Consider the following 96,054-nt stretch of genomic DNA (forward strand, 5'->3'; position numbering starts at 1 on the left):
CTTGACGTACCACAGGTTGGGGTTGCCCCAGTACAGGTAGGCCTGACCGTCGTCGTCGATGAAGACGGTCGGGTCGATCTCACTGTTCTCCACCAGCGGATGGCCGAGGGCGTCCCGGAACGGGCCGGTGGGGCTGTCCGCCACCGCCACGCCGATGGCGAATTGGCCGGTCGCCCGGACCGACACCGGCACGTACCAGTAGAACTTGCCGCCCCGTTCGACGGCCTGGCCCGCCCACGCGTTGGCGCCCGCCCAGCTGAAGGTGTTCAGGCTGAGCGGTGAGCCGTGGTCGGTCCAGTTGACCATGTCGTCGGAGGACCACACCCGCCAGTCCTTCATCACGAAGGAGGTGGAGCCGTCCTCGTCGTGCCCGGTGTAGAGGTAGACCCGTCCGTTGTACACCAGCGGGGCCGGGTCGGCGGTGTAGACGTGCTGCACGATCGGGTTGTCGGCCCTGGCCGCCGTGGGATGCACCGCGGCGGGAAGGACGGCGAACGCCAATATGAGGATCAGCCCCCAGATTGCCCGGGCGAGTCTCGTACCGGTGGCGGGTGATCTCACTGCGGTCGGCTGAGCCGTTGGCCTGTGGACGTCAGTACTGGACATGCTGTGGTCCTTCCTGGTGCTGCGGGTCGGGGACTGAGCAGCTGCTGGTCAGATGCGGGGGAGAAACGTTGCTGCACTCGGGGTGCGGTCAGCGCGAACCGTGCGATGCGGACGGAGCCGCCGAGTGTCTGCGTGGCGTAGTCGGAAAGGGCGAAGCGGCAGCCCATGAAGAACTGCCAGGTGTCGCCCATGGTGAACGCGGGCCCCAGGCGGTGAAGTTGGTGCCGTCGGCGCTGTGGAGAAGGCTCCCGGACGGGAGGCGCCCGGGGCGGATGTCGGCGGCCGCGCGCAGCCGGATGCGACCACCCGTGACGTTGGCGCCCGTGACGTTGGCGCCCGTGACGTTGGCGCCCGTGACGTTGGCGCTCGCGACTTCGGTGCCGGTGCCGGTGGTGTTCCAATTGCTGTCCAGGGCCAAGCCGTTGACCATCACTACCGCGTTGTGCCGCCGTCTCGTTCGATGCCGATCCACGCAGAGAGGTCGCTCAGCAGCGCGAGTCCGGCCTGGTCGCCGTCGCGCATCGTCGCGTAGTCCAGCTGAATGGTCGCGGTGGAGGTGGGTCCCTGAATCCGGTGGGTGAGGGTGTTGCGGGCCCAGTACAGGTCGTTGGTGACCGTCGCGGTGCGCAGGGTCAGGCCGTTGTTGACGGACCACTTGCCGTTGTCCGAATCGTGGCTCCCTTCCCACTTCGGTTTCACGGTCGTTCCGTCGAAGATGCCGACGCCGGTCAGTGGGGTGACCTTGCGGGGTGAGGGCGGCAGGACGGGGCTGGGGTACGACGTGTCCCAGGCCCCGCCTACGAGTTGGACGACGGGCCGGCCGCCCCAGGCCTAACAGGAGGGCCACGGCCGCGCGGCACAGGCGCGGGCGTGGGCATGGTGCGGGTGACGTCACACGAAGCTCCTGGAGGCGATCGGGGCTCGCCGCACGAATGCCAGGTACACCCTTCCAAGTCCGGCATTCGACGTGTGGCGGGAGAGCCTTACTGGGACGGATGATGCGGGTGCTGTCATGCCCGGCCCGGCATGTACACCATGCGCAAGCCGCTTCAGCCCGGATCGTGTTCGACATTGCGAACGCGAACCGAACCTTCGAACGTCACGGATCCTAGGAGTCGAGAGCGGACAGCACAAGATCCTTGACAGCTGCATCTCAACCGAGCGTAATCGATCGATTTCTGATGGTAAGTCAGGATTTCGCCCAGAGTGAGGGAGGCGTGCGGCGTCTTGTTTCCGCTTTGCAGTCCTGCGCATCGACCCGGCCTACACGTACACCGCTCCCGGTGACGACAGGGCCGAAAGCACCCTGAAGCGCGTCATGGCCTCCATCGAGGAGAACCTGGTCGGCGTACCTCTGGAGCCGGGTATGCGCTGCTTCATCGACAACTACAGGGCGGTGCACGGCCGCGCCAGTTTCCAGGCGCGCTACGACGGGACCGACCGATGGCTGAAGCGAGTGAGCATCCCACCCGCGACCTGCGAAGATCTGCCGGCGATCACGTCGGCTCGAATGCGCGGATGATTGCCTGACATTCGTCCCGGGACGCTGTTGACGGCGGGTTCGGGGTGGCCACCTGGGGGCGGGTGTCCGAAGTACCGGACACCCGCCCCTACCGCGTCATACGGCTACGGCTACGGCTCGCGCGCCTACACCAGCCGTACTGTTCCGACGAGTTCGCGGCCCTCGGCCACGGCCCTCGCGACGGTCACGCTCGCCGACGCCTTCGCCGAGTCGCCCGTGCCGAGCTTGACCTTCCACACGTCATCCGGGGGCGGCGAGATCCGCGAGATCAGCGAGCCGCGCAGAACCCGGACGGGACACAGAGGGATTTTGCTACAAGTTCCGAAATTTCACCGTGACGGATCCGCGATGCCACGGCAACCCGTCACGCCTACGGTCACTGCCACGCCGTCAAAGCGCCATCGCGGTAAACCCCCCTCGCCCCGGTCGCCTCCCATGGGACCGAAATCGCTACTTTCCCCGAAATCCCCTCTGTGCTCAGCGCCCATGAGACAGGAGCCCAGCGTGTCCCACCCTTCCAGACGCGGTGCCCTACGGCTGACCGCCGGCGCAGCTCTCCTCGGCAGCCTCTCCCTGGCGGGCTGCGGTCGCGGCGACGACAACGCCGCGCCCGCCGCCACCTCCAAGCCCGTCGACAACTCCCCGGCCCAGGGAACCGTCGACGTCTGGGCCGCCCAGGGCGACGCCAACGTGCTCGACGAGGTCGTCAAGCCCTTCAAGGCCGCTAACCCCGAGCTCGAGGTGAAGCTCACGCTGATCCCGAACGCCGAGTACTACACCAAGCTCCAGTCGGCGATCGCTGCGGGCAAGGGGCCCGATGTCGCCCAGTTCTTCCCCGAGTCGCAGGCGCAGTTCCTCGATCCGTCGATCCTGCGGCCCGTCCCGGAGGGTCTCGTCGAACCGTCCGCGTTCTTCACGAGCCTGTGGGACGCCGGTGTGGCGAAGAACGTCGCCTACACGGTGCCCTGGTACGCCTACACCTACGCGCTCGTCTACCGCTCCGACCTCGCCAGGCAGGCGGGTGTGAAGGCGCCGACGACCTGGGACGACATGGTGCCGTTCTTCAAGGCGTTGCAGCGCGCAGGCGCCGGGCACGCGCTCGGGGCGGACATCGGCTGGGACGTCTTCAACGGCCAGGACGTCGCGATGTACGCCTGGCAGGCGGGCGGCTCGTTGCTGTCGTCCGGCGGCAAGTGGACGCTCGACACACCGGCGATGGTGGACGCGATCACGTACAACGCGTCGTTCTTCACCTCGGGCGTCGCCGACACCAGCGGGCCCACGTTCCTCGACGCGCAGCCGTACTTCGTGTCGGGCAAGACGGCCTGCATGATCACGGGCCCGTGGGTCGTCGGCCAGCTCGACGCGGTCGCGAAGAAGACCGGCTGGACGGCCTCCCACGTCGCCACCGCACCCCTGCCCGCCGGATCGTCGGGCAGCGTCTCCTTCTCCGCCGGGGGCAGTTGGGGCGTGCTCGCCGACAGCGGCAACGCGGACGCGGCCTGGAAGCTCATCCGGTACATCTCCGAGCCGAGCACCCAGGTCGCGCAGTACAAGGCGTACAGCTCACTGCCGGCCGTCGCCGCCGCCTGGGCCAACCCCGCCATCGCGAGCCAGCCGCTGCTGGACGCCTTCCTCGCCCAGCTGAAGAACACCCGGGCGTTCCCGCAGGTCAGCACCTGGCAGCAGGTCGCCACTCGGCTCGGCAAGGAGATGGAAGCCGTGGCCAGGGGCAGGGGAACCGCCGCGAAGGCCGCCGCGAATGTCCAGGCGTACGCCGAGAGCCTCGGCACGGGCAAGGGGTGATCCCCGGATGACCGCCACCATCGGGCCGACGACGCCGCGCGGTGCGCGTCGGCCCGGGGGCGCCCGGCGAACGGCTGTCGCCTGGCTGTTCCTCGCACCGTTCGCCCTGGTGTTCCTGCTCTACACGGCGCTACCGACCGTCGCCGCGCTCGGGTTCAGCCTCACCGACCTGCGCGGCACGGACCTGCGGCATCCGCTCGCCGTCGACTTCACCGGACTCCAGAACTACCTCCGGCTGCTGGCGGACCCGAACTTCCTTCGGGACATCCTCAACACCGTCCTGTTCGTGGCCGTCGGAGTGCCGCTGACGATGGGGCTCGGGTTCGCCCTCGCCCTCGCGCTCAACTCCGGCATCCGGCGGCTGCGCGGCGCCTTCCGTACCGTCTTCTTCGCGCCGGTCGTCACGAACGTCGTGGCCGTCGCGATGATCTGGCAGTACGCCTTCAACACAAACGGCACCGTCAACAAGGTGCTCGGCGTCATCGGTTTCGCCGGGCCGAACTGGCTGGACGACACGCATCTGGCCATGCCCGTGGTCATCCTGCTGGGTGTCTGGCGCAACTTCGGCATCGCGATGGTGCTGTTCCTCGCCGGTCTGCAGGCGATTCCGCAGGACGTGTACGAGGCCGCCTCCCTCGACGGGGCCGGCCGGTGGCGGCAGCTCAGGCACATCACCCTGCCGTTGCTGATGCCGACCACGCTGATGGTCTCGGTGCTGCTGACCGTCTTCTACCTTCAGGTGTTCGACGAGCCGTATCTGCTCACGGGCGGCGGCCCGCTGGGCTCCACCGAGTCGGTGGCGCTGTACACCTACCAGCAGTTCGGAGTCGGCGAGTTCGGCATGTCCTCGGCGGCGTCCTTCGTGACGCTCCTCCTCGTGACGTTGGTGAGCATCGTCCAGTTCCGATTGCTGAGGCCCCGCGCATGACCACCATCGCCGCACCGCGGAACGTCGACATGGCGGACGAACGGACGCGCGTGCGCCGTCGGTCCGTCGCCCGTCCCCTGCTGTACGGCGCGCTCGTGCTGTGCGCGCTGCTCACGCTGCTGCCGTTCGTCTGGGTGCTCAGCGGCTCCCTCCGTAGCCTCGACGAGATCCGCTCCGACCCCGGCGCCTGGCTTCCGCACCGCATCACCCTCGACAACTTCGTACGACTGTTCAGGACCGAGGGCTTCGGCGGCTTCCTGGTCAACAGCATCGTGGTCGCGGTCATCGTCGTCGCCGGCAACATCGTGGCGGCGTCGGCGGCGGGATACGCGCTCGCCAAGCTGGACTTCGCGGGCAAGCGGATCGCGTTCGGCGCGGTCATGGCGGCACTGATGGTGCCGTTCACCACGGTGTTCGTCACCCAGTTCGTGATCACCGTCGACCTGGGGCTGGCGGACACCCTCACCGGTATCGCCCTGCCCGGCGCGGCGCTGCCGCTGTCCGTGTTCATCATGCGGCAGTACGCCCTGTCGGTCCCCGACGAACTGCTGGAAGCGGCCCGGATCGACGGGGCGGGGGAACTGCGGGTCTTCTTCCGGATCTTCCTGCCGCTGGCGGGACCCGCCGTCGCGACGATCACGATCATGTCGTTCCTCTACTCGTGGAACAACTTCATCTGGCCGCTCGTCGTGGCCCAGAGCACCTCCACCTACACGCTGCCGGTGGGCCTCGCCGCCACCAGCCAGGCCGCCTCGCACGTCACCGACTACGGGCTGATGCTCGCCGGTGCGATCGTCGTGATGTTGCCGGTCCTCGTGCTCTTCCTGTTCCTGCAGCGCTACTTCGTGCAGGGCGTCGCCGGAACGGGAATGCGGTGACCGTGGTGGAGGGGACGGAAGCGGTGGATGGGATGGACATGGTGGATGTGACGGACGTGGTGGAAGCGCCCGCGGGTGCGGTCATCGGCCGCCGCACCGGCCGGGTACGGCGCTTCCTCGGTATCCCGTTCGCCGAGGCGCCCGTCGGCGCGCGGCGGTTCGCGGGGCCGGTGCCACGCCGCCGGTTCACGGAGCCGTACGACGCGTCCCGGCACGGCGCCACCTCGCAGCGCGTGCCGCTGTCCGCCGCCACCACCATTCCGGAGCCGTCGGTGCCGGGCGACGACGTACTGAATCTGAGCGTCGTCGCCCCCACGGACGGTGTGTCGTGCCCGGTGCTGGTGTGGATCCACGGCGGCGGCTTCCTCGCGGGCAGCCCGGCCAGTCCCTGGTACGACGGCCGCGCCTTCGCCCGCGACGGCATCGTCACCGTGACGCCCGGCTACCGGCTCGGCGTCGACGGGTTCGCCCCGCTGGACGGCGTACCCCCGAACCTCGGGCTGCGGGACCTGCTGCTCGCGCTCGACTGGGTGCGGGAGAACATCGCGGCGTTCGGCGGTGACCCGGGCCGGGTCACCCTCGCCGGTCAGTCGGCGGGCGGCGCGGCGGTGCTCGCGCTGCTCTCCTCGCCCCTCGGCGGTGATCGTTTCCAGCGCGCGGTCAGTGTGTCCGGCGGCTTCTTCGAGGTGGGCGCGGATGCCGCGCGCGACTTCGCCGGACGGCTCGGTGACCGGCTCGGCGTGCCGCCGACGCGCGACGGCTTCGGCGGCCTCATGGTGGAAGGCGTTCAGCGGGGCGTCCGTCTGCTGCGGAGCGAAGGTGGCGACGACGGTCCGCCGGTGCTCGGTCCGGTCGTCGGCGACGACGTCCTTCCGGTGCCCGTCGCCGAGGGCCTCGCCGTGTACGGGCACGACGTACCGCTGCTGCTCGGCGCGACGGGCGACGAGTTCGACGGCGGCGCCCCGGGCCCCCGCGACACCGCCGCCCGCGCGGCGGGCACCCGAGTGACGGACACCCTGTTCCGTACCGCCTGTCCGCGCGCGGCGGCGGCGCGGCGCGACGCCCCCGCAGGCACCTGGCTGTACTCCTTCGAATGGCCCTCCCCCGTCCTCGGCGGCGCCGTGCACTGCGCCGACATCCCGTTCTTCTTCGACGTGCTCGACGCGCCGGGAACCGCCGAGGCCCTCGGCACCCGGCCGCCCGCCGACCTCGCCGCAGCCATGCACGCCGACCTTGCCGCATTCGTCCATGGCGGGTCGCCGGCCTGGGAGCGGGCGACCGGGAGGCGCGGCGATCCCGCCCGCGAATACGGCGCGCCCGGGGCGACACCGACGGTCGACACCACAGGTGTGTACGACCCGGTGGTGGCGGGGTCCGACCCTACGGAGGCGCGCTGATGGCCGGGATGAACCAGAGCGCCGTCCGGCGGGTCAACACCTCGGTGATCCTGCGCACGCTGGCGGTGTCGGCCGGCCCGATGACGCTGGCCGAGCTGTCCGAGCGGGTCGGCCTGTCCCGCCGTACCGTCGAACTCATCCTGGACTCGCTCGTCGACGCGGGCCGGGTGAGCGAACTCGAACGGGTGCCGGTGAGCGGCTGCGCCGGGCGCCCCGCCCGCCGGTACGAGCTGCGGGCCGAGCACGCGCTGCTGGCGGCCGTGCGCATCACCACCCTGGACGGGGCCGCGGTCGTCGCCGACGTACGCGGCCGGATCGTCGGCCGGGCGCACCGGCCGCTGCGTGACTACCAGGATCCGCAGGCCACTCTCGACGACGCGGCGGCGCTGGTGCGGGAGGCCCTCGCCGACGCGGGCGGGACGGCGGACCAGCTCCGGGCCGGCGCGATCGCCGGCGGTGGCGCGATCGACGACGACGGCGTCGTACGGCGCCTGGTGCACACGACGCAGTGGGAAGGCGTATGCCTGCCCGAGGAGCTCGGGCGGCGCATCGGCATGCCGTGGTTCGCGGACAACGACACCAATCTGGGTGCGCTCGGCGAGCGTTGGCGGGGTGCGGCAGGCGACCACGACAACGTCGTATGGGCGATGCTCGGCAACCGGACCGGTCTCGGCATCCTCATACGCGGTGACGTCCACCGCGGTCTCGAAGGCTCCGCGGGCGAGATCGCCGAGGCGGTGTCGCTGCCGGCCGGCTCGGTCGAGGACCGCCCCGTGGCGTGGCTGACCTCACCGGATCCGTCCCGTCGGCGGGTCGCGCTGGGCCGCTTCGACGCGGCCCGGGGCGGCGACGCGGCGGCGCTCGCGGAGGTCGACGAGTTCGTGGAGAACATCGCGTCGATCCTCACCACCCTGTCGTGGACCGTCGCGCCGTCGCTCATCGTGCTCGGCGGCGGGCTGGAGGACGCGGCCGATGTGCTGCTGCCCCGGGTGCGCGCGGCGATGCGCGGCGCCCGCACCCCCGCCGTCGAGCTGCGCGTCACCGTCCTGGGCTCCGACGGCCCGCTCATCGGCGCCGTCAAGTTCGTGCTCGACCACATGGACACCGAGTTGTTCGGCCCACCCGCCCCGAGCGCGTGACCGCGTGTCCCGCACCCCACTCTCCCCTCACACCCAGTTGCACAGGACAGGAGCCCGACCATGACCGGCACCAGCAGGACCGGCGTTCTCATCGTGGGCAGCGGCATCATGGGATCGGTCGCGGCCCGGCTGCTGCGGGACGCCGATCCGACGCTGGACGTCACCATGGTCGAGGGCGGCCTGCCGATCGGATCGGCCCCCGGCCTGCATCTGCACGATCTCGAGGACCCGGCCCTGTGGTCGCGCTACAACGAACGGGTCGCCACCGGCATCCAGGGCCTGTACACGGGCGCCGAGGTGGTGCGCGACGTCGCGGACAGCATCACCGGCCTGGCACCCGGCATGTTCCACGCGCTCGCCTTCGGCGAAGGCGCCGAGGCGATGCCGGCTGCCGCGCTCGCGTGGAACGCGGGCGGCATGGGCGTGCACTGGACCGCCGCGACCCCCTGGCCCGCCGAGGACGAGGTGTTCGACTTCGGCGACCCGGACCGCTGGGCGACGGATCTGGACACCGCGCGCCGCCTGCTCGCGGTCACGCCCGCCGCCATCGGCCCGACTCCGGTCGGACAGCGGGTACTTGAGGTACTGCGTCGGCGCTACGACCGTGTCGGACCGGACGACCGGCGGCCGCAGCCGATGCCGATGGCGGTCACCGCGACACCGGCGGGCCCCCTGCGGCGCACCGCTCCGGGCACGGTCTTCCCCCCGATCGCGGCGGGCGGGGACCCGGCCTTCACGCTCCTGACCGGCACCCTCGCCACGTCCCTCGTCACCGAGGGCGGCCGGGTGACCGGCGCCCGGCTGCGTCGGGTGGCCGACGGCACCGAGTCCGAACTCCTGGCGGAGGCCGTGCTGGTGTGCGCCGACGCCCTGCGCACCCCCCAACTGCTGTTCGCGTCCGGCATCCGGCCCCCGGCACTGGGACGTCACCTCAACGAGCACGCCTTCATCAGCGCCCGTGTGCTGCTCGACCTCGACCGATTCGGCATCGGCCTCGACGCCCTGCCCCTGCCGCTGCCCGGCGAGTTCGCCACGGACTCGCTCTGGCTGCCGCAGAACGGAGCGGCCCAGCCGTTCCACGGCCAGATCATGAACCGCACGTACGTGGACGAGGCCGGCCGCCCCCTGGCGCACTCGGTGGGCCTGTCGCTGTACGCCCCCGTCGAGTCCCGTCCCGAGAACCGGCTCGTCTTCTCGGAGTCGGACACCGACCTGGCCGGGATGCCACGCTTCACCGTCGAGTTCGGCTACTCCCCCGCCGACCGCGCGCTGATCGACCGGGCACTGGACCAAGTCCGGTCGCTGGCCGGGGAGTTCGGCACCTTCGACCCCGACACCGAACTGGCCCTGCTGCCGCCCGGCTCGTCGTTGCACCAGACCGGCACCGTCCGGGCGGGCAGCGCCGACGACGGCACCAGTGTGTGCGACCCCGACGGCCGGGTGTGGGGCTTCGACAACCTGTACCTGGCGGGCAACGGTGTGATCCCCACCGCCATGGCCGCCAACGTCACGCTGGCCGGCGCGGTGACCGCCGTACGGGCCGCGCGTGCCGTCGCCGAACGCGTCACCATGCCTGCCGTGAGTTGAGAGGAATCCGGAACCGTGATCGACATCCCGAAGGAATACCGGGTCGCCCTGCCGCCCTGGATCGACGACGAACTCGCCGACGTACCCCCCGTCGTCCCCGACCGCGAGGACCGGATGCGCCTCGTGCACCGCCTCGCCGACCGCAACTGGCGTGAGGGTAACGGCGGCCCGTTCGCGGCGCTCGTCGCCGAGCAGGACACCGGCCGGATCATCTCGGTCGGCGTGAACGTCGTCCTCGCCTCGGGCGTCTCCAGCGCGCACGCCGAGGTCGTCGCGCTCGGCCTCGCACAGACGGCGACCGGCGGCTGGGATCTCGGCGGCGAGGGCCTGCCCGCATCCGAGCTGGTCGTCAACTGGCGTCCGTGCGTGCAGTGTTACGGAGCGACGATGTGGTCCGGGGTGCGCGGGCTGGTGGTCGCGGGTGAGGGGCCGGAGCTGGAGGAGATCACGACCTTCGACGAGGGCCCGCTCGGCGCGGACTGGGCCGAGCAGTTCGAGGCACGCGGCATCACGGTCACGCGGGACGTGCTGCGGGACGAGGCCCTCACCGTGTTCCGCGGCTACCGGGACGCCGTCGACGCAGGCGGGATCACCGTCTACAACGCGCGCGGAGGCACCGCATGACACCGCCGGCACGGCGTTTCGCGACCGATGTCATCACCTTCTACCACCCCGACTTCTGGGGGCTGGACTCCGCCGACGCCCTGCGCGACTGGGCCTTCGCCGACCCCCAGGCCTTCTGGCTGCGGGTGATGGACGCGTCGGCGGAGGCCGGGATCACCGCCCTGGAGCTGACCTTCGCACCCGGCGACATCGACTCGGCTCTGCGCGCCTTCGGCGGTGCGGCCGCCTTCCGCCGCGAGCTGGCGGCCCGCGGCCTGTCCGTGGTGAGCGCCTTCGTCGCCGGCGCCGACGCCCCCGACTGGCGGCAGGACGGCGCCCTGCCCGCGATCGTCGCCGACGCCGAGCGACGCGCCGCCTTCCTCGCCGAGGTGGGAGCGGAACTGCTCGTCACCGGACTGCCGATGCGGACGACGTTCGGGACGCGCCCGCCCTTCTTCGTCGACGCCGCGTACCTGACGCGGATGGCCGACATCGCCCACGTGGTCGGCGAGGCCGTCTCCCGGTACGGCGTGAAGCTCGCCTTCCACACCGAGTCCAACAGCACCTTCTGGTACGAGCGGGACATCGACCTGTTCATGGCCCTGACCGATCCGCGCTACGTATGGCTGTGCCCCGACTCCTGCCACATCGCGCTCGGCGGGGGCGACCCGGTCGCGGTCGCGCGCCGTCACTCCCAGCGCATCGCGCTCGCGCACTGGAAGGACGCCGTCCGACCGATCGACGTCGAACTCACCATCGACGAGACGGTCTTCGCCCAGCAACAGCCCTACATGACCGAGCTGGGCACCGGCATCGTGGACTGGCGGGCGTGGGCCGACGCGATGTCCGGTACGCCCGGCGCCGGCATCGTCCTCGTTGAACTGGACGAGGCGGCCGACCCCGTCGCCGCACTGCGGGCGGGAAGAGCCGTCGTGGAGGCGGCGACGCAACCGTGAGCCGTTCCGCACCCCTCCCACGCACATGTGCAACCAACGGGTTGCATGAGGACTGGCAACGTGCAACTATTTGGTTGCACGGAATGCCGGCACTTCAAGGACACTTCAAGGAGTCTCCTCATGAGCGAAGACAGAGAAAACAGGGAAGACAGCATCGAGCGCGACACCCTGATCGACGCCCCGGTCGCGCGTGTCTGGTCGCTGGTGTCCGCACCCGGCTTCTGGGTGGCCGACGCGGAGAGCATCAAGGGCACCACCGCCGTCGAGGGCGAGTCGATGGTGGCCAGGAACCCGGAGCACGGCGACTTCCCGGTGCTCGTGGTGAAGGTCGAGCCGCAGTCGTACCTCGCGTACCGCTGGGCCCCCGCCACCCCCGGTGACGAGCTGACCGAGAGCAACAGCACCCTCGTGGAGTTCACCCTGTCCGCCGAGGGCGACAAGACCCGCCTCACCGTGGTCGAGAGCGGCTTCGCCGCGCTGGCCGTGTCCGAGGAGGTGCGCGCCAAGACGGTCCAGGACCTGTCCCAGGGCTGGCCGCAGGTCCTCGACGCGACGAAGAAGCGCGTCGAAGAGTCAACCGTGTGAGCACGGAACCCGACGGCGCGGCCGAGGAGGTCGGCAGCGTTCTCGCCGCGCTCGCCGACCCCACCCGCCGCCGACTGCTCGACCTCCTCGCCGTACGGGGCGAGGCCACCGCGACGACGCTCGCCGAGCAGCTCCCCGTCTCCCGACAGGCGATCGTCAAACACCTCGCCGTCCTGGACGCCGCCGGACTCGTCGTCGGCAGCCGGGTCGGACGCGAGATGAGGTACTCACTCCGGTCCGCCGGCCTGGACGCCACCACGCAGTGGATGTCCGCGCTCGCGGCCGACTGGGACCGCAGGCTGGCGGCGATCAAGCGCGCAGCCGAGACAGCCGAGGCAGCCGAGGCACCGGAACGCGATTCCCCACACAACGAACACAACGAACACGACCAACACGACCAACACGACCAACACGACCAACACGACCAACACAACGAGGGAGATGCGACATGACGACACTGAAGCCGGGAAGCATGCTGCTCGGCACGACCCGTCCCGCCGAGCTGCGCGCCTGGTACGTCAAGGCCCTGGCGCCCGAGTTCACCGGCGAGGGCCCGATCGATCTGGGCGGCTTCCTGCTGGTCATCGACGGGCGCGACGACGTCCAGGCGAAGAACAACGAACCGGGTCGCACGATCATCAACTTCCACGTCGACGACTTCGACGCCACCGAGGCCCAGCTGAACGCGGCCGGTGTGGAGTGGGTGTCGGTCGAGGACCGGGCGAAGGGCAGGTTCGGCACGTTCGCCGACCCCGACGGGAACTACCTCCAGATCATCGAGTGGAAGAAGGACGCCTGAGACCGGACACCTGAGACCGGGACGCCCTTCGGCCGGACCCGCCTCCGATCTGCGTACCGCCCCCGACCCGAGGACAATGGGCCCCGTCGGTCAGACATCGCCCGCACCCCCGAAAGGTGGCGATCACCATGACTGAGCACCCGCACACAGTCCTGATCCGCAGGGGCTTCGAGGCCTTCTCGCGCGGTGACATGGACACACTGCGCGCCCTGATGGCGTCCGACGCCACGCAACACGTACCCGGAAGTCATCCCCTCGCCGGGGACTTCAAGGGGCAGGACGCGATCATCGACATGTACCGTCGGCTCGGCGAGGAGACGGCCGGGACCCTGCGTGTCGCGCTGACGAGCTGCCTCGTCGACGGCCGGGGGCACGTGGTCGGCGTGTACCGTTTCACCGCCGAGCGCCAGGGCCGGCGGATGGACGAACCGGGCGCCATCTTCTTCCGGATCGTCGGAGACAAGATCACCGACCTGGACCAGTGCGTCGAGGACATCGACCGCAGCAACGAGTTCTGGGCCTGACCCACCCGCCTCCGGCGTTCGTCCGGAACAACCGGCCCGTACCGGTCAGGCCGGTGCGGGCCGGTCGTACCAGGCGAGCGCCGCGATCCGCCAGCCCTCCGGGGTGCGGACGAACTGGATGGTCTTGGTCCCGTCCCCTTCGAACGGTTCGCCGTCGAGGATCCCGGACTTGCGGTACTCGCAGAACCGCGACGCGATGTCGCCCGCGATCTCCGTCCGTTCGGCTGTCTCCCATTCGGAGAACTCGACCAGTCGGCCCTCGCTCAGCAGCTGCCGACGCGGCTCGATGAACTCGTCCACGGTGTAGACCGTGAACTCCGGTCCGGTCTTCACGATCACGCCGTCCGGCAGCACCAGCCGGCGGATCCGGGCCACGTCGGCGGCCTTGCCGCCCCGGTTGTCGAAGGCCGCGAACAACTCGGCGGCCAGCACGTCGATCTCGGTCCTGGACATGCCGTGACGTTAACAGCGGAGGGCTTGAGGAACACCTCGCCCGGGTCCTACCCTCGTGACAGCGATATCCCTGACTGAGTCAACTGTCCGCAGCCAGCAGTCCGCAGTCCGCCGTCGCCCACGAGGTGGTCATGACCGTCCAGGACATCCGCTCCTTCAACCGCTTCTACACGAACGTCATCGGCGCCCTCGACTACAGCACCCACCTCTACGCCCCCTACACCCTCACCGAGGCCCGCGTCCTCTACGAGCTCGCGCACTCCACCCGTACCGACGCCGCCGACATCCGCGCCGAACTCTCCCTGGACGCCGGGTACTTGAGCCGTATCCTCAACAAGTTCGAGCAGGACGAGCTGATCGAGCGGGCACCCTCCGACCGTGATCCCCGACGGCGGCGCGTCACGCTCACCGGGCGCGGGCGGGAGACCGCCAACCTGCTGAACGAGCGGTCCACGGAGGCCATCGCCACCCTGCTGGCCACCGTGCCCGCCGCCGACCGGCCCCGGCTCACGGAGGCGCTGCACACGGTCCGTTCGCTTCTCTCCGACGGCCGGCCGCCGCGCCGCGAGGACGTCGTCCTGCGTGAGCCCGACCCCGGCGACCTCGGCTGGATCGTGCAGCGCAACGCGGCGCTGTACGCGGCCGAGTACGGCTTCAACACCGACTACGAGGGGCTGGTCGCCCGTATCGTCGCCGACTTCGCCGAGGACCACGACCCGCATCTCGAACGGGTGTGGATCGCCGAGCTGGACGGTCGGCCGGTCGGCTGCGTGATGTGCGTACGGGACGAGGCACCCGGCACGGCCCGGCTGCGGCTGCTGCTCGTCGAACCGGAGGCGCGCGGGCTCGGTATCGGTGACCGGCTCGTCGCGTCCGTCGTCGGCTTCGCCCGCGAGGTCGGCTACCGCGAACTCGTCCTGTGGACCAACGACGTACTCACCGCCGCCCGCCGCGTCTACCTGCGCCACGGCTTCGTCCTCGCCGCCGAGAAGCCGCACCGCTCGTTCGGCAGGGATCTGACCGGCCAGGACTGGCGACTGGATCTGCACGCGGCGGCGGACAGGTGGGGTGACGGGTAGGGTCCGTGAACATGAAACTGGCGTTCTCCACCCTCGGCGTTCCCGGTCTCCCGCTCACCGAAGTCCTGCGGCTCGCGACCACCCACGGCTACCACGGCGTCGAACTGCGCACGCACCCCGAAGAACCCGTCCACCTCGATCTCCGGCCCGCCGAACGAGCCGATGTGGCCGCCGAGTTCAAGGCGTCCGGCGTCGAGCTCCTCGGCCTCGCCGGGTACGTCCGGGTCGCGGCCCCCGGCGACGACGAACCCGTGCTCACCGAACTCCGCGCACTCCTCGACCTGGCCCGCGACCTGGGCGCCCCCTTCGTCCGTGTTTTCCCGGGAGGATCCCCGGGCGGCGCCGCCGACCAGAGCCCCGAGGAGGCCGACGCGACGGCGGCCCGGAGGCTCGGGACGGCCGCCGAGTACGCGGCCGACCTCGGCGTACGCATCCTCCTCGAGACCCACGACTCGCATCGCACGGGCGCCGACGCGATCCGCATCCTGGGCCCGGTCGGCCACCGTCAGGTGGGCGCGCTGTGGGACGTCATGCACACCTGGCTCGGCGGCGAACAGCCGTCGGAGAGCTACGCGGCGCTCTCCCCGCACCTGGGATACGTACAGGTCAAGGACATCGCCTCGGCCGACGACACCACCCCGCTGGCACTGGGCGCCGGCGTCCTGCCGCTCGCCGAGTGCGTCGAGGTCCTCTCCCGGCACAACTGGGACGGCTGGCTGTGCTGGGAGTACGAGAAGCGGTGGTACGAGGCCGCCGCCCCCCTGGCGGACCTGCTGGACGCCGGCCGCGAGCACCTCGCGCGGCTGCTCACCGAGTCGGCCTGAACCCTGAACCCTGAACCCGGTGGCTCTGAGATCCTTCTCCTCATGACCACCCCGCCGGACGGCTTGCCCGTCTACCGCGTCCTGACCGGTCCGGACGACCCGGCGTTCTGCCACCGGGTGAGCGAGGCGCTCGCTCTGGGCTACGGGCTGCACGGCGGCCCCGCCGTCACCTTCGACGGCGAGAACGTCATCGTCGCCCAGGCGCTGCTCTGGCCGACAGCGCCCCGGTAGACCCGGTCACCGGTCAGCCGAGGGCCGCCCGCAGCTCGCCGAACGCCTCGTGGAACCCGGGGAACGTCTTCCGTACGCACCCCGGGTCATCGAAGGTGATCCCCGGGGTGCGCAGGCCGGTCACCGCGAAGGACATGACGATGCGGTGGTCGCCGTACGACTTGATGTCCGTGTGCGGGGCGAGGGCGGCACCGGGGTGGATCTCGATCCAGTCGTCGCCCGTCTCCACCCGTACGCCGAGCCGCCGCAGGTTCTCCGCGCAGGCCTCCAGGCGGTCGCACTCCTTCACGCGCGTGTTGGCCACGTCCTCGATGCGCACGGGGCCGGAGGCGAACGGGGCGAGCGCCGCCAGGGTGGGCATGGTGTCGGAGATGTCCCGCATGTTGACGGTCAGGCCACGCAGTTCACCGGTTCCGGTGACGGTGGTGCGGTCGGCGGCGATCTCCACCCGCGCGCCCATCCGGCGCAGTACGTCGACGAAGCCCAGGTCGCCCTGCAGGGCGCCGGTGCCGAGGCCGGGGACCGTCACCTCGCCGCCGGTGAGGGCCGCCGCCGCGAAGAAGTAGCTGGAGGTGGAGGCGTCGGGCTCGATGGCGTAGGTGGTGGCCCGGTAGCCGCCGGGCGGGACCACGAAGACGTCGCCGTCCTGGCGTACGTCCGCCCCGAACGCCCGCATCATCGCGATGGTGATGTCCACGTAGGGAGCCGAGACCAGGTCGGTGACGTGGATCCGCAGGCCGTTGCGGGTCAGGGGGCCCAGGAGGAGGAGCGCGGTGAGGTACTGGGAGGACTGCCCGGCGTCCAGGGTGACGTTCCCGCCCTCCACGCCCGCCGCCTCGATGGTCAGCGGGTGGTGTCCCTCCGCCTCCTCGTGCCGCAGGTCCACGCCCAGGTCGCGCAGGGCGCGGGTGAGGGGGGCGAGGGGCCGGCGGCGCATCTGGGGGGAGGCGTCGAAGCGGTACGTGCCGTGGCCGGTGGCGGCCAGGGCCGGCAGGAAGCGGGCGGTCGTGGCGCCGTCACGGCAGTAGACGTCGGCCTCGGTGACCGCCGGACCCTGCGGTCTGCCGTCGATCTGCCAGGCTCCGGGGGTCCGTCCGACCCGGTAGCCGAGAGCGACCAGGCCCTCGGCGAAGCCCTCCGAGTCGTCCGAGCGCAGGGGGCGTACGAGGGTGGTGACCCCGTCGGCTGCCGCGGCGAGGAAGAGGGCGCGCGCGGTGATGGACTTGGAACCGGGAATCTCTACGACGGCCATGCCCCTATGCTCGCCCGCGCGACGCCCCGAGCGCCGGAACGTCCGCGAAATGGACCATGAACGGTGCGTATTCCGCCGGAGGTGGGGCGAGGGGGTGCCCGTACCCGGAGGGTGCCTGTACCGGGGGTACGGGGTGGTCGGTACCGTGCGGCGCCGTCGTGGCTTGTCGCGCAGTTCCCCGCGCCCCTGCGGGGCCGCGATCCGGGAACCCTTTTCCGCCCCGGCCCGTCCAATCGGCACGACTGCCGGATGAGTCACCGTCGTGCGGCCCACCCCTCTCCAACCGCCTACGGCCGGCAGCGAGCCGTCACCGGTGCGCCCCCTCCGATGCGCCGGTGACGGCCCCCTTCCACCCGGGCTCCGTCCGGTCCTTTACGGGGACGATCGGACGATCCGACGCGCGCCGTATCCGATCGGTCACGGACTGTCGTACTAGAGAGGGAAGGTAGGGAGGCGTACGTGCCGTACGCCGCACAACCGGCGCACCACCCCCAATAGGCGGAAATCCGCTGAACTTCCGGCGTGGCCCTGGCGTCGCGGGTCACGCTGAGCGGGGGTACTCGGGGGGATGCGATGCGTGTAGTGCGTTCTGTGGGGTCCATGGGGCCCTTGGGAGTGGTGTGCGGGCGGGTGTTCGCCTGCGCGCTGCTGACGGTGGCGGCGGTGTTCACGGTGACCGGGTGCCAGCAATCGGCAGAGGGGTCGGCAGGCAGTTCTACGAGCGATTCGGCGGGGGCGTCCGGGGCCGCCGACGGTACGACGGTCGACCAGCGGCCCGCGCCGCCCCGGCCCACCGGCTACGGCACCGTCTTCCTCTCCATCGACGAGTGCAGCAGCTTCGGCACGACCAGTTTCACCGAGGTGCCCTGCACCAGCGAGCGGGCGGCGGCCCGGGTCGTGGCCCGGTTCGACGGCGGGGTGAGCGACGGTCCGTCGTGCCCGGCGACCACCGACTTCGTGCTGCACATCAGCGAACAGCGCCCCGCCGCCGACGAGGACGGCGACGGAGCCGTCCCGCAGGGGTACGCCTGTATGCGCAACCTCCAGGCCCCGCATCCCGGCGACCCGGGCGGCGGCGGAGGCCCGCGCACGATCGTCGGCGACTGCGTGTACAGCGCCGGGCGCGGGGAGGTGCGCGAGACGGCGTGCGACGGGAAGGGCGAGAAGGCACCGGAGTACAAGGTGACCGAGGCCGTCGGCAAACGCGTCAACTGCCCTACTTCCACGGCCCTTTACGTGCAGTTGGGCGGCGAAGAGCCGGTGGGGTGCGCCAAACCGGCGTGACGCGAAAGGGGCCCGGTGGCGTCTGCCACCGGGCCCCTTCACGGTCAGCTGCCCGAACTACCCTTACTTTCCATGGCCGTTACGGCCGCAGCGTGGGCTCACGCTCGAGGTTGCGCTTGTCGAGCCTGGCGTCGTACGGCGCCAGCGGCTTGGCCGCCGACGGGTGCGACCGGACGGCGGTGGAGGCGACGCCCGCCCACTCCAGGATGCGCGCCGTGGCGAGCGACTTCTGCTCGGGCACCAGACCCGCGACGTTCGCGCCGTGGTTGAGGCCGGGGGCGAAAAAGACGTACGAGTCCTTCGCGCCCTTGCCGACGTGGAACGGCTCGGCGCCCCACGGGTCGTTCTGCCCGTACACGAACAGCATGTGCTGCGCACGGTGCCTGACCCAGTTGTCGACGTCACGCATCGCCGACGGCTGGAACTTCATGGAGATGTCCCGGGGGACGAAGTTGCGCGGCGGCTGATAGCCGTAGCGGATGTACTTCTTCTCGATGTGCGGGAACTTGATGGTGGGCGCGCCGAGTTGGGTGCCCGCCTGGTAGTAGTACGGCGTGTACGGCTCCAGGCCCTGGTCGGCGTAGGCGGAGAACCCGGAGATCGTGTCGATCGAAGTCCAGATGTCGTCGTCGGTCGCGTTCTTCGCGTCCGCCGGAATGGACTCGCAGTCGGCGAGCAGGCTGTACTGCCAGAAGGCCCAGACGTAGTCGAGGACGACGGCCTCGTACGCGCGGTCCAGGCTGCCGATGGTGGTGAACGTGTAGCCCTCGGCGGCGGCGACCTCCGCGTACTTCTTCTCCAGCGGCTCCCGGCGCACCAGCGCCTCGCGCTGTACGGCGTTCAGCCGGTCGCGGCACTCCTTGGTGCCGACCTTCGTGAAGAACCGGTCGTAGGCCGAATCCTCCTTGTTCACCACGTCGTTGGGGGCGACGTACGCGACGACGCCGTCCATGTCGCGGTGGTAGAAACGCTCGTAGTACGTGGCGGTCATGCCGCCCTTGGAAGCGCCCGTGGAGAGCCACTTCTTGGCGTAGATCTTCTTCAGCGCCGTGAAGACGCGGTGCTGGTCACTGGCCGCCTGCCAGATGTCCAGCTTGGACCAGTCGGCCGGAGCGGGCCGGGACGGCGTGAAGAAGCGGTACTCCAGGGAGACCTGGTTGCCGTCGACGATCCGCGTCGGCTCACTGCGCGTCGGGTTCGTGTAGACGGAGTACCCGCCGGTGAAGAAGACCGTCGGGCGCGAGACGTCCTTGTGCAGCACGGTGATGCGCTGCTGGAACGTGCCCTTGGACGGGTGCCGGTGGTCGATCGGCTGGGTGTAGTTGAGGACGAAGTACCGGTAGCCGGTGTACGGCTTCTCCTGGATCAGGCTCATGCCCGGGATCGCGAGGAGCTGGTCCTTGATGTCCGCACTGCTGGTCGTTCGCGTGGTGCCGGTGGCTTCCGGCTGAGCGGCGGTCGCCGCCCCCGCCGTACTCAACGTGCCTATCAGCACGGCGAGCGCGAGCAGCCATCTGGACGCCTTACGCATACACCCTCCCCTATGAGACATCTGTGCGCCGGAAGCTATCGGAGCAACTGGGCGGCGCACCAGGGGAGATAGGGAAATCCCTCGGGCAGGAGTCAGGAAATAGGGTCCGCGAAGAGCTTCGGGTCGAGACGCAAGACGAGGTCCGGGACGAGATACGGGTCGAGATTCGGGTCGAGATTCGGGGCGAGACTCGGGGCGAGATTCGGGGCGGGGCTCACAACCGGATCCAGCCCGAACTGACCGATTCCCGGCCCACCGTCCCCTTGATCCACACCTGCCGCCGTCCCGTGTGCACGGTCACCGGGCCGGCCCGCTTCGTGTAGTTGCCCCCGTCGACGACCGGGCGCCCGCCCCGCGCCCGTACGCTCACCGACATCCACTGGTGGCCCCCCTGCCGCTTGGGAACGGTCATCGCGCAGAGGTAGCCGTTGCTCCGGTACACGTCCACCTCGCCGGTGGCGAAGGCCAGCGTCCGCGCCTTGCGGCCGGAGCACACCGCGGCCGCTTCGGCGGTGCCGGAGCTCGCGAGGGAGAACATCCCGGACGCGGTCAGCACGGCCAGGCCGAGCGCGATCCGCCGCCGTATCGAACCACCACTCACCGTCTCCCCCTCCGGACCCCACCGATGACACTAGCCGTACGTCGTACTGATGTACGGACGCACGGCACCCGTCGAACGGTTGCGTCAGGCGTCGGCCGCCGGATCCACCGGCCGTTCAGCGGGCCGAGGTGACCGGCTCCTCCGGCTCCGGTGCGCCGACGAAGGTCCGCCACAGTTCGGCGTACTGGCCGCCCAGGGCGAGCAGTTCGGCGTGGGTGCCGTCCTCCGCGACCCGGCCGTGGTCCATCAGGACGACCCGGTCGGCGCGGGCGGCGGTGGTGAGGCGGTGGGCGACCACGAGGGTGGTACGGCGGCCTGCGAGGCGGTCGGTCGCCTGGTTGACCTGGGCCTCGGTGGCCAGGTCCAGTGCCGCCGTCGCCTCGTCGAGGAGCAGGATGTCCGGGTCGACCAGCTCCGCGCGGGCCAGCGCGATCAGCTGACGCTGACCGGCCGAGAGGTTGCGTCCGCGCTCGGCGACCTCGTGGAGGTAGCCGCCCTCCAGCGTGGCGATCATGTCGTGCGCCCCGACCGCCCGTGCCGCCGCCTCCACCTGGGCGTCGGTGGCATCCGGCCGCCCGTACGCGATGGCGTCCCGCACGGTCCCCTGGAACAGATACGCCTCCTGCGGCACGACCCCGAGGCGATGCCGGTACGAGGTGATGTCGAGGGCCCGCAGATCGGTGCCGTCGACGGTGACCCGGCCGCCGGTCGGGTCGTAGAAGCGGGCGACCAGCTTCACGAGCGTCGACTTGCCGGCGCCCGTCTCCCCGACGAAGGCGACGGTCTGCCCGGCCGGAATCGTCAACTGGACGCTGCTCAGGGCCTCTTCGGCGTCATCGCCGGACCCGTACGCGAAGTCGACGCCCTCGAAGGCGATGTCACCACGCAGGGACAGCACCTCCAACGGCTCCTCGGCGGCCTCGGTCGAGGTCCGCTCCTGGAGGAGTTCCTGGATCCGGCCCAGCGACACCGTCGCCTGCTGGTACCCGTCGAAGACCTGCGAGAGCTGCTGCACGGGGGCGAAGAACAGGTCGATGTAGAGGAGGTAGGCGACCAGCGCACCGGTCGTCAGCGTCCCGTCGTCGATCCGCCCCGCCCCCACGATCAGCACGGCAGCGGCCGCGACCGAGGACAGCAGCTGTACGAACGGGAAGTACACGGAGATCAGCCACTGCCCCCGCACACGCGCCTGGCGGTAGCCGTCGCTGCCCTGCGCGAACCGCTCGGAGCCCGTCCGTTCGCCCCGGAAGGCCTGGACGATCCGCAGCCCGGACACCGACTCCTGGAGGTCGGCGTTGACCGCGGACACCCGCTCACGGGCGAGTTCGTAGGCCTTCACGCTCGCCCGGCGGAAGTAGATCGTGCCGAAGACCAGCACCGGGATGGTGACGAACACGACGAGCGCGAGCTGTACGTCGATCACCACGAGGGCGACCATGATGCCGAAGAAGGTGACGACGGAGACGAAGGCGGTGACCAGGCCGGTCTGCAGGAACGTCGACAGCGCATCAACATCGGTTGTCATGCGCGTCATGATCCGCCCGGTCAACTCCCGCTCGTAGTAGTCGAGTCCGAGGCGTTGCAGCTGGGCGAAGATCTTCAACCGGAGTGCGTACAGCACCCGTTCGCCGGTACGGCCGGTCATCCGCGTCTCGCCGATCTGCGCCGCCCACTGGACGACGACGGACACCAGGGCGAGCGCGGAGGCCGCCCACACGGCGCCCAGGGCGAGTTGGGAGACGCCCGAGTCGATGCCGCGCCGGATCAGGATCGGCAGGAGCAGTCCCATCCCGGCGTCCACGGCGACCAGGGCGAGGCTCACCGCCAGGGGTGCCCCGAAGCCGCGCAGCAGCCTCTTCAGCCCGTACGACTCCTCGGGCGTGACCGCGCGTGCCTCGTCGATGTCCGGGGTGTCGGCGGCCGGGGGCAACGCCTCGACCTGGGCGAGGAGTTCGGGCGTGGCCGGCATCCCGACGAAGGCGGTGTCCTTGCGCTCGCGGTCGCCGGTCCACAGCCTGGGGGTGACCCCGCGCTCGGCGTCGAACTCGGCGTCCAGCTCCTCCCGTACGGAGGTGTCCTCGGGCGGGAGGGTCGGCAGGGCGCGGCCGGGCGAGACGCCGCCCAGCTCGTCCGGGTCGGTCAGCAGCCGCCGGTACAGGGCGGAGCGGGCCTGGAGTTCGTCGTGGGTGCCGAGGTCGGCGAGGCGTCCGCCGTCGAGGACGGCGATGCGGTCGGCGAGGCCGAGGGTGGAGCGGCGGTGGGCGATGAGGAGGGTGGTCCGGCCCTCCATGACCTGCCCCAGCGCCTCGTGGATCTCGTGCTCGACGCGCGCGTCGACGGCGGAGGTGGCGTCGTCGAGGACGAGGAGCCGGGGGTCGGTGAGGATCGCGCGGGCGAGGGCGACGCGCTGGCGCTGGCCGCCGGAGAGGGTGAGGCCGTGCTCGCCGACCTTGGTGTCGTAGCCGTTCGGCAGCTCGGCGATGAAACGGTCCGCCTGGGCGGCGCGCGCGGCGGTGAGGATCTGTTCGTCGGTGGCGTCGGGGCGGCCGTACGCGATGTTGTTGCGGACGGTGTCGGAGAAGAGGAACGAGTCCTCGGGGACCAGGCCGATCGCGGCCCGCAGTGAGTCCTGGGTCAGCTCGCGGACGTCGTGCCCGCCGATGAGGACCGCGCCGCGCGTCACGTCGTAGAAGCGCGGCAGGAGGAGGGAGACGGTCGACTTGCCGGAGCCGGAGGAGCCGACGACTGCGAGGGTCTCGCCGGGCCGGATCTCGAAGCTGAGGCCGTCGAGGACGGGGTGCTCGGGGTCGTACCCGAACGACACGTCGTCGAACTCGACGGTGGCGGGGGCGTCGGCGGGCAGGTCCTTGTGGCCGTCGGTCATGGACGGCTCGGTGTCGATGAGCTCGAGGACACGCTCGGTTCCGGCGCGTGCCTGCTGTCCGACGGTCAGCACCATGGCGAGCATGCGCACGGGCCCGACGAGCTGGGCGAGATAGGTGGAGAAGGCGACGAACGTACCCAGCGTGATGTGCCCGCCCACGGCCAGCCAGCCGCCCACCGCGAGCATGGCGACCTGCCCGAGCACGGGCACCGCCTGGAGGGCCGGGGTGTAGACGGAGTTGAACCGGATGGTCCGCAGCCGCCCCGCGAACAGCCGCCGTCCGACCTCACGGAGCTTCCCGGTCTCCTGGTCCTCCTGCCCGAACCCCTTCACCACGCGTACGCCGGTCACGGCGCCGTCCACGACACCGGCGACGGCGGCGGCCTGGGCCTGCGCGTACCAGGTGGAGGGGTGGAGCTTCGTACGGCTGCGTTTGGCGACGAACCAGAGGGCGGGGGCGACGGCGAGGGCGACCAGGGTGAGCGGGATGGACAGCCAGGCCATGATCGCGAGGGAGATCAGGAAGAGCAGTACGTTCCCGAGGGTCATCGGGAGCATGTAGAAGAGGCTCTGGATCAGCTGGAGGTCGCTGGTGGCCCGGCCGACGATCTGGCCGGTCGACAGCTCGTCCTGGCGGCGCCCGTCGAGCCGGGTGATCGTCTCGAACATCTCCGTCCGCAGGTCGTGCTGGACGTCGAGGGCGAGCCGGCCGCCGTAGTAGCGGCGGATGTAGGTGAGGACGTAGACGAGGACGGCGGAGACGACGAGAGCGCCCGCCCAGGGGGCCATGGAGCGGGTCTTGCCGCCGATGACGTCGTCGATGATCACCTTGGTGATCAGCGGGACCAGCGCCATCAGGGCCATACCGCCGAGGGAGGCGCCGAGCGAGAGCACGACGTCCTTCGGATACCGCCAGGCGTATCCGACCAGCCGCCGCGCCCATCCCGGTACCGATACCGGGTCCGGTGCCGACACCGGCTTCGATGCCGACACCGGTTCCAGTGCCGTTATGGGTGCCGGTTCGTGTCCCGGCTTCCGCCCCCGCTGCTGTGCCACTCCGGCGCCTTCCGTAGATCCGCTATTCCGTACTCCGCCGGTAAGCACCAACACGGGCGGAAGCGGATTTCATCCCTCCGCGACAACTCCGGGGGCGGTGCGGCTACGGCGTGCGGACCTTCAGGAAAGAGAAACGGGTCGTCTGTACGGCGTTCTGGTTGTCGTCGCTGACCAGGAGGACGCGCAGGGCGCCATGGGTACAGCCGGTGATCACCATGCCCTCGATGTTGTCGAGGAGGGGGTTGGGCTGGGGCTGCTTGGCGGTCGCTCCGAGTGACGGACAGTTCACGAGGTCGGCGAGGAGAGTCTTGTGGACGAGGCGTACGCCCTCCTGGCCGGTCAGGTTCTCGACGCCGCTCGTGTCCGTGGCGTGGCGCGGGTCGGCGAGGTAGAGGCGGACGGTGTTGCCGACTCCGGCGGTGAATCCGCGCTCCAGGACGAGGAGGCGGCCGTCGGGCATCGCGGCGACCTCGGGGACACCCAGGCCGGTGTCGGTGCGATAGGCGTACTGGGCGCCCAGCGCGAAGTGGCTGCCCCTGCGCTCCCAGGTCTGCCAGCGGACGATGCCGGTGGCGTCGCCGGAGATCGCGTACTCCATGGCCGCGAGGAGCCTGCGGCCGCCGGGGAGGAGAGTGAGCCCCTCGAAGGTCTGGTTGGCGGTGGCGCGGCCGGCCGGGGTGACGCGGAGCGCGTCCGGCACCGGCAGACGGTCGAGGATGCGGCCGTCGCGGAAGTAGCGGCGTACGGAGGGTTCCGTCTCGGAGGAGACGAGCCGGGTGCCGTCCTTCTCGACGGCCAGGCCCTCGGAGTCGAGGGCGGCGCCCGTCTCGTCGGCGAGGGGGACGACGCTCGTCGGGGTCAGGGTCCGCCGGTCGAGGGTGAAGAGGGAGGAGCGGTCGGAGAGGGCGGCGAGGTCGCCGTTCCGGTCGACCGCGAGCGCGGAGAAGTTGCCGACGAACGCGCCGTCGTACGTCGTCTTGTCGAGGGCGTCGGAGAAGCGGTCGAGCGAGACGGCGGGCGAACAGGCGTTGCCTGTAAGGGCGTTGGCGTTCACCGGTCCGGCGGCGGTCAGGCAGGTGGCCGCCGCCAGAGTGGCGGTGACTGTCGCGAGCAGGGTTCGAGGGGATCGCGGACTTCGAGGGCTTCGAGAGCTTCGAGTGCTTCGCAGGCTTCGCGGGGTTCGCAGGCTTCGCGGGGTTCGCAGGCGCATGGCCGTCACCGTAGGTCGGGTCGGTGACGGCCGGGAGGCGCTGCGGTGAAGTGGAGCCGGTGTGTGGTCGGTCTGCGGTCAGCTCGCCGCGAGGTCCTTGTGGACGACCTTGGCGACGCCCTCGATCGTCGCGATGCCGTAGTTCCAGGTGCTGTTGCCGTGCGTGAGCACCGTGATCATGTAGTCGTGGCCACGGCCCTTGAACGTGCCGACGCTGTGCACCCGCCAGCCGTACGAGGCGCGCTGCAGCCAGCCGTTCTTGACGTGCACGGAGACACCCGAGGGAACGCCCTTCGGCGTGCCCCAGCGCTGGGAGGCGATGACCTCGCTCATCAACTTCTGGATGTACGCACGGGAGTTGTCGGTCAGGACCGAGTTGGTGAGGGTGGTGAGCATGAGGAGCTTCTGCTCGTCGCGGGCGGTGATCTGGGTGAGTCCCCAGTAGCCGTTCGCGCCGGGCTTGGTCTGGGTCATGGCGGCGGCGGCGAGGAAGCCCCTGATCTTCGCCAGGCCCAACTGGTTCCACAGCCTCGTGGTGGAGTCGTTGTCCGACTTGGTGATCATGGCCTGGGAGAGAGTCTTCTCCCGTGCGGTCAGGGCGCGATGCTGCTTCTGGGCGTCCCAGAGGAGGGTCGCCAGGACGGTCACCTTGACGACGCTGGCGGAGTCGTAGGCGGTCTGCTCCCGGTACACGCAGGTCGTCTTGGTCGAGCGGTCGTAGACACCGACGCTGATGGAGCCTCGGCGCCCGGCGAGGGCGGAGGTGATGTCCCGCTTCAGCTTGGTGGCGAGGGCCGGCTTTGCTGACGTACAACTGACGGCTGCCGGGGCCGCGTTGGCGGGCGCGGCGGCCCCCAGAAGCGCCAGCACGGTCGCGACGCAGACGCCGGCGCTGCCGAGTACGCGGGTACGCGCGGATCTGGCTATGTGGTGAGTCATGGTGGTTTCCCATCCCCGTGTATGACAACAGCGCGCCCCCGGCACGCTGGTCTTCGTCTGACCCACATGAAATAGGAATGGTTGTAAGGGCACTAGCACTTCTGTGTGAATTTCCCTGGCAGGGGCCCCGCTTCACCGAAGACTCACCGATCCATCACCTGAACGCTCCGGGCACCGGCCGAGCCCGACGGACGCCGACCGACACCCGAGCGACCCCCTGGCAACCCCTCCCCCTCCGGCTCTACGCGCGTCAAATCGAGTCGAAATCAACCGAGTTGCCGCATCACGTCACGCAACGGACACACGTAGTTCATTGCCTGAAACGCATGTCCATGTCACGCTCCCGATTGTCTCCCCCATCGACACGCGTAGAACGGACACCCCGATGCCCGCAACGCAGATACGCACCCGCCGTTGGAAGACGGTGGCACTCGCCACGTCGACCGTCCTGGCGGCGCTCGCCCTCCCCACGATGACCGCCACCCCGGCCGGCGCGACGACGACCGCGTACGACACGACGTACTACAAGAACGCGGTCGGCAAGACCGGCACGAGCCTCAAGTCCTCGCTGCACACCATCATCAGCAGCCAGACGAAGATCTCGTACTCCGCGGTCTGGAACGCGCTCAAGGTCACCGACCAGGACCCGAACAACAGCGGCAACGTGATCCTGCTGTACAGCGGCGTCTCGCGCAGCAAGTCGCTCAACGGCGGCGACGTCGGCGACTGGAACCGCGAGCACGTGTGGGCCAAGTCCCACGGCGACTTCGGCGAGGTGACCGGCCCCGGCACGGACCTGCACCACCTGCGCCCGGCGGACGTCACGGTCAACAGCATCCGCGGCAACCTGGACTTCGACAACGGCGGCAGCACGGTCGCGAACGGCGGCGGCAGCCTCAAGGACTCCGACTCCTTCGAGCCGCGCGACGCGGACAAGGGCGACGTGGCCCGCATGATCCTCTACATGGCCGTGCGCTACGAGGGCGACGACAGTTTCGCCGACCTGGAGCCCAACGAGCGGGTCAACAACGGCAGCGCGCCGAACATCGGCAAGCTGTCCGTACTCAAGCAGTGGAACGACGAGGACCCGCCGAGCGCCTTCGAGGAGAAGCGCAACCAGAAGATCTACGACACCTACCAGCACAACCGCAACCCGTTCATCGACCACCCGGAGTGGGTCGACGCGATCTGGTAGCCGGTCCGCGAGGGACGTACGCCTCCACCATGCACCACGCCCTGAACTCCCCTTGGTACAGGGGAAGTTCAGGGCGTCGATGCGCAGCTACGCGGACGTCTCCGCCGAGCCCCCGACCTTCTTCGGCGTACGGGTCGCCATGTAGAAGGCCACGCCCCACCCGATGATCGATCCGCCGAGGAACACGTTGATGACGAGGATCAGCCAACGATCCTTCGCGCCCCGTGCGAACGCCATGTACGACGGCAGCAGGTACAGCACGGCCAGGGCAATGATGACCACCAGGGCCAGCAGGCTTTTCACAGAGCGCTCCGCGGATTGATCTTCTTGATCTTCGGCATGTCGTCGCACTCTACGGGGCCGATCGCGGAGGAACGACAGCGCGGGCATGCCCGGCAACCAGGCATGCCCGCCGCTGCCACGCCTGTCTAGACCTTCTGCAGGTGCAGCTGCATCTGGCAGCCGCCGGAGCGTCCGTCGGTGTCGATGCCGATGGTCACCGGGCTGCCCGCGAACGCCGTGTGGTTCTGGTTCGAGGGCAGGGCGTTCCCGCACTGGCTGGCGTCGCCGTCCGCGAAGTAGCGCACTTCGAGGATGACGTCGGAGCGGCCCGAGACGGTGAAGGTGAGATTGCAGCCGCCCGACCTGCCGTCGGTGTCGACCCGGATCTGGGGCCCGAAGGTCCGGAACCGCTGGATCGGCATCTGAAACGTGCCCGGGTTCCCGCACTGTCCCGCGTCACCGTTGGAAGTGACCTGGAAGGTGTAGCTGATGGACACGCCTCGGAGCGTGTTGTCCGGGTCGAAGATGCCGAAGGACAGCTGACAGCCGCCCGAGCGGCTGTCGGTGTCGAACCGGATCGCCTTGGTGAAGTCCGGATCTTTGGCCCACTGCTGCCCTGCCAGCCCGCCGCACTGCCCGGCATCGCCGTCCGGGTTGAACCGGATGCCGATCTCCGCCGGGGCGGCGGTCACGGTCTTCTCCGCTGCCTGCGCCGTCGTACCGGACAGACCGGCGATCAGAGCACCGGCGGCAAGGACACCGGACAGCGCTCTCAGGCGTGAGTTCCTCATGCTGTTTCCCCTCCCAGGGCATCGTGGGCACACGTCGGCTACGCAAGTACTCCGAACACCTCGAGTACTTCGGACACTTCGGATGCTTCGGATACTTCCGATGCGAAGTGATGGCCGCGTGAACCTCGGCGGCGCATGGTCAGTTGCGCCGCGTTTCCTGCGTGTATTGCGGTCCAGAACGCGAGAAGAGCCCCCTGTTGTCGCGCGGACTCAGTATGGATTACCCGAGGTGGGAGCCGTACTGGCGGTAACGGGCCAATCTGCGGAGCGTGAGCACCGAACATCCCAAGCCGGTTGGCTGGTACGTGAGCACCGTGGCGTTTCGGCAGTTCAGAGCCCGCGGGTGACGCATCGTCACATTCTTTGCGCCGGGGCCATATTCGTCCGGCACAGTCAGTTCACCCTCAGGAAGCGGGGAGAGAGGCGGGGCGGGAAACGGCTTGAACTGACCTTGACGGGTTGGCTCCGGTACGGCTGGTTGCGCTCGGCGTGGGAGAGCCGAAGGGCCCGGGCCAGGGCGCCGACGACCTGGGCCGCACTTGACCTGGAGCGCGCTCCAGATCCGAGGATGAGGGGCATGGACAACAACACCACCACCGAACCCCACATCATCCTCGGCACAATGGACTTCGGCACCCGCGTCGCCCCGGACGACGCTTTCACGATCCTCGATTCCTTCGTCGCCGGAGGCGGTGTCTGGCTCGACACCGCGAACTGCTACTCCTTCTGGGTCGATCCGAGCGGCGTCGGCGGCGCCAGCGAGCGCGTCATCGGCGCATGGCTGCGCGCCCGCCCCGGCGCACGCGACAGGGTACGGATCGCGACGAAGGTCCGACAGAATCCGCTCGTCCCGCACTCCTGGCCACAGAGCGCCGAGGGGCTGTCCGCCCGCGCCGTACGAACGGGGTTCGAGGAGAGCCTGGCGCGTCTCGGAGTCGATCACGTCGATCTCCTCTGGGCCCACGCCGAGGACCGCACCGTGCCGCTGGAGGAGACCGTCGGTGCTTTCGGGGAACTGGTCGCGAAGGGAGCGGCTCTGCGGGTCGGGGCGGCGAACCACGCTGCCTGGCGCGTCGAGCGGGCCCGGTCACTCGCCCGGGAGCAGGGCGTAGAGCCGTGGACGGCCCTGCAACTGCGCCACTCACTCGTCCAGCCGCGCCCGCGAACCCCCCTCGCGGAAGACGGCCATCGCCTGCTCGCCGACGAGGACCTGGACTTCGCGCGGTCCGAGCGGCTCACCGTGTGGTCGTACAGCTCGCTGATGTGGGGTTCCTACGTACGCACGGACAAGCCGCTTCCGCAGACTTACGATCACCCTGGTACCACCCGGGTGCTCGCGGTCCTGGACGACGCGGCCGGCGAACTGTCGGCCACGAGGAACCAGGTCGTCCTGGCATGGCTGACGCGGCAGGGGATCGACCCCATCGTCGGCGTGAGCCGGGTGGAGCAGATCGAGGAGGCACTCGCCGCGCGCCGCGTACGGCTCGGCGACGAGCACATGGCGCGCTTCGCCGAAGCACGGTAAACGCGGTAGCGGCAAGCGGCAAGCGGCAGCAGTAGTGACAGCAGCAGCGGTCAGAAAGGGACCCCCGTGACCACCACTCCCCTCCTCACACCGGCAGCAGCCGCCGACCGCACCGGCGTCTCCCTCGACACGCTGCGCTACTACGAGCGCGAAGGGCTGATCGGCCCGATCCAGCGCTCCCTCGGTGGACGCAGGGAGTACACCGAGGACGACGTCTTCTGGATCGGTCTGATCACCTGCTTCCGCGAGGCCGGCCTCGGCATCGCGGACCTGCGGAGCTTCGTCGCCATCCTGCGCGCCGACCACTCCGCACAGGACCGGGTCACCTTCCTCCGCGAGCGCCGCGCCGCCCTGGAACAGCGCGCCGCGGCACTGGCCCGGGCCATGGAGGTCCTCGACGACAAGATCGCCTACTACAGCTGAGCGCGGAGGGCCCCGAACCCAACTCGTACGGGGAGCAGCCATGAGGGGCATCCTTCTGGGTCTTCGATGTCTCCATCAAACCCGGGACGGTTCAAACCCCGCGCTTCAACCAGGGCTATGAGCCCCTGGGCACGACCCGTTCCACCCCAGCGAGAAACGACAGCCATGCCACGGCATCGACCCCGACGACAGCGCCGCGCGGGTTCTTCGAGTCACGGACCTCGAAACCGGCTGTCCCTCGACGGACTTCTATGCATTCGCCGTTCTGGCCGCTGTAGCTGCTCTTGAACCAAGTGGTCCGCTGCGACGACATCTGCTGCTCTTCCTTACGAGTCGGTCAGCCCCTCGGCGATCCCCACGATCCGGGACTCGGATTCCATCGCGCTGAGGGCTGCGGCACAGAGGTGGTCGTGGGGCGCCAATCGCCCCACATCGCACGAATAGTGCCCGTCCCTCACCCCAAATGCGTAGCCGCGAACATCCGCAGCACCGCCGGAAGCACCACCACCGACGGACCCGGTTCCCCCAGCGCTTTCGCGAGGTCCGTCTCCAGGGTTTCCGGGGTCGTACGTACCGCCGGTACGCCGAAGGATTCCGCCAGGGCCACGTAGTCCGGGCGGGTCAGTTCCGTGGCCGTCGGTGTTCCGTACGCGTCCGTCATGTACTCGCGCAGGATGCCGTAGCCGCCGTCGTCCACGATCAGCCACGTCACGTTCAGGTCGTACTGCCGGGCCGTCGCCAGTTCCGCGATGCCGTACAGGGCGCCGCCGTCGCCCGACACCGCGAGGACCGGGTACGTCGGGTCGGCGACCGCCGCTCCCAGGGCCGCCGGGAAGGCGTAGCCGAGGCCGCCCGAGCCCTGGGCCGAGTGCATGGTGTTCGTGCCTCGGGGGTCGAAGGCGGCCCAGGCCCAGTAGGACAGGATCGTCATGTCCCAGAAGGACGGGGAACGGGGTGGCAGGGCTGCCCTGATCGACGTCAACAGGCCCTGCTCCAGGGTGAGTTGCTGGGTGGCGAGGCGTGCGGCCACCCGGTCCAGTACCTCGCGTACCCGCGCCGGCGCCGACGCGTCCTTCCTCGCCGGCACCGTCTCCAGCAGTGCCTGCAGCGCCAGTCGGGCGTCCGCGTGGATGCCCAGGGCCGGGTGGTTGGACTCCAACTTGCCGAGGTCCGCCTCGACTTGGACGACCCGGCCGCGCGGCCTGAACGTGTGGTAGTTGGAGGAGAGTTCGCCCAGGCCCGAGCCGACGACCAGTAGGACGTCCGCGTCCTCCAGGAAGTCGGTCATGTGCCGGTCCTCCAGCCACGACTGGAGGGAGAGGGAGTGCGTCCACGGGAACGCGCCCTTACCGCCGTACGTCGTCACCACCGGCGCCTGGAGCCGTTCCGCCAGCGCCCTCAACTTGCCCGAGGCGTCCGCCCGTACGACTCCGCCGCCAGCGATGATCGCCGGGCGCTCGGCGTTCGACAGCAAGTGGGCTGCCAGTGCCGTCAGTTCGGGGCGTGGGGGAAGTTCTTCGGGGAAGGCGTCGCCGGCCGTCACCACCGGGATCAGTGTCTCGGCGGTCAGGACGTCCTGCGGGATCTCCACCCACACCGGGCCGTGCGGAACCGTGAGCGCCGACTTCCAGGCCTCGGCGATCGCCGAGGGGATCTGGGACTGCGTACGGGCCGTGTGGACGGATTTGACGACACCCCTGAACGACGCCTGCTGGTCCGGGAGTTCGTGGAGGTAGCCGTGCCGGCCGCCGCCCAGCCCGGCCGTCGGGACCTGGCTGCTGATCGCGAGCACCGGGGCCGACGCCGCCGCCGCTTCCTGGAGCGCCGCGAGCGAGGTGAGCGCGCCCGGGCCCGTCGACAGGAGCAGCGGCGCCGCCTCTCCCGTGATCCTGCCGTACGCGTCCGCCGCGAACCCCGCGTTGTTCTCCACCCGTAGGCCGATGTACCGCAGGTCCGAGCGGCGCAGCGCGTCGAAGACGCCCAGGGCGTGCTGGCCGGGCAGGCCGAAGACGGTGGTCGCGCCGAGCGCCGCCAGCGTCTCCACGACCAGGTCCCCGCCACACCGGCCTGCGGGCGGGTTCAGCGCGGCCTCCGTCTGGGCGGCGGTCGGCTTCAGCACCAGGTCGTGGTCGTGGGTCACTTCGCAGCCTTCTCCTGAGCCCTCGCCTCGGCGATCTGACGAGACATGATCGTCGTCAGTTCGTACGCCGTGTGCGACGCCGCGACCGACGTGATCTCGGCGTGATCGTACGCGGGCGCCACTTCCACGACGTCCGCCGAGACCAGGTTGCAGGACGCCAGGCCCCGCAGGATCTCCAGCAGCTCCCGCGAGGTCATACCGCCGGCCTCCGGCGTGCCCGTGCCGGGTGCGAACGCCGGGTCGAGGCAGTCGATGTCGATGGAGATGTAGAGGGGACGGTCCCCGATGCGTTGGCGGAGCTGGTCGGCGACCTCGTCGACCCCGCGCCGCATCACGTCCGCCGACGTCACGATGCCGAAGCCCATTTTCGCGTCGTCGTCCAGGTCCTGCTTGCCGTACAGCGGGCCGCGCGTGCCGACGTGCGAGAGGGCGGAGGTGTCGAGGATGCCTTCCTCCACCGCCCGCCTGAACGGCGTCCCGTGCGTGTACTCGGCGCCGAAGTAGGTGTCCCAGGTGTCGAGGTGTGCGTCGAAGTGGAGCAGGGCCACCGGGCCGTGCTTCTTCGCCACCGAGCGCAGCAGGGGCAGCGCGATGGTGTGGTCGCCGCCCAGCGTCATCATGCGGGCGCCGGCGCCGAGCAGTTCGTCGGCCGCCGCCTCGATCGTCTCGACGGCCTTGTTGATGTTGAACGGGTTGACGACGATGTCGCCGCCGTCCGCCACCTGTGCCAGCGCGAAGGGTGACGCGTCCTGCGCCGGGTTGTACGGGCGCAGCAGCCGGGACGCCTCGCGGATCGCGTTGCCGCCGAAGCGGGCGCCGGGCCGGTAGGAGACCCCCGAGTCGAACGGCACGCTGACCACGGCGACGTCGGCCCGTCCGCCGACCTCGTCGAGGCGTGGCAGCCGCGCGAAGGTCGCGGGCCCGGCGTATCTCGGGACGCGCGACGAGTCGACGGGGCCGCGGGGCGTGTCATACGTCTCGTCACTGCTGGTCATACCGTTGTGCCTGCTTTCCTGTACCTCGATGGTGTGCCCGGCGAGCCGCTCTCGCGCCAGAGTAGAGCGGCTGGGGCGCCGCGCGCTCCTCGGAGCCCGTCACCGACTTGAAGCAGTGCCGAAGTGGCGTGACCTGCGTCGCAGCGGCGGGACACCAGGGGGGCTGGGGGTGTTGTCTGCCTCACAATGGGAGGCATGCCCATACCCGCGATTCCCAGCCGCGCCGAGCTTGTCGATCACCTCGTGAGAACCCGCATCGCGGGTGACGTCGCCACGCCCCGCGAGAACAACCTCTCCCACTACCGCAAGCTGGCGAACGGCGAACGGCACTACTGGCTCGGGCTGGAGCTGGGCGGCCGCTGGACCGACGAGCAGGACGTGCTCGCGGTGATGGCGGAGCGGGTCGGCGTCAACGACGATCCCGAACACCGGTACGGGCAGGACACCATCGACCCCGAGCTGACGGTCGCCGCGCTGGAGCGGCTCGCGGCCCGGCTGCGCAAGGCGGCCGACGGACAGCAGCGGGTGCTGTTCGCGACCGGCCACCCGGGCGGCCTGCTCGACGTGCACCGCGCCACGGCTGAGGCGCTGCGGGCCGCCGGGTGCGAGATCGTCGTCATCCCGGACGGTCTGACGACGGACGAGGGGTACGTGTTCCAGTTCGCGGACGTGGCGGTGCTGGAGCACGGGGCCTCGCTGTGGCACACGCACTCCGGCGAGCCGATGCGCGCGATCCTCACGGGGCTCGAACGGCAGGGCCGCCCGCTGCCGGACCTGGTCGTCGCCGACCACGGCTGGGCGGGGTACGCGGCGCAGCACGGCATCGACTCGGTCGGTTACGCCGACTGCAACGACCCGGCGCTGTTCCTGGCCGAGGCGGAAGGCACCCTCCAGGTGGCCGTTCCGCTCGACGACCATGTGACGAGCCCGCGCTTCTACGACCCGCTGACGGCGTTCCTGCTGAACGCGGCCGAGCTGCTCGGCGAGTAGAACGCGGGAAGTAGAACTCGGGGAGAACTCCTGTTCAGGGGGTGCGGGGGATCCTGATGACGCCCTCCTGGATGACCGTGATGGCCAGCTGTCCGTCCTGCGTGTAGATGCGGCCCTGGCCGAGGCCACGGCCGCCGGACGCGGACGGTGACTCCTGGTCGTACAGCAGCCATTCGTCGGCGCGGAACGGGCGGTGGAACCACATCGCGTGGTCCAGCGAGGCGCCGACCACGTCCCCGACCGCCCAGCCGCCCCGTCCGTGCGCGAGCAGGATCGAGTCGAGCAGCGTGTAGTCGGAGACGTACGTGGCGAGGCAGACGTGCAGCAGCGGTTCGTCGACGGCGCCGCCGAGCTTGCCGTTCGTACGGAACCAGACCTGGGAGCGCGGTTCGCGGTGCTCGCCGAACCTGCCGTACGGCGGGTCGTCGACGTAGCGGATGTCGACGGCCTCGCGGGACTGGAGGAACTTCTCGACGATCGCCGGGTCCAGATGCGCGTACCGGGGGAGCTGTTCCTCGGCCGTGGGGAGCGTCGCCGGGTCGGGGGCGGCGGGCATCGGCGCCTGGTGGTCGAGGCCTTCCTCGTGCTCCTGGAAGGACGCGGAGAGGTGGAAGATCGGCTGCCCGTGCTGGACGGCGACGACGCGGCGCGTGGTGAAGGAGCGGCCGTCGCGGATGCGGTCGACGGTGTAGACGATCGGCGCGCCGGGGTCGCCGGGGCGCAGGAAGTACGAGTGGAGCGAGTGGGCGGGACGGTCCGCGGGGACCGTGCGCCCGACGGCGACGAGTGCCTGGGCCGCGACCTGCCCGCCGAAGACGCGCGGGACGATGGCGGGCCGGGATCGGCCGCGGAAGATGTTCTCCTCGATCTGCTCGAGGTCGAGCAGATCGAGGAGGGACTGCAGTGCCTGACTCATGCGGTCATTTCTACTGAACAGTAATGTCGTAAGCCTTACAGGCCCATGTCGTTAAGCGCCTACAGGCCCATGTCCTTCGCGATGATCGACTTCATGATCTCGCTGGTGCCGCCGTAGATCCGGTTGACGCGGTTGTCGGCGTACAGGCGGGCGATCGGGTACTCGTTCATGAAGCCGTAGCCGCCGTGGAGCTGGAGGCAGCGGTCGATGACGCGGTGCGCGACCTCGGTGCAGAACAGCTTGGCGCTGGCGGCCTCGGCCGGGGTCAGCTCGCCCGCGTCCAGCGCCTCGGTGGCGCGGTCGACGACGGCCTCGGCGGCGTCCACCTCGGCCTTGCAGGCGGCCAGCTCGAACTTGGTGTTCTGGAAGCTGGCGACCGGCTGGCCGAAGACGACGCGGTCCTGGACGTACTGCTGGGTGAACCGGATGGCGGCCTTGGCCTGCGCGTAGGAGCCGTAGGCGATGCCCCAGCGCTCGGAGGCGAGGTTGTGGCCGAGGTAGTAAAAGCCCTTGTTCTCCTCGCCGAGGAGGTTCTCGACGGGAACCTTGACGTCGACGAACGCCAGCTCGGCGGTGTCGGAGGTCTTCAGGCCGAGCTTGTCCAGCTTGCGGCCGATCGAGTAGCCCTCGGACTTGGTGTCCACCACGAGGAGGGATATGCCGTGGCGGCGGTCATCGGCCCTGGGCGCGTCGGTACGGGCGCAGACGATCATCTGGTCGGCGTGGACACCGCCGGTGATGAAGGTCTTGGAGCCGTTGAGGACGTAGTGCGTGCCGTCCTCGCTCAGCTTCGCGGTGGTCTTCATGCCCGCGAGGTCGGAGCCGGTGCCCGGCTCGGTCATCGCGATCGCCCACATCTCCTCACCGGAGACGAACTTGGGCAGGTAGCGCTTCTTCTGCTCGTCGTTGGCGAGCAGTTTGACGTACGGCAGACCGAGCAGCACGTGGACGCCGGAGCCGCCGAAGGACACGCCCGCGCGCGCGGTCTCCTCGTACAGGATGGCCTCGAACTTGTACGAGTCGATGCCCGCGCCGCCGTACTCCTCGTCGACACGGATGCCGAAGACGCCCAGCTCGGCGAGCTTGTAGTAGAACTCGCGCGGCGCCTGGCCGGCGGCGAACCACTCGTCGTGGACGGGAACGACCTCGGCCTCGATGAAGGCGCGAAGGGTCTCCCGGAACGCCTCGTGATCCTCGTTGAACACCGTACGGCGCACGACCCGCACCTCTCTCTTCCGGTCTCTGCCAGCTGTCTTCGCTGTCTTCCAGGCGGCTAAGCGCTTGCTCAGATCAACCGTACCGGCGAGTACGAAGCCCCGTCCAGAGCGCGAGGAGTCGGCGGACCGTAACGCTCATCACTCCCCCGCCGGCCCCGCCGCCGCGAACGCCCCTCTGGCCATCCGGTGCAGCAGCGCCGCCGTGACGCCCCGGCCCGGCAGCCCGCCCGGACGGCCGAGGTGCGGGGTCGAGTTCAGCAGCCCGAACACCGAGTGCACCGCCGAGCGGGCCGTCGGTTCCGTCAGCTCCGGGTACACCTCGCACACCACCTCCACCCACAGCTCGACGTACTGGCGCTGGAGCTGGCGCACCAGTTTGCGGTCACTGTCGCGCAGGCGGTCCAGTTCGCGGTCGTGGAGGGTGATCAGGGGGCGGTCGTCGAGGGCGAAGTCGATGTGGCCCTCGATGAGGGAGTCGAGGAGCGCCTCGGAGTCACCGCCGGCCTCCGACACCCGTCTTTTGCCGCCGGTGAGGAGCTGGCCGCTGATGCCCACCAGCAGTTCGGCGAGCATCGCGTCCTTGCCGGGGAAGTGGCGGTAGAGGCCGGGGCCGCTGATGCCCACCGCCGCCCCTATCTCGTCCACGCCCACGCCGTGGAAACCGCGCTCGGCGAAGAGCCGCGCGGCCTCCTTGAGGATCTGTTCGCGGCGGGTCGGGGCGTCGGTTCTGGTGGCCATGCGAATGATTCTAGACAGGGAGGTTAGCGGTCGTTAACCTGAAGACGTAACGTTAACGCTCATTAACTGGGTGAGGGGACCGCAGGATGCAGGAGGCACCGGAGCTGCACAGCGCGGCGGACCCCGCGTCGGAGGCCTGGCGGGCCAACGAGGCGGCTCACCGCGCGCTGGTCGGGGAGCTGCGGGACAAGCTGGCCGCGGCCCGGCTGGGCGGCGGCGAGCGGGCCCGGGAGAGGCACACCGCGCGCGGGAAGCTGCTTCCCCGGGAGCGGGTCGACCGGCTCCTGGACCCCGGCTCGCCCTTCCTCGAGATCGCTCCCCTGGCCGCCGACGGGATGTACGAGGGGCAGGCGCCCGCCGCCGGTGTGATCGCCGGGATCGGGCGGGTCAGCGGGCGCGAGTGCGTGATCGTCGCCAATGACGCCACCGTCAAGGGCGGCACGTACTACCCGATGACCGTCAAGAAGCATCTGCGCGCGCAGGAGATCGCCCTCGACAACCGGCTTCCCTGTGTGTACCTCGTCGACTCCGGGGGTGCCTTCCTGCCCATGCAGGACGAGGTCTTCCCCGACCGTGAACACTTCGGGCGGATCTTCTTCAACCAGGCGCGGATGTCCGGCGCCGGGATTCCGCAGATCGCCGCCGTGCTGGGGTCCTGTACGGCCGGTGGTGCCTACGTTCCCGCCATGAGCGACGAGGCCGTCATCGTCCGCAACCAGGGGACCATCTTCCTGGGCGGACCCCCGCTCGTGAAGGCCGCGACCGGCGAGGTCGTCACCGCCGAGGAACTGGGCGGAGGGGACGTCCACGCGCGCGTGTCGGGCGTCACCGACCACCTCGCCGAGGACGACGCGCACGCCCTGCGCATCGTCCGCAACATCGCCGCGACCCTCCCCGCGCGCGGGCCGCTGCCCTGGGACGTCCAGCCCTCCGTCGAGCCCAAGGTCGACCCCTACGGGCTCTACGGCGCGGTGCCCGTCGACTCCCGCACCCCTTATGACGTACGGGAGATCATCGCGCGCGTGGTCGACGGTTCGCATTTCTCGGAGTTCAAGGCCGAGTTCGGGCAGACCCTCGTCACCGGCTTCGCCCGCATCCACGGCCACCCGGTCGGGATCATCGGCAACAACGGCATCCTGTTCTCCGAGTCCGCCCAGAAGGGCGCCCATTTCATCGAACTGTGCGACCAGCGCGGCATCCCCCTGCTGTTCCTCCAGAACATCTCGGGCTTCATGGTGGGCCGGGACTACGAGGCGGGTGGCATCGCCAAGCACGGCGCCAAGATGGTCACGGCCGTGGCCTGCACGCGCGTGCCCAAGCTGACGGTCGTGGTCGGCGGGTCGTACGGCGCGGGCAACTACTCGATGTGCGGCCGGGCGTATTCGCCGCGCTTCCTGTGGATGTGGCCCGGCGCCAAGATCTCGGTCATGGGCGGCGAACAGGCCGCGTCCGTCCTCGCGACCGTCAAACGGGACCAGTTGGAGGCCCGTGGGGAGTCCTGGCCGGCGGCGGACGAGGACGCCTTCAAGGACCCGATCCGCGCGCAGTACGAGCGTCAGGGCAACGCCTACTACGCGACGGCCCGGCTCTGGGACGACGGGGTCATCGACCCGCTGGAGACCCGTCAGGTACTGGGTCTCGCGCTCACCGCCTGCGCCAACGCGCCACTGGGCGACCCCCAGTTCGGCGTCTTCCGGATGTGAGGACCCATGTTCGACACAGTGCTTGTCGCCAACCGCGGTGAGATCGCCGTCCGTGTCATCCGTACGCTGCGGACGCTGGGCGTGCGCTCCGTCGCGGTCTTCTCCGACGCGGACGCCGACACGCGGCACGTACGGGAGGCCGACACCGCCGTCCGGCTGGGACCGGCGCCGGCCGCCGAGAGCTATCTGTCCGTCGAGCGGCTCCTGGAGGCGGCCGGCCGCACCGGCGCCCAGGCCGTGCACCCGGGGTACGGCTTCCTCGCGGAGAACGCGGCCTTCGCGCGCGCGTGCGTCGACGCCGGGCTCGTCTTCGTCGGGCCGCCCGCCGACGCGATCTCCCTGATGGGCGACAAGATCCGCGCCAAGGAGACCGTGAAGGCGGCCGGGGTGCCCGTCGTACCCGGCGGACGTGACCCCGAACTCGCCGAAGCCGCACGAGAGTTGGGTGCGCCGGTGCTGCTGAAGCCCAGTGCGGGTGGCGGCGGCAAGGGCATGCGTCTGGTCCGGGATCTCGCCACCCTGGAGGAGGAGATCGCCGCCGCGCGTCGCGAGGCCCGCGCCTCCTTCGGTGACGACACGCTCCTGGTCGAACGGTGGGTGGAGCGGCCCCGGCACATCGAGATCCAGGTCCTGGCCGACGCCCACGGCAACGTCGTGCACCTGGGCGAGCGCGAGTGTTCGCTCCAGCGGCGCCACCAGAAGCTCATCGAGGAGGCGCCCAGTGTGCTCCTCGACGAGTCGACGCGGGCCGCGATGGGCGAGGCGGCAGTCCAGGCGGCGCGCTCGTGCGGGTACGAGGGTGCGGGCACGGTCGAGTTCATCGTCCCGGGCGGGGACCCGTCGTCGTACCACTTCATGGAGATGAACACCCGCCTCCAGGTCGAGCATCCGGTGACGGAGCTGGTCACCGGCCTCGACCTGGTGGAATGGCAGCTGCGGGTCGCGGCGGGCGAGGCCCTGTCCTTCGGGCAGGAGGAGGTCCGCCTGACCGGGCACGCCGTGGAGGCCCGTATCTGCGCGGAGACCGTGTCCGTGCGGGCGGGTGCGCGCGGCTTCCTGCCGTCCGGCGGCACGGTGCTCGCCCTCCACGAACCCTCCGGTGACGGCGTACGCACCGACTCGGGGCTGAGCGAGGGCACGGAGGTCGGGTCGCTGTACGACCCGATGCTGTCCAAGGTGATCGCCTACGGCCCCGACCGCGCGACGGCGCTGCGCAAACTCCGCGCCGCCCTCGCCGAGACGGTCACCCTGGGCGTACCGACCAACGCGGGGTTCCTGCGCCGGCTCCTGGCCCATCCGGCGGTCGTGGCAGGCGAGTTGGACACGGGGCTGGTGGAACGCGACGTCGACGCCCTCGTATCGGACGGGGTGCCGGAGGAGGTCTACGAGGCGGCGGCGGCCGTACGGCTGGAGGCGCTGCGGCCGAAGGCGACGGTCGGCGGCTGGACGGATCCCTTCTCCGTGCCCAGCGGCTGGCGACTGGGCGGCACACCGAAGCCGCCGGCCTTCTGGCTGCGGGTGCAGGACCCGGTGGAGTACGTCCCCCGGGGCACCCACACGGTCACGGAAACCCACGTCTCGGTGGTCCTGGACGGCGTCCGCCACACCTTCCACCGCGCCGCCGACTGGCTGGGCCGCGAGGGCGACGCCTGGCAGGTCCGCGACCACGACCCGGTGGCGGCCTCCCTGACCGGCGCCGCCCGCTCCGGCGCCGACCCCCTCACCGCACCCATGCCCGGCACGGTGACGGTGGTGAAGGTGGCCGTCGGGGACGAAGTGGCCGCCGGTCAGAGCCTGTTGGTGGTCGAGGCGATGAAGATGGAGCACGTCGTCGCCGCCCCGCACGCGGGCATCGTCGCCGAACTGGACGTCACCCCGGGGACAACGGTCGCCATGGACCAGGTACTCGCCGTGATCATCCCTGCGGAGCTCTTGGCAGAGCCCCTGGCCACGTCCTTGGCAGAGGAGGAGAAATGACGCTCCCCATGGTCGTACCGGCTCCGGGTCTGCCCGCGCGGGTCAGGATCCACGAGGTCGGCGCGCGGGACGGGCTGCAGAACGAGAAGGTGACCGTCCCGACGGAGGTGAAGGCGGAGTTCATCCGCCGACTGGCCGCCGCCGGCCTGACGACGATCGAGGCGACCAGCTTCGTCCACCCCAAGTGGGTGCCCCAACTCGCCGACGCGGAGCAGTTGTTCCCGCTCGTCAGCGATCTGAGCGAGCTGAGCGATATGAAGGTGGCGCTCCCGGTCCTGGTGCCGAACGAACGCGGCCTGGACCGGGCCCTTGCGCTCGGCGCACGCCAGGTCGCCGTCTTCGCCAGCGCGACGGAGTCCTTCGCGAAGGCCAACCTCAACCGGACGGTCGACGAGTCGCTGGCCATGTTCGAGCCGGTGGTGTCCCGGGCCAAGGCGGCGGGCGCCTCGGTGCGCGGCTATCTCTCCATGTGCTTCGGCGACCCGTGGGAGGGCCCGGTCCCGGTCACCCAGGTCGTCCGGGTGTGCCGGGCGCTGCTCGACATGGGCTGTGACGAACTGAGCCTGGGCGACACGATCGGCGTCGCGACGGCGGGTCATGTGCGGCGCCTGCTGGCCGAGTTGAACGAGGCCTCCGTACCGACGTCGTCCCTGGCCGTGCACTTCCACGACACCTACGGCCAGGCGCTGGCCAACACCTACGCAGCGCTGGAGCACGGCGTCACGACGGTCGACGCCTCGGCGGGCGGCCTCGGCGGCTGCCCGTTCGCGAAGTCCGCGACCGGCAACCTGGCGACCGAGGACCTGGTGTGGATGCTCCAGGGCCTCGGCATCGAGACCGGCGTCGACCTCACGAGCCTGGTCGCCACGAGCACATGGATGGCCGACCGGTTGGGCCGGCCGAGCCCGTCCCGCACCGTACGAGCTCTTTCCCACCAGGATTCCGAGGAATCCACGGAATCCCAGGAGCAGTGAGGACCATGGACCACAAGCTCTCCCCCGAACTGGAAGAACTCCGCCGTACGGTCGAGCAGTTCGCGCACGATGTCGTGGCCCCGAAGATCGGCGACTTCTACGAGCGGCACGAGTTCCCGTACGAGATCGTCCGCGAGATGGGCCGGATGGGCCTGTTCGGGCTGCCGTTCCCCGAGGAGTACGGCGGGATGGGCGGCGACTATCTGGCGCTGGGCATCGCGCTGGAGGAACTGGCGCGGGTCGACTCGTCGGTGGCGATCACCCTGGAGGCCGGGGTCTCGCTGGGCGCGATGCCCATCCACCTCTTCGGCACCGAGGAGCAGAAGCGCGAGTGGCTCCCCCGTCTCTGCTCCGGTGAGATCCTGGGCGCGTTCGGGCTGACGGAACCGGACGGCGGCTCGGACGCGGGTGCGACGCGGACGACGGCACGCCTTGACCCCGACACCGGTGAATGGGTGATCAACGGGACGAAGTGCTTCATCACCAACTCGGGCACGGACATCACGGGCTTGGTGACGGTGACGGCGGTGACGGGCCGCAAGGCGGACGGCAGGCCGCTCATCTCCGCGATCCTCGTCCCCTCCGGAACGCCGGGCTTCACGGTGGGGGCACCGTACTCGAAGGTCGGCTGGAACGCCTCGGACACGCGCGAGCTGTCCTTCGCGGACGTGCGGGTCCCGGCGGCGAACCTGGTCGGCGAGGAGGGGCGCGGCTACGCCCAGTTCCTGCGCATCCTCGACGAGGGGCGCGTCGCGATCGCGGCGCTGGCGACCGGACTCGCCCAGGGGTGCGTGGACGAGTCGGTGAAGTACGCCAAGGAACGGCAGGCGTTCGGGCGGCCGATCGGCGCGAACCAGGCGATCCAGTTCAAGATCGCCGACATGGAGATGAAGGCCCACACGTCCCGCCTGGCCTGGCGGGACGCGGCCTCCCGTCTGGTGACGGGCGAGCCCTTCAAGAAGGAAGCGGCCCTCGCCAAGCTGTACTCGTCGACGGTCGCGGTGGACAACGCCCGCGACGCGACCCAGATCCACGGCGGCTACGGCTTCATGAACGAGTACCCGGTGGCCCGGATGTGGCGCGACTCGAAGATCCTGGAGATCGGGGAGGGCACCAGCGAGGTCCAACGGATGCTCATCGCGAGGGAGTTGGGGTTGGGGATGGAGATGGCGGGCTGAGGTCCACGGACAGGGCCCCGGTGATCGCGGCGGCGTGCCGGAAGGCGCTGTGGGCCGCCGCGACGACCTGGTCCTGGGTGCCCGGGTCGGTGAGGGCCCGGTTCATACGGTCGGTGAGGCGGGCCCAGCGGTCGCGGTCGCCGCTCGTGTAGTAGGCGACGCCGTCCGCGCCGGGCAGGCGGTAGGCGGCGGTGACGTACGGGTGGAGGACGAGGGCGCCGAGCGTCGACCCCTCCATGACGTAGAGGAAGCCGAGGAGGGCGGGGAGATCGGACGCGTCGGCCCGCCGCCGTATCTCCGCCGCGAACGCCTCCGCTTCCTCGGCCGCCCAGGGACCGGGCGACGTGCCGAGGTTCGCGAAGTAGGCCAGGTCCCGCTCGATGAAGGGGAGTTTGCGGAGGTCCGGGGACCACACCGGGTCGGCGGGAGAGCCCGTGACGCGGGTCGGCTCGCCTTCGAGGGGACCTTCGAGCCTCCCTTCGAAGGCCCCTTCGAGGGTCTCCAACACCAGTCGATAGGCGGCGAGTTGGCAGACGTACCGCTCGATGGGAAGCGTCCCGGCGATCATCGCGCCGGCGAACGGGGTGGCCTCCAGCGCGTCGTGCCAGGCACGGGTGCTCGTACGCAGTCGCTCGACCACTGCGGCCGGGGCGGCCGTCATGCGCCGTTCCGCTGCTGGAGGGTCTCGTGGAGACGGTCGATGAGGTGGCCCTTGCGTTCGATGGTGAGGTCGAAGTAGGCCGCGCTGCGGTCGGACCGGCACACGCCGTACACGCTCTTCTTGGCCTCGCGCTTCAGCCGTACCGCTTCGGCGGCGAGCGAGAGGAGCGTCGGCTCCAGTTTCGGATGCCCGAGGACGTACGCCTTGAGCTGTTCCCCGGCCAGACCCGAGCAGTCCGGGTCGAGCAGTTCGAGGAAGACCCGGTTGCTGAGCCCGTCGTAGTCCTCGTGGATCCGGCCGCCGCCGAACTCGGGTACGAAGTCGGTCAGGTCGTTGAACAGTTGGCTCGCCAGGCCGAGTTGGCGCATGGCGGCGTCCAGGGTGTACTGCTCCTCGTCGACGACGCGCAGGCCCGCGAGCGCCGAGTCGAGCGGCATCCGGAAGAGGGTGCCGGTCTTGAGGGCGGCCAGCGACTCCCAGTAGGCCGCGCGCTCCTCGACGGGCGCGGCGATCAGCTCGGCGCGGGTCTGCTCCGTACGGGTGGACAGGTCGACGGCCTGACCGGTGAAGCCGCTTTCGACCGCCCGCAGCAGACTGTCCACGACCTCGGGATCGGCGGCGTGCCGCAGGACGGCCGCGATCAGCCAGGAACCGGTGTTGAGGGCGAGCGGCACGCCGTGGGTCACGTGGAGCGCGGGTTCGCCGTAGCGGATCGCGCTGCCGTCCTGGATGTCGTCGATCGCGACGAACGCCTTCAGCATGACCCGTACGGCCACGGCGGCCCGCCGGACGACGGCCAGGTCGGCCGCGGAATCCCCGGCCCCGGTCTCGATTCCGCTCGCGTTCCCCGTCTCGTTCCCGGTCTCGTCCCCGATTTCGTCGGGGAAGCCCCGGTAGTTTCGGTAGGCCCAGTAGACCATCGACGGTCGCAGCGGGGCCCGGTCGCCGCCGGGCGCCCCGGCGCTCGGCGGCAACGCCTCCTGGCCCACCTTGGAACCGACGGCATCGGCGACGGGCTCGTACAGGGAGCGCCGCAGGGCGGACTCGTACAGGGAGTGCGAGTCCCCCGAGGACACCGCTGCGGGAGCGGTCAGTGAACCGAGAAACTCGGCCAGATCGTCCTCCAACAGCGCCGCGTCGCTCCGCACCACCGCCGCCACCGCTTCCCGCGCTCCCGCTGCTGCCGCGTCAGCGACTCTCTCCGTGGCACCCATACCCGCCTCGGCCTCCTCTTCCAGCTCCCGCCCCCGACCCCCGTCGACAGGCAGAAGCGTGATCGCTACCGACCGGAGTAGCAATGGAGTTCGACCCCAATCAAGCCAGGGCGGCGCCGATATGGCGAGATCCGGCCCCTGTTGGCGACGACGGCGACAGCTTACGGACCCGTGACGTACCGGGCGCGGCGCTGCCGTGCGGTGCGGCCGGGGTCCTAGCGTTTCGGGCATGCGAGTAATGGTCACCGGCGGTGCCGGGTTCATCGGGTCCCATGTCGTCGAGGCGCTGAGCGCGCGGGGGCACGAGGCGGTCGTGTTCGACCTGCGGGACGGGTCGGACGTACGGGATGCCGGGGCGGTCGCCGCCGCGCTGCCCGGTGTGGACGCCGTGTGTCATCAGGCGGCGATGGTCGGCCTGGGTACGGGGTTCGGCGACGCGGCCGACTACGTCTCCCACAACGATCTCGGAACCGCCGTACTGCTGACCGCGATGGCCGAGGCGGGGGTCCGGCGGCTCGTGCTCGCCGGGTCGATGGTGGTGTACGGCGAGGGGCGGTACGTCTGCGAGCGGCACGGGGTGGTGCGGCCGGGGCCCCGGGCCGTCGCCGACCTGGACGCGGGACGGTTCGAGCCCCGGTGCCCGGAGTGCGGCGCCGAACTGACGCCGGGGCTGGTCGGCGAGGACGCTCCCGTCGACCCCCGGAACGTGTACGCGACGACCAAACTGGCCCAGGAGCACCTGGCGGCGGCGTGGGCCCGGTCCACGGGCGGCGCGGCTGTGTCGCTGCGCTACCACAACGTGTACGGGCCGGGAATGCCCCGCGACACCCCGTACGCGGGGGTCGCCTCCTTCTTCCGGTCCGCGCTCGCCCGCGGTGAGGCGCCGCGCGTCTTCGAGGACGGCGGGCAGCGCCGGGACTTCGTCCACGTACGGGATGTGGCGGCGGCCAACGTGGCGGCGCTGGAGGCGAGTTCGGGCGGCCGGGGCGCGGCGGCCCTCACCGCGTACAACTGCGGCAGCGGGGTGCCGCACACGGTCGGCGAGATGGCGCGGGCGCTGGCCTCGGCGTACGGCGGGCCCGAGCCGGTGGTGACCGGGGAGTACCGGCTGGGCGACGTGCGCCACATCACGGCGGACTCGTCACGGCTGCGCGTCGAGCTGGACTGGAAGGCGGAGGTCGGCTTCGCGGAGGGCATGCGGGAGTTCGCGGCGGCGAAACTGCGCGGCGAGGCGGAGTAGACGGGGCCAGGTACCGGGGGGGGTAGGCGGGGCCAGGTACGGCCCGAGGCGGGTACGGACGGAGACGGGTACGGACGGAGCGGGCCGGCCGGGCTTACGCCGGGGGCGGGTACGGACGGAGCGGGCCGGGCTTACGCCGGGGCCGTCGGGAGGGTCACCTCGAAGCGGCAGCCGCCAGGGACGTTGTGCACGGCGGCCTGTCCTCGGTGGGCCTCGACGATGCCACGGACGATCGCGAGGCCCAGGCCCGCTCCACCCGGGGGTGTACGGGCGTGGGTGCCGCGCCAGCCCGTGTCGAAGACGCGTGACAGGTCCTCCTCGGGGATGCCTCCGCAGCCGTCGGTGACGGAGAGGACGACGCCCTCGCCCGACCGTTCGGCGGCGATCGCGACCGTGCCGTCCGCCGGAGTGCGCCGGATCGCGTTGACCAGCAGGTTCCCCAGGACCCGGCTCATCTCCTTGCCGTCCACCTCGACCGGCACGGGTTCGACGCGGTCGCCGACCAGCCATACGCCGTGCTCCCGGGCCAGCGGATCCGCGCCCGCGAGGGCGTCGCCGACGAGGTCGTACAGCGAGATCCGGGACGTGGACAGGGCGAGGGCACCGGCGTGGATACGGGAGAGTTCGAAGAGGTCGCCCACCATGCCGTTGAGTCGTTCGACCTCGGTGCGGATCTGACGCAGGTAGCGGGCGGGGTCGGCGGCCACGCCGTCCTCCAGGGCCTCGGACATCGCGCGCAGGCCCGCGAGCGGGGTCCGCAGGTCGTGCGAGATCCAGGCGACGAGTTCCCGGCGGGAGGACTCCAGGGCACGCTCACGGTCACGGGACTCGGCGAGTTTCGCGCTGGTGGACGCCAGTTCGCGGCTCAGCGCCTCGAGTTCGGCGGTGGCCGCCCCGATGGGTGGGGCGAAGGCTCCGCCTTCGCCGAACGAACGGGCGGCACGCGTGAGTTCCCGGCTGCGGGCGACGACCCAGCGGCCCAGCACCAGCGCGGTCGCCAGGGAGACGACCGCCGCCATCGCGACGACCGTCGTGACCACGCTCAGGTCGTGCACGGACAGGAACATCGCCTCCGCCACGGCCAGCGTGCCCGCGAGCATCGCGGTCACGGTGACGGCGGCGACGACCGCGAGCGACATGGTCAGCGAGCGACGCCGGATCAGCCAGAGGGCGCACGCGCCGAGCAGCCCGGCCCCGGCGGCGCCCAGGAAGGCGAACAGGGCGATGAGCAGCATGTCCTGCATGGTCAGACCGCCTTCGGGTCGGTGTTCGGGGCGGTGTCCATGGCGGCGGCTGTGGTTACGGCCGTATCCGCACCCGTACCCGCATCAGTATCCGTATCCGTATCCGTGTCCGTGGAGGGCTCCGCGTCGAAGCGGTAGCCGACGCCCCACACCGTCTGGATCAGCCGGGGCCGGGCCGGGTCGTCCTCGACCTTGCCCCGCAGCCGGCGTACATGGACGGTGACGGTGGACAGGTCGCCGAAGTCCCAGCCCCACACCTCACGCATCAGTTCCTCTCGGCTGTACGCCCGTCCGGGGTGCCTGAGGAGGAACGTGAGGAGGTCGAACTCCCTGATGGTGAGGGCGAGTTCGGCGCCGTTCTTGGTGGCGCGACGGGCTGCCGGGTCGACGCTCAGGCCGGCCGCGCCAAGGAGGTGCGGCCGAGACGGGGCATCGTGCGGGGCGGCGGGACGGGCGCGGCGCAGTACCGACTCCACCCGGAGGACCAGTTCCCGGGGGCTGAAGGGCTTGGTGACGTAGTCGTCGGCGCCCACCTCCAGGCCCAGGATCCGGTCGTCCTCGTCGCCGCGCGCGGTGAGCATGATGACCGGCACGGGGATGCGGGCGCGCATCCGCCGGCACACCTCCAGGCCGTCCATGCCGGGCAGCATCAGGTCCAGGACCACCAGGTCGGGCCGGTGCGCGGCGGCTCGGGCGAGCGCCGAGGGGCCGTCGGCGGCACGGTCCACGACGTAACCGGCCCGGTCGAGGTACCCGGCGACGACCTCGGCGACCGTGGGGTCGTCGTCCACGACGAGGACGCGTCGGGCACCTGGGGCTTCGTACGGCTGCTGCATGCCTCCAGCGTCCCACCGGGCGCCCCTCGGCAGGGCATCCGATCACCGACGTCCGCGTTTCGTAAGAAGCCTAAGTCCGATACGTACCTTCTGTCTCCGTAGGGTGAGAGCCGTGAAGACCTCTCCTGCAACAGACCCGGAAGCGGCCGCGGGATCAGCGGCAGCAGCGCCCGTCGACGTGGTCCTGCCCTGCCTGAACGAGGCCGAGGCGCTGCCCTGGGTCATGGCCCGGATCCCGGCCGGCTGGCGCGCGCTGGTCGTGGACAACGGTTCCACCGACGGCTCGGCCGACATCGCCCGGTCGCTCGGCGCGACCGTCGTCCACGAGTCGCGCCGGGGTTTCGGTGCCGCCTGCCACGCCGGACTGACCGCCGCCACCGCGGACATCGTCTGCTTCTGCGACTGCGACGCCTCGCTCGACCCGTCCCAGCTCGTCCCGTTCGTCCGCCGGGTGCGCGCGGGCGAGGCCGACCTGGTGCTCGGCCGGCGGCGCCCGCAGGCCAGGGGGGCCTGGCCCGTCCACGCCCGGGCCGGCAACCTCGCACTCGCCCGGATGCTGCGCCGCCGTACGGGCCTGCGCCTGCACGACCTCGGCCCCCTGCGCGCCGCCCGCCGGGAGGCGCTGCTCGCCCTCGATCTGACGGACCGGCGCAGCGGCTACCCACTGGAGATGGTCGTGCGCGCGGCCGACGCCGGCTGGCGTATCGCCGAGTACGACGTCCCGTATCTGCCCCGCACCGGCGCCTCGAAGGTGACGGGCACCTGGCGCGGCACCTGGCACGCCGTACGGGACATGAGCCGCGTACTGGCCGAAGCGCCCGCCGCTCAGGCCACTCCGGCTGCCCCGGCCGCCTCCGCCGCTCCGGTACGTGGAAAGGACTCCCGGTGACCCCAATGAACTCCGCGACGACTCTGCTCGTCATCGCCAAGGAGCCCCGGCCGGGCCGGGTGAAGACACGGCTCACGCCGCCGTTCACGCCGGAGGCGGCGGCCGCGCTGGCCGAGGCGTCCCTGGCCGACACCCTGCGTACGGTGGCGGCGACGCCCGCGCGGCGACGCGTGCTGGTGCTCGACGGGAACCCGGGACGCTGGCTGCCGCCCGGTTTCGACGTCGTACCGCAGTGCGCGGGCGGCCTGGACGAGCGGCTGGCCCGTGCCTTCGCGGACTGCGACGGGCCCGCGCTGCTCATCGGCATGGACACCCCGCAGGTGACGCCCGAACTGCTCACCGTGGACTTCGCGGACTGCGACGCGTACTTCGGCCCGGCCGAGGACGGCGGCTTCTGGGCCCTGGGGCTCGCCGAACCCGACCCCGGCCTGCTGCGGGGCGTGCCCATGTCGACGCCCACGACGGGCGCCGTCCAGCGGGCGCGGCTTGTCGCGGCGGGCCTGCGTGTACGCGACCTGCCGCATCTGCGGGACGTCGACACGGTGGCGGACGCGGAGGCGGTCGCCGACATGGCACCGGGGACCCGCTTCGCCGCGGAACTCCAGCGCCACAGGGCGGTCACGGGCCGATGAGCATCACGCACGAGACGGCTACGGGGCACGCGCCGGACCCGACCCAGAACTCCGGCCGGACGGTGCTCGACAGCGCCCCGGAAAGCCCCGCGCCCGACACAGCCCCCCGCCCCTGGTCGGCCGACCCCTACTCCCAGGCCCTGCGCGCCGGGCGCGGTCCGCTCTTCCTCCGTCGTCACGACGGCTGGCTGCTGCCGCTGGAGGTGGAACGGTGGTGCGCGCGGGCCGACGAGGTGGACCGGCAGGTGCTGGAGCGCTGCGAAGGCGCCGTGCTCGACGTGGGGTGCGGGCCCGGCCGGCTCGTCGCCGAACTCGCGGTTCAAGGGCGGCCCGCGCTCGGTATCGACGTCAGCGAGGCGGCCGTAGACCACACCGTGCGGCTCGGCGGCCAGGCCCTGCGGCGCTCCGTCTTCGAGCCGCTGCCCGGCGAGGGCCGCTGGGACACCGCCCTGCTCATCGACGGCAACGTCGGCATCGGCGGCGACCCAGCTGTCCTGCTGCGCCGGATGACCCAACTCCTCACCCCCGGCGGGCTGTTGATCGTGGAGACCGTCGCGGACGGGGACGTCGGCGAGGTCGACGAGAGGCTCAGCGTACGTATCGTCCGCTTCACCTCCGACGCTCACCGCACCACCGGCCCGAGCTTCCCGTGGGCCCGGCTGGGCACCCCGGCCCTGCTGCGGCACGCGGCGCGGGCGGGCTGGCACCCGGACGGTCAGTGGACGTCGGGCGGCCGTTCGTTCGTCGCGCTGCGCAACCCCGTTGACCGCCCCGCCCACCCGGCCCGCCACACCAACAGAGCCGCCGAGCCGCCGAACAGCACCGCCGTGATCAGCAGCCAGCGGGCCAGGAACTCGTCGCCCGGCAGACCGGCCACGGCCTCGTAGCGTCCCTCCACCCGCCCGCTGATCAGCGGAAACCACATCAACAGGAGAAGAACCGAGAACGCGGCCGGCACCCGGACGTACGAGACCCACGCCCGACGGCCGACCGCACCGAACCCCCGCAGGAGACCCCGGTCCGCCAGCGCGTACAGCGGCAGCAGCACCAGGTCGTGCAGGAGCGCGACCCCCACGAACCACAGCGCCACACCGAACCAGTCATCCGCGAGCAACCGCACTCCCGCATACCCGGCGAGCGCGAACGAGCAGACAAACAAGAGGAGTTGAAGCGGGCTACCGACCACAACCCGCCGGTACGGCCGCCGCAGCACAGCCCTCACAGAACCCCCCGAACTCCCCGAACCAACAGAACGCCACGACCGTCGCGTCATCACAGGTCTCCGAACGTCATCCGGGCCACCCACTTGGTGTTGAGCACCCCGGGCGCCGCCGGGACGATCACCCGCGCCGGGTAGCCGTGGTCGAGGGTCAGGGGCTCGCCGTTGACGAACAGGGCGAGCAGTGAGCGCCCGTCGCGTACCTGGTTGTCGCGCAGCGCCGCCCGGCGAAAGGCGCCGTGCCGTTGCAGGGACTCCACCAGTACGTCGGGCGCCGCGCCGTCCTCGTACCCGACGAGCCCGGCCAGGTCCCGCAGCCGCACTCCCCGCCACCACTGGTCGGACGTGGACCAGCCCTCCACGCAGGCGATGGGCAGCGCGGCGCTGTACAAGGGGAGTTGGAGCAGATCACCCCGACTCAGCCGAACGGTCTGTCCCCCAGGCCCCTCAACGACGAGCCGCCACGCCTCCTCACTCGTCTCCGCCGCGTTGATCCCGCGCGACGCGGCCGTCTTGTTGATCTGGAACCCGCTGGGACCGCCACCGGGCTCGGGCCCGCCGTGCGGGGCGAGTACGGCCGTCTCCCTCAGCGGCGCGTCGAAGCTGCGCCCCGCCGTGGTGACGAACAGCAGCAGCGATCCGCCGCCGACGAACCAGAGGGCGCCACGCCGCGAGACGGTCGGCTCGAACGGCTCCGGGGCAACCAACTCCCCTTCCTCAGTACGCCCGTTGCGCATGTCGCGCAGATTCCGTAGCGCCACCGGCGCCCGCAGCACCACATGCGCCACGAACGCGGCGAAGAACACCCAGGCCCCGTAGAAGTGCAGCGGATAGAAGGACCCGGGGAAGACATAGTCCAGTTGGATGTTGAGCAGACCCGTCGCGAACTCGAACAGCACCCCGCCGACGAGCAACAGCAGCGAGATCCGCTCCAGCGCGTGCGCGAGAGACCGCGCGGGCGGCAGCGCGAACAGCTTCGGCACGACCGACCACAGCTTCGCCAGCAGTACGGGTACGAGCACGATCCCGAGCGTGACGTGGACGCCCTGGGTGAGCCGGTACAGCCAGGGCGGATCGGTCGGCCAGGTGAAGAGGTGGAGGTAGAACCCGAGGAGGCCCTTGTCCGGGGTCAGGTCGTTCACCGGCGACAGGTTCGGGTTGTAGGCGGCGTACGACACGAGTCCCGTCACGAACAGCACCGTGATCCCCCCGAGCAGCACCACGCCGAGGACGGAGGTGAACCAGGGCCCCCGCACAGGGCTGCGCCAGACCCTCGGCGAGGTGGGCGAACCGGGATGAACGGGGAGTTTCAGTTCGGGCATGCCCCGACCGTAGGACCGGGGACGCCCGCAGAACGGGAGGCGCCCCCGGCGGCGGCGCGGGGCCTCAGACGCGGTGCACGGTGTGCAGGGTCGTGGCGTAGGTCCCCGTGCCGTCCAGCAGGGAGGCGCCGCCGAGGTCGCTCATCGTGGGCCCGTTGACGGTCTTACGGCTGGAGAGGAACCGGCGCTTGCCCGCCGCGTCCAGGCCCAGATAGATGCCGACGTGATCGACGGTGACCGTCGGGCTGCCCGGGTCGCCTGGGTTGTCGTCGCCGGAGTCGGCGTTGAAGAGGACCAGGTCACCGGGTTGGAGCAGCGCGGCGGCGGGCGGGTTGGTGCCGTCGGTACGGTCGACGCGTACCCCTGGACAGTGGTCGGCCATGTGCCGGGACTTGCGCGGGATACGGAGGCCTGTGGTGTCCTCACCGGCGGCCATCGGGACGCCCAGGTGATAGCCGTACACCATGCGCGCGTACCCCGAGCAGTCGAGATTGCCGACCTGCTTGCTGGAGGGCCCGGTGTGGACGCCGTCGTCGAAGGTCCAGCCGACGTTCATGTACTCATGGAAATCGGCGCCTTCGTAGCGGAGGCCGTGGGGATCGAGATACCCGTACCCGGCCTCGCCCAGCACCTGCTTGTCCTGGGCCGGCCCGGCCCCCGCTGTGACGGCGGGCGCGCCACCGAGAAACATCGCGGCGTACGCGAGCACGTCAGGGGCGGTGGACCCGACCCATCCCCGTACGGTCCGCTCCACCTCCTGCGTCCAGGTGCCGTCGAAGGGCTGGGGCAGCACCCGTACCCAGTCGCCGTGCGTGACACTCGGCGGGACGTCCCAGTTGGCGGCGTCGACCTGGAAACGGCTGACGGCGAGTGTGACCGGCAGATTGGTGCACCCGGTACCGGCCAGCGCGCGCAGCCCCACGCGCCCCTTGCCGAAGGTGGCGTCGCCGACCTCGACGGCCCACGCGGACGGCTCCGCCGACGCCGAGGCCCACGCCTTGACCTGGATGACCGAGCCCTCGCGCCGCACCCGTATCGTCCACCGCGTACCCGCGCCCACACCCGTGGCCAGGGTCACGGACGGGGCCAACTGCGTGACGACATCGGCGACTTCCTTCTCGACACGCAGTTGCACGGCACCCGTGGTGAGAAAGGACAGCCGGGCCCGGTAGTTGTTGTGCGTGTCCTGGAATCCGAAGGACAGCGCGTACGAACACGCCTCCCCGGCAGGCACCTTGTCGAACGATGCCACCGCGCGCACATCGACATCGGCGATCTCACCGTCTCGCAGGCTGGCATGCCGACTGACGTTCTCCGAGGTCAACGCGATCTTCCCGGCCCCCGGCACCACCGAGAAGTCGGTGTCGACACCCCCGACCGTGGACCAGCTGCCACCCCCGGGCGAGGTACCCCAGTACGCCCGTCTCGCCTCCGGGAGCGTCAGATCGGGCAGGGTGCGCTGAAAGTCGTCGACAAAGTGCCGCTTGTTCTCGACGAACGTCCGCTGCGGGCCCGGCAGTACGACGGTCCGGGCACCGCGCGTCAGCAGCGCGACGCGCTTACCGCCGGAGGTGACCTCGGTACGGGACGGGGTTCCTGGGAGAACGGTGGTGGTGAGGGCGGTGCTGAGGGTCAGGGGCGTGAAGTAGGAGGCGTTGAGCGGGGCGAGGGTCACGGCGGAACGGGCGCCTGCGGCGAGGGCGTTCACCGCCGCACTGTTCGGCGGCGCGAAGGGCTGGACAGTGACGGCTGAACCGGCGGCGCGGGCCGGCGAGACGGCCAGGGCACTGAGCGGGAGGGAGGCAGCGGAGGTGGCGATGGCTGCGAGCAGGTGACGCCGGGATGTTGTGGGCATGGCGAACATGATCTCGCAAGACCCCCGACCTCTCCCCTCACTCAATGAACTCGCTCCACTACTCTTGATGCGCACCGTCCGCCCTCGCCGCCTCGGAGTACCCCCCTCCAAGGTGCCCGTCCTCCCAGGCATCGGGAACAATCACTCCATGGCGGAAATCATCCAGAAGGACGGCACCTGGGTCTTGGACGGTGACATCCTCCGGCTCACCCCTGGGCGCGACAGGAACGTCAGTCTGCTCCGTAAGGAACTGGGTGAACTCACCGTCCCCCTCCGCGCGTTGGCCGGTATCTCCTTCGAGCAGGGCCGGAAGTCGGGGCGGCTCAGGCTGCGCCTGCGTGACGGCGCCGACCCGCTGCTCCAGGCGACCGGCGGCAAGCTGGCGGAGCCCAACGACCCGTATCAGCTGGGCGTCGAGGCCGACCGGTACGGCGTCGCCGAGTACCTCGTGGACGAGGTCAAGACCGCGCTGCTGCTCGACGAGGTGCCTTCCGGCGCCGTCGACCGGTATCTGCTGCCCGGACCCGCCGTACCGCTGTCCGTGTCGGCCGGGGACGGCACCGCGACCTTCGACGGGGAGTGCGTCCGGCTGGAGTGGAACTGGAAGACGGAGGACGCGAAGGCCGCCGCCGGCGCCCGTTCCCTGGCCGTCGCCGACATCACGGCCGTGGAGTGGCATCCGGCGGTGGGCCTCGAGAACGGCTACCTGCGCTTCAGCGTGCGGCACGCGCCGACCAAGGCCCCGCCGAAGTACGATCCCAGCTCCGTCGAGCTGTGGGGGTTCAAGAAGGATCCGCTGATGGCGTTGGTCGCGGCGGCCGTCCAGGCCCGTCTGCCGCATCCGGGGGCGCCCTTGGCGGACGTACCACCGCAGCGGCACAAGGAGCTCGCCGCGCCGCCGGTCGAACACGACCATGACGCCCTGCTCCGGCGGCTGCGCGAGCTCGGTGAGCTGCATCGGACGGGCGTACTGACGGACGACGAGTTCGCGCACGCCAAACAGGCGGTCCTCAAGCGCATGTAGGAACACGCGCCCAGGAACCGCCTGTTGGTGTCACTCGCAACTCATTCGTACGCCCCGCCTTCCGGGCGTACGCGCATGGTCAGCGTGCGCGGCGGGCGACCGTGAAGCGGTCGACCTCCTCGCCCGTCTCCGCGATTCCGCGCACCGTCAGCGTGGCGTGGCGGCCCTTGGCGGCGGGGGTGACGTCGACGCGCAGGAACGAGTAGTCGAGGTAGCGCACGCGCGACCAGGTGACCGTCTCGTTGACCTTGCCGTCCTTGGTGTTGATGAAGGAGGCGACCGAGTCGACCTCGTTCTCGTGGCCCTCGTAGGAGAGCGGGGCGGTGAACGCGTACAGGCTGCGGCCGGCCGCGCCCGCCGTCACGTAGACGACACCCTCGGTCTCGGGGTACGCCGTGCCGCCGATCGGGAGCTTCTTGGTGACCGCGCCGCCCTTGATGATGTCGGTGCGCTCGTACTGGTGGTTGTGGCCGTTGATGACCAGGTCGACCGTGTACTTCTCGAACAGCGGCACCCACTCCTGGCGCACGCCCCCCTCCGAGGCGTGCGCGGTGGAGGTGCAGTAGGCGCAGTGGTGGAAGAAGACGACGACGAAGTCGACGTGCTTGGACGCGCGGAACTTCTTGAGCTGCGCCTCCAGCCACTTGGTCTGGGTGCCGCCGGAGATGCCGAGGTTGGCCGGGATCTCGAAGGAGATGTCGTTGGCGTCGAGCGAGATGACCGCCGTGTTGCCGTAGACGAAGGAGTAGACGCCGGGGAGGTTCTTCTTGTCCGGGCCGTTGTCGGGGAGGTTCCAGCGGGCGTCCTCGCCGCCGTAGCCGTTGGGCGAGTACCAGGCCTCCATGTCGTGGTTGCCGTAGGCCGGCATCCACGGCACGGACTTGGCGACGGACTCGGTCTGCGCGAGGAACTGGTCCCACACGCGGGAGTCGAAGCCGGTGTCGGTGGTCTTGCCCTGGCCGGCCGGGTCGCCGTACGCGATGTCACCGGCGTGCAGGTGGAAGGCCGGGTTCTGGCCGAGGAGCAGGCTGTTGTTGGCGAGGGCGTGGTAGCTGACACCCTCGTCGCCGAAGGCCGTGAAGGTGAACGGCTTCTTGTGGTCGGGGGCGGTGGTGAAGGTGCCGAGGGTGCCCAGCAGGTGCGCCTCGGCCGGGTCGAAGCCGGCGTGGCCGACGCCGTAGTAGTACGTCTTGCCGGGACGCAGGTGGGTGAGCTTGGCGTGCAGGTAGTACTGGGTGTGGTCGCCGCTGGCGCCGATCCCGGCCGGGGTGTAGAGGGTGCGGACCTCGGCCTCGATCTTGCGGGAGAGGTCCCAGGGGTGGGCGCCGATCCGGATGAAGGGCTTCTGCACCGCGACCGGGACCTGCCAGGAGACGGTGATCTCCGTGCGGGGGTCGTTGCCCCAGGCGAGGTGCCGGCCGAACGGGGCGACGAGCGCGCCGTTGACCTTCTCGGTCCGCGTGTACGTCTGCGTCGGTACGGAGGTACGCGTCGCGGCCTGGGCGACGGCGCCCGGGACGAACGCACCGCCCGCGACGGCGCCGACGGTGACGGCGCCGCTTCTGATCATCGTGCGCCGCGAGAACTTGGCGCGAAGGTACTCGTGCTGCTCAGCCATGCTCATGCGCTCGGCAAGCTGCTCGGGTACGCCCATGCGAGGAGTGTCCATGGCTGAAAACGGTGCTCTGAGCAGCCATCGGCACGCAGGACACAGGGTGAACAGGCCCCGAACAGGGTCCCATGAGAGTTTCAACAGGCCGTTGCCCGATATCGGGCAGGATTGTTGCGATTGCCAGCGCTTTACCTCAGGATCATCGGGTGCACGACGAACTCGTTGATCATCTGACGCGTACCACACCCCTGGCCCGGGGCGAGGCACTGCGGGTGATTCAGGACGTTCTCGCCTACTTCGACGAGACGACCGAGGATTATGTCCGTCGTCGCCACCGCGAACTCCAGGCTCAGGGACTGGTGAACGCGGAGATCTTCGACCGGATCGAGGCGGACCTCAAATACCGCGCGGTCGCACCACCGGAGCTCACCCTCCGCCAACTGCGCCGCATCGTCTACGGCTAAACATCCACATACGACAGGGACACTTATATATGTGCGGGATTGTCGGATACATCGGCAGGCGTGACGTGGCGCCACTGCTCCTCGAAGGCCTCCAGCGCCTGGAGTACCGGGGCTACGACTCGGCGGGCATCGTCGTGACCTCGCCGAAGGCGACCGGCCTGAAGATGGTCAAGGCCAAGGGCCGGGTCCGGGACCTGGAGGCCAAGGTCCCCAAGCGCTTCGCCGGCACCACCGGCATCGCCCACACCCGCTGGGCCACGCACGGCGCCCCCTCCGACCACAACGCGCACCCGCACATGTCGGCCGACAACAAAGTCGCCGTCGTCCACAACGGGATCATCGACAACGCCTCCGACCTGCGCAAGAAGCTCGAGGCCGACGGCGTCGAGTTCCTCTCCGAGACGGACACCGAGGTCCTCACCCACCTCATCGCCCGCTCCCAGGCGGACACCCTGGAGGAGAAGGTCCGCCAGGCGCTGCGCGTGATCGAGGGCACGTACGGCATCGCGGTGATGCACGCCGACTTCCCCGACCGGATCGTGACGGCCCGCAACGGCTCGCCGGTCGTCCTCGGCATCGGCGAGAAGGAGATGTTCGTCGCCTCCGACATCGCCGCGCTGGTCACCCACACCCGGCAGATAGTGACGCTGGACGACGGCGAGATGGCCACCCTCAAGGCCGACGACTTCCGCACCTACACGACGGAGGGCACCCGCACCACGGCGGAGCCCACCACCGTGGAGTGGGAGGCCGCCTCGTACGACATGGGCGGCCACGACACGTACATGCACAAGGAGATCCACGAGCAGCCGGAGGCCGTCGACCGCGTCCTGCGCGGCCGGATCGACGACCGCTTCTCCACGGTCCACCTCGGCGGCCTCAACCTGGACGCCCGCGAGGCGCGTGCCGTGCGGCGCGTGAAGATCCTCGGCTGCGGCACCTCGTACCACGCGGGCATGATCGGCGCCCAGATGATCGAGGAGCTGGCCCGTATCCCGGCCGACGCCGAGCCCGCCTCCGAGTTCCGCTACCGCAACGCGGTCGTCGACCCCGACACCCTGTACGTGGCCGTCTCCCAGTCCGGTGAGACGTACGACGTGCTGGCCGCCGTACAGGAGCTGAAGCGCAAGGGCGCGCGGGTGCTGGGCATCGTCAACGTGGTCGGTTCGGCCATCGCCCGCGAGGCCGACGGCGGCATGTACGTGCACGCGGGCCCCGAGGTCTGCGTCGTCTCGACGAAGTGCTTCACCAACACCACCGTCGCCTTCGCCCTCCTCGCGCTGCACCTGGGCCGCACCCGCGACCTGTCGGTGCGCGACGGCAAGCGGATCATCGACGGCCTGCGCAGGCTGCCCGGACAGATCGCGGAGATCCTGGAGCAGGAGGAGGAGATCAAGAAGCTGGCCGAGCAGTACGCCGAGGCCCGCTCGATGCTCTTCATCGGCCGCGTCCGGGGCTACCCGGTGGCCCGCGAGGCCTCCCTGAAGCTCAAGGAGGTCTCGTACATCCACGCCGAGGCCTACCCCGCCTCGGAGTTGAAGCACGGCCCGCTGGCCCTCATCGAGCCCGCGCTGCCCACGGTCGCGATCGTGCCGAACGACGACCTCCTGGAGAAGAACCGCGCCGCGCTGGAGGAGATCAAGGCCCGCAGCGGCCGCATCCTCGCGGTGGCCCACCAGAACCAGGAGAAGGCCGACGAGACGATCGTCGTCCCGAAGAACGAGGACGAGCTGGACCCGATCCTGATGGGCATCCCCCTCCAACTCCTCGCCTACCACACGGCGTTGTCCCTGGGCCGAGACATCGACAAGCCAAGGAACCTGGCGAAGTCGGTAACGGTCGAGTAGCCGACCTGCTTGTGGCTTTCAGGGGCGCGGGGAACTGCGCGACAACCCCCCACCGAGCCCGCAGTGGCCAACACCCGCAGAACGAGCCCCCCGTGTCGCCACCGGACACAGGGGGCTCGCCCATATACGCCGGGAGTCGCCCAACCCCCAGCCTGCGCAGCTAACCGGTGGCCGTCACACCCCGGGTGCGGTGCCCGGCATATACCCTTCACAAGCGCACAAACACCTCTACGCGCGAGTAGGTTCACTCAGCGTGCGGGCAGGGGCCGGGCGGGGCGCCGGGGCCTACGGAATGACCACGACCGGCCGCTGCGCCCGCTTGGCGAGCCGCCCCGCAACGGACCCGAAGATGCGTCCGACGATGCCATGGGTCGAGCCGACGACGATCGCATCGGCCTCGTACTCCCGCCCCACCTCTTCGAGTTCGTGGCAGATGTCGCCACCGCGCTCGACGAGGATCCAGGGCACCTCGGCCAGATAGTCCGCGCAGGCGAGTTCGAGCCCGAGGACCTCGGTCCTGTGGTCCGGCACGTCCACGAAGACGGGTGGTTCGCAGCCGGCCCACACCGTGGTGGGGAGCCGGTTGGCGACGTGCACGATGATCAGGCCCGAACCGGAGCGGTGGGCCATGCCGATGGCGTACGCGAGGGCGCGCTCACTCGACGTCGAGCCGTCGAAACCGACGACGACACCGTGTTTGAACGCGGGGTCGCAGGACTGACGTGGTTCTTCCGCCGCCAAGGGCTCGGCCGCCGTGTGGTCGGCGACGGGGCGCTTGCGGTCCGCGGGTTCCAGGAATTCGTGACCGGCCATGGGATTCTCGGCGTTTTGATCCTCGTGGTGGGACGACGTCATGGGGACGACACCGTGCGGCTAGCTGTGTCCGGGAATCATCTTCCCAACCCCATACCCCCAAGGGTACGGCCGCACTCCTTCGTAGCCCATAGCCCGCACATGCTCCGGACGGGTTCCAGGGAGCATGCCCGAGGGTGTGCCCGTAACGCAATGGTTGCTGCCACGTACAGGCTGTTTCCGCAGGGTTCGCGTACATCCCACCGGGTCGATCACCCTCGCGCACATCTTCCGGACACGATGGCCAGTGACCGACCGCTCGAACAGACGTTGAACCCCGTGACTCGTCGTCACAGGGAGCAGCCATGACCTCACCGCCCCAGGAGTCCGCGAGCGATCTCGTCCGCTGGGCGGCTTTCAGCTGCGTTCTGGTCCCGGTGGTGCTCGTCCTCTGCGGCACCTCCCTGGGCGGCGCCGCCGGTACGGCACTTGGGCTGGCGGCGGTGACGGGGGTATGCCGGGTGCTCATGCGACAGTCCGAGCGCGGCGCGGCGCAGACGCGGGCCGAGGAGAGCGCCCCACACCGGGGGCGGCACGGCAGGGTCCCTTCGGGCGGTCACCGGGGCGGTCGGCACTCCGGCGGAACTTCACCGGTCGATTGACCTGTTTTCGCGCACGCGCCCGATGCTTTTCAGCCAACTTCCGGACACCGCACACCCCTTGGCCGAACAACCCCCAAACCCCCGTTCCACCTGCACTGAAAGGGTCCGGACGGGGCCGCGCACCCTACGCGGATTGGCCACTGCGACGAGGCGCACTTCCCTGCGCGGCCCACTAGTGCAACGCTTCGTGATCGAATGCTTTACGCCAAGTTGCCAAGTCGACAATCTGTCGAGTGACGAACTGGTCACGTCGGCATCATGGGACACAGTAGATTCGATCTTGACTGTCTACGGCGGGGGACTCGTGCAGGACCGAGGGGAAACGTGCAGGAGCGACACAACCGAGGAGCCGCGACCACCGAGGGGGGCTTAGCAGTATGAGCCACGACTCCACTGCCGCGCCGGAAGCCGCGGCCCGGACACTGTCCGGGCGACGCCGCAAGGAGATCGTCGCGGTGCTGCTGTTCAGCGGCGGCCCCATCTTCGAGAGTTCCATTCCGCTGTCGGTGTTCGGGATTGACCGCCAGGACGCCGGAGTGCCGCGCTACCGATTGCTGGTGTGCGCCGGAGAAGAGGGCCCGCTACGGACCACCGGCGGGCTGGAACTGACCGCGCCGAACGGCCTGGAAGCGATCGCACGGGCAGGCACGGTCGTCGTGCCCGCCTGGCGTTCGATCACCGCGCCGCCACCGGAGGAGGCGCTCGACGCACTGCGCCGGGCCCACGAAGAGGGTGCGCGGATCGTAGGCCTGTGCACAGGCGCGTTCGTCCTCGCGGCGGCGGGCCTGCTGGACGGCCGCCCGGCGACAACACACTGGATGTACGCGCCGACGCTGGCGAAGCGCTATCCGTCCGTCCACGTCGACCCACGCGAACTCTTCGTGGACGACGGCGACGTACTGACGAGCGCCGGCACAGCGGCAGGCATCGACCTGTGCCTGCACATCGTGCGGACGGACCACGGCAACGAGGCGGCCGGTGCGCTGGCCCGCCGACTGGTGGTCCCACCGCGCCGGTCGGGCGGCCAGGAGCGCTATCTCGATCGATCTTTACCAGAGGAGATCGGCGCCGACCCGCTCGCCGAGGTCGTCGCCTGGGCGCTGGAGCACCTCCACGAGCAGTTCGACGTGGAGACGCTGGCGGCACGCGCGTACATGTCCCGTCGTACGTTCGACCGCCGCTTCCGCTCGCTCACGGGAAGCGCACCGCTGCAGTGGCTGATCACGCAACGCGTCCTCCAGGCCCAGCGCCTGCTGGAGACGTCGGACTACTCGGTGGACGAGGTCGCGGGCCGCTGCGGCTTCCGTTCCCCGGTGGCCCTGCGCGGTCACTTCCGCCGCCAGCTGGGCTCGTCCCCGGCCGCGTACCGCGCGGCGTACCGGGCACGCAGGCCGCAGGGTGAACGGATGTCCGAACCGGACGGCGTGGTGAGCGGCGTACAGGGCGGCATGGGTACGCCGACCACGGCGGGCCAGGGACACGGCCACGGTCACGACCGCGCCCCCCACCAGGAAAGCCCGGTCCCGATCCAGGCCCGCCGCACGGCGAGCACGGTGGGCCTCTCGGCGGAACACGGCCGGGACCCGTACGTCGGAAACCGCGCGAGCCTGCCGGGGCAGCGGAGCGGCGCGTAACGGTAGGTGACGTGTGAGTGACGGCCGGGCCGGGGGACTCCCCTGGCCCGGCCGTCACTTTCAGCCCGGCCGGGCACCATCCGGCGCGACAGGGGGTCTGGGGGCGGAGCACCCGGCCGAGGCCCACACCGACACCGGCCCCGTAAGGTGAGGCGTATGAACGATCGCATGGTGTGGATCGACTGCGAGATGACCGGTCTCTCGTTGTCCGACGACGCGCTCATCGAAGTGGCCGCACTGGTCACCGACTCCGAGCTGAACGTACTCGGCGAGGGGGTGGACATCGTCATCCGTCCGCCCGACTCGGCGCTGGAGACGATGCCGGAGGTGGTGCGGCAGATGCACACCTCGTCCGGCCTCCTCGACGAGCTCGCCGGCGGTACGACGCTGGCCGACGCCGAGGCGCAGGTCCTGGCGTATGTGCGCGAGCACGTCAAGGAACCGGGCAGGGCCCCGCTGTGCGGCAACACGGTCGGCACGGACCGCGGCTTCCTGCTCCGTGACATGGGCACCCTGGAGGCGTACCTCCACTACCGGATCGTGGACGTCAGTTCGGTGAAGGAGCTGGCCCGGCGCTGGTTCCCGAGGGCGTACTTCAACAGCCCGGACAAGAACGGCAACCACCGCGCCCTCGCCGACATCCGCGAGTCGATCGCCGAACTGCGGTACTACCGCGAGGCCATCTTCGTACCGCAGCCGGGCCCCGACTCGGAGACGGCCCGCAAGATCGCGGCGAAACACGTCCTGCCCGCGGCGCAGTAACCCCCGTACGGCTGCCGGAGAAAAGCCTGGCGCGAGCACCCCTTCAGACCCTGTACACTTTTTCTCGGCCGGTCAGGAAGACCACTCGGACTTCCCAAGCCGGTCATGGTGGGTGTAGCTCAGCTGGTAGAGCACCTGGTTGTGGTCCAGGATGCCGCGGGTTCAAGTCCCGTCACTCACCCTCATATAAGGCCCCTGATCCGCGGAAACGCGGATCAGGGGCCTTTTTTGTTCCCGGCCGTCCCTGGCTCCGTTCTGACGCCGTTCACACCGGGTCAACCCCAGTCCGTGGCGGCCGTCGGTGGGTGGGTCCTGCTGGGGTGGCTCCCTGGTGCGAACTCTGCTCGTGCGGTGGTGTCGTGAGGTGGTCGGCGAGCACGGTCCGCGCGGTCGGAAGCGCTCGGCCGTCGGCAGCCATCCCGAGGGGGGACCATGACATCCATGCCGGTGGCCGGCATCCGGACGGGTACTCCGGCGCAGCCCGCGGATCTCGTTCTGCGCAACGCGAAGATCTACGCGGACTTCGCGGTACTGAGCGACGACTACTTCGCGATCCCCGAAGAGCGGATCCCGAGATCGAGGCACTGCTGACGGTCGTGGGCGGCCGGGTCGTCCACGCCGTCGGCTTCTTCGAAGGCCTGGCGCCACCCGCGCCCCCCGTACAGCCGGACTGGAGTCCCATCGCGCACTTCGGCGGCTATCAGGCCGGCCCCGGTGTCGATCGTTCCGGGCTACGCCAGGCCGAGGGCGTCCGGGACGCCGCCGCCGAATCCGCCGAACAGCTCCGGTGGCGCCAGCGGACGGGCCGGGCCACCGACGGTACGCGGCCACTCGACTCCTTCGGTCCCTTCGATCCCTGCTTCAGCTGAACACCTCTGTCCCCGGTGGAACACCTCTGTCCCCGAACCGATCTGTCCCCGAACCGAAAGGCGACCAGATTTCCATGTCTGCCGAACTCCTGCCTCCGACCGGCCGCCGCGGATTCCTCAAGGGCGCCACCGGCGCCCTCGCCGTCCCGGCCGCCGCCGCCCTCGTCGGCGCGCTGGCCGAACCCGCCCACGCCGATGAGGGCGGGCTGCCCGACTTCGCGCCTATTCCGGCCGCCTCGGTCGGGCCCAGGATGAACGCGGACGGCTACCACGTGGGCCAGATCGCCGGAAACCTCTACTGGGTCACGGACTCCTATTACCAGGCCATGTTCCTGACGACCACGAGAGGCGTCGCCCTCGTCGACGCACCGCCGACCATCGGGCACAACCTGCTCCGCGCGATCGACCAGGTCACCCGGGCCAACGGTCGGCCGAGCAAGGTCACCCACCTGATCTACTCGCACTCGCACGCCGACCACATCGGCGCCGCCGGTCTGTTCGGACCCGACGTCGTCCGGATCTCGCACGCCGCGACGGCCGGCCTGCTGGCCCGCGCTGCGGACCCCAACCGTCCGCTGCCGACGGTCACGTTCCAGGACAAGTACCGGCTCAAGGTCGGCGGAGAGCACCTGCGGCTGGCGTACCACGGCCCCAACCACTCCCCTGACAACATCTTCGTCTTCGCGCCCGAATACGCCACCCTGATGCTGGTCGACGTCCTGTACCCGGGCTGGGTGCCGTTCAAGAACCTCGCGGTCTCCCAGGACATCCCCGAGTGGATCAAGGCTCAGAGCATCGCGATGGACTACCCGTGGCAGACGTTCGTCGGTGGCCATCTCGGGCGGCTCGGAGTCCGCGCCGACGGCGCCCTGCAGATCCAGTACATGGACGATCTGGAGGCCAGCACCCGGTCCGCGATCGCCTCCGTCGACCCGACCCCGTTCTTCGACAAGTACGGGGCGCAGGGCAACTCTTGGGCGATCTTCAAGACCTTCCTCGACGCGGTGGCGGACATCGCGGCCGCTCCCGTGGCCGCGAAGTACACCGGAGTCCTCGCCGCCGCCGACGTCTTCACGCGGGACAACGCGTGGACGCTGCTGGAGTCCCTGCGGATCGACGCGGGCGTCCTCGGGCCGTTCGGCGTCCACCCCTGAACCACTGGGGTGCTTCCCCGGGGGTAGGGCACCCGTATTTCTAGTTTTGTGTGCACATGCCGGGCACAGGACACCCACCCAAGAGAGGCCCAGCCATGACCGTCCCCGTTCCCGTGGTCTTCGTCCACGGACTCTGGTTGCATCGCACCTCCTGGCAGCCATGGATCGATCTGTTCCGCGAGGAGGGCTACGACCCGGCGGCGCCCGGGTGGCCCGGCGACCCGGACAGCGTCGAAGAGGCACGCCAGAACCCCGAGAGTGTCGCCGGCTACGGCATCGACGACGTCGTCGAGCACTACGCGGCCCTGATCGAGGCCCTGCCCGTGCGGCCCATCGTCATCGGTCACTCGTTCGGCGGGATGATCGCGCAGAAGCTGCTCGGCCAGGACCGCGCCGCGGCGGCGGTCGCGATCGACGCCGCACAGATCAAGGGCGTTCTGCCCCTGCCGCTGTCAGCGCTGAAGGCGACGTTCCCGGTCTTCAGGAACCCGGCCAACAAGCGCCGGTCGGTCTCCCTGACCGCGGAGCAGTTCCGGTTCGCCTTCGGCAACGCCATCCCGGAGGAGGAATCGGCGGCCCTGTACGAGCGCTGGACCGTCCCCGCGCCGGGCAAGCCGCTGTACGAGGCCGCCTCCGCCAACTTCAACCCCCACTCGCCGGCGAAGGTCGACACGAAGAACAGCGGACGCGGCCCGCTGCTGCTCATCTCCGGCGGCAAGGACCACACCGTGCCGGAGGTCGTCACCCGGGCCACCCTCAAGCAGTACCGGCACACCGAGGCCGTCACCGACATCATCAACTTCCCCGAGCGGGCGCACTCCCTGACGATCGACAGCGGCTGGCGCGAGGTCGCGGACACCGTTCTCACCTGGCTGCGGCAGCAGGGTCTGGAGAGCGGACGATGACCTCCCAGCCGTCCCGGACCGACGCGGCGTCCGGTGCCGACGCGGGACTTGCCGGACGGACCGTCGTGGTCACCGGCGCCGGGCGCGGCATCGGCCTGGCCGTCGTCGAGGCCTTCCTCGCGGCCGGCTCCCGTGTGGTCGCGGGGTCGAGGGAACGCACCGACGCCCTCGACGAGCAGGTGAAGCGGGGTGCCGAACTCACCGTCGTGGAGGTCGACCTCGCGACGCCCGACGGTCCGGCGGCGTTGGTCGCCGAAGCCGTTGCGGTCCACGGCGGAGTCGACGTCCTGGTGAACAACGTCGGGGCGGTGCGGCCTCGGGTGGACGGCTTCCTGGGCGTGACGGACGAGGACTGGGACTGGACGTTCACCGTCAACTTCATGTCCGCCGTCCGCGCCACCCGGGCCGCGCTGCCGTACCTGCTCGCCACCGGCGCGGGGCGGGTCGTCACCGTCTCCTCGGTCAACGCCCGGCTGCCGGATCCGCTGGTCATCGACTACGGCGCGGCGAAGGCGGCGCTGACCAACTTCTGCAAGGCCCTGTCCAAGGAGGTGGGGCCACGCGGTGTGCGGGTGAACACCATCGGTCCCGGCCCGGTGGAGACGGCGCTGTGGCAGGGCGCCGGCGGTGTCGCCGCCACGGTCGGCCAGTCCCAGGGCGTCGATCCCAGGGAGGTGGCGCGCGGCGCGGCGGCCCAGTCGGTGACCGGCCGGTTCACCCTGCCGTCGGAGGTGGCCGAGCTCGTGCTCTATCTCGCCGGTCCCCACGCGGCGAACATCACCGGCGCCGACTTCGTCATCGACGGTGGCCTCGTCGAATCCCTCTGAGGCGAATCCTTCTGGGTCAACTCCCTCTGAGGCGAGTTCTTTTGACTGGCCGTCACAGCGCGGCGGGCGCCGAGCCCGCCGCGCCTCGCTTCCCCTCGTATCCCCTCGTATCCCCTGGAGAGATCACTCTCGGCAGCCGGATCAGCGAAGAGGCCGTGCGGGCCATTTGAACGTGGCGGCGGGCGCGTCGGCGTACGCGTCGGTGGCCTGCGTGCCCACCTGGCTCACAGACTTCCGCGCCGACGTCGCCAAGATCGACGTACCGGCGCTGATCCCGCACGGCACGGCCGACCGGATCCTGCCGATCGACGCCACCGGGCGGCCCTGCCGGGGTACGTCCGTCTGCTGAGCCTCCAGGATCGCCGCCCTGGGGGCCTCCGTATGCGACGCGGTCGTCCCCTACCGACAGTTCACGCTGCCGCAGGGGTGAACGCTCACCCGACGGGGCGTTCACCTTCTCGGCACGTTTTGCACACTCCGGCCCGCTTACCGTCACAACAACTTCGTCCTGTTGCGGAGCGCCCACCGTCGCGAAGGGAGATCTCATAGTGTGGTCCGGGGTTCACCATGCGGCGGGGCCGCCGATGGTCGGTCGGCACGCGGAGCGTGAGGCGATCGGAAGGCTGCTCGAATCGGTCCGTGACGGCTTCAGTGGCGTCCTGGTGTTCACCGGCGACGCGGGAGTCGGCAAATCCCGGCTGCTGGAGTACGCCGCCCAGTCCGCCCAGGACCTGACAGTCGTCAGGCTGGTCGGCGTCGAGGCCGAGACACGACTGGGCTACGGCGCCCTGCACCGGCTCCTGCGGCCCTACCTGGGCCGACTGCCGGCGCTGCCGCAGCGCCAGCGTGACGCCCTGAACGCCGCGTTCGGGCTGACCGACGCTTCGCCGTCCGACCGCCATCTCGTCGGACTGGCCGCGCTGACGCTGCTCTCGGACGTGGCCATGGCGGCGCCGATGCTCTGTCTGGTCGACGACGTGGAGTGGCTGGACCGCGAGTCGGCGGAGACCCTGGCGTTCGTGGGCCGACGCCTGTACGCGGACTGCCTGGGCCTGCTGTTCGCCGGGCGGGACGGGACCGGCGTCCACGACGTTTTCGGCGCCCTGCCCGCGCTCCGGCTGGAGGGCCTCGCGGACGTGGAGGCCCGTGCCCTGCTGACCGACGGTGTGACCGGACACCTGGACCAGGCGGTCGCCGAACGGCTCGTGGCCGGCACGGGAGGCAACCCGCTCGCGCTTCTGGAACTGGCGGTGAACCTGAACTCGGAACAGTTGGCCGGGATCACACCACTGCCGGAGCCACTGCCGTTGAACCGGCAGCTGGAAGAACACTTCCGGCGGACGGCGGCGCTGCTGCCCGCCGACACCCAGACCCTGCTGCTGCTCATGGCCGCGACGCCGACGGACGACCAGGCGACGCTGTGGCGCGCCGCGGGCGTTCTGGGGCTGTCCGTCCGGTCGGCCGCGCCCGCGGTCGCCGCGGGGATACTGAACCACGGGATGGTCGCCGAGTTCCGCCACCCGCTGATCCGGTCGGCGGTCCACTCGGCCGCGTCCGCCGAGGAGCGACGCGGTGTCCAGGCGGCACTGGCCGCCACGAGCGCTCCCGAGCGCCGGGCCTGGCATCTGGCCGAGGCGACCGACGGCCCGGACGACAGCGTGGCCGCACAGCTCGAAGCCGCCTCCGAACTGGCCCAGGCACGTGGCGGATACTCCGAACAGGCCCTGGTCCTCACCCGGGCGGCGGAGCTGACCGCGCATCCGCACAAGCGGGCCGAGCGATATCTCGACGCGGCGGCGGCACACCTCACCTCCGGCAATGTGCCGGCGGTGCGGGCGCTGCTCGATCTCGCCACTCCCGACCTGACCGGGCCGGTCGCCCGGGCCCACGCGACACGGCTGCGGGCGTCCGTCGAGATGTTCTGTGCCCGCCCCCGCGAGGTTCCCGCCATGCTGCTGGACGCGGTGGCCGACCGCGGCTCCACCGATCCGGCGGCGAGCTGGGATCTGCTGCGCGAGGCGACGTACGCCGCGATCGTCGGCGGCCGGCAGATCACGGGGACGACCACCCGCGAGGTCGCCAAGGCAGCCGCGGACGTCTGGCACGAAACGGCGTTGCCCGCCTGGAGCCCCGATCCGTTGATGGCGGCACTGGCGCGGTTGATCGCCCACGGCTATGCCGCGGGAGCCCCGGCCCTGGCCGCGGCCCTGGCCCGACTGCGGACCGCCGACGATCTCCAGGAGCAGGATGCGTTCAGCGTCATGGTCAGCATCGCGGGCGACGAGTTGTGGGACATCGAGGCCAAGCGGGAGATCCTCGGGAAACTGGTGACGGCGGACCGCGGTCGCGGAGCGCTCTACGGGCTCAGCATGGCGCTGCTCTCCTTCGCCACCGTGGAGATCTGGGACGGCCGGTTCGCCGCCGCCGAGAGCTGCTTCATCGAGGCGGACGACTATATGGCCGCGACCGGATTCCGGGCGTCGGGAGACTTCCACAAGGCCCTGCTGTATGCCTGGACCGGCCAGGAAGCCGAGCTGCGGGCCGCGGTCGCGACGATGAACGCCATGGCCGAGAACCTGGGGATCGGATTGACGTACCGGTGGGTCGGCCAGGCCCTGAGCATCTTCGAGATCGGCCGCGGACGGTATCGGGAGGCGCTCGACGCCCTGCTCGCGGTGTTCGACCACGACCCGCTGGTCCTCGGCGACATCAATCTCGCCGGAATGGTCGAGGCCGGACTGCGGGCCGGCGACCGGAAGGCCGCCGCCATGGCCATGGAGCGCATGGAGGAGCGCGCGCCGCTGGCCGGAACCCCGTGGGCGTGGGGGCTGCTCGCGCGCTGCCGGGCCCTGCTGACCGACGATGACGGCGCCGAGCAGCTGTACCAGGAATCGATCTCGCAGCTCGAGAAGGTCCCGGTGGCCGTGGAGCTGGCATGGTCGCGCCTGCTGTTCGGCGAGTGGCTCCGCCGTCGCAGGCGTCGTACCGACGCCAGGGTCCAACTGCGGGCCGCGTACGAGTCCTTCGAGTCCTGGGGAGCCGCGCCTTTCGCCGAGCGGGCGAGAGTGGAGCTGCTGGCCACCGGGGAAACCGCACGTAAGCGAACGGTCGACACCCAGTTCGACCTCACCCCGCAGGAACGTCATGTGGCGACGCTGGCCGCGTCGGGGTTGACCAACGCGGAGATCGCCACCCAGTTGTTCGTCACCACCTCGACCGTCGAGTTCCATTTGAGCAGGGTGTTCCGCAAGCTCGTCATCACGTCGCGCAGGCAGATCAGGCGCAAGCTGAGTGAAGCCGATTGACCCAGCGGGCCGTCGACCGGTGGGCGTCGTGGAACCGCAGCCCGTAGCGCCAGGCGGCCGGAAACCGCGGCTTCCCTCACGGAGGCGGCAACGCGCGGCGGTCGTGGGGGGCGCCGAGGACGTGGCCGGGGCGGGGGCCGGCGTGCAGTCCTCGGGAAGCAGCCGTTCCTCCCGGTCGACGCAGATGTGGACCGAGGCAAGCCGGGTTCCAGAATGCACATCCTGTCGGACGCGAACGGACTGCCCCTCCTCGTCGGCGTCTCGGCCGCCAACACCCACGACAGCCTCGCGCTCAAGCCCATGATCACCGGGCACCAAACGAGACACGGCCCCTACAGAGGCCGCTACTTCAAGCCTCAGCGTCTCCACGCCGACAAGGCCTACGACATCCCCCGCCTGCGGAATGGTCACGCGGCAGAGGCATTGGCGTTCGTATCGCCCGCAAAGGCATCGAGTCCAGCGAACGACTGGGACGCCGAAGGCGGGTAATCGAACGGACCATGTCCTGGCTGAACGGATACCGCCGGCTCAATCACCGCTACGAACGCCACCCCCGCAACTACCTGGCGTTTCTCGGCCTCGCCGCAGCCCTCTGTTGCTGCAAACGGCTCGTCCGCCTCACCACACAGGACACGGTCCAACAGGGAAACCAAGGTTGTCTGCGAAAACTGAGTGAAATTCCGGTACAACCCCTGCCCGGGGTGCGGTGTCTGAACGTGTGATCGGAAACAACAACCCCGCACATAGGTGCGGCCTCACGACTCGATCGCCGATCGCTGACCGCCGTGACGACGGCGGCAGCGGTGACGACGAATTCGCCAGCGCCTTTCTTCGGCTGGCCTGATCATCACTGATTCCGCGAAGGGTTATTTCTGCATGCGCACCTTAATGACTATTTCCGCCACCGCCTCTCTCGCTCTCGCTCTCGCCCTCGGCGGAGGCGTGTTCGCGGCGTCCAACGCCCAGGCGGCCACGGCGAGTTCGGCCTCTCTCGTCCACGCCGACGGCGAGCTCTGGTACAGAGCCGGCGCCGGACAGACCAACAACCTGACGGTCACCGCGAAGGTCGTCGACGTCGACCCCTCCCAGTTCGGTGAGGACTACCTCCTCACCTTCCGCGACACGTTCGACATCACCATCTCCACGAACGAGTGCAGCTACCCGTCGGCGGCCAACCACAAGGTCGCCGAGTGCACGGTGGCCGCCCCCCTGGGTTCCGACGACTCGGACGACTACGACGTCGACCTCGGTGACGGCAACGACACCGCGACGGTCACCGGCTCCGCATACACCTCGATCCACGGCGGCAAGGGCAACGACGTCCTCAAGGGCAGCACCGCCGCCGTGTTCTACGGGGACGACGGCAACGACCGCCTCGACGGCGGCGGAGGCGTATGGGCCATGGGCCCGTTCGGCGGTGCCGGCAACGACACGATCACCAACTGCGACGCCGAGTGCCACGGCGGCACCGGCAACGACACCATCACGGGCACCGCCGCCGGTCAGGACTTCGGCATGTACGGGGACGACGGCAACGACGTCATCCACGGCGGCGCCGGCGCCGACCTCATCCACGGCGGCAAGGGCAACGACAAGCTGTACGGCGACAGCGGCAACGACAAGATCTACGGCAACAGCGGCAACGACCTGATCCACGGCGGCACGGGCACGGACACGCTCTCCGGCGGCCCGGGCACCAACAAGGTCTACCAGAACTAGAACAACCAGAACTCGGGGCCATCAGAGGCGTGAGGGAACACGGCGCCCTCACGCTCCCCCTGCCCAGCATCTCGGACAGGCCCGGCCGGCGGGCCCCCTGCGACATGGGTCGTGCAGCCCGAGGTCGCCACGAAGACAACCGCGGGCTCCGTGGTATCGCCGAACCGGCGGCGCCATCCTGCTCGCCCTGCTCACCGCCGGCATCGTGGGCCGCCGGAAGGTGCGTACCGGATTCGCCGCCGTCCGCCGGGGCCTGAACAAGCTGGGCGAGCCCGCGCGCCGGCGTCGCAGGCTGGCGCGCCGACGGGCGACCAGCCGCCGGTTCGACGCGGACACCGACTCGGTGCGGCGCGCCTACGACGCCCTCGGCGAGTTCGCCGCCACGAACCGCGAGCCCGAGAGGCCGGTGCACGCGCTGAGCGTCGACCACACCGGCGTGACGGTGTGGCTGTCGGCGTCGGACGCGGCCGGCCCACCATGGACGAGCATCGACAGCACGCGCTGGCGCCGCCCCGCCGCCGCACCCGGCCGCCAGGCCCCGGGCGACAGCGGCGTGACCTCACCCGCTGCCGCACCCTCTACCTCACCCACTGCCTCACCCGCTGGTCTCTCCACGCCCTGTCTGGTCCGGGCAGGCACCGACACCGACGGCCGCCCCGTGTTCGTCGACCTCAGCCGCTTGGACGGCGTCCTCAGCGTGACCGGTGAGAAGACGGTGGCCCGTGACGTCGTACAGAATCTGCTGGCGGAGATCGCCCGTACCCGTCCCGACACTCCGGTGACCGTGCTGCGGGGAACAGCCGACGCTCCGCCGCTCGCCGTACCGCCGCGCCTGCGGCAACTGCCGTATGTCACCCCGCAGGCCGTGACCGCTCCGGTCCCCGCGCACGGCACGGTGCGCGGCGCCGCCTCCCGTCGGCCGGTCAGGGGACTGGTCGTGGTGGCGGGTACCCCGAGCTCACGAGAGGCCCCCGGACTGGTAGCCCTGTGCGGCCCGGGCGGTGCGGGCTGGACCGGGCTCGTCCACGGGGATACGCAGCACGCGCGCTGGCGCTGGTACGCCGACAGTCACGGCCGCGTCGACATGCCCGTACTGGACCTGAAGCTCAAGGTCCCGGCCTGAGCGCAGGACGGCGTACGAGCCCTCAGGACGGGATACGAGCCTCATGACGACGTACGACCCCTCAGGACGACGTACGAGTCATCAACTCCGTGGGAAGCACCACCCGGCGTCGCTCCAGTACCCGGGACGCCGTCGGGCGGCGGTCCGCGACCTCCTCCAGGAGCAGGTCGATCATCGCGCGGCCCATTTCCACGATCGGCTGGCGGACGCTCGTCAGGGGCGGGTCCATGTGACGGGCGATCGCCGAGTCGTCGTAGCCGACGAGGGCCACGTCCTCCGGTATACGGCGGCCCTGTTCGCGCAGAACCTGGCGGGCACCCGCCGCCGTCACGTCCGACCCGGCGAAGACCGCGTCCAGGTCGGGACAGCGGGCCAGGAGACGGGTCATCGCCCGACGGCCGCCCTCCTCCGTGAAGTCACCCGGTTCGATCAGGTCCTCGTCCACCTCGTGACCCGCCGCCTCCAGGGCGTCGCGGTAGCCGTCGACGCGGCGCTGGGCGCCGTACACGTCCAGCCGGCCCGTGATGTGGGCGACCTTGCGGCGGCCCCGGGAGAGGAGGTGTTCGGCCGCCTGGCGCCCGCCTCCGTAGTTGTCCGAGTCGACCGAGGTGAGGGTTTCCGCCGCCGACCTCGGGCCGCTGATCACCGCCGGGATCTCCAACTGGGCCAGCAGGTCGGGGAGCGGGTCGTCCGCGTGAGTCGAGACCAGCAGGACACCGTCGACGCGGTGGGCGGCCAGATACTGGGCGAGGCGTTGGCGCTCCCGGTCGCTGCCCGCGAAGATCAGCAGGAGCTGCATCTCCGTGTCCGAGATCGCGGCGCCCACACCGCGCAGGATGTCGGAGAAGTACGGTTCCGCGAAGAAGCGGGTCTCCGGCTCGGGGACGACGAGCGCGATCGCGTCCGTGCGGTTCGCCGCGAGGGCGCGGGCCGCGGTGTTCGGGACGTAGCCGAGTTCCGCGACCGCCGCCTCGACCGCGGCGCGCGTCGCGTCGCTGACCCGCGGGGAGCCGTTGATCACCCGGGAGACCGTGCCGCGGCCCACTCCGGCGCGCACGGCGACCTCTTCCAGGGTCGGCCGGCCACCGCTGCGGCCCCGCGCTCCATGGCTTGCCATCTGGGGCCCCGCCCTTCCGCCGTCGTCACCCTGGCCTGGAATCTAACAGTCCCTTCCAGGGGCGCATGTCACCACCGGGGCGGCCCATGGCCCGACTCCGGCACTGGCCGATCTTCACCGGTCCGCGTCACGTCCGTTTCGAGCCGCCGCGTTAGTTAACAGGCCGATAACTGAAGGCACCTCCTCTCGTCATCGCCCTTGACACCCCCGCCCGGACCGACGAACCTTCAACACATCACCGATGGGAGCGCTCCCACGGTACCTGACACATACACATCCCGCACGTTCCCCGCCCGAGCCGCAGCGCTGAATCAAGACGAACTAACGGGCCCAACAATGCAGTTGGCCGGGGGGTCGGCACGTCAGGCAACAGGAGGACGTAATGCGCACGAGCACCCGCGGGTCCCGCAGAGTGATGACCCTCGCGGTCGTCGCCACACTGACGACGGGGCTGCTGGCCGGCTGCGCCGACGACTCGGGCGACGGCAAGCCGGACAACGGCGGAGGCGGCGGAGGCGGCGGCAAGACCGCGCTGACCATCGGCACCTTCGGTGTCTTCGGTTACAAGCAGGCCGGTCTCTACGACGAGTACATGAAACTGCACCCGGACGTCAGCATCAAGGAGAACGTCACCACCAAGACCGACGTGTACTGGCCCAAGACGATCACCCGTCTGCAGGCCGGTTCCGGTGTCGACGACATCCAGGCGATCGAGATCGGCAACGTCGCCGAGGCGGTGCAGACGCAGGCGGACAAGTTCGTCGACCTCGGCAAGGAGGTCGACAAGTCCCAGTGGCTGGACTGGAAGAACGCACAGGCCACCACCAAGGACGGCAAGCAGATCGGGCTCGGCACCGACATCGGCCCGATGGCGATCTGCTACCGCAAGGACCTGTTCAAGAAGGCCGGCCTGGAGACGGACCGGACCAAGCTCGCCGCACAGTGGGCGGGCGACTGGTCGAAGTTCGTCGGCGTCGGCAAGGAGTACATGAAGAAGGCGCCGAGCGGCACCAAGTTCGTGGACTCCGCCTCCTCGGTCTACAACGCGGCACTGGGTGGCGGGAAGGAGCGCTACTACGACAAGGACGGCAACGCCATCTGGGACAAGTCGACGGGCGTCAAGGACGCCTGGAACGCCGCGATGGAGGTGGCGACCAGCACCATGTCGGCGAAGCTGAAGCAGTTCGAGGGCCCGTGGGACACGGCCCTCTCCAAAGCCAGCTTCGCGACGGTGGCCTGCCCCGCCTGGATGATCGGCTACATCCAGGAGAAGTCCGGTGAGGCCGGCAAGGGCAACTGGGACGTGGCGGCGGCGCCGACCGCGGCCAACTGGGGCGGCGCGTTCATCGGCGTACCGACGGCCGGCAAGCACCAGAAGGAGGCCATCGCGCTCGCCAAGTGGCTGACGGCCCCCGAGCAGCAGGCCAAGGTCTTCGCCAAGCAGGCGAGCTTCCCGTCGGCCCCGTCGGCGTACACGATGCTGAAGCCGGCGCCCGCCACCGTCGAGTTCTTCTCGAACGCGCCGCTCACCGAGATCTACGCGGCGTCGGCCAAGACCATCCCGGTCCAGTACTTCGGCGTCAAGGACCAGCCGATCGGCACCGCGATCACGGACATCGGCATCCTCCAGGTCGAGCAGAAGGGCAAGAGCCCTGAGCAGGGATGGGACGCGGCCAAGAACGAGATCAAGGACGTGCTCGGCCAGTGACCAGCCCCAAGCAGGCTCTCGCGCATCCCGCGCCGAGTGCCGAGACCGCGCCCGGCGACCAGCCGGGCGCGGTCCCGGGCGCCCAAGGTCGCGGTAAGCCACCCACGGGCCCGGGCTCGTGGCGCAGTCGGCTGTACCGCTGGGACATGAAGGCGTCGCCATACGCGTTCATCACCCCCTTCTTCCTCGTCTTCGGGGCCTTCGGACTGGTCCCGCTCCTCTACACGGGCTGGTACTCGCTGCACAGCGTGCAGCTGTCCTCGCTGGACAACCAGACCTGGGTGGGTCTGGAGAACTACAAGAACCTGTGGTCCTCGGACTTCTTCTGGAACGCCCTGAAGAACACCTTCACCATCGGTCTGATCTCGACCGTGCCGCAGCTGCTCCTGGCGCTCGGCATCGCGCACCTGCTCAACTACAAGCTGCGCGGCTCGATCCTGTGGCGGGTGGTCATGCTCACCCCGTACGCCACCTCGGTGGCGGCGGCGACGCTGGTCTTCACGCTGCTGTACTCGTGGGACGGCGGCATGATCAACTGGCTGCTGCACTTCGTCGGGGTCGACCCGATCAACTGGCGCGAGTCCGACTGGGGCGGGCAGTTCGCCGTCTCCAGCATCGTGATCTGGCGATGGACCGGCTACAACGCGCTGATCTACCTCGCGGCGATGCAGGCGATCCCCGCCGACCTGTACGAGTCGACGGCTCTCGACGGCGCGAACCGCTGGCAGCAGTTCCGCCATGTCACGATCCCGATGCTCCGGCCGACGATCCTGTTCACCGTGGTCGTGTCCACCATCGGCGCGACCCAGCTCTTCGGTGAGCCCCTGCTGTTCGGCGGGTCCAAGGGCGGTTCCGAGCACCAGTACCAGACGCTCGGTCTGTACATGTACGACCAGGGCTGGATCATCGGCAACCTCGGCAAGGCGTCCGCGATCGCGTGGTCGATGTTCCTGATCCTGCTGATCGTCGCCGCGGTCAACATGCTGGTCACCCGACGTCTGAGGAAATCCCAATGACCACAAGTGATCTGACGCTGCCTCAGGCGGACACGGACATGGACACGAAGTCGAAGCCGAAGGGCGGCAGGGGCTCCCGGCGCCCCCGGATGATCGGCGCGGGCAAGCAACTGCACGCGGGCCCGCTCACCTACGTCGTCCTGGCGGTCTTCTCGCTGATCTCGCTGGCCCCGCTGCTGTGGACGGCGATCGCGGCCTCCCGCGACAACACCCGGCTCGCCCAGACACCGCCACCGCTGTGGTTCGGCGCGAACCTCTTCAAGAACCTGCAGGCCGCGTGGGACGAGGTGGGACTCGGCACGGCGATGCTCAACAGCACGCTCGTCGCCGGCACCATCACGGTCAGTACGGTGCTGTTCTCGACGCTGGCGGGATTCGCCTTCGCCAAGCTGCGGTTCAAGTTCTCCAGCGTGCTGCTGCTGCTGACCATCGGCACGATGATGGTCCCGCCGCAGCTCGCCGTCGTACCGCTGTATCTGTGGATGGCCGACCTCGGCTGGTCCAACCAGTTGCAGGCCGTGATCCTGCCGACGCTGGTCACCGCCTTCGGTACGTTCTTCATGCGCCAGTACCTGGTGCAGGCGCTGCCCTCCGAGCTGATCGAGGCGGCGCGGATGGACGGCGCGAACAGCCTGCGCGTGGTGTGGCACGTGGTCTTCCCGGCGGCGCGGCCCGCGATGGCCGTGCTCGGCCTGCTGACCTTCGTGTTCGCCTGGAACGACTTCCTGTGGCCGATCATCGCCCTGAACCAGCAGAACCCGACCGTGCAGGTCGCACTGAACGCGCTCGGCACCGGTTACGTCCCCGACCAGGCTGTGATCATGGCGGGCGCGCTGCTGGGCACCCTGCCGCTGCTCATCGCCTTCCTCCTGTTCGGCAAGCAGATCGTGGGCGGCATCATGAACGGCGCGATCAAGGGCTGATCCGCACAGGACCTTCGTACCGGATCCTTGTACGGGACCTTCGTACGGGACCTTCGTACGGGATCTTGATACGGGACTTTCGTCAGGGCATTTTCGTACGGGAACTCTCGGGGGCCGGGTCACCGCCGCCTCGGCCCCCTCGCTCACTCCCCCCACTTCCCTCTCCTTCCACCCGTCGGTCTCCCCGACCTCCTTTGGGAGCGCTTCCATGCCTGAGTCCATCACCCCTGTGACCTTTCCTCCCGCCTTCCTCTGGGGCGCGGCGACCTCCGCGTACCAGATCGAGGGGGCGGTGCGGGAGGACGGCCGCACCCCGTCGATCTGGGACACGTTCAGCCATACGCCGGGCAAGACGGCCGGCGGCGACCACGGTGACATCGCTGTCGACCACTACCACCGCTACCGCGACGACGTGGAGCTGATGGCCGGCCTGGGCCTGAGCGCGTACCGCTTCTCCGTCTCCTGGTCGCGCGTGCAGCCGACCGGCCGGGGCCCGGCGGTCCAGCGCGGTCTGGACTTCTACCGGCGCCTCGTCGACGAACTGCTCGAACGCGGCATCAAGCCGGCGGTCACCCTCTACCACTGGGACCTCCCGCAGGAGCTGGAGGACGCGGGCGGCTGGCCGGAGCGCGAGACGGCGCTGCGTTTCGCCGAGTACGCGCAGATCATGGGTGAGGCACTGGGCGACCGCGTCGAGCAGTGGATCACGCTCAACGAGCCCTGGTGCAGCGCGTTCCTGGGCTACGCCTCGGGTGTGCACGCCCCCGGCCGGACCGAGCCGCTGGCCTCCCTGCGGGCGGCGCATCACCTCAACCTGGCGCACGGGCTGGGCACTTCGGCCCTGCGCGCGGCGATGCCGGCCCGCAACACGGTCGCGGTGAGCCTCAACTCCTCGGTGGTCAGGCCCCTTTCGCAGACGCCGGCCGATCTCGCGGCGGTCCAGAAGATCGACGACCTGGCCAACGGCGTCTTCCACGGCCCGATGCTGCGCGGCGCCTACCCGGAGACCCTGTTCGCCGCCACCTCGTCGGTCACCGACTGGTCGTACGTCCTGGACGGCGACCTCGCGCTGATCAACCAGCCGCTGGACGCGCTCGGCCTCAACTACTACACCCCGGCCCTGGTGTCGGCGGCCGAGGACAAGCCGAACGGCCCGCGCGCCGACGGCCACGGGGCGAGCGACTTCTCGCCCTGGCCGGGGGAGGCGGACGAGGTCCTCTTCCACCAGTCCCCGGGCGAGCGCACGGAGATGGGCTGGACCATCGACCCGACGGGCCTGCACGACCTGATCATGCGGTACACGAAGCTGGCTCCGGGCCTGCCGATCTACGTCACGGAGAACGGCGCCGCCTACGACGACAAGCCCGAGTCGGACGGCAGCGTCCACGACCCCGAGCGGATCGCCTACCTCCACGGCCATCTGCGGGCGGTCCGGCGCGCGATCGCCGAGGGCGCGGACGTCCGCGGCTACTACCTGTGGTCCCTGATGGACAACTTCGAGTGGGCGTACGGCTACGGCAAGCGCTTCGGCGCGGTGTACGTCGACTACGCGACCCTCACCCGCACCCCGAAGTCGAGCGCCCTCTGGTACGGCCGCGTGGCACGCACCGGCACCCTGCCGCCCGCGAACGCCGTGTGACCCTCCGGGAGTTCGGCGGGGGATTCTGAACGGGCGGGACGCGGCACCGGAGGGGGGTGCCGCGTCCCGCCCCGGGGCATGTCCGGGGGATCCGGGTGGAGTTCGGCGTCAGCGGAACACCGACGGTGGCGGTGCCGGGGAGGCGACCGCCGCCGCGTCCGTGACCGGTACGGCTCCGCCGGTGAAGTCGGTGAGGGCGCGGCCGTGTTCGAGGCGGGCGGGGTGCGGGTCGGAGGCGGTGCGACGGGTCAGCTCGGCAATGGGCAGCGGGTGCGCGGAGCCGACGAGCACCGCGTTGCCGAACCGTTTCCCCCGCAGCACGGTCGGGTCGGCGATCAGGGCCAGCTCGGGGAAGACGGCGCCCGCGGTGGCGATCTGGCCGCGGAGATGGGCGAGCGGCGGCCCGTCGGCGAGGTTGGCGGCGTAACAGCCGGCGTCGTTCACGACCCTGCGTACGTCCCTCAGGAACTCGACCGACGTCAGATGGGCCGGGGTACGCGCCCCGCTGAACACGTCCGCGACGACGAGGTCGGCCCAGCCGTCGGGGATCTTCGCGAGTCCCTCGCGGGCGTCGGCGGAGCGCACCCGGATACGGGCGTTCGGGTCCAGGGGCAGCTCGCGGCGGACCAGTTGGACGAGGGCCGCGTCCCGTTCCACGGCCTGCTGGGTGGACCGGGGGCGGGTCGCGGCGACGTACCGGGCGAGCGTGAGGGCGCCGCCGCCGAGGTGCACGACCTGCACGGGCTTGCCCGGCGGGGCGACAAGGTCGATCACATGACCGAGGCGGCGCTGGTACTCGAAGGAGAGGTACGCCGGGTCGTCGAGGTCGACGTGGGACTGCGGGGCGCCGTCGATGAGCAGGGTCCAGGCGCGCGCCCGGTCCCGGTCGGGGACCAGCTCGGCGAGCCCGCCGTCGACCGTCTCGACGACGGCGTCGGCCGCCGACTGCCCGCGCCGCGCGTTTCTGGACTTTCCCATTCCCGCATTATCGGTCAGCGGCGGTTGTCGGCCGCCTCGATGAGCCGGGCCGCCTCACCGAGGGCCGCGCGCAGCACCGCCGGGTCGGTGGCCAGATCCGCGTCACCGGGCGGGAGCAGCCAGTCCGACCCCTTGACGGGGGGTACGGGATCGGGGACCGCGAGGCTCAGGCCGCGCCCGTTGGTCTCCGTACAGATGCTGCCCGGGACGTCCCAGGCCGCGGCGGTGCCGGGCGGGACGAGAAACCCGAGGGTGTCGCAGCCGTCGTCATGCAGTACGGGGCCGACGGCGTCACTCGCGCCCCTGCGCAGGATGTCGACCGCCTCCAGCCCCTGCCGCGCCGGAACCGTCACCAAATCACAGTTGGGCACTGTGTTTGACGCGGCCGATGCGGGCAACGCGAGTGATGTACGCCCTGCGAACGACGCACAAGGATCGGTGCTCTGACTGATCTCCATCCCGGCCTCCACCACGGAACCCCTCCTGAAACGAGTGGGTCGGGAGTTCGGGTGGCTCCCGGTCCACAGGGTTCAACGCGTCGCAACGTCAACGGCTACGGCACAAGACCGCCGCAAAGGATGGCAGTTCATGGCAGATCGTGGATGAGATATCCGGTTTGTAGCCAAACCCCGCATGGCGGGTCGTGCGCAGCGGGTACGTTCTTGCCCGCCGGAAACAGGACGTCCGATGGATAAGTGTTCCCACACGTCAGGAATCCGGCACGGTTCGACGGTTCGCAGAGAGGGCCCGGCCATGACGTCGTCAACAGTGACCTCGTCGCAGTCCCCGCGGCCGCCACGACCGAACCTCGCCTTTCGGCAGTTGCGCGGGCAGCGCTCTCCGGGCGAGTTCGCCGCGGCGGTACGGCGGGCCGCCCGCGAGATCGGGGAACGGGTCAGCTGTGACGCTCGTTACGTCGGCCGGGTCGAGGCGGGTGAGATCCGCTGTCCCAACTACGCGTACGAGCGGGTGTTCCTGCACATGTTCCCCGGCCGGACCCTGGCCGACCTGGGGTTCGCGCCCCGCGCGTCGGTACGCGGACGCGGGGCGCGCGAAACGGAGGACGCGCCCCCTGAGTATCCCGCGATCCCGTCGTCTCACACCGATGAGACGGCGGGGGCGTACGAGCCGTATGACACGCAGGACGCGCAGGACCCGTACGAGACGCACGACAACTACGAGGAGAGCGACGTGCTGCGTCGCGCATTCATGACGGGCGGTGCCACTGTGGCAGCCGCCTCCCTGAGCCCCTTCGGGTTCGCCTACGAGGCCTCGGCCGCGGACCGTCCCACGCGCCGCGTCGGAGCCGGTGAGGCGGGCGCGCTGGAAGAGGCCGTACGCCGCATCAGACTGCTCGACGACCGGCACGGCGCCGACGGTCTCTACCGGCGCGCCGCCGCCCCGCTGCGAGCCGCCTACGAACTGCTCGACGCGGGCGCGGTACGGCAGACCACCGCCGACCGGCTGCACGCGGGCGCGGGTGAACTCGCCATCTCCGTCGGCTGGCTGGCACACGACTCGGGCCGCTTCGACGACGCGCGCTCGCACTACGCGGAGGCGCTGGCGACCGCCCGGGTGGCCGGGGACGCGGCCCTGGAGGCGCACGCCTTCTGCAACACGGCGTTCCTCGCGCGTGACGCGGGGCGCCCGCGCGAGGCGGTCAGAGCGGCGCAGGCCGCGCAGCGCGTGGCCCGGCCCCTGGGCTCACCCCGGCTGATGTCGCTGCTCGCGCTGCGCGAGGCGGGCGGCTGGGCGGGCCTCGCCGACCGCGCCGGCTGCGAACAGGCGCTGGCACGGGCCCAGGCGCTGTACGGACGCGGCTCCTCGGAGGCCGACCCCGAGTGGATGAGCTTCTACGGGGAGGCCGAGCTGGAGGGCCTGGAGGCGCAGTGCTGGTCGGCGCTGGGCGACTGGCGCCGGGCGGCCCGGCACGCGCGGCGTGCGGCGCATCTCCAGAACCCGCACTTCACCAGGAACATCGCGCTCTACACCGCCGAACTCACCGACGACCTCGCTCGCGGGGGCCAGCCCGACGAGGCGGCGACGGCGGGCATGCGGGTGCTGGATCTGCTGGACGAGGTCCAGTCCTCCCGGATCCAGACGATGCTGGCGGCGACAGCACGGGTGCTGTTGCCTCACCGGCGGGCGGCGGGGGTGTCTGCGTTCCTGGAACGCCACGCGAGTGTGCCGCGCACGGCTTGAGGTGTCGCTCCCGGCCGGTCCTCGGCCGCGGGCCCGTGGGGGCTGGTCGCGCCCACGCGGCGGAGCCGCGCAATGTCACAGCCCCGCGCCCCTGAAGGGGCGCTCCAGCCAGCCGGCGTTCACAGGCAGGTACCCGGTTATCCGGCCAGGTGTCCCTGGTCGTTCCAGCTTTCGATCGCCGGGGCGCCGTAGGCCCATCCCAGGACGGACAACGACGTCGGATTCAGTCTGATCCGGGCCGCGAAGTCGAGCGGCAGTCCCAGCCAGCGCGCGCCTATCGACCGCAGAATGTGCCCGTGGGCGAACACCAGTACGTCACGATCCTCCGAGCGCGCCCACTCGACCACCTCGTCCGCGCGCGCGGTCACGGCCTGAAGGCTCTCGCCGCCGGGCACCCCGTCCCGCCAGATCAGCCAGCCCGGCCGCACGGCCTGGATGTCGGCCGGGGTCATGCCCTCGTACGCCCCGTAGTCCCACTCCATCAGCGTGTCCCACTCGGCCGCGCGGTCACCGAACCCGGCGATCTCGCACGTCTCACGCGCGCGTACCAGCGGGCTCGTGCGCACCTCGACGTCCGCGAGCCCCTTGAAGGGCGCTCGGTGCAGCCGTTCGCCGAGCAGCTTGGCGCCGCGCCGGCCCTCCTCCAGGAGGGGGACGTCGGTCCTGCCGGTGTGTTTGCCGGACAGCGACCACTCCGTCTGTCCGTGCCGGGCCAGCAGGATGCGCGGTGCCATGAGGAGCCCTTCCGGGGGGAGACGGTAAGCCTGGCGAACGAGGCGAAAGGTGGATGAAAAGGGACGGTCAAGCGAATCAGTGGTAGCGAATGGCGAAAAAGCGAGGCGGAACCCCTCCATCATCGCGCACGCTGTCGGGGGGCAACCCGGAGGCCGATCTTTGCGTCCTGTGTGACAGGGGCGCCGTGTGGGGCGTTCACGTACACCGTAAAATCGGACGAACCGCAGGCCACCGACGCCGGAGGCGCAGCTGGACGGGGACAGAGAGTGGGAGAGACGATCGGATGCCGCGGCCCGATACTGCACGGCCCGAGACGACCGCACCCACCCGGCTCCGCTGGTGGACCGAACTGCCCCTGATCCTGCTGGTCTACGCGTGCTATTCCGCCGGCCGCCTGCTGGTGCGGGGCAACGAGTCGACCGCCGTCGATCACGGCCTGGCGATCCTCAGGTTCGAGAAGTCCCTGTGGCTGAACGCCGAGCACCCGCTCAACCGTCTGTTCACCCGTGAGCCCTGGATCGGCATACCCGCCGACTTCTGGTACGCGTCGCTGCACTATCTCGTCACCCCCGCCATCCTGATCTGGCTCTTCCGGTCCCATGCCGTCCGTTACCGGGCGGCCCGCACCTGGCTGATGACCTCGACCTTCATCGGCCTCATCGGCTTCACCCTGCTGCCCACCTGCCCGCCCCGCCTGCTGGCAGCGGGCCACGGCTTCGTCGACACGATGGCCCAGTACAGCTCGTACGGCTGGTGGGGCGGCCAGGCCAGCGCCCCCCGAGGGCTCGGCGGTATGACGAACCAGTACGCGGCGATGCCGAGCCTGCACGTCGGCTGGTCCCTGTGGTGCGGGGTGATGCTGTGGCGGTTCGGCGGTACGCGCACCACCAAGGTCCTGGCCGTCGCCTACCCGCTGATCACCACGATCGTGGTCATGGGCACCGCCAACCACTACTTCCTCGACGCGGCCGCGGGCGCCGCCGTGATGGGCCTCGGGCTGCTGCTGGCACCGCTCGTCATCCGGAACGCGAACCGGGCGCGGGTGTGGATCACGGCCCGCGTCGCACCCGTCGCACCCGTCGCGTCTGTCGCGTCTGTCGCGTCTGTCGAAACGCCTTCTCGCGGCGCGGAAGCCTCAATTGTCAGTGGTGAATGCCAGACTGCCCCGCGTGAGCGAATTCCAAGGCAGCGCGAGTCCGACTTCGGACCAGGGGCCGAGCCGGGTGCCGCTCCCGCGGACGCGGGGGACGGCGCTGCGGCTGCGGCTCGCTGAGCTGCGCGGCCCCTCGGTACCGCCGAAGGCACTGGACGCGCGTGCCCTCGCGGCCCTCGCCGCCAACCCCGGCTGCAGAAGGCGCGCGATCCTGGACGGCGCGGGGGTGAACAAGGCGACGCTGGCGAGCGCCCTGGGCTCACCGTCCGCCTTCGGGCAGTCCCAGTTCGCCCTGGCGCGCGGCAACACCTTCGAGGCCCGGGTCAAGGCCGACGGCGGCGCCGAGCTGCTCCGGCTGGTGCACGAGAAGCTGGACCCGGGTGCCGTGGCGCCGACGGACGCCGAGGTCCCCGACCTCACGGCGACCGGGCCGGAGGGCCGCACCGCGCGGACGGCGCTGGCCCTGCGCGACGCCACCACGGCGAGGGCCGCCTCCGGCACGGGTGGCTGGACGCTCCTCGACCACCCCATGCTCGCCCTCGACGTGGCGGGCTCCCCGGCCTTCCTGGAGCCGGACGCGGTGGTCGTGCACCCGGACGGCAGCTGGTCGGTCGTCGAGATCAAGTCCTTCCCGATGCTGGACGGCTCGGCGGACCCGGCGAAGGTGGGCGCGGCGGCCCGCCAGGCCGCGGTGTACGTGCTGGCGCTGGAGGAGGTCGCCGCCCGGCTCACCCAGGGCGGCGATCCGGCGCCGACGGTGCGCCACCGCGTACTGCTGGTCTGCCCGAAGGACTTCTCCAACCTCGCGACGGCGTCCGCGGTCGACGTCCGCAAACAGCGCGCGGTGACCGGCCGCCAGCTGTCCCGGCTGACCCGGATCGAGGACATCGCCGACGCCCTCCCCGAGGGCATCTGCTTCGCCCCGGACCTGCCGTCCGCCGAACTGACCGCCGCCGTCGAGTCGGTCCCCGCGGAGTACGCGCCGGAGTGCCTCTCCGCGTGCGAGCTCGCCTTCCACTGCCGCGACCGTGCCCGCGCGCGGGGCGCGGTGACCTCCCTGGGCCGTTCCGTACGGGCCGAACTGGGCGCCCTGACCACGGTCGACGACGTCCTGTCGGCGGCCCACGGCCGATCCGGTGACCCCGAGGACCCGACCGTCGCCGCGCTGCGCAGAGCGGCCACCCTGCGCGCGGAGGCGCTGCGCGGCGCCGGGCTCACCTCCCCCGAGCGACAGCCGCAGCCGCGACCGGAGGGCGCCGTATGTCGCTGATCGCCACCCTCGCCCGTCTCGAGGCCGTCAGCACCGGCCGCGCCCAGCCCGCCGCCACGGTCAGGCACCGCCATCTGTCCGAGCGGCCCCTCGTCCTCGTACCGCTCACCACCGCCGGTGAGGCCGGCGCCCCGCTGGGCGCCCTGGTCGGCGACGACCGGGACGCGCCGCGCCTGCTCGTCGTCCCGCAGCCGCGCGACCGCGACCTCAGGTTCGCGTTCCTCGCCGAACTGGCCGACGTCGTCCTGCCGTTCATCGACTCCCACGCCGACGCCGTGGAGGCCGCGGAGCGCACCGAGGTCGACCCGGAGACCGGCAAGCGCGTCAAGGTCGAGGTCGAACTGTGCGCGGACGCACCTCAGTTGATCGTCCCGAGCCGCTCCGGCATCGACTTCGTACGGCTGCTGGGGCGCTCGATGCGCTTTCGGCGTACGGCGGAACAGGACCCGGAGACGCCGCATCCCGCGCCGCCCCGGGTGCCCTTGCTCGGCCGCTGGTTCACGCACTACGGGGAGCGCGCCCGGGTCCCCGGCTCGGCTCTCCTCCTGGCGATGACGGACGTGCTGTCGCGGCACTGGGCCACCGGGCAGTCCACGCTGGAGGACCAGCACCTGGGTGCGCTGCTCGCCTGGATCGACCCGCCGGACGGTGTGTCGGGCGCCGAGGCCGCGCTGCGGGCCGAGTTGGCGCGGGACGCGAAGGGACAGCTGCTGTGGCCGCCGGCCGGTCCGGCGACCGACCCCGCGTTCGACAACAAGCTGCTCGCCCCCGCGATCGAGAACTACAACACCGCGCGGACCGCGCTCGCCGCCGCCGAGGACGGCGAGTCGGCCGACGACCGGCTCGCTGAACTCACCACCGCCGAGCGGGAGATCCGCGCGCTCGTCGAGAGCCGTACGCGGCCCACCTGGGACGCGGTGTGGCGCGGCCTCGACCTGCTGCGGACGCTGCCGGAGGGCGCCCACGCGACCGACCGGTGGACACGCGACCGCTGGTCGTTCACCGGCCACCGCGACCGCGTCATCGCTGGCGAGCCTCCGCAGCCGCGCCGCGACGACGCGGTGACGGCGGCGAACAAACTGGCCACGCGCGAGCGCGAACAGGCCCGTCTGGAGGCGCAGGAGGCCCTGGACGACCCGCTGGTGATGGCGGGCAGGCGGCTGTCCGGGGAGGCGTTCGCAGGTGAGGTCACGGACGTCGTCATGACGTACAGCGAGGGCAAGCGCCCGAGTCCGCGCCCGCTGGTCACCGTGCGCACGGACGACCGTCCGCAGCTCGGGGAGCGGGTGAAGGTGTACCGCTCGCTGGGCGGCAAGCCGCAGTCGGCGGAGTTCGTGCGCCATGAGGACGTGGGTCATGAGGCCGTGGGCCATGAGGACGGTCCGGGCGCCGAGGGTTCGGTGATCGTGCTGCGGGTGCTCGACAAGATGGGCCGGGGCAAGGAGCCCGAGGCCGGATCGGTGCCCGAGAAGGGGGACCTGGTCGTCTTCACGCTCTTCGAGCACGAACAGCGGGGCGGCGCGAAGCTCCCCGAGGCGGACCAGACCCCGTGGACCCACGGCGGGCCGCCGGGCGAGGAGGCGACGAAGACGGTGCCGGAGGCCGATCCGGTGACCGAGGAGGACGTGCTATGAACGCCGGTTCACGGAAGTGCATGCCGACCGCCCGCGCGCGGAGGGGCACTTCCGCCCTCGGCGGCAGCCGGCCCCGCCTCGGCCATCTCCTCCGCCCCACCCCCGAGGAAGGCACCCTGTGAACGCCGCTCACACCCCGCGGGCCGTCTTCGACCCCGGCGCCGCCGCCGGCCGGGCCACCGACGCGATCCTCCACGACACGCTGCACGGCACGCATCGCGGAGTCGTCGTCGACTCGCCGCCCGGGGCCGGGAAGTCCACTCTCGTGGTCCGGGCCGCGCTCGAACTGGCCGATGCCGGGCGCCCGTTGATGGTGATCGCGCAGACGAACGCCCAGGTCGACGACCTCGTCGTCCGGCTCGCCGAGAAGAACCCCGACCTGCCGGTGGGCCGTCTGCACAGCAGCGACAGCGACCCGTACGACAAGGCGCTGGACGACCTGCCGAACGTACGGAAGTCCGCGAAGGCCGCCGAGCTCGCGGGCCTGGACGTGGTGATCTCCACGGCCGCGAAGTGGGCCCACGTCAAGGTCGACGAGCCGTGGCGGCACGCGATCGTGGACGAGGCGTACCAGATGCGGTCGGACGCGCTGCTCGCCGTCGCCGGACTGTTCGAGCGGGCGCTGTTCGTGGGCGATCCGGGCCAGTTGGACCCCTTCTCGATCGTCGGCGCGGAGCAGTGGGCGGGCCTGTCGTACGACCCGTCGGCCTCGGCGGTCACGACCCTGCTGGCCCACAACCCCGAGCTGCCCCAGCACCGCCTTCCGGTGTCCTGGCGGCTCCCCGCCTCGGCGGCGCCCCTCGTCTCGGCCGCCTTCTACCCGTACACGCCCTTCCGCAGCGGCACCGGCCACGGCGACCGGCGGCTCGCGTTCGCGGTCCCGTCGGACGGCTCGGGCCCGGACCGGGTGCTCGACGAGGCCGCCGAATCGGGCTGGGGCCTGCTGGAACTCCCCGCCCGGCACACCCCGCGCACGGACCCCGAGGCGGTACGCGCGGTCGCCATGGTCGTACGCCGCATGCTGGACCGGGGTGGTGCGGCCACCTCGGAGCGCGGGCCGGATCCGACGCCCCTCACGGCCGACCGGATCGCGGTCGGCACCGCGCACCGGGACCAGGCGGCGGCGGTCCGGGCGGCGCTCGCCGAGCTGGGGATCACGGACGTCACCGTGGACACGGCGAACCGGCTCCAGGGGCGGGAGTTCGACGTGACGGTGGTCCTGCACCCCCTGTCGGGCCGACCCGACGCCACCGCCTTCCATCTGGAGACGGGCCGCCTGTGCGTACTGGCCTCCAGACACCGGCACGCGTGCGTGGTGGTGTGCCGGGCGGGCGTGACGGAGCTCCTGGACGACCATCCGTCGACGGAGCCGGTGCAGTTGGGGGTGACGGTGAAGTTCCCGGACGGCTGGGAGGCCAATCACGCGGTGCTGTCGCATCTCGCGGAGCACCGCGTCGCCTGGCGGCCGTAGGCGCAGCTCAGGCGCCTTGTCGGGCAAACCCGGGGCGCACTTGCGCGGGCAGGGGACAATGGACGGTGGCCCGGCCGGACGGCGGGGCCGGCAGACCGTGTGCCGTACATGCCGTGGCGCATGAAGGGTACGTACGAACGGTGCGGACCGTACGAGGAGGAGAAGACATGGCGGAGCCCACGCCGCGTCGCAACGAACCGCGGCTACGCCCCGCGCCCCTGCTCTTCGAGCCCACGCAGGTGGCCGACGACCCCGAGCACTTCTTCGACCTGGAGTCGATCGAGGACCCCCGCGCGCTGCTGACCCGCGCCACGGAGCTGACCCACGCCTTCCGCGCGGCGACCGACCGCGCGGTGGAGTACCAGGCGATGGCGGCGGCCCAGCTGGCCGACCCGCGCCGCTTCGACAGGCTGACCACGGCCGCCATCGCGGAGAGCGCCGAGTGGACCGAGGACTACGCGCGGAAGATGGTCGAGTACGGCCGTGAGCTGCTGCGCGGCGGCGGGGAGAACGCCAGCGGGGGCGAAGCCGGCGGCAGCGACCACGGCCACGTCGATCCTGTCTGACCGATCCGGCTGACCCAGATCGGTGCCGTGCCGCGGTCCCGAAAGTCCGTGCGGCATATTCAGGGGGGCAAGGTACTCCAGCTCGCCCCCTCCTGTCCCCATTTCCGGCAACCCTCGGAGACCGGGCGCTCACTACGGGTAGATCTAGATGCCATGAGCAGCCCACACTCGGACATCTCGGGAGTCACCTCGGAGGGCGCCGCCTGGCTCGCCTCCGCGGGAACGTATCCGCGCAGCATGCTCTCACTCTGGGCCGAGCGGCCCACCGCCCCGCTCGTCCTGCCCTGCGGCACCGCGTTCGATGTCGTGAACGTGCCCGCGGTCTTCGGCCGGAGGATGCTCGACCGCCTCTGGGACGGCGGGCCCGGATCGGGCCCGGTGGCGGCCTGCCGGGGCCGGATACTCCTGTTCGCGGCGCTGGGTACGGCCCAGCGGCTGCCGTCGCTCCTGCGGTGGGAGGAGTGGGGCTCGGCCGGCGAGAGCAGCCGGGACGACGACGGCGGCGGCGCCGGACGCCGGTACGCGATTCCACCGCTCCTGTGCCACGGCCGCGGGGACGCGGTGACGGTCCCCGCACTGGTGACCGACGACGCCGAGCACGGGGAGGCGGAGGGTGACATGCGCCGCGAATCGCGCTGGGTCGTCGCCCCCGACACCAGCCGTCCCTGGCTTCCGGGCCCGGAAATCCTGCTCTGGGCGGCCGTACGAGCGGCCCGCGCCACGGTCTCCGGCGGGGTGCGGATATCGATTTTTCCTCCCGCCGACCAGGGTGCTAAGGTCTACGACGTCAGCAAGCGCCGCTAGCTCAGTTGGTTAGAGCAGCTGACTCTTAATCAGCGGGTCCGGGGTTCGAGTCCCTGGCGGCGCACGTTGTCGATTGGCGAGGCTGTTCACCAACAGCCTCGCCAACGTCGTTCCCGGCCCCCGTGAGCAGACCCCCTCCCCAGGCCCCTAATGGGCGCCCGTGATCTGCACCGTCCAGGCCCCCGAAGGGGTACGGCCCTCCACCTCGACGCGGACGTTGTCGCCGGGCACCGTGAAGCTCTCGCCGAGGGAGACGGGCGCGTCCGCGAGGGGCGGGTAGACGGAGTCCTCCCAGCAGGCCTCGGTACGCGGATGGGCGTCGACCACCTCGACCGGCCCACCGCCCGACTCGGCCCCGCCCCGCACCCGGTAGACGAGGATGCCCTGCTTGCAGGTCGCGATGTCGTTGCCCGTCGAGCCCCTCGCCTCGAAAGCGAGCACCCGGTCGACCCCGGTGCGCACCACGGCCAGCTTCACCCCGTCCCCCTGCCCGAAGACCGGCGGCCCGGCTGCCGTACTCCCGCCCCCGTCGCCACGCGCATCCGCACCCGCGTCAGCACCTACGTCAGCACGCGCGAATGCGGTCGCAGCCGGCTGCGCGCCCAGCGATTCCAGGGTCAGCCGGGTCGAACCTCCCCCGTGGACGCACACCACCTGGCGCGGATCCAGCCACCCGAGTTTCCATTTGTGCCAGGCGAACAGGTCCGGTGCCAGACCGAACTGGCTGCCCATCAGGTCCCAGTCGCCGACGTACGTGTCCCAGTCGCCCTTTCCGTCCACGGGCCGGTGGTAGAGGTCGGGCAGATCGAAGACGTGGCCCGTCTCATGGGCGAGGACGAGCCGGTCCGGAGGGTGTTTCTCGAAGACGGTGACGACCCGGCGGATGTCCGTGCCGTCGGCGCGCAGCGGGACGTCCAGGTTGACGACCTTCGTCGCGTCGGAGTCGACACCGGGAGCGTCCGGGTCGGCCACGAAGTAGACGATGTCGTAGCGCGAGAAGTCGACGTCGTGGTCGGCGGCGGCAAGCGCGTCGCGCAGGTAGGCGGCGCGCTGGGCGGCACTCCAGTCCCGCTGTATGGCGTAGGAGGTGGACGGCCTCGGCATTCGGATCCACTTCCGGAGCGGGTGCGGGCGCAGCGTGAACCTGCCGTACGAGGCGCGGGCGAAGAAGTCGCTGGTCGCGGGGAAGTGGTCGGCGGCGAGTGCGGCGGGGGTGCTCCGGGGGCGCGCGTCCGGGAAGGAGAGGAACACCATCACGGCGTCGAGGGCTCGGGACGGTCGCGGGTAGGCGGCGTTCCAGGTGTCCAGGCCCTCCGAGTGGTGGGCGTCGGTGCGTTGAAGGGCGCAGGGTCGCACCGAGAAGGGTTCGGCGACCGAGGGGCCGGCGATGAGAGAGGTGGCGGCGAGGGCGGTCATCGTGGTGAGAACGGCAGCCGCGCTGCGCAAGCGGGGGTGCGCTCCGGCGCACGCGAGCCCCTTGAATCCCGCCAGGGCATCACGGGTGAGCCCCTTGAGGGGGAGCTGACGCGGCACGCAGACCTCCGGGTGCGGTTTCTTGGATACCGCAGCCCAGCCTGTGTGATCTTGCGTTCGTATGCCCTGTTTGTCTGCACCAGAAGGGTGATGGGACGGCGATCGATCCCGTGACCAGCGACGATCCGGGGCGGAGGGGTGAGCGACCCAGCACGCGGGAACTCACCCTTCGTGGAACGACACCCCGAAACACTCACGGAACGTCACAACCGATCGTGGGCGAAGGAACCCGTCCAGGCGCGGGCAGAAACGATCTGTCAGAAGTGCCGGTCGTTCATGGACACTGGACAGTGGCTGGAAGGGCTTCGGGCCAGCCTCTATGATCGGCACACTTTCCTGGCACTTCCCTGACACTTTCCTGCACGGACTAAGCCAGGGCGGCAGTTTGCCGCCCGGCCGGCCGCCCGACGGGATCCATATGAAGACCGAGTGCACTGCGGGAGCGAGCGGTGAGCGGAATGTCCCAAGGGCCGGCGCCTGCGGTTGATCTCGTCCGGCCGGCCGTCACAGAGAGTAATTCCGGTGCGTCTTCTTCTTCGTCGTCGCCTTCTTCTCCTACGTCGTCAGCTTCGTCTTCGCCGTCTTCGCCGTCTTCCGCTGTGGCTGCCGGTACGGCTCTGATGCGGGCCGCGTTCGCCGCGGCGCCGCTGGCCATGGCCGTGGTGGACCGCGAGGGCCTGGTCGTCGCCGCGAACGAGTCCCTGGGCTCGCTGCTGGGCGTCGACCCGGCGGTGGCGGTCGGCAAGGTGGCCGCCGATCTGGTGGACCTGACGTCCGACACGCGCGCGTGGCACGCGTATCGCGAGGTGCTGCGCGGCCGACAGGCACGGCTGCGCTGCACACGCCGTCTCAAACACCCGGACGGGCACTCCCTCTGGGCCCAGGTGACGGTCACCCCGCTGCCGACGGAATCGGCGACGGCAGTGGATTCGGAGGCTGCGGGGGTCTCGGGGGCTGCGGGAGAGGTGGTGGAGGGGGCGCATGGCGTGCGCGGCTACGGAGGCCAGGGCGCCGGCCAGGGCATCCTGCTCTCCGTGGCCGACATCAGTGCGCGCCGTGAACTCCAGGCGCGGCTGCGGCACTTGCAGATGCACGATCCGGTGACCCGGCTGCCCAACCGGGCGCTGTTCTTCGAGCGGCTGTCGGCGGCGCTGGAGGCGGATTCGTACGAGCAGAGCGGGACGGGCCGGATCGGCCTGTGCTACCTGGACCTCGACGGCTTCAAGGCCGTCAACGACACCCTCGGCCACCGCGTCGGCGACCGGCTGCTCGCCGCCGTGGCGGAACGTCTGACGCGGTGCGCGGAGGAGACGGGCCTGGCGCGGCGGAACCCGGACGCTGTCGCCCCGCTGGTGGCGAGACTGGGCGGCGACGAGTTCGCGCTGCTCATCGAGGACTCGACGGGCACCGACCAACTCGCCGACCTGGCCGAGTCGGTGCTGAAAGCCCTCCAGCTGCCCTTCGACCTCGCCGGCCAGCGGGTGTCGGTCTCCGCGTCCATCGGCGTCGTGGAACGGCATGCGGCGGGCACGACCCCCACGGGCCTGATGCAGGCCGCGGACACGACGCTGTACTGGGCGAAGGCCGACGGCAAGTCCCGCTGGACGCTCTTCGACCCCGAGCGCAACGCCCACCGGATGACCCGCCAGGCCCTTTCCTCCACCCTTCGGCCGGCCATCGAACGGGGCGAATTCGCCCTGGACTACCAGCCGTTGGTGGGCATGGAGGACGGCCGGGTGCACGGCGTCGAGGCGCTGGTGCGCTGGCATCACCCCCAGTTCGGCATTCTGACGCCGAACCGGTTCATCGGACTGGCCGAGGAGGACGGTTCGATCGTGCAACTGGGGCGCTGGGTCCTCGCCACGGCCTGCCGTCAGGCGCGCCGCTGGCAGCTCGAACGCCCCGACGAGCCGCCGATCTTCGTGAGCGTGAACGTGGCCGTACGTCAGGTCTGGGACTCGGATCTGGTGGCGGACGTCGCGGAGATCCTCGCGGAGACCGGCCTGCCGGCCCGTCTGCTGCAACTGGAGCTGACGGAGTCGGCAGTCATGGGGTCCGCCGGCCGGCCCCTCCAGGCACTCCAGGCACTGAGCGACATGGGTGTGGGCATCGCGATCGACGACTTCGGCACGGGGTACTCGAACCTCGCCTACCTCAGCCGGCTGCCGGTGTCAGTACTGAAACTGGACGGTTCCTTCGTCCGGGGGTTCCAGTACGAGGGCGAGGGCGTCGCGCCCAACCCGGCCGACGAGATCGTTGTCGAGGCGATGATCCAACTCGCGCACCGGCTGGGGCTGACGGTGACCGCCGAGTGCGTGGAAACGGCCGCCCAGGCCGGCCGGCTGCGCCGTATCGGGTGCGACACGGGGCAGGGGTGGCTTTATTCGCGGCCAGTGGGGGCGGATCGGATCTCGGTGCTGATGGGGAAGCGGGCTTGTCGGCAGGGGTGAGGGGCGTTTGCCTTGGCGGGTGCGTTAGTTCGGGTTCGGGGTCGTGGGCAATTCGTAGGCGTCCGCTATGAGTTCGTACGAGCGCAGGCGCAGGTCTCCCCGGTGGGCGTGGGAGACGAGCATCAACTCGTCGGCTCCCGTGCGCTTTTGGAGGTCGTCCAGGCCGGCGCGGACCTCGTCCGCCGTGCCGTGGACGATGTTCGTCATCCAGGAACTGACGAACTCCCGTTCCATCGGACTGAATTCGTACGCCTCCACCTCCTCCGGCGCCGGGAACAGCCCCGGGCGGCCCGAGCGCAGGCGGGCCATGCTGAGGCCCAGGGCCATTACCTGGCGGCGGGCCTCTTTCTCGTCGTCGGTGGCGAGAGCTGAGACGCCGATCAGGGCGTAGGGGGCGTCGAGGACTGCCGAGGGCTGGAAGGACTCACGGTAGAGGTCCAGGGCCGGGACGGTGTTCTGCGCCGAGAAGTGGTGCGCGAAGGCGAAGGGCAGGCCGAGGACACCTGCCAGGCGCGCGCTGAAGCCGGAGGAGCCGAGCAGCCAGATGGGCGGGCGGTGGGTGGACTGGACTCCACCCGGCGACGTCGACTGGATCGGGCCGGGGATGGCGTGGATGCGGTGGTACGGGTGGCCGGCCGGGAAGTCGTCGTCCAGGAAGCGGGTCAGCTCGGCGAGTTGCTGGGGGAAGTCGTCGGCGCCCTCGTTGAGGCGATCCGTTCGGCGGAGGGCCGCGGCGGTGGCGCCGTCCGTGCCCGGGGCTCGGCCGAGGCCCAGGTCGATGCGGCCCGGTGCCATGGCTTCGAGGGTGCCGAACTGCTCCGCGATGACCAAGGGGGCGTGGTTGGGGAGCATGACTCCGCCGGAGCCCAGGCGGATGCGGTGGGTGTGGGCGGCGAGGTGGGCGAGGATCACGGCGGGCGAGGAGGAGGCTACGCCGGGCATGGAGTGGTGTTCGGCGACCCAGTAGCGGTGGAAGCCGCGGGATTCGGTGAGGCGGGAGAGGGCGACGCTGGTTTGCAGGGCGTCGGTGGCGGTGTGGCCGGAGCCTACGGTGACCAGGTCGAGGACGGAGAGGGGGACGGGGGCGGTGCCCTGTGTCCTGCCCCGGATCTCGTCTGGCGTCGCGTCTGCCGTCTCGTCTGCGGTCACGGTGGGTGCCTCCTGGTGCGTTTCCGTTACGGTGCGCTTCCTCGCCGGGGGGAACAGGAGGGGGGCTCCGTTTTATTCCGGGGGTGTTTTCGCCCCCGCCGCCCCTACCCGTCCCATCCCGGGGCTGCCGCCCCCAGACCCCCGCTTCGGCCCTGAACGGGCCTCGTCCTCAAACGC

At 70.5% G+C, this 96,054-nt stretch carries 85 protein-coding genes, 2 tRNA genes and 4 pseudogenes; 60 read left to right on the forward strand and 31 right to left on the reverse strand.

The window, feature by feature from the left end:
- On the reverse strand, positions 1-606 hold a 606-nt coding region (locus ADL01_RS08710; RefSeq protein WP_159049484.1), incomplete at its 3' end, for a family 43 glycosylhydrolase.
- Between the two features lie 80 nt (positions 607-686).
- Positions 687-1,428, reverse strand: a pseudogene (locus ADL01_RS41565) (xylosidase); the annotation flags it as partial.
- Between the two features lie 496 nt (positions 1,429-1,924).
- Here ADL01_RS41565 and ADL01_RS08725 point away from each other — a divergent pair.
- The 13 genes and pseudogenes from ADL01_RS08725 (at position 1,925) to ADL01_RS08785 (ending at position 13,330) form a co-directional block, all read left to right on the forward strand.
- On the forward strand, positions 1,925-2,128 hold the full coding sequence (locus ADL01_RS08725) for a TauD/TfdA family dioxygenase (protein ID WP_053741338.1): 204 nt from the start codon (positions 1,925-1,927) through the stop codon (positions 2,126-2,128).
- 504 nt (positions 2,129-2,632) lie between these two features.
- On the forward strand, positions 2,633-3,934 hold the full coding sequence (locus ADL01_RS08730) for an extracellular solute-binding protein (protein WP_053741339.1): 1,302 nt from the start codon (positions 2,633-2,635) through the stop codon (positions 3,932-3,934).
- A 7-nt stretch (positions 3,935-3,941) separates the two neighbouring features.
- Positions 3,942-4,862 carry a carbohydrate ABC transporter permease gene (locus tag ADL01_RS08735; RefSeq protein ID WP_053741340.1) on the forward strand — a complete coding sequence of 307 codons (921 nt, stop codon included), beginning with the start codon at positions 3,942-3,944 and terminating at the stop codon, positions 4,860-4,862.
- Complete coding sequence (locus tag ADL01_RS08740) at positions 4,859-5,740, forward strand: carbohydrate ABC transporter permease (protein WP_053741341.1); 882 nt, start codon at positions 4,859-4,861, stop codon at positions 5,738-5,740. The genes ADL01_RS08735 and ADL01_RS08740 overlap by 4 nt, the downstream gene beginning before the upstream one ends.
- A 38-nt stretch (positions 5,741-5,778) precedes the next feature.
- Positions 5,779-7,137: a carboxylesterase family protein gene (locus ADL01_RS08745; protein WP_053741407.1), complete on the forward strand. Its 1,359-nt coding sequence runs from the start codon at positions 5,779-5,781 to the stop codon at positions 7,135-7,137.
- Entirely contained in the window at positions 7,137-8,276 is a 1,140-nt protein-coding gene (locus ADL01_RS08750; RefSeq protein WP_053741342.1) for an ROK family transcriptional regulator, read from the forward strand. Before ADL01_RS08745 ends, ADL01_RS08750 begins: the two co-directional genes overlap by 1 nt.
- Positions 8,277-8,336: 60 nt before the next feature.
- A complete protein-coding gene (locus tag ADL01_RS08755; protein ID WP_053741343.1) occupies positions 8,337-9,863 on the forward strand; it encodes a GMC oxidoreductase in 1,527 nt (508 codons plus the stop codon).
- Positions 9,864-9,878: 15 nt separating this feature from the next.
- Complete coding sequence (locus ADL01_RS08760) at positions 9,879-10,487, forward strand: nucleoside deaminase (RefSeq protein WP_053741344.1); 609 nt, start codon at positions 9,879-9,881, stop codon at positions 10,485-10,487.
- Entirely contained in the window at positions 10,484-11,422 is a 939-nt protein-coding gene (locus ADL01_RS08765; protein WP_053741345.1) for a sugar phosphate isomerase/epimerase family protein, read from the forward strand. The genes ADL01_RS08760 and ADL01_RS08765 overlap by 4 nt, the downstream gene beginning before the upstream one ends.
- Positions 11,423-11,542: 120 nt before the next feature.
- Entirely contained in the window at positions 11,543-12,007 is a 465-nt protein-coding gene (locus ADL01_RS08770) for an SRPBCC domain-containing protein (protein ID WP_053741346.1), read from the forward strand.
- Positions 12,004-12,348, forward strand: a pseudogene (locus ADL01_RS08775) (ArsR/SmtB family transcription factor); the annotation flags it as partial. The gene ADL01_RS08770 and the pseudogene ADL01_RS08775, both read left to right, overlap by 4 nt.
- Positions 12,349-12,455: 107 nt before the next feature.
- Positions 12,456-12,806: a VOC family protein gene (locus ADL01_RS08780; RefSeq protein WP_053741347.1), complete on the forward strand. Its 351-nt coding sequence runs from the start codon at positions 12,456-12,458 to the stop codon at positions 12,804-12,806.
- Between the two features lie 128 nt (positions 12,807-12,934).
- Positions 12,935-13,330 carry a nuclear transport factor 2 family protein gene (locus ADL01_RS08785; RefSeq protein WP_053741348.1) on the forward strand — a complete coding sequence of 132 codons (396 nt, stop codon included), beginning with the start codon at positions 12,935-12,937 and terminating at the stop codon, positions 13,328-13,330.
- A gap of 45 nt (positions 13,331-13,375) precedes the next feature.
- Here the strand turns inward: ADL01_RS08785 and ADL01_RS08790 are convergent, their stop codons facing one another.
- On the reverse strand, positions 13,376-13,783 hold the full coding sequence (locus ADL01_RS08790; RefSeq protein ID WP_053741349.1) for a nuclear transport factor 2 family protein: 408 nt from the start codon (positions 13,781-13,783) through the stop codon (positions 13,376-13,378).
- Between the two features lie 131 nt (positions 13,784-13,914).
- Here ADL01_RS08790 and ADL01_RS08795 point away from each other — a divergent pair, with 131 nt between their 5' ends.
- The 3 genes from ADL01_RS08795 to ADL01_RS08805 are packed head-to-tail and all read left to right on the forward strand — an operon-like array spanning position 13,915 to position 15,917.
- Positions 13,915-14,862: a bifunctional helix-turn-helix transcriptional regulator/GNAT family N-acetyltransferase gene (locus tag ADL01_RS08795; protein ID WP_053741350.1), complete on the forward strand. Its 948-nt coding sequence runs from the start codon at positions 13,915-13,917 to the stop codon at positions 14,860-14,862.
- Positions 14,863-14,873: 11 nt separating this feature from the next.
- Complete coding sequence (locus tag ADL01_RS08800; protein WP_053741408.1) at positions 14,874-15,686, forward strand: sugar phosphate isomerase/epimerase family protein; 813 nt, start codon at positions 14,874-14,876, stop codon at positions 15,684-15,686.
- A gap of 42 nt (positions 15,687-15,728) precedes the next feature.
- On the forward strand, positions 15,729-15,917 hold the full coding sequence (locus ADL01_RS08805) for a DUF1737 domain-containing protein (RefSeq protein WP_053741351.1): 189 nt from the start codon (positions 15,729-15,731) through the stop codon (positions 15,915-15,917).
- A gap of 13 nt (positions 15,918-15,930) precedes the next feature.
- On the opposite strand, the gene aroA is transcribed toward ADL01_RS08805, so the two are convergent.
- Positions 15,931-17,169 (reverse strand): 3-phosphoshikimate 1-carboxyvinyltransferase, encoded by a 1,239-nt coding sequence (aroA, locus tag ADL01_RS08810; protein WP_053741352.1) that lies wholly within the window; start codon positions 17,167-17,169, stop codon positions 15,931-15,933.
- Between the two features lie 600 nt (positions 17,170-17,769).
- Between aroA and ADL01_RS08815 the strand changes: the two genes are divergently transcribed.
- Positions 17,770-18,453: a hypothetical protein gene (locus ADL01_RS08815; RefSeq protein ID WP_053741353.1), complete on the forward strand. Its 684-nt coding sequence runs from the start codon at positions 17,770-17,772 to the stop codon at positions 18,451-18,453.
- Positions 18,454-18,532: 79 nt separating this feature from the next.
- Here ADL01_RS08815 and ADL01_RS08820 read toward each other — a convergent pair whose 3' ends face one another.
- The 5 genes from ADL01_RS08820 to ADL01_RS08840 all read right to left on the reverse strand — a co-directional run bounded on the left by ADL01_RS08820 (position 18,533) and on the right by ADL01_RS08840 (position 26,674).
- Positions 18,533-19,984 carry a S28 family serine protease gene (locus ADL01_RS08820; RefSeq protein WP_053741354.1) on the reverse strand — a complete coding sequence of 484 codons (1,452 nt, stop codon included), beginning with the start codon at positions 19,982-19,984 and terminating at the stop codon, positions 18,533-18,535.
- A gap of 214 nt (positions 19,985-20,198) precedes the next feature.
- On the reverse strand, positions 20,199-20,585 hold the full coding sequence (locus tag ADL01_RS08825) for a hypothetical protein (protein ID WP_053741355.1): 387 nt from the start codon (positions 20,583-20,585) through the stop codon (positions 20,199-20,201).
- A 115-nt stretch (positions 20,586-20,700) separates the two neighbouring features.
- Entirely contained in the window at positions 20,701-24,471 is a 3,771-nt protein-coding gene (locus ADL01_RS08830; RefSeq protein WP_420719696.1) for an ABC transporter ATP-binding protein, read from the reverse strand.
- Positions 24,472-24,628: 157 nt separating this feature from the next.
- A complete protein-coding gene (locus ADL01_RS08835; protein ID WP_420719695.1) occupies positions 24,629-25,579 on the reverse strand; it encodes an esterase-like activity of phytase family protein in 951 nt (316 codons plus the stop codon).
- A 234-nt stretch (positions 25,580-25,813) separates the two neighbouring features.
- Positions 25,814-26,674 carry a serine hydrolase gene (locus ADL01_RS08840; RefSeq protein WP_053741356.1) on the reverse strand — a complete coding sequence of 287 codons (861 nt, stop codon included), beginning with the start codon at positions 26,672-26,674 and terminating at the stop codon, positions 25,814-25,816.
- A 385-nt stretch (positions 26,675-27,059) separates the two neighbouring features.
- On the opposite strand from ADL01_RS08840, the gene ADL01_RS08845 reads away from it, so the two are divergent.
- Positions 27,060-27,869 (forward strand): endonuclease I family protein, encoded by an 810-nt coding sequence (locus ADL01_RS08845; protein WP_053741357.1) that lies wholly within the window; start codon positions 27,060-27,062, stop codon positions 27,867-27,869.
- Positions 27,870-27,956: 87 nt separating this feature from the next.
- Here the strand turns inward: ADL01_RS08845 and ADL01_RS08850 are convergent, their stop codons facing one another.
- The gene (locus ADL01_RS08850) at positions 27,957-28,172 is read right to left on the reverse strand and encodes a superinfection immunity protein (RefSeq protein ID WP_053741358.1); all 216 of its coding nucleotides are present in this window, start codon (positions 28,170-28,172) and stop codon (positions 27,957-27,959) included.
- Between the two features lie 125 nt (positions 28,173-28,297).
- Positions 28,298-28,942 carry a hypothetical protein gene (locus tag ADL01_RS08855; protein WP_053741359.1) on the reverse strand — a complete coding sequence of 215 codons (645 nt, stop codon included), beginning with the start codon at positions 28,940-28,942 and terminating at the stop codon, positions 28,298-28,300.
- A 577-nt stretch (positions 28,943-29,519) separates the two neighbouring features.
- On the opposite strand from ADL01_RS08855, the gene ADL01_RS08860 reads away from it, so the two are divergent.
- Both ADL01_RS08860 and ADL01_RS08865 read left to right on the forward strand, forming a co-directional pair.
- A complete protein-coding gene (locus ADL01_RS08860; protein ID WP_053741360.1) occupies positions 29,520-30,467 on the forward strand; it encodes an aldo/keto reductase in 948 nt (315 codons plus the stop codon).
- A 66-nt stretch (positions 30,468-30,533) separates the two neighbouring features.
- Entirely contained in the window at positions 30,534-30,890 is a 357-nt protein-coding gene (locus tag ADL01_RS08865; RefSeq protein ID WP_053741361.1) for a MerR family transcriptional regulator, read from the forward strand.
- A 115-nt stretch (positions 30,891-31,005) separates the two neighbouring features.
- Here the strand turns inward: ADL01_RS08865 and ADL01_RS41570 are convergent, their stop codons facing one another.
- From ADL01_RS41570 to speB, 3 genes are all read right to left on the reverse strand, one after another.
- A complete protein-coding gene (locus ADL01_RS41570) occupies positions 31,006-31,203 on the reverse strand; it encodes a DUF397 domain-containing protein (RefSeq protein WP_078960404.1) in 198 nt (65 codons plus the stop codon).
- Positions 31,204-31,344: 141 nt separating this feature from the next.
- Positions 31,345-33,030: a thiamine pyrophosphate-binding protein gene (locus ADL01_RS08870; protein ID WP_053741362.1), complete on the reverse strand. Its 1,686-nt coding sequence runs from the start codon at positions 33,028-33,030 to the stop codon at positions 31,345-31,347.
- A complete protein-coding gene (speB, locus tag ADL01_RS08875; protein WP_053741363.1) occupies positions 33,027-34,025 on the reverse strand; it encodes an agmatinase in 999 nt (332 codons plus the stop codon). The genes ADL01_RS08870 and speB overlap by 4 nt, the downstream gene beginning before the upstream one ends.
- A gap of 195 nt (positions 34,026-34,220) precedes the next feature.
- On the opposite strand from speB, the gene ADL01_RS08880 reads away from it, so the two are divergent.
- Positions 34,221-35,015, forward strand: coding sequence for a phosphatase (locus tag ADL01_RS08880; RefSeq protein ID WP_053741364.1), 795 nt, complete (start codon positions 34,221-34,223; stop codon positions 35,013-35,015).
- Positions 35,016-35,049: 34 nt separating this feature from the next.
- Here ADL01_RS08880 and tesB read toward each other — a convergent pair whose 3' ends face one another.
- The 3 genes from tesB to ADL01_RS08895 all read right to left on the reverse strand — a co-directional run bounded on the left by tesB (position 35,050) and on the right by ADL01_RS08895 (position 37,886).
- Positions 35,050-35,931, reverse strand: a complete 882-nt coding sequence (gene tesB, locus ADL01_RS08885) for an acyl-CoA thioesterase II (RefSeq protein ID WP_053741365.1) — start codon at positions 35,929-35,931, stop codon at positions 35,050-35,052.
- Between the two features lie 59 nt (positions 35,932-35,990).
- Complete coding sequence (locus ADL01_RS08890; RefSeq protein ID WP_053741411.1) at positions 35,991-37,148, reverse strand: acyl-CoA dehydrogenase family protein; 1,158 nt, start codon at positions 37,146-37,148, stop codon at positions 35,991-35,993.
- A gap of 138 nt (positions 37,149-37,286) precedes the next feature.
- The gene (locus tag ADL01_RS08895; RefSeq protein WP_053741366.1) at positions 37,287-37,886 is read right to left on the reverse strand and encodes a TetR/AcrR family transcriptional regulator; all 600 of its coding nucleotides are present in this window, start codon (positions 37,884-37,886) and stop codon (positions 37,287-37,289) included.
- Between the two features lie 86 nt (positions 37,887-37,972).
- Between ADL01_RS08895 and ADL01_RS08900 the strand changes: the two genes are divergently transcribed.
- The 4 genes from ADL01_RS08900 to ADL01_RS08915 are packed head-to-tail and all read left to right on the forward strand — an operon-like array spanning position 37,973 to position 43,718.
- A complete protein-coding gene (locus ADL01_RS08900) occupies positions 37,973-39,589 on the forward strand; it encodes a carboxyl transferase domain-containing protein (protein ID WP_053741367.1) in 1,617 nt (538 codons plus the stop codon).
- A gap of 6 nt (positions 39,590-39,595) precedes the next feature.
- On the forward strand, positions 39,596-41,566 hold the full coding sequence (locus ADL01_RS08905) for an acetyl/propionyl/methylcrotonyl-CoA carboxylase subunit alpha (RefSeq protein ID WP_053741368.1): 1,971 nt from the start codon (positions 39,596-39,598) through the stop codon (positions 41,564-41,566).
- Positions 41,563-42,540 carry a hydroxymethylglutaryl-CoA lyase gene (locus tag ADL01_RS08910; RefSeq protein WP_053741369.1) on the forward strand — a complete coding sequence of 326 codons (978 nt, stop codon included), beginning with the start codon at positions 41,563-41,565 and terminating at the stop codon, positions 42,538-42,540. The genes ADL01_RS08905 and ADL01_RS08910 overlap by 4 nt, the downstream gene beginning before the upstream one ends.
- Before the next feature lie 5 nt (positions 42,541-42,545).
- Positions 42,546-43,718 (forward strand): acyl-CoA dehydrogenase family protein, encoded by a 1,173-nt coding sequence (locus tag ADL01_RS08915; RefSeq protein WP_053741370.1) that lies wholly within the window; start codon positions 42,546-42,548, stop codon positions 43,716-43,718.
- On the opposite strand, the gene ADL01_RS08920 is transcribed toward ADL01_RS08915, so the two are convergent.
- Both ADL01_RS08920 and ADL01_RS08925 read right to left on the reverse strand, forming a co-directional pair.
- On the reverse strand, positions 43,675-44,379 hold the full coding sequence (locus tag ADL01_RS08920) for a biliverdin-producing heme oxygenase (RefSeq protein ID WP_053741371.1): 705 nt from the start codon (positions 44,377-44,379) through the stop codon (positions 43,675-43,677). The genes ADL01_RS08915 and ADL01_RS08920 overlap by 44 nt on opposite strands.
- A complete protein-coding gene (locus ADL01_RS08925) occupies positions 44,376-45,593 on the reverse strand; it encodes a polyprenyl synthetase family protein (RefSeq protein ID WP_053741372.1) in 1,218 nt (405 codons plus the stop codon). The genes ADL01_RS08920 and ADL01_RS08925 overlap by 4 nt, the downstream gene beginning before the upstream one ends.
- Before the next feature lie 229 nt (positions 45,594-45,822).
- Between ADL01_RS08925 and ADL01_RS08930 the strand changes: the two genes are divergently transcribed.
- Positions 45,823-46,833 (forward strand): NAD-dependent epimerase/dehydratase family protein, encoded by a 1,011-nt coding sequence (locus tag ADL01_RS08930; RefSeq protein WP_053741373.1) that lies wholly within the window; start codon positions 45,823-45,825, stop codon positions 46,831-46,833.
- A gap of 131 nt (positions 46,834-46,964) precedes the next feature.
- Here ADL01_RS08930 and ADL01_RS08935 read toward each other — a convergent pair whose 3' ends face one another.
- Positions 46,965-48,077, reverse strand: a complete 1,113-nt coding sequence (locus ADL01_RS08935; protein WP_053741374.1) for a sensor histidine kinase — start codon at positions 48,075-48,077, stop codon at positions 46,965-46,967.
- Between the two features lie 2 nt (positions 48,078-48,079).
- Complete coding sequence (locus tag ADL01_RS08940; protein WP_078960405.1) at positions 48,080-48,913, reverse strand: response regulator transcription factor; 834 nt, start codon at positions 48,911-48,913, stop codon at positions 48,080-48,082.
- Between the two features lie 103 nt (positions 48,914-49,016).
- Here ADL01_RS08940 and ADL01_RS08945 point away from each other — a divergent pair, with 103 nt between their 5' ends.
- Genes ADL01_RS08945 through ADL01_RS08955 form a run of 3 tightly spaced genes read left to right on the forward strand, consistent with a single transcriptional unit; the run spans position 49,017 to position 51,321 of the window.
- Positions 49,017-49,802 carry a glycosyltransferase family 2 protein gene (locus ADL01_RS08945; RefSeq protein WP_405768522.1) on the forward strand — a complete coding sequence of 262 codons (786 nt, stop codon included), beginning with the start codon at positions 49,017-49,019 and terminating at the stop codon, positions 49,800-49,802.
- Between the two features lie 5 nt (positions 49,803-49,807).
- Entirely contained in the window at positions 49,808-50,434 is a 627-nt protein-coding gene (locus tag ADL01_RS08950; protein ID WP_053741376.1) for a TIGR04282 family arsenosugar biosynthesis glycosyltransferase, read from the forward strand.
- Positions 50,431-51,321: a class I SAM-dependent methyltransferase gene (locus ADL01_RS08955; RefSeq protein WP_078960406.1), complete on the forward strand. Its 891-nt coding sequence runs from the start codon at positions 50,431-50,433 to the stop codon at positions 51,319-51,321. The genes ADL01_RS08950 and ADL01_RS08955 overlap by 4 nt, the downstream gene beginning before the upstream one ends.
- Positions 51,322-51,706: 385 nt before the next feature.
- Here ADL01_RS08955 and ADL01_RS08960 read toward each other — a convergent pair whose 3' ends face one another.
- On the reverse strand, positions 51,707-52,975 hold the full coding sequence (locus tag ADL01_RS08960; protein ID WP_053741377.1) for a molybdopterin-dependent oxidoreductase: 1,269 nt from the start codon (positions 52,973-52,975) through the stop codon (positions 51,707-51,709).
- Positions 52,976-53,039: 64 nt separating this feature from the next.
- Positions 53,040-54,830, reverse strand: a complete 1,791-nt coding sequence (locus ADL01_RS08965) for a hypothetical protein (RefSeq protein ID WP_053741413.1) — start codon at positions 54,828-54,830, stop codon at positions 53,040-53,042.
- Positions 54,831-54,978: 148 nt separating this feature from the next.
- Between ADL01_RS08965 and ADL01_RS08970 the strand changes: the two genes are divergently transcribed.
- Positions 54,979-55,854: a DUF4429 domain-containing protein gene (locus ADL01_RS08970; protein WP_053741378.1), complete on the forward strand. Its 876-nt coding sequence runs from the start codon at positions 54,979-54,981 to the stop codon at positions 55,852-55,854.
- A gap of 79 nt (positions 55,855-55,933) precedes the next feature.
- Here ADL01_RS08970 and ADL01_RS08975 read toward each other — a convergent pair whose 3' ends face one another.
- Entirely contained in the window at positions 55,934-57,508 is a 1,575-nt protein-coding gene (locus ADL01_RS08975) for a purple acid phosphatase family protein (protein ID WP_053741379.1), read from the reverse strand.
- A 164-nt stretch (positions 57,509-57,672) separates the two neighbouring features.
- On the opposite strand from ADL01_RS08975, the gene ADL01_RS08980 reads away from it, so the two are divergent.
- Positions 57,673-57,930, forward strand: coding sequence for a hypothetical protein (locus tag ADL01_RS08980; protein WP_053741380.1), 258 nt, complete (start codon positions 57,673-57,675; stop codon positions 57,928-57,930).
- 29 nt (positions 57,931-57,959) lie between these two features.
- On the forward strand, positions 57,960-59,777 hold the full coding sequence (glmS, locus tag ADL01_RS08985) for a glutamine--fructose-6-phosphate transaminase (isomerizing) (RefSeq protein WP_053741381.1): 1,818 nt from the start codon (positions 57,960-57,962) through the stop codon (positions 59,775-59,777).
- A 285-nt stretch (positions 59,778-60,062) separates the two neighbouring features.
- Here glmS and ADL01_RS08990 read toward each other — a convergent pair whose 3' ends face one another.
- Positions 60,063-60,590, reverse strand: a complete 528-nt coding sequence (locus tag ADL01_RS08990) for a universal stress protein (RefSeq protein ID WP_006376589.1) — start codon at positions 60,588-60,590, stop codon at positions 60,063-60,065.
- A gap of 344 nt (positions 60,591-60,934) precedes the next feature.
- Here ADL01_RS08990 and ADL01_RS08995 point away from each other — a divergent pair, with 344 nt between their 5' ends.
- The 14 genes and pseudogenes from ADL01_RS08995 (at position 60,935) to ADL01_RS09055 (ending at position 73,529) form a co-directional block, all read left to right on the forward strand.
- Positions 60,935-61,231 carry a hypothetical protein gene (locus tag ADL01_RS08995; RefSeq protein ID WP_053741382.1) on the forward strand — a complete coding sequence of 99 codons (297 nt, stop codon included), beginning with the start codon at positions 60,935-60,937 and terminating at the stop codon, positions 61,229-61,231.
- A gap of 377 nt (positions 61,232-61,608) precedes the next feature.
- On the forward strand, positions 61,609-62,865 hold the full coding sequence (locus ADL01_RS09000) for a helix-turn-helix domain-containing protein (protein WP_053741383.1): 1,257 nt from the start codon (positions 61,609-61,611) through the stop codon (positions 62,863-62,865).
- A 156-nt stretch (positions 62,866-63,021) separates the two neighbouring features.
- The gene (orn, locus tag ADL01_RS09005; RefSeq protein ID WP_053741384.1) at positions 63,022-63,627 is read left to right on the forward strand and encodes an oligoribonuclease; all 606 of its coding nucleotides are present in this window, start codon (positions 63,022-63,024) and stop codon (positions 63,625-63,627) included.
- A gap of 108 nt (positions 63,628-63,735) precedes the next feature.
- Positions 63,736-63,808: transfer RNA gene (locus ADL01_RS09010), tRNA-His, on the forward strand.
- A 251-nt stretch (positions 63,809-64,059) separates the two neighbouring features.
- Positions 64,060-64,218: a hypothetical protein gene (locus tag ADL01_RS44590; RefSeq protein ID WP_159049485.1), complete on the forward strand. Its 159-nt coding sequence runs from the start codon at positions 64,060-64,062 to the stop codon at positions 64,216-64,218.
- A gap of 5 nt (positions 64,219-64,223) precedes the next feature.
- Positions 64,224-64,496: a hypothetical protein gene (locus ADL01_RS09015; protein ID WP_053741385.1), complete on the forward strand. Its 273-nt coding sequence runs from the start codon at positions 64,224-64,226 to the stop codon at positions 64,494-64,496.
- Positions 64,497-64,570: 74 nt separating this feature from the next.
- A complete protein-coding gene (locus tag ADL01_RS09020) occupies positions 64,571-65,650 on the forward strand; it encodes an MBL fold metallo-hydrolase (protein ID WP_107090841.1) in 1,080 nt (359 codons plus the stop codon).
- Between the two features lie 95 nt (positions 65,651-65,745).
- On the forward strand, positions 65,746-66,555 hold the full coding sequence (locus ADL01_RS09025; RefSeq protein WP_053741386.1) for an alpha/beta hydrolase: 810 nt from the start codon (positions 65,746-65,748) through the stop codon (positions 66,553-66,555).
- The gene (locus ADL01_RS09030; RefSeq protein ID WP_078960407.1) at positions 66,552-67,382 is read left to right on the forward strand and encodes an SDR family NAD(P)-dependent oxidoreductase; all 831 of its coding nucleotides are present in this window, start codon (positions 66,552-66,554) and stop codon (positions 67,380-67,382) included. The genes ADL01_RS09025 and ADL01_RS09030 overlap by 4 nt, the downstream gene beginning before the upstream one ends.
- Positions 67,383-67,510: 128 nt before the next feature.
- Positions 67,511-67,707, forward strand: a pseudogene (locus ADL01_RS09035) (alpha/beta hydrolase); the annotation flags it as partial.
- Positions 67,708-67,966: 259 nt separating this feature from the next.
- The gene (locus tag ADL01_RS09040; protein WP_053741388.1) at positions 67,967-70,687 is read left to right on the forward strand and encodes a LuxR C-terminal-related transcriptional regulator; all 2,721 of its coding nucleotides are present in this window, start codon (positions 67,967-67,969) and stop codon (positions 70,685-70,687) included.
- 213 nt (positions 70,688-70,900) lie between these two features.
- Positions 70,901-71,409 (forward strand): annotated as a pseudogene (locus ADL01_RS09045) (transposase).
- Between the two features lie 166 nt (positions 71,410-71,575).
- Complete coding sequence (locus tag ADL01_RS09050) at positions 71,576-72,406, forward strand: calcium-binding protein (protein ID WP_234354561.1); 831 nt, start codon at positions 71,576-71,578, stop codon at positions 72,404-72,406.
- 205 nt (positions 72,407-72,611) lie between these two features.
- Positions 72,612-73,529, forward strand: a complete 918-nt coding sequence (locus ADL01_RS09055) for a hypothetical protein (protein ID WP_159049486.1) — start codon at positions 72,612-72,614, stop codon at positions 73,527-73,529.
- Between the two features lie 61 nt (positions 73,530-73,590).
- Here ADL01_RS09055 and ADL01_RS09060 read toward each other — a convergent pair whose 3' ends face one another.
- Positions 73,591-74,646 carry a LacI family DNA-binding transcriptional regulator gene (locus tag ADL01_RS09060; protein ID WP_053741391.1) on the reverse strand — a complete coding sequence of 352 codons (1,056 nt, stop codon included), beginning with the start codon at positions 74,644-74,646 and terminating at the stop codon, positions 73,591-73,593.
- Between the two features lie 382 nt (positions 74,647-75,028).
- Between ADL01_RS09060 and ADL01_RS09065 the strand changes: the two genes are divergently transcribed.
- From ADL01_RS09065 to ADL01_RS09080, 4 genes are all read left to right on the forward strand, one after another.
- A complete protein-coding gene (locus ADL01_RS09065; RefSeq protein WP_053741392.1) occupies positions 75,029-76,354 on the forward strand; it encodes an ABC transporter substrate-binding protein in 1,326 nt (441 codons plus the stop codon).
- Positions 76,351-77,370 carry a carbohydrate ABC transporter permease gene (locus ADL01_RS09070; RefSeq protein WP_053741393.1) on the forward strand — a complete coding sequence of 340 codons (1,020 nt, stop codon included), beginning with the start codon at positions 76,351-76,353 and terminating at the stop codon, positions 77,368-77,370. Before ADL01_RS09065 ends, ADL01_RS09070 begins: the two co-directional genes overlap by 4 nt.
- Positions 77,367-78,293: a carbohydrate ABC transporter permease gene (locus ADL01_RS09075; RefSeq protein WP_199834782.1), complete on the forward strand. Its 927-nt coding sequence runs from the start codon at positions 77,367-77,369 to the stop codon at positions 78,291-78,293. Before ADL01_RS09070 ends, ADL01_RS09075 begins: the two co-directional genes overlap by 4 nt.
- A gap of 208 nt (positions 78,294-78,501) precedes the next feature.
- On the forward strand, positions 78,502-79,932 hold the full coding sequence (locus ADL01_RS09080; protein WP_053741394.1) for a GH1 family beta-glucosidase: 1,431 nt from the start codon (positions 78,502-78,504) through the stop codon (positions 79,930-79,932).
- Between the two features lie 108 nt (positions 79,933-80,040).
- Here the strand turns inward: ADL01_RS09080 and ADL01_RS09085 are convergent, their stop codons facing one another.
- Both ADL01_RS09085 and ADL01_RS09090 read right to left on the reverse strand, forming a co-directional pair.
- The gene (locus ADL01_RS09085) at positions 80,041-80,910 is read right to left on the reverse strand and encodes a spermidine synthase (protein ID WP_053741395.1); all 870 of its coding nucleotides are present in this window, start codon (positions 80,908-80,910) and stop codon (positions 80,041-80,043) included.
- Between the two features lie 14 nt (positions 80,911-80,924).
- Complete coding sequence (locus tag ADL01_RS09090) at positions 80,925-81,368, reverse strand: hypothetical protein (RefSeq protein ID WP_234354564.1); 444 nt, start codon at positions 81,366-81,368, stop codon at positions 80,925-80,927.
- A gap of 295 nt (positions 81,369-81,663) precedes the next feature.
- Here ADL01_RS09090 and ADL01_RS09095 point away from each other — a divergent pair, with 295 nt between their 5' ends.
- The gene (locus tag ADL01_RS09095) at positions 81,664-83,112 is read left to right on the forward strand and encodes a hypothetical protein (RefSeq protein WP_053741397.1); all 1,449 of its coding nucleotides are present in this window, start codon (positions 81,664-81,666) and stop codon (positions 83,110-83,112) included.
- Between the two features lie 137 nt (positions 83,113-83,249).
- On the opposite strand, the gene ADL01_RS09100 is transcribed toward ADL01_RS09095, so the two are convergent.
- Positions 83,250-83,846: a histidine phosphatase family protein gene (locus ADL01_RS09100; protein ID WP_053741398.1), complete on the reverse strand. Its 597-nt coding sequence runs from the start codon at positions 83,844-83,846 to the stop codon at positions 83,250-83,252.
- Between the two features lie 284 nt (positions 83,847-84,130).
- Here ADL01_RS09100 and ADL01_RS09105 point away from each other — a divergent pair, with 284 nt between their 5' ends.
- The 8 genes from ADL01_RS09105 (at position 84,131) to ADL01_RS09130 (ending at position 90,809) form a co-directional block, all read left to right on the forward strand.
- Positions 84,131-85,120 (forward strand): phosphatase PAP2 family protein, encoded by a 990-nt coding sequence (locus ADL01_RS09105; protein ID WP_053741399.1) that lies wholly within the window; start codon positions 84,131-84,133, stop codon positions 85,118-85,120.
- Positions 85,071-86,270 (forward strand): hypothetical protein, encoded by a 1,200-nt coding sequence (locus tag ADL01_RS09110; protein WP_053741400.1) that lies wholly within the window; start codon positions 85,071-85,073, stop codon positions 86,268-86,270. The genes ADL01_RS09105 and ADL01_RS09110 overlap by 50 nt, the downstream gene beginning before the upstream one ends.
- Positions 86,261-87,904, forward strand: coding sequence for a hypothetical protein (locus ADL01_RS09115; protein WP_053741401.1), 1,644 nt, complete (start codon positions 86,261-86,263; stop codon positions 87,902-87,904). Before ADL01_RS09110 ends, ADL01_RS09115 begins: the two co-directional genes overlap by 10 nt.
- The gene (locus ADL01_RS47210; RefSeq protein WP_267889908.1) at positions 87,901-88,026 is read left to right on the forward strand and encodes a hypothetical protein; all 126 of its coding nucleotides are present in this window, start codon (positions 87,901-87,903) and stop codon (positions 88,024-88,026) included. The genes ADL01_RS09115 and ADL01_RS47210 overlap by 4 nt, the downstream gene beginning before the upstream one ends.
- Positions 88,023-89,375, forward strand: coding sequence for an AAA domain-containing protein (locus tag ADL01_RS09120; protein WP_053741402.1), 1,353 nt, complete (start codon positions 88,023-88,025; stop codon positions 89,373-89,375). Before ADL01_RS47210 ends, ADL01_RS09120 begins: the two co-directional genes overlap by 4 nt.
- A 167-nt stretch (positions 89,376-89,542) precedes the next feature.
- Positions 89,543-89,941, forward strand: a complete 399-nt coding sequence (locus tag ADL01_RS09125) for a hypothetical protein (protein ID WP_053741403.1) — start codon at positions 89,543-89,545, stop codon at positions 89,939-89,941.
- Positions 89,942-90,094: 153 nt separating this feature from the next.
- The gene (locus ADL01_RS40980) at positions 90,095-90,745 is read left to right on the forward strand and encodes a hypothetical protein (protein ID WP_063783486.1); all 651 of its coding nucleotides are present in this window, start codon (positions 90,095-90,097) and stop codon (positions 90,743-90,745) included.
- Positions 90,736-90,809: transfer RNA gene (locus ADL01_RS09130), tRNA-Lys, on the forward strand. Before ADL01_RS40980 ends, ADL01_RS09130 begins: the two co-directional genes overlap by 10 nt.
- Before the next feature lie 83 nt (positions 90,810-90,892).
- On the opposite strand, the gene ADL01_RS09135 is transcribed toward ADL01_RS09130, so the two are convergent.
- The gene (locus ADL01_RS09135; protein ID WP_053741404.1) at positions 90,893-92,278 is read right to left on the reverse strand and encodes a M6 family metalloprotease domain-containing protein; all 1,386 of its coding nucleotides are present in this window, start codon (positions 92,276-92,278) and stop codon (positions 90,893-90,895) included.
- Between the two features lie 449 nt (positions 92,279-92,727).
- Between ADL01_RS09135 and ADL01_RS09140 the strand changes: the two genes are divergently transcribed.
- Positions 92,728-94,728, forward strand: coding sequence for an EAL domain-containing protein (locus tag ADL01_RS09140; protein ID WP_063783487.1), 2,001 nt, complete (start codon positions 92,728-92,730; stop codon positions 94,726-94,728).
- 24 nt (positions 94,729-94,752) lie between these two features.
- On the opposite strand, the gene ADL01_RS09145 is transcribed toward ADL01_RS09140, so the two are convergent.
- Positions 94,753-95,877 carry an LLM class flavin-dependent oxidoreductase gene (locus ADL01_RS09145; protein ID WP_053741406.1) on the reverse strand — a complete coding sequence of 375 codons (1,125 nt, stop codon included), beginning with the start codon at positions 95,875-95,877 and terminating at the stop codon, positions 94,753-94,755.
- Positions 95,878-96,054 lie beyond the last annotated feature (177 nt).

Source organism: Streptomyces sp. NRRL WC-3618 (genome assembly GCF_001280005.1).
Taxonomy (GTDB): domain Bacteria; phylum Actinomycetota; class Actinomycetes; order Streptomycetales; family Streptomycetaceae; genus Streptomyces.

Bases quoted from the DNA above. Each gene is read 5' to 3' on its own strand.
- ADL01_RS08725 (WP_053741338.1), top strand. From the start codon at position 1,925: ATGGCCTCCATCGAGGAGAACCTGGTCGGCGTACCTCTGGAGCCGGGT.
- ADL01_RS08735 (WP_053741340.1), top strand. From the start codon at position 3,942: ATGACCGCCACCATCGGGCCGACGACGCCGCGCGGTGCGCGTCGGCCC.
- ADL01_RS08740 (WP_053741341.1), top strand. From the start codon at position 4,859: ATGACCACCATCGCCGCACCGCGGAACGTCGACATGGCGGACGAACGG.
- ADL01_RS08745 (WP_053741407.1), top strand. From the start codon at position 5,779: ATGGTGGATGTGACGGACGTGGTGGAAGCGCCCGCGGGTGCGGTCATC.
- ADL01_RS08750 (WP_053741342.1), top strand. From the start codon at position 7,137: ATGGCCGGGATGAACCAGAGCGCCGTCCGGCGGGTCAACACCTCGGTG.
- ADL01_RS08755 (WP_053741343.1), top strand. From the start codon at position 8,337: ATGACCGGCACCAGCAGGACCGGCGTTCTCATCGTGGGCAGCGGCATC.
- ADL01_RS08765 (WP_053741345.1), top strand. From the start codon at position 10,484: ATGACACCGCCGGCACGGCGTTTCGCGACCGATGTCATCACCTTCTAC.
- ADL01_RS08770 (WP_053741346.1), top strand. From the start codon at position 11,543: ATGAGCGAAGACAGAGAAAACAGGGAAGACAGCATCGAGCGCGACACC.
- ADL01_RS08780 (WP_053741347.1), top strand. From the start codon at position 12,456: ATGACGACACTGAAGCCGGGAAGCATGCTGCTCGGCACGACCCGTCCC.
- ADL01_RS08785 (WP_053741348.1), top strand. From the start codon at position 12,935: ATGACTGAGCACCCGCACACAGTCCTGATCCGCAGGGGCTTCGAGGCC.
- ADL01_RS08790 (WP_053741349.1), bottom strand. From the start codon at position 13,783: ATGTCCAGGACCGAGATCGACGTGCTGGCCGCCGAGTTGTTCGCGGCC.
- ADL01_RS08795 (WP_053741350.1), top strand. From the start codon at position 13,915: ATGACCGTCCAGGACATCCGCTCCTTCAACCGCTTCTACACGAACGTC.
- ADL01_RS08800 (WP_053741408.1), top strand. From the start codon at position 14,874: ATGAAACTGGCGTTCTCCACCCTCGGCGTTCCCGGTCTCCCGCTCACC.
- ADL01_RS08805 (WP_053741351.1), top strand. From the start codon at position 15,729: ATGACCACCCCGCCGGACGGCTTGCCCGTCTACCGCGTCCTGACCGGT.
- aroA (WP_053741352.1), bottom strand. From the start codon at position 17,169: ATGGCCGTCGTAGAGATTCCCGGTTCCAAGTCCATCACCGCGCGCGCC.
- ADL01_RS08815 (WP_053741353.1), top strand. From the start codon at position 17,770: ATGGGGCCCTTGGGAGTGGTGTGCGGGCGGGTGTTCGCCTGCGCGCTG.
- ADL01_RS08820 (WP_053741354.1), bottom strand. From the start codon at position 19,984: ATGCGTAAGGCGTCCAGATGGCTGCTCGCGCTCGCCGTGCTGATAGGC.
- ADL01_RS08840 (WP_053741356.1), bottom strand. From the start codon at position 26,674: ATGACTCACCACATAGCCAGATCCGCGCGTACCCGCGTACTCGGCAGC.
- ADL01_RS08845 (WP_053741357.1), top strand. From the start codon at position 27,060: ATGCCCGCAACGCAGATACGCACCCGCCGTTGGAAGACGGTGGCACTC.
- ADL01_RS08855 (WP_053741359.1), bottom strand. From the start codon at position 28,942: ATGAGGAACTCACGCCTGAGAGCGCTGTCCGGTGTCCTTGCCGCCGGT.
- ADL01_RS08860 (WP_053741360.1), top strand. From the start codon at position 29,520: ATGGACAACAACACCACCACCGAACCCCACATCATCCTCGGCACAATG.
- ADL01_RS41570 (WP_078960404.1), bottom strand. From the start codon at position 31,203: ATGTCGTCGCAGCGGACCACTTGGTTCAAGAGCAGCTACAGCGGCCAG.
- speB (WP_053741363.1), bottom strand. From the start codon at position 34,025: ATGACCAGCAGTGACGAGACGTATGACACGCCCCGCGGCCCCGTCGAC.
- ADL01_RS08880 (WP_053741364.1), top strand. From the start codon at position 34,221: ATGCCCATACCCGCGATTCCCAGCCGCGCCGAGCTTGTCGATCACCTC.
- tesB (WP_053741365.1), bottom strand. From the start codon at position 35,931: ATGAGTCAGGCACTGCAGTCCCTCCTCGATCTGCTCGACCTCGAGCAG.
- ADL01_RS08895 (WP_053741366.1), bottom strand. From the start codon at position 37,886: ATGGCCACCAGAACCGACGCCCCGACCCGCCGCGAACAGATCCTCAAG.
- ADL01_RS08900 (WP_053741367.1), top strand. From the start codon at position 37,973: ATGCAGGAGGCACCGGAGCTGCACAGCGCGGCGGACCCCGCGTCGGAG.
- ADL01_RS08905 (WP_053741368.1), top strand. From the start codon at position 39,596: ATGTTCGACACAGTGCTTGTCGCCAACCGCGGTGAGATCGCCGTCCGT.
- ADL01_RS08910 (WP_053741369.1), top strand. From the start codon at position 41,563: ATGACGCTCCCCATGGTCGTACCGGCTCCGGGTCTGCCCGCGCGGGTC.
- ADL01_RS08915 (WP_053741370.1), top strand. From the start codon at position 42,546: ATGGACCACAAGCTCTCCCCCGAACTGGAAGAACTCCGCCGTACGGTC.
- ADL01_RS08920 (WP_053741371.1), bottom strand. From the start codon at position 44,379: ATGACGGCCGCCCCGGCCGCAGTGGTCGAGCGACTGCGTACGAGCACC.
- ADL01_RS08925 (WP_053741372.1), bottom strand. From the start codon at position 45,593: ATGGGTGCCACGGAGAGAGTCGCTGACGCGGCAGCAGCGGGAGCGCGG.
- ADL01_RS08930 (WP_053741373.1), top strand. From the start codon at position 45,823: ATGCGAGTAATGGTCACCGGCGGTGCCGGGTTCATCGGGTCCCATGTC.
- ADL01_RS08935 (WP_053741374.1), bottom strand. From the start codon at position 48,077: ATGCAGGACATGCTGCTCATCGCCCTGTTCGCCTTCCTGGGCGCCGCC.
- ADL01_RS08940 (WP_078960405.1), bottom strand. From the start codon at position 48,913: ATGCAGCAGCCGTACGAAGCCCCAGGTGCCCGACGCGTCCTCGTCGTG.
- ADL01_RS08950 (WP_053741376.1), top strand. From the start codon at position 49,808: ATGAACTCCGCGACGACTCTGCTCGTCATCGCCAAGGAGCCCCGGCCG.
- ADL01_RS08955 (WP_078960406.1), top strand. From the start codon at position 50,431: ATGAGCATCACGCACGAGACGGCTACGGGGCACGCGCCGGACCCGACC.
- ADL01_RS08960 (WP_053741377.1), bottom strand. From the start codon at position 52,975: ATGCCCGAACTGAAACTCCCCGTTCATCCCGGTTCGCCCACCTCGCCG.
- ADL01_RS08965 (WP_053741413.1), bottom strand. From the start codon at position 54,830: ATGCCCACAACATCCCGGCGTCACCTGCTCGCAGCCATCGCCACCTCC.
- ADL01_RS08970 (WP_053741378.1), top strand. From the start codon at position 54,979: ATGGCGGAAATCATCCAGAAGGACGGCACCTGGGTCTTGGACGGTGAC.
- ADL01_RS08975 (WP_053741379.1), bottom strand. From the start codon at position 57,508: ATGGGCGTACCCGAGCAGCTTGCCGAGCGCATGAGCATGGCTGAGCAG.
- glmS (WP_053741381.1), top strand. From the start codon at position 57,960: ATGTGCGGGATTGTCGGATACATCGGCAGGCGTGACGTGGCGCCACTG.
- ADL01_RS08990 (WP_006376589.1), bottom strand. From the start codon at position 60,590: ATGGCCGGTCACGAATTCCTGGAACCCGCGGACCGCAAGCGCCCCGTC.
- ADL01_RS08995 (WP_053741382.1), top strand. From the start codon at position 60,935: ATGACCTCACCGCCCCAGGAGTCCGCGAGCGATCTCGTCCGCTGGGCG.
- ADL01_RS09000 (WP_053741383.1), top strand. From the start codon at position 61,609: ATGAGCCACGACTCCACTGCCGCGCCGGAAGCCGCGGCCCGGACACTG.
- orn (WP_053741384.1), top strand. From the start codon at position 63,022: ATGAACGATCGCATGGTGTGGATCGACTGCGAGATGACCGGTCTCTCG.
- ADL01_RS44590 (WP_159049485.1), top strand. From the start codon at position 64,060: ATGACATCCATGCCGGTGGCCGGCATCCGGACGGGTACTCCGGCGCAG.
- ADL01_RS09020 (WP_107090841.1), top strand. From the start codon at position 64,571: ATGTCTGCCGAACTCCTGCCTCCGACCGGCCGCCGCGGATTCCTCAAG.
- ADL01_RS09025 (WP_053741386.1), top strand. From the start codon at position 65,746: ATGACCGTCCCCGTTCCCGTGGTCTTCGTCCACGGACTCTGGTTGCAT.
- ADL01_RS09030 (WP_078960407.1), top strand. From the start codon at position 66,552: ATGACCTCCCAGCCGTCCCGGACCGACGCGGCGTCCGGTGCCGACGCG.
- ADL01_RS09040 (WP_053741388.1), top strand. From the start codon at position 67,967: ATGGTCGGTCGGCACGCGGAGCGTGAGGCGATCGGAAGGCTGCTCGAA.
- ADL01_RS09050 (WP_234354561.1), top strand. From the start codon at position 71,576: ATGACTATTTCCGCCACCGCCTCTCTCGCTCTCGCTCTCGCCCTCGGC.
- ADL01_RS09060 (WP_053741391.1), bottom strand. From the start codon at position 74,646: ATGGCAAGCCATGGAGCGCGGGGCCGCAGCGGTGGCCGGCCGACCCTG.
- ADL01_RS09065 (WP_053741392.1), top strand. From the start codon at position 75,029: ATGCGCACGAGCACCCGCGGGTCCCGCAGAGTGATGACCCTCGCGGTC.
- ADL01_RS09075 (WP_199834782.1), top strand. From the start codon at position 77,367: ATGACCACAAGTGATCTGACGCTGCCTCAGGCGGACACGGACATGGAC.
- ADL01_RS09080 (WP_053741394.1), top strand. From the start codon at position 78,502: ATGCCTGAGTCCATCACCCCTGTGACCTTTCCTCCCGCCTTCCTCTGG.
- ADL01_RS09085 (WP_053741395.1), bottom strand. From the start codon at position 80,910: ATGGGAAAGTCCAGAAACGCGCGGCGCGGGCAGTCGGCGGCCGACGCC.
- ADL01_RS09090 (WP_234354564.1), bottom strand. From the start codon at position 81,368: ATGGAGATCAGTCAGAGCACCGATCCTTGTGCGTCGTTCGCAGGGCGT.
- ADL01_RS09095 (WP_053741397.1), top strand. From the start codon at position 81,664: ATGACGTCGTCAACAGTGACCTCGTCGCAGTCCCCGCGGCCGCCACGA.
- ADL01_RS09100 (WP_053741398.1), bottom strand. From the start codon at position 83,846: ATGGCACCGCGCATCCTGCTGGCCCGGCACGGACAGACGGAGTGGTCG.
- ADL01_RS09105 (WP_053741399.1), top strand. From the start codon at position 84,131: ATGCCGCGGCCCGATACTGCACGGCCCGAGACGACCGCACCCACCCGG.
- ADL01_RS09115 (WP_053741401.1), top strand. From the start codon at position 86,261: ATGTCGCTGATCGCCACCCTCGCCCGTCTCGAGGCCGTCAGCACCGGC.
- ADL01_RS47210 (WP_267889908.1), top strand. From the start codon at position 87,901: ATGAACGCCGGTTCACGGAAGTGCATGCCGACCGCCCGCGCGCGGAGG.
- ADL01_RS09125 (WP_053741403.1), top strand. From the start codon at position 89,543: ATGGCGGAGCCCACGCCGCGTCGCAACGAACCGCGGCTACGCCCCGCG.
- ADL01_RS40980 (WP_063783486.1), top strand. From the start codon at position 90,095: ATGAGCAGCCCACACTCGGACATCTCGGGAGTCACCTCGGAGGGCGCC.